This window comes from Vibrio porteresiae DSM 19223, assembly GCF_024347055.1.
Lineage (GTDB): Bacteria > Pseudomonadota > Gammaproteobacteria > Enterobacterales > Vibrionaceae > Vibrio > Vibrio porteresiae.
In genome coordinates this window covers 864,838-980,180 of record NZ_AP024896.1, presented here as the reverse complement: position 1 = coordinate 980,180, position 115,343 = coordinate 864,838, and the positions used below count along the sequence as shown (strand labels likewise).

Here is a 115,343-nt window from a genome sequence, read left to right as displayed (position 1 = left end):
ACGTTGTACTTCTCCTTGTTCAAAGGCAAAGTGAACGTCGATATGCTTAATGCGCTGCAGATTGATGCCATGGCGTTGGGTAATCACGAACTCGACATGGGCAATGAACCGGTGGCTCGTTTTGCCAAACGCATTCAGTTTCCTTTGCTGGCGGGCAACTGGGATCTTTCCAATGAGAGCCCCGATAAAGCTCATACCTTAGCGGATAACCCGTTGATTAAAGCCTATAACTCGACAGCTCAGTGTGCTCGCTGGATTGTAAAAGGGGAAGGACAAGATCGCGTGGCGCTGTTTGGTGTCTCGATTGATAAAATGGCGGATATTGCTAACCCCGACTGGGATACGCCATTTATTAACGCGGTTGATGTGGTTAAGCAAACCGTACAAGCCATTCAAGCTAGCGGCATCAATAAGATCATTTTGATAAGTCACCTGGGGTACGATCAAGATCTAGAACTGGCTGAGAAGGTCGATGGGATCGGCGTGATTGTCGGCGGACATAGTCATGTACTGCAAGGGGACTTTAGTGACTTAGGGCTGGGTAAACAAGATACCTATGGTCAAAAGGTTAACGATACTTATGTGGTTCAGGCTGGCTACTACGCTTTGGCATTAGGTCATTGTGATATCGAGTTTGATCAATCTGGACGGGTAGTGCGTTTTCAAGGTCAAAATGAACTGCTGCTTGGTCGAAGGTTATTTCTTGATGCCAGCATGAACCAAGCGGGTTTAGATCAACGTTATCTCACTGCGTGTGACTATTTAAACCAGCATCCCTTGGTTGTGGTATGTAAAAAAGATCCTGACGTTCATGCAGTGCTCTGCGAAAAGTACATGCCGCAGGTGCGAGAAATGCAGCAACAGGTGGTGGTACAGATTCCTCATTCACTGCGTCATGTGCGCATTCCAGATGAACATGGGCCAAGTCAAGTGGCGCCATTGGTCGCTCGTGGTTTTTACGAAGCGATGCGCAAGCGCGGTTATCCCGTTCAGTTTGCGATTCATAATGCTGGTGGTGTAAGAACGTCGATTCAAGAAGGCCCTTTGACTACGGCAGATATTGTCGGTCAATTGCTGCCGTTTGCCATTCCGGTCGGAGTCTATCAAGTGAAAGGGCAAGTGATTGCCATGTTGCTTGAAGGGGCGATCAATAATGCCACCAATAACGGTGTTGATGGAACGGGCTCGGGGAGTTTTCCTTATACGCATCACTTACAGTTTGAATATCATGCCCATTTACCCAAAGGACACCGTATTCGCCAACTGCGTATTTATGAAAATAATCAATGGCAACCTGTTGATGCTTATAGAAATTATTACGGTGCATCCTCTGCCTATACTATCAAGGGTAAAGAGGGTTATGATGCCTTTTCGGAGCTAACAGAAACGCCGAAGATGAGCAATTTAACCATGGCGGATACCTTTGTTGAGCTTCTCACTACTAATCCTAAAATTATCGATAAACCAGTAAGTTACGATTTTTTTAGTTATCAAGAGTAAAAATTACTTCAGAGTGGCACGTCCTTTGCCGATAACAGTGTATGTTAAGGTCAATGAGGAGATCACGATGTGGAGTAAAGATTGGCTTGATACCATTATGGTGGTGGCTTGGGTAAGTGTTTGGGTCGCTATCGCCTATGTCGTTCCTTTCACCAGTAGCTAATGGTGAATTGTCCTTCCCAAGAAAAAGCACTGCCTGCTGTGATAGTTATATTGTGGGTAGTGCCATCAGATAAAAGGAGCTTCGGCTCCTTTTTCATTATTGTAGCGACAGTAAAATTGTGAAATGAGCGAGTGCTCCCTACGCAAATTTTCAGCTATAAACGCGTGGTAGGTTGGTTGTAACCTTAATTTGTTTGGGTATACAATGATCCGCGTTTGGGGAGTAGTCGCCAATGTTTATTTGTCGTCATCACGTTAAGCCAATGCTTATCCGGCAAATATAAGTTTCTTACTGAGACTTCGACAAGACCAACACAGAGCAAATAGAGGTAGAGCATTTCGGCCTATCTCCGTTACGGTGTTTCTGTGGAAGGTCAAACTCTATCTCACCTTCCACCTTGTATATGTGGGGGTGATCATGACAGTCACTGGATATCTTCTGCTTGGGCTGGTGGCGCTAGCGCTATTCTGCATTGATTTATTTCTTTCAAAAACGACGCTTTCTTTACGTAATGCTATTTTATGGAGCCTCTTTTGGGTCTTGCTAGCACTCGCGTTTGCTGTCGGTTTGGTTCATATTTGGCCGTGGATCTCTGGTGATGCAGAACTTTCAGGCAAACAAGCTTCTCTCGCTTTTATTACCGCGTATCTTCTCGAAAAATCCTTAAGTGTCGATAACCTCTTCGTATTTGCCATTATTTTTCAGCAATATTCCGTGCCGTCAAAGATAAGGCCGAGAGTGCTTTTGTACGGAATTATCGGGGCACTGGTTTTACGTACAGTGCTTATATTTATCGGTACCGACATGATTCATCGTATGCATTGGATTATGTATCTCTTTGCTGCTTTGCTCATCTACTCTGGCCTCTCTTTAGTATTTGCCAAAGAGGAAGAGGACGACATCAGTCCCGCACCAGAACGCTGGTTACGACGCTATTTTAGTGTCACGAAACGCTACCATGGTGACCATCTCTTCTTACGTCGTGGTGGTAGTTGGTTAGCGACACCGGTAGCTGTGGTGGTTGCGGTGATTGCGTTTATGGATGTGATGTTTGCTCTTGACTCGATTCCAGCCATATTTGCGGTGACACAACATCCTGATCTTATCCTCTCAGCGAATTTGTTCGCATTACTAGGATTAAGGTCACTGTTTTTTGTTCTACAAGGATTGTTAACAAAATTTACCTATTTGAAACCTGCGCTCTCTATTATTTTGGTGTTTATTGGTATCAAAATGGTGCTGGGTGGGACCGCGTGGGAGATCTCGACTGCTGCATCGCTAGGCGTGATTCTATTGACCATGACCCTTGCTATTGTAGCTTCTGTGTTTAAGGCAAGCCGAAACCGTGTGACCAACCTGTAGCCCTGTGTGTATTTAATCGGTTGAGAGGAAATCACTAAGGCGTTGAGTCACTTGATCTAATAAGGAAGAGGTATTTTTCTTGGCTTGTGAGTCGTTATCGATTTGGAATAGAGGATTGATTTGGTGCTTATGCAACAAAACAGCATGCTTTAACTGGGGAGTTAGAGTCTGAGTGCATAATTATTCTTTGACTTGTTAATACGGTTTGGCATTAGAAAAAGTAATGTGAAATGGCAAAATATGTCATTTCCTTCCAGAGCTAAGATCGCCTACATTTAGCGCGTAAATTGATTAACCGTTAAAAAAACAGAGAGGCGCTTATGTCACAAGTAATGCAAATCAGCACTGTTTTAGCGCATACAGCATCGGATAAAAAAACCTATGCGGTTAATTTCAAAGGATTGATTTCGCACCTGGTGGATATTTTGTTTGTCGATCATGGTCATGTACAGCGCTACGATAGTGCCCAATTGTCTGCACACCTGCAACGTGATATCGGAATATCACGTTAAGCAAAATAAAGACTCATAAAAAACCGCTGACGAAAGTCAGCGGTTTTTTTATTGTCGTTTTTCTCTGATTAGTCGAAAAACAGGCCCCTCAGCACTGGCAATGATAAGGGGCTAAGTGTTTATTGGCCGAGTTTTAAGGTGTAATCACCTGAACCTGAGTAAGCGAGAATGGCCACATAATAGTAACCTGCGCCGCCGTTATACTCGATAAGCTCATTTGAGGTGCCTTCATTTTGCGAAACCGCGACTGCTTGCCATTGGTTATCGACTAGCTGATAGAGCGCGATACCAAAATCGGTATTGGCTGATGCCTCTAGTGACACACGCAAAATGCCGCCGCCAGCAAATTCAAAATAGCTACCATTGGGTTCAATCACAGAGGTATACGCTTCAAGATGACCGGTAAATGTATTACTGGTGCTTGACCCTGTATCACCGGAATTATCGCCGCTGTTATCGTTGCCACTGTCGGCATTGTCATTCCCTGTATCTTGGTTATGAGTCGGTTCTACGTTAGGCGTTGATAAGAAAGTAATTGTCTCGCCTGGTTGGGAAACATCACTGATGTTTAGGCCAGATTCACTGCCATCCCACCATAGTGAGTTTGTGCCTTTTTCAGTCAACGCATTAGGTAAAGTGGCTGTAAATTCACCGTATTGGTGATAAACGTCATTCTCGTCACCTTGGTTCACCGAGTTTTCAGGATCACGTTTGCCATCTGCGTGTTCCATTTGAATGTAAGGGTGCCACTCATTATCGCGATCACCATTTTTATCAACGTGGAAAATCGCTAAGCCAGATCCTAACTGTTCTGTGTTTTGTCCAGTTTGGTTAATTGCCTCAATATAAAACGCTTCATTGGCGTTATTTGGATTACTCCATTTGTAAGACGTGTTTGAGACATTCTGGGCGGCGAGTTGCCCAGTCGGTGCATTGGCATCAACCGCTGGGTTAATTTCAGTGACGGTATCCCAACCGACCAAATCACGAAGTGGAGCAACAGGTGGAGTAGGTTGGTACATCGAGCGGTAGCCAACAGCACCAAAACCCATGATACCGTAACTTGCTACCGAGCCTTGCGAGCTGCCATCGTAGTCATAAAGATCAGGCCAATCAAAGAGTAGGTGACCAGACTCATGAGCAAAGGTACCGATAGCTAAGCTGTCACTCATATCTGAAATTTGGTAGTTATTGGTGCAAACGCCATCAGCACAAAAACGTGGGTACAAGCCCCCCATGTGAGGCCACAAGCCTTGTGACCATGCACCACCTGAGGTGCCCGCGTACATAAAGTTTAAGCCACGGATCTGTTTATTCGCATTGGTACTAAGCGTTGAGAAGTCGAAACCTTGTTCGTCCTCAAGCCAATTCAATGCTTCTAGAATCAATTCACGGGCACGTTGGGAGAACTCAATACTCGGATCGGTATAGTAGGATTTATTGTGTTTCGCTGTGTAGTATCCAACGACGGTGTTCGAATAATCAAGTTTGCCACCTGAAACCGAGTAATAATAACCGCGAATAGATTGTTTATTACCAAATTCGGTGTATTCAGAGGCGTTTAAAAAATTGTTGATTTGTTCTGTCGTCATGGTTCCTTTTTCGTCTGGGAACTGAATCATGACAGTTAATCCGCGTACGTTACCCAGAACGTGATTCGCTGAATTACTGGCTAGCGCTTTTGACGAAAAGAGAAAGTCATTTTTATCTTGAATGTCTAGCAACTTGGCTTTGGCCTCTTCAGCCAACTTCAATTTAGCATCACGATTTAAACCTGGTTCACGGTGATATTTTTTAACCAGTTTTGATGAAAATAGGGGATTAGTATCAGCTACTTTCTCTGTAACCAATTCGCCAGTAGAGATCAACTCATCACCAGAATCAGAAACTTTTGCATAGGCCATACCTTTTAAATTGGCATCATAAATGACCAAACGCCCCATTTTTGTACGTTGCTCGGCATAATAATCGTTACCTTCCAATGTCAACGTAATGACTTCACCGTTAGGTTGTTTATATTCATATGTCTGACCGTTGTACGGTATTGCTGCGTGCACTGCACCGGAAAGCAAAGATAAACAAAGAACACCACTGCTTAGATGTTTATTCATAAAAGATTACCTTAGATGATGAAATTTGGCACACCTTGGTCCATAACCCCATTGTCTATAACTCATTTCCTCATAACCAAGTTAAAAATAACAATGCGTGTAGATTAACAAGTCACTAAATTACAAGGTGAGAGATACCTAACCCTTGATAAATCAGGTTTTGATAACTAGATGTTGATGACTCAATTAATGTTTCATCAACATCTATTTGGAACACGGTTTGGTATAGAAATTGTGTTTATAAAACAGATTGAGATCCAACATAATTCAACACTCTGTACTGAATAATATTGAATTCCCAATCCAGAGTTATGATTTTTGTGTGCTCTATTTAATTACTAATAAGTTACTACTAATGCGAAAAGCTGATATTAATGCATCAAAATCAGAAGCGAAGTTTAATTAAATTTACAAATAGATCTATTGTTTAAACTATAAATTATTCATTTATGAGACATTTTGTGTATCATTATTGATTCTTAATGGATAACAATATCAATATAGAATAAAGTTGAAATTAAATGTAATTAAATGTGTAGAATTGGTTTTGTGTGAATAGAGTGTTTAATCTAATGTAGGTGTTGACTAGGCTTGACTGGTATTTCGTGTGAATAGTTGATTGAAGTAAATATATAAACCTATCGGTCAAAAAAGAAATTGCGCCAAATTTGGCGCAACAAAAAGAAAAATAATATTTAAGAAAAGACACATGCGAAAGAGAGTGGTTCTCTTTGTAGACACCGATATTAATTTCGATTAGTGACAAATAAATGGCTTTAGTGTGGACATATGGTGTCAGGTATGAATTCTTTGTGACAAAAAAGGCCATTAGTTGAACACTAATGGCCTATATTAAGTCGCTGAACGTTAACGCAGCTTAAATTTGTTCACAATGGATGCTAAACGCTCATTGATGCTGGAGATATCATTCACTTGTGCTGAGGAGTTTACGTCGTTTTGATTGAGTTGTTTTACTATATCGGTTATTTCCGACATATTTTTACTGATCTCGGCGGTCACGCGATCTTGCTCTTCAGCAGAGGTGGCGATCTTCACACTTAGATCAGTAATGCTCTCAACTTGAGAGGTTAAGCTATTTAGTGATTGCTCGACTTCTGTTGTGCCATTAAACGTTTCGTGACAGGTGGCTTTGGTTCCCTCCATAAGCGTTAGAACTTCTTGGCTACCATCGAGCAACTTGGTTAACGCTCGTTCAATTTCTTCAGTGCTCTCTTGGGTGCGACTGGCCAGAGCGCGAACCTCATCCGCAACCACTGCGAAACCACGACCTTGTTCGCCTGCACGCGCCGCTTCAATAGCGGCATTAAGAGCAAGTAAGTTGGTCTGAGAAGCGATGTCACCAATGACACTTAAGATCTGATTAATCCCCTTAGTTTCGTCACTCATATTGCTCATGCTGCTCGCAGTGTTTTCCACATCGGAAACCAAGCGATCAACGTAAGATTTGGCGTTATTTAAGATGCGCAATGACGAGCTACCCATCTGCGACACCTCTTTGGTGTATTCTACCGACTCTTGCGCATTCTGCGCGGTCATATTCGCAGTGGCGCTCATCTCTTCAATCGCCGTTGATATCTGCTCCGTTTCTCTCACATGGCGGTTAAGAATGCCGGAGTTTTGCTTCGATGTTTGCTTGAGTGAGGAGATGTTGTTTACTAACTGACTTGAAAAATCCTCAATTTGCAGCATCAGTGATTGAAGGTGCGCGATGAATTTATTGACGTCGCTAGCAATGATGCCGAGATCGTCAGTTGACGTCACTTCTAGACGTCGTGTTAAATCACCTTCACCGCTGGCAAGTACGCTAATCGTCTCTTTGAGCGCCAGAATAGGGCGATACAGGATGTTGAGCAGCAGCATGGTCAACAAGACGGCAATCACCACACAGACTAGCGTCAAAATGATGGTTTGCGTTGCCATATCATCTAACGCCGCAAAAACAACGTGTTTATCCAAACCAATCAATAAATACCAGTTTTTGTTACCGTAGGGGATTTTCTCTGCAAACATCACTTTGTCGACATCATTAAGTCGATATTCAATGCTGCGATCGCCGCGCTTAATTTTATCGACCAAATGTGATATCGAACTGAAGCTAGAGAGTTTGTCGCCGATTTTAACCGCTGGAGATGTACTGGCAAGAATCGATGAATCATCTTGCATGATCAGCGTTACCGCACCTTTCATATCCACTGACTGAACAACGTCTTTTAATACCGTCAGTGGAATATCAGCGAGCACGACAGAACCCGAACCCGCTCGTTTACCAATACTGACCATGAGCTCCTTGGTTGTTGCGTCGGCATAAGGTTCGGTATAGATGAGACCAGATGTCGCCATTGCCTCTTTAAACCAAGGACGCTGCGCGGCATTGTAGGTTGATGGGTTTTTGTAGTCAGTCCAACCGGGCAGAGGATAGGAGCAGTAGGCATCCCCATTATCAAAGCCGATGGTAATGTTAAATATGTCTGAAGTGGCAGCAGCCATGCGCATATTCTGTGCATGGTTTTCCGTGTAATTATTTTTTTGGTAATCATCCGCCAGATTATCAATCGCGTTGGATTTTTCGCTAATGAACGAGTTGAGTTTCCCCGCGATTTGATGCACATAATTCGTGGTGTTTTGGTAGATAGTTTTAGTCAGAATGTCACTAGCACTGCGATAGTTAAAGTAATTGGATGTCCCAACCGAAAGTCCGGTAATGAGAGCGGAGGATAGAATTAGCGTCCGTTTAAAGCCTAGCTTGCTCATAGTGTCCCCATGATTGTAATCACCAAGCGTTAATTCACGCTCGATGTGCCACCAGATATCACTGTACTGGTTCCAACGAGTTAGATTGAAAAGAGTCGAATTGAACCCGAGTTGTCAGGTAGTAGAACTACATACCATTGCATAAACGGGTTACCAAAAGAGTTTAGGACAAGAATTTCAATAAGATCCAAATAAATAGAGTTGGAGATGTGACAATACGCCAAATTTGTCATACCTCATTGTGTTAATGCTCTGGGCGAATGGGGATGTTTGACGAATTAGAATGAGTATAGGCAGGGAAAATGTTTTGAAACGGAGCCGAGGATAAAAAAACAGGCACCGCAGTGCCTGTCTTAAATAGCTTAACCGAACAGAAATTACTTCTTACGGCAGTATTCTGCGATAACGTACATTGATTGTCCGTTCGCTTTACCTGAAATCAGTTTTGGATCATCAGATAGGCTGATACCACGAATCACAGTACCTTGTTTAATGACTTGGCTTGAGCCTTTCACTGGTAGGTCTTTGATTACCGTTACGTCGTCACCTTTTTTCAGTTCAACGCCGTTTACGTCACGAGGTTTTTCAGCATTATCATCCATACCGATAGCTGCCCAGTTTGCCACTTCTTCTTCCAAATACATCATGTCGAGAAGATCTTGTGCCCAACCTTGTTCAGCCGCAAGGCCTTTTAGTTGACGCCATGCTAGCACTTGAACTGGAGCTTCTTGGCTCCACATGCTGTCGTTTAGACAACGCCAGTGGTTTACATCTACTGTTTCTGGATTTTCGATTTGACCTTTACAGGTATCACAAAGCATCACAGCGTGATCGACAGTAATTTGCGTGTGAGGAGCAACAACAAAAGGCGCTAGAGGAGCGTCAGCGGAGCATAGCTCACATTTTGAGTTGCAGCGTGCAAGTAAAGTTGCTTCAGTAGACATCTGTTTCCACCATTGTAAATTTCGTGAGCGGCGTATTATCCATTTTATACACAAGAAGAAAAGGGATATTCACCGAAATCGGCAAAAATCATGATCTTGTGTGACTTATATCATCTCAATAATGCCTGAAAAGTGAATCATTACGGGCTTTGATGTGTTATTAGTTTGGTTCAAGGTCGGAATGAAAACAAAACTTTTTTTTCGTGTTTTTGCCCGCTAAAATACCATTTAACTATTCATTATTAGGAGCTTGTCCATGAATATCTGGAAAAAGCCAATAAGTCTTGAGATTCTTAACGCCACATCCAAAAACACGCTAATCGACCATTTAAACATTGTTTACACTGAGATTACCGATGAGAGCATTAGCGCCACTATGCCGGTGTGTTCTTTTACTCATCAACCGCTAGGAATGTTGCATGGCGGAGCATCCGTGGTGTTGGCTGAGACGCTAGGTTCTGTTGCGGCGAATTTCTGTGTTGCTGACGACGAGTTTTGTGTGGGTCTTGATATCAACGCCAATCATGTGCGCTCAATGCGTGAAGGGATGGTGATTGGTACCGCAACACCCATTCACCGCGGCGTATCAACCCAAGTGTGGCAAATTAATATTACTGATGAGCGCGATCGTTTGGTTTGTACCAGTCGCTTAACGATTGCGGTGCGCAAAGCACGTAAGCCAGAGTAAAGCCATGTTGATTGAGTTTAGCCAAGGCAAAATCATTGTGACTCCCCACGAAATCGTGGTGAGATTCTCATCATTACCTCAGTGTGTGTTACAAGCCGAGCAGAGTGCGGTTTCCTTATTTGGCTCGGGTGCTAATATACTGATGGCCAATATAGGTGGTGTGAAGTGGTCTGTGAAATTGGATACTCCAGAGCAGATTGAGCTGATCTCACAAGAACTTGGCTGTGAAATTGCGTAAATAACACCTAACGTTGTGATCCACCACAAAGGCGTGCTTGCTTTATCGTCATAAAATGAGGAAACTTATTTTTATTACACTGACGTAAGAGATTTTCCCCTATATGAGTAGCCCACGCCTACGTGTCCAGTTTGAAACCCTATTTGAATATTTCGCTGGTTTGGATGCGGAAACCCAGCTCGAAGATGTCACGGAAATTCTCTGCTGTACTCGCCGTAATGCTCGTATTGTTCTAAATAAAATGGAAGAAGAGGGCTGGATTGAGTGGCATCCTGCGGCTGGTCGCGGCAAATTATCGCGGTTGAACTTTAAGCGTAGTCGATCGGACGTCAGCGAAAATTTGGCCAGACGTTATTTAGACGAGGGTAAAATCGGTCAAGCGTTAGGAGTGTTAGAAAACGATGCGGCGAAATTAACGCAAGTTATTCAAAGCTATTTAGGCGTCCAGCATTCTGAGGGGATGCCGGTGGTGCGTTTGCCGTACTATCGTCCTCTTTCTATGCTCAATCCCGCCAAATCCATGCGTCGCTCAGAGCAGCATATTGCTCGGCAAGTCTTTAGCGGCTTAACTCGCTTAGATGATAAAGAAGAAATCCGTCCTGATTTAGCCCATAGCTGGGAAGCCATTAGTGCGCGCCATTGGCGATTTTATCTGCGTCCGGGCGTTAGGTTCCATAATGGGGAGCTGCTGACCACAGACATCGTTGTAGATAGCATTTGGCGCTTACGTACGCTCAAACTCTTTTCTCATCTGGAATCGGTCGATTCACCAGGAGATTGGGTGGTTGATATCTATCTGTACAAGCCAGATCATCATTTACCACTTTGGTTGGCCGAAACCAGTGCCAAAGTAACACTGCCCGAAAGCTCACGTAGTGACGATTACGATTTAATGCCAGTGGGTACTGGCCCTTATCGAGTTGTTCTCAATGATGACAAGCGCTTGGTGCTGCAGGCCTATGACGGTTATTTTGGTTTTCGACCGCTATTGGACCGTGTCGAAGTGTGGGTGATTGATGAAGTGCACTCCTCGCTGGTTTTCCCCTCACTGACAAACCCAATGAAATCGGGGCGTAAGACGTCATTTACCGAAGATGTTGAACTCGATCCTGGTTGTACTTATCTGTTGCTTAATCGTAAGCAAGGATTAGCTGCTCAAGATGAATGGGCTGATTATTTGTGCAACAAACTTACCTCGCTAAATCTGCTACGAATGTTGCCAGAAGAGTCGATTGTCGAAATGGGACTATTGCCCGCACATGGTTTGAAACCCGGTTGGTATCACCGTTCTCTTACCGATGTGATTCATGTACCGCGTCGGGGGCAAACGGTCAGAATTGCTTATCATGCTCGTCATCCAATGTTTCCATTGCTCGCGGATGCTATTGAAAAACTGCTGAGTGATGATGGCTTGAAAGTCGATTTTGTGCGCTATGAGCAAAACGTTGAGGATCCAACATCGATTGATGTGTGGATTAAAGCCATGGGCATTGCCAATCATCGCGATGATGCCTTAGCGGGATGGTTGCTCAATGACTCGGACATTGAATTAGTGAGCCGCCAAGAGGATTTTAACGCTTGGCATGAGCTCGTTGATGAGTGGCGTGAAGAAGACGAGGTCCCATTCCCTGGTCGAGAAATTGGTAAGTCACTGATCGAAAAAGGGCAACTGGTACCATTATTCCATTGCTGGTTAGGGGTATCGAAAGATCAATGCGGCGCCTTACAAAACGCAAAATGCAACGCGTTGGGGTGGTTTGATTTTAGCCAAGTGTGGATTAAACCTGATCATATTTAATTTGCTTTGAGATTTCACCCAGCGATGTGGAAAACGGTCTAAGCTAAAAGTGTCGATACACTCTATTGAGGAAACTATGGGGCTTGGTTTAATCGTCGCCTTCATCATTGTTGGTCTACTCATGTTGCGTAAAGAGATGAAGTCGTAATCTATAACAAAGCCCGCGCATGCGGGCTTTGTCTTTTTTCCTTATTGCACCTTTTTTTCTTATTCCACAAGAGCAATTAGAATTGGTATTTCGCTGAAATAGCAAAGTTACGTTTCGCTTCAGTATCTGATGAATACAACTGGCTACGTCCGCGAACGTTATTCCAAGAGTAGTACTCTTTATTGGTCAAGTTGAATACGCCAGCAGATAGAGTTAAGTCTTTGATAGGCTTGTAGTAGGCAGTAATATCAAGCACAGTAGCACTTGGCATTTCTGTTTGGCTATCAGAGCTGATGTCACTCGATTTTTTGCTTGCGGTGTAGTTCACTTTGACGCTGCTACCCCAAGATTTGTTCGGCGCATCGTAGTTTAGCGAGACGATGGCATTCCATGGGTTAACACTGTCTAGCGGTTCACCATCACCATCTTCACCTTCAGTATAGGCAGCGACGGTTTTACTGCTTAGCCCTTGTGGAGCACCAACCAATTCATCCCAACGCAAGGTGTTAGCCAGTTCAATCCCTTTGATTTTCGCTTTGTCGATGTTGGTGTAGTAGTACTGGGTTAAACCATCACTACCAGCACGACTAGTTTGGTCAATAAAGTCATCGTAATCGCTATAGAAAACAGAAATTTCAGCATCGCTAACGCGGTTACTATTACGATAGCCTAGCTCATAAGAGATACTTTTTTCTGCTTTCAAGTCCGTGTTTGGTACGCTTTCATAACCGTACTCTGGGTGACTGTAGATGTAGTAAAGCTCATCAAATGAAGGAGCTCGGAATCCTTGACTGACTTGAGCAAACACAGAGTTTTGTTCATTCAAGTGATAGACAGAACCTAAACGAGCAGTGAATGCTGAATCACTATAACTATCATAACTTTCGCCATCTACATCACTCGGATCGGTGTTAAACCAATCATAACGAAGCCCTGGTGTGACCAATAGGTCTCCATTAAGGAAGTTGATCTGATCTTGTAAGAAGACGCCAAACTTCTGCTCTTTTACATTAGGGGTGTACACTGTTTCAGCAGAAGTTGTTGCGCCGCTGCTGGTTGTGGTGTCGGTCCAGAAAGAGTTGGTGATGTCTGCATAACTGTAGTTGGCACCATAGGTAAATTGATGCTCATTACCGAGTAGCGTTACTTTCTTGTTTAACTGAGTTTCACCTTCCCATTTTTTCGATTCGTAGGTGTAGTCTTTCTTCTCGTAGCTAGAAGAGCGAGTCGACGTTCGGTGAGTGATGTTACTTTCTTTTTTATCTTGCCAGTTTACTTGTGACGTAATTGAGTCAGCGAAACCTAGATGGCTATACCAAATATGTTTCAGACCTAAGCGAAGTTTATCCGTGGTATCGTCACCGGTATAACCGCTGTAACTGGCGTTGTAGATATCAGAATCGGTTTGGTTATGTATATCTTCACCGATAAACTCAAGACGATGGTCATCATTTAACTGATATTGCAGCTTCAACATGATGTCATTTTTTGCAGTATCTTGAGAGTCCGCTGAATAGCTTGCCTCATCATCGGAGTGACGGAAGTTTTGTACTTCTTTACCGTCGCGACGAGTCACCGAAACTAATGAGTCAAGATCACCAGAACGATGAGCAACAATGACATTCTCCGCGAAGGATTTGTCTTTAGAAGAGTAGGAGAGCTTAACTTGGCCGCCTGTGTTGTTGCCTTGTTTAATAAAATCGGCTGGGTCTTTCGTTTCAAACGCAACCACACCACCCACCGCATCACTACCATAGAGACTCGACGCCGCACCTTTGACAATTTGAACATCTTTAATCATGTCAGGGTCGATATAGATAGCGCTGGAGTTAATAAACCCAGTCGTACCGCCATCGTATGATTGACCTTGAGTCATGCCATCAACCAAAATCTTAACGCGGTTACCCTCGATACCACGGATGTTGATGTTTTGAATCCCTTGACGATCTGCGCTGTTTACAGAAACTCCAGGGACGTCGTCAAAAATGTCTTTTAAATCTTGATCCAGATTTCGTTCGATCTCTTCAGCGCTAACCACGGTCACAGACGCAGCGGTATTACCAAGAGTTTGGTTACTGCGGGTGGCGGTGACCACTACCTTTTCAAATTGGTTTTGCTCTTCAGCCGTTTCCGCATAGGCGGAATGAGAAAGAGCAAGAAAAATTGCAGTAGAAATGATAGATTTATTAAACATCTACTTTACCTTCTTATCGTTATTTTGAGCCTTCACTAGGACGGCGCAGAGTTTATTAAATCTAAATAATAATTACTATCATTTGCATTTGGTTATTTTGGAAGGGATTTCACACCTACATTTTCAAAATCCAATGTTTAGTCTATATTTATCATTCAGTTAGTGTTTGCTTTACGGCGAGCAAGTGGTTAATCTGTAAATGTTTGTAAAGTAAAAATTGTGATTCAAATCACGAGTTGTGAAGCAGAATTAAATGATTAGAAAGGGTGTAAGTTCATCATTTGTAACGGAACTCATCGTTATTTTCACTCTCTAAGCTTGACTGCAGTACTCTGTCCAAAAATAAAAAAGGAAAGCATAAAGTGCAAAGTCCAATAACGTTAGAAGCATTACATATCCTCGATGCCATCGATAGACGCGGCAGCTTTGCCGCTGCAGCCAATGAGCTTAATCGAGCGCCCAGTTCTTTGAGTTATCAAATTCAGAAACTTGAGCAAGATTTGGACATTATGATTTTCGACCGCTCAGGTCATAAGGCCAATTTCACCGATGCAGGAAAACTGATTTTGGATCGAGGCAGAGCGATTTTGTCGGCGACAGAAAAGTTAGTACACGATGCCACTGTATTGGCCAACGGTTGGGAATTGGACATTACCTTAGCCTTTGATGGATTGATTCCGATCAGTAACTTTTTCCCTCTGGTCGATGCGTTAGGTAACGTCAGTAAAACACGTATTCGTCTTCAAGAGGAAATTTTGGCGGGATGTTGGGAGTCGCTTGCGAGCGATAGAGCAGATCTTCTGGTCTGCCCACGCATAGAAACGCTTCCACAGGATGTAAAAGCAGAAACGTTAGGTCATATGACCGCAGTTTGGGTCGCAGCTACCGATCATTACGTTCATAAACGTTCTGGCGCATTTGATGAAGAAGCACGGCAAAAATATCGTGTGATTGCGATTGCCGATACGGCGCGAGATCAGCCAGCGATGAGTGTGAATATTTTGCAAAAGCAACCCCGTTTAACCGTGACAAACTTAAATGCGAAATGCCAAGCTTTGGTGGACGGTTTAGGTATTGGCACTTTGCCAAGCCAAGTGGCTCAACCCCTAATTGAGGCTGGCAAATTAAAAATCATTGACGGTTCCGAACCTCGTGAATTGGAACTGATTATGGCTTGGCGCCGTAATAAAATCGGTGAAGCGAAGTCGTGGTGCATCCAATATCTCAAAAAGCACTGGCAGCTTCGTTAACGTTTAAACTCATGGCGTTCTTTGAGTGGCAGATGCATTTCTGCCACTCCATCCTCAAAATAGACTTCCACTTCAAAACCAAATTTTCGGGCTAATGCCAACATCCCTTGATTCGTGGGCATCGTAATTCCCGACATTCGCAACGTGTGCTTGTCTCGGCAGTAATCAATGATTTTGCCCATCAGCTTTTTACCCAAGCCAATGCCTTTCAAATCAGAGCGCACCAAAATAGCGAATTCAGCATCGGTGTTTTCGGGATTGATCAGGGCTCGAGAGACGCCAATGATGTGTGGTCCTTGCAGGGCGACAAACGCCATCTCTCGGTCATAGTCAATCTGAGTCATATTGGCGAGCGCTTCATGGTTAAATTCGCCGACTTCAGAGAAAAAGCGTTTATAGAGATCTTCTTTAGTCACCCGTTGAATAAACGCCGCATGTTGTGGTTCATCCTCGGGAAGAATAGGGCGAACGAGGATATCAACCCCGCGCTTATCCTGCCAAAGCTCAATCAATTCACTAGGATAGGGACGAATAGCCAAACGGCCTTGGGCATCGCCATGGAATGAACGTAAGGTTAAATCGACATCCAACAGCGTAATTTCTTGTTCATGAACGAGTAGTGGATGGATATCCAGTTCTTCAATTTGCGGACACTCGATGATCATTTGAGATAGCCGCACGAGAAATTCAGATAACGCTTGAATATCAATACTATTGGCTTGCTTTTGCGGCCTCAACTTACCTGATTGTAAGGCGCGGTTTATCACATAGCGAGCCAAGGTCATATTTAATGGAGGGAGTGCAGCGACCGCATCAAGTCCTTCATTCCATTCTGATCCACCTTGTCCAAGCAAAATGACAGGGCCAAAGGTATCATCGTGTTTTACCTTCACCCTAAGCTCTTCAGCACCGGTTATTTTTGCCATCGCTTGTACTTGCAATCCTTGGATATTGGCTGCGGGATAATGCAGTTCTGTGCGATCCAAAATGGCCTGAGCAGCGTTAGCCACCTCAGAATGATTACGCAAATTAAGCATGACGCCCTGAACATCAGATTTGTGCATAATGTCCGGAGAGTTAAGCTTCACCGCAACGGGATAGCCTATCTTCTCAGCAATGGCGACAGCTTCTGCGGCATCATTAGCAATCAATGTGGGCAGCAAATGAAACTCAAAATAACCAAAGAAGGTTGTGAGTTGATGAGTATCAAGGTGGACAACATCATCGCTACTTGCCAGTGACTCTTCTAGCCATTGTTTCGCGGAGGTCATGCTAATCATATCGACCGCTTCAGCGGTACTGGGCGTTTCCATCAACTGTTTCTGGTTACGCCGATACTCGACCAAATGCATGAATGCTCCGACGGCGCTTTCTGGTGTTCTGTAGGTTGGGATACCGGCTTGGCTTAGTTTGAGCCGTGCTTGGTTGACGGTCATCTCGCCAGACCAATTGGTAAGAATGTTAAAGCGTTTGGCTCTAGGGTCTTGTGCAATAAGATCAATCAATGCTTGGGCTGTTTCATCCGCACTGGCGACGGCAGAAGGGCTCATCATAACTAAGATGGCATCGATATTTTTGCTATCAAAAAGGGTTTTTAACGTGACAATGTAACGCTGAGAGTCCGCGTCACCAACAATATCAATGGGATTAGAGCGCGACCAACTTGCAGGTAGCGCCTTATCTAGGGTTTCCATTAAGTCTGGTTCGATGGCGGCGAGTTTTCCTCCGCGCTCAAATAGGGTATCGACTGCCATCACTGCGGGGCCTCCGCCATTGGTCACGATAGCTAAACGCTCTCCACGCAGCGGAATTGAATGCGTTAATGTCTCTACGGCAGCAAACAATTCATGCATATTGTTTACGCGTAGCATCCCAGTACGGCGAATCGCCGAATCATAAATAATATCAAGAGATTGAGCCCCTCCAGTATGCTGCATTGCCGCGCGTAGGCCGGGTTGAGTACGACCACTTTTTACCACTAGAATCCGCCGGTTGCGAGAGGCGGCTCGAGCTGCAGACATGAAACGCCTAGCATCATGAATACTATCGACATAAAGCAAAATGGCATCGGTATGACGGTCGGTACTGAGATAATCGAGAAGGTCGGCAAACCCAATATCACACGCATTTCCTAGAGATATAAAGGCGGAAAAGCCAATTTTTTTCTCGTTCGCCCAGTCCAGTATGGTGGTACAGACTGCGGCTGATTGAGATAGGAACGCTATGTTACCTCGTAACGCAGTGGCTGGAGAGAATGAGGCATTAAAGTTGAGCCAAGGGAGAATGATCCCCAAGCTATTGGGTCCCAATATCCTCATTTGTGATTTTTTAGCAATATCAACGCAGATATCCAGTATGGTATGAACCGGATCAGCTAACGCGTACATATCGGCTGACACAATGATGACGTATTGAACGCCCTGATTGGCGAGCTGTCTGACTAATTCGATATTGCGAGAAGCGTGAGTACATAAAATGGCAATGTCAGGTTTTAACGGCAGCGCTTCGATGGTGGGATAAGCAAGAACACCACAAACTGAAGGATATTTGGGTGTGACCGGCATAATGGTGCCATTGAAACCACCCAGCAATAGATTTTTCATCACGACATTCCCAGCTCTAAATGGCTGGCTCGATGCACCAATAACAGCGACGGATTTGGGATTGAGCAGCTGGGAAAGTGAATTCATGCGCTAGGGCCTCGCTCAGACAAACTTTTAAAGTAAGAATCATGAGTATAATGAATTCTTTCGCCCTCTGAAGGTCTTATTAATGCCAGAGTGATCACAACTGCGACCTATTTGGCTTAGTTTGTGTCAAAATTCCAAGGATATAGTTATATATTAGTAACATGAACTTGATTCTCAGCGCCGCTATCGGCATGATTTAATGACTATCTACAAAGAGCGTTAAAGATTCCATGAAAAAGATTGCTATTGTAGGCTTGTCAGCTTTGTTAGCTGCATGTGCCTCAGAAAATTACGTTACGGATGTCACTTCTGAAAGTCACCAAGAGGATTTTAAGGTTGCTCAAGTTTCCCAACCTATCGTGACTCAAGATGGAGCTATGCAGGGCATTTCTGAGCAGAACGTCTCTCCACGCACCCAACCAACACCTGCCGTGCCTAAACAGCAACCAGCAGCAACTAAAAGCGTGAAAATCATTCCACCAACAGCGAAGCAAAACGCAGCACATACACGTTTTGGTTATACCATCCAGGTAGTCGCTGTGGGCTCTCAAACCAAAGTGGATCACTTCTCAAATATTCTGCCTAAAAATGGGCAACCTATTTGGGAAAACTACAAAGTGGTGAACGGTACAAAATGGTACACAGTGTTGTTTGGCGACTTTGCAACACGTCAGGAAGCAGCAAAAGCGATTGCCGCATTACCCGATGAGTTGAAGAAATTAAATCCTTTCGTTAAAAGCATTGACGCGATTAAAAACTCAGAATTCCCAACAATGAACAAACTTAACTAATGGTTTGAAGCAACAAGAGGCGATTTTCGCCTCTTGTCGTTTGTTTAGTAGCCGGTTAAGCCATTATTTGGTTAGAAAAGCCGGATAACACTGTAAGTTGTCGGTGAATTGACTATCATAGTCAACAAACCTGATGGGGTCAGTCACGGAATACATTAATGACAAAGACAACTATTTTACTTTTGTGCGGCGGTGGCTCATCTGAGCACGAAGTTTCTCTCATTTCAGCGAATTATATTCAACAACAACTCGCTTTAACTCCTGAGTTTGACGTCATTCGCGTCGAAATGAAAACTGAGGGGTGGTTCTTAGAATCTGGTTCACTGGTTTATCTCGATACCAATACGGCAACGCTAAATAGCGACGGCGCAACCTATCACATTGATTTTGTTGTTCCATGCATTCATGGTTATCCGGGAGAAACGGGTGACATTCAATCTATGCTAAATCTGGCCGGTATCCCTTACTTAGGCTGTGGTCCAGAAGCCAGTTCCAACAGTTTTAACAAGATTACATCTAAGCTTTGGTATGACGCGTTAGGTATTCCTAATACGCCTTATGTTTTTCTTTCAGAAAACAATCAAGATGCGGTCGAAAAGACCACGCAAGCACTACAAACCTGGGGCGCTATTTTCGTTAAAGCCGCTCGCCAAGGTTCGTCCGTAGGTTGTTATAAGGTCACTAGTGAAACTCAGGTGGCAGAAACTGTCGCTAATGCGTTTACTTTCTCCGAGCAAGTCCTAGTAGAAAAAGCGGTAAAACCACGTGAGTTAGAAGTGGCAGCCTATGAGTTCAACGGCAAACTACACATCACTAAACCAGGTGAAGTCATCGCACCAGCGGATGCATTTTACACCTATGAAGAGAAATACAGTGCGGGAAGTCATTCGCATACTGTTGTAGAAGCGGAAAACCTCACAGAGCAACAACTGCAAGCGATTCACCAAGCAGCAGAAAAAGCGTTTGTGCACATGAAATTGCGCCATTTATCGCGTATCGATTTCTTCCTGACACCTGAAGGTGACGTTTATCTAAACGAAATCAATACCTTCCCAGGAATGACACCCATTTCGATGTTCCCGAAAATGCTCGAGCATAATGGGCACCGTTTCTCTGAGTTTCTTGCTAACTGCGTTAAAAGCTCGCTTACTCCCAAGGCTTAATACTTAGGAAGCGAATTTTTTCGCGCTCTGCTGTGTTCTTATCACCAAGATATTGATAAGGCATAGCAGGGCTAAGCCAACGGCCAAAACTCTGGATTTCCTTAGCTTTAAGTCCTTGTTTGGCAAGTTCTTTTACCGCTCCAATTCGTGTTGACTGACCAGAAAACTGCAACTGTGGTTGACCAATACGTTCACCTGCAGCGCGCAAAATACGATAGATAGACGAATCATCCAATGGTTTATCGCTGATGGTTCCGTGTCGATTGATAGCGCGAAATGCTGTCCCCTCGATACCATTTAATAGTCCCAACCATCGCGCTAAGGCTTTGCTTCCAGACTCTGAAAGCGCATAGCTTGAATCGTTGATAGAGACAATGGCATCTTTGTTTTGCCAACGGATTTGGTCAAGAGGTAACATTTTCAATTCGCCACGTTTTAACGCGCATTCGAACATCACATGATAAATCGCCAAATCACGAATCTCTTTGGCTTCTTTACTTTTACCCAGTGCTTTATCCATTTGTTCGAGGTGTTTGGCGGTGAAGGTGTCCGCCTGTTTATTATCACCATGCTTATCCAATCGCAGTTGCATCAGCACCTTGCGAACTTGATTGTGATTAGTAGGATCGGACAAACCACATAACTGATGAATCACGCTGACTGTGATGGAATAGCGCCGGACAGTGGCGTATTTACGCGAACGCGCTTCGTGTTCAAGAAATAACCTGACTGCAGTCGTGGATGCGGGTAACGAAGCGACATGACGAGAATGGCAAAAGGTCAGAAAAAGATTCCAATCCTTCACCATCGCGAGACATGAGCTATGTGCATATTGATTCTGAGTGACATCTTTAAACTGATGAACTGTAATCTCTTTTTGGAAAAGAGAGACGAATTGTTGTTGATTTGATGAATTTATCATCACTGGAGTCACTTTTTTCATATCAATGCACTATAACTATCGCAATTTAGATATAAATATACTTGCTAAGATAAGATATACAATTATTATTTAAGGTAATCGTATTTAAAGAGTATAGAATGCCTATGGCCGTCTCAATTTACCGAGGATTTCATTTACAATCTGCGCCTAATTCGACTGAGATATGGCAAGTAAAAATAAAAAACCATGTGCTGACGGGTAACCTTGCTGCGGTCAAAAAAAGTATTGATTGGTGGTGTGACACAGCCTCAATAATTGACCCTAGAGAGTTTGAATCTCTTAATGCAAAGCGCGAGGAAACCACTGGATCTTTGCATGAAGAGTTTAACGGCTTCACATTAAAAAATGATACCGGCGCTCCTAATGCTTGGTACTGTTTTTTCAACGGGCGTCTTATCAAAGGCTCCAAACTCGCAATTCAAAAACACATTGAAGCTTATTTAGTTGCTAAACAACGTGCGGAAGCTAAACAAGCTCAGCAGAAGAAGTAGTTATTTAGTATGACTTTAGTATATTCAACAGAAACCGGCCGTATTAAACCAGAACCAGAAAAAGTCGAAAGACCTAAAGGCGATGGCATTGTTCGTATTCACCGGGAAACAAAAGGCCGTAAAGGTAAAGGCGTCAGTATCGTTAAAGGCCTAGATTTAGACGATGCGCCACTAAAGTTACTCGCTGCAGAGCTCAAAAAAGTGTGTGGATGCGGTGGCGCTGTAAAAGATGGCTGCATTGAAATTCAAGGTGATGTTCGCGATAAAATTAAAGCGCATCTCGAGAAAAAAGGCCACACAGTTAAACTTGCTGGCGCTTAACCCCATCTTTTTAGAGGAAGCTACCTTAAGCTTCCTTTTTGTTTTTTATCACTTCATATGAGGCGTTATGGCCAGACCAAAATTGCCACGCAACATTTGTGGTTCTCCACCCAATTCCTGTTTTAAACCCAACGGTATTCCCATGTCAGAGTTAGAGCAGTTGGAGTTGGCACTGGATGAGTTTGAAGCACTAAGACTTGTTGACCTTGAAGGTCTTCAGCAACAAGAAGCCGCCGCCGTCATGGGCGTTTCAAGGCAAACACTCGCCAATCTTGTGAAATCTGCACGTAGAAAAATGGTGGATTGCCTTGTTAATGGTAAAGCTTTAAAAATGTGACAATGTCACTTTTTTAACTTAGAAGTATTTTAAAAGAGTAGGTGAGAGCCTGCTCTTTTTTTGTCACTGTCATACCTATTTATTGCATATGCTATTAATATCCATTATAAATAGCATATGCTAATAATTAGGAGCTAATCATGTTAGTTGCATTACCAATGAAAGACGACGTTACTATTTCTAGTCATTTTTCCAAAGCGACACACTACGTGATTGTCGATAAAGATAGTCACGTTGTTTGTGCCCAAAAAGCATTTATAGAGTCGGGTTGCTTTGCCAAGAAACACGTCATTTCATGGTTGAAAGAAAATGATGTTACCGCCGTTTATATAAAAGACATTGGTCCACATTACTGGGAAAAATTGAGAGAAAGTCATATTGATGTATTGAGATTACCAAGACATATTCGATCAATGGCGGAGTTCTGGGACGAGTATGAACTAAGTACACAGGTCTCAGAGACTATGCGGGTTAAGCCAGGTAAAAAGAGAGCGTCTGCTATAGGCACGTATCAGCAGGACGATGAGCATTTGATAAGTCAGACTCAGAGTTTGGTTCCTAGTAAGATCAATCGCATTTATACAGCAGATGAACGCCATAAAAAGCCATGCTGCCACGGCTGTAAACATGAATAACGTATTTCGAATGTCACACGCAGGCTGTATTGCCTGCGGAAATGAGCAGCAAAACCCATTTGCACTGGGTTTGGTTTTCAAAATAATGGCAGACGATACCGTGTCTTGTCGGTATCAAGTACAGGAGCATTATCAAGGATATCAAGGCGTTCTACACGGTGGTGTTGCAGCGATCTTAGTTGATTCAGCCATGGTAAACTGGCTCCAGCTACATGGCATCAATAACGCCATGACAGCTGAATTAAATTTAAGATATCACCAAGCTTTGGCCGTTGGAGATTGGGTCGATATCGAAGCTAAGTTAGTGCAACATCGCCACAAGATCTATCAACTTGAAGCGACGTTAAGCGTTACACAGCAACCAAAAGTAAATGCTACGGCTAAGTTTATCCAGTCGACTGCGCTTAGCTAACGACTACAACTGGCCAACAACAAACGATATAAGTTAAGTAAACCTAATAATCGTATTTTTAATCGCAGATTATAAATGTGATTATTAGGTATTTTATGGTAAATACAGTTATGTTTAATAGCTTCACACCGAGAGAGAGCATGAGTAAACCAGAATGATGGATGCAGAACTATATATTTAACATAACACATATAATACGAACTAATGTCTCTTTTTTTAACATCCACAAATTCGGCATCTCTGACCCCAATTTCGCCTTTGAATTGTCTGATTAAGTGACCTTGTAACTCGTACCGATTCCACGTTCAGACTAAACATTTACCTTCATGCGGTCGCGTTTGTAGTTCTTGATAATGACATCTAGCTTCTGTAAGTCTTTCTTTTCGCGTAGATTGTTTTTGGCAAAATGAATTGAGTCATTGTATGCAGCTATCGAACGTCGATTAAACTGTTTGTTGATGCAGCTTATTGCTCTGAGTTTTACGTAGAACAAGATCAAGTTTGGTAGATACTTGCCATAATCCAACATGTCTTTGAGTTTGACTGCAGCCATATCATAATCGTTGTTCTTGATGTTGGTGTTGATGTCTTCTTTTAGCGTTGAGTAGTCTTTGCCGTTGAATCCCGTGTTACGTCGACGCACACTGTAACGTTGCAGTACCAGCCGGCGTACTTTTTGTGAATTGCTCGCATCCCCTGGATAAATCTCGATTTCAGAGAGATCCAATTCAGTAAAGAAATGTTCTAGCGATTCCTTTTCACACATTAAGTCCAACATATAAGCAACGTTGATACACGTGCTTACTGAACTTAAAACAGCATCTTTTGAGTGCTCTATCAAGTCATTGAGGATCTGAGCTGCATTGTTGGTTCTACATTCAATAATATCTTTTGCCACATCGAGCAATTTTATACAGATATCGATGTTTTCATTATCGTTGTAATACCCTTTACCTCGCTTTAAGATCTCACCAGCCTGCATGAGTTGCGTGAGCTGTTCGCCAACAGGCGAAACATCGGACGTTTCTTTCAATGCGTTTGCATAATCAACGTAGTAGTCTGCACTATCGTAAATAGTACCTTCAACTTGGCTTACTAAGTTTTCATAACGCTTAACTAGCGTTTCGACATCGTCATGCTTAGAACAAGTATCAACCAACCCCAAAGTCGCATCAATACAATCTGGGTTAATTTCAATCGCTTTACGAAACTGCTTTTCAGCTTCTTTTATCGCGCCTTTCATGAGTAAGGCTTGTCCCATAACGACACAAAAGTTGGTCGACATCGGGTATTTACGACGACCAATCTTTGCTTGTTCTATCGCTTTGTCGTAAAACTTAACGTGAAATAGAGAACGACATAAATAGTTTCTCGCCCACTCTGATTCGCTATAGCTTAGGTAATGCTCGGCAGAGTTAATCACTTTCTCGTAAGCTTTATCTTCAAATGATGCTTTGATCTTGAGTTTATTGAGCCATGTAGTTGATATACCGTACTCATTGTGACGTTCAATTTCGTGAATCGCCGACAAAATATGCTTGCTGTCGCGTTGTTCTAGAGCTTTACGTAAGTCACTAGTGACGATCACGTTGCGAGCATTGTGGCGCAGGCGGTTTTTCAAGGTATCAATACGATATGGCTTAAGCAAAATATCATCGGGCTCGTTTTCCAACATCTTAACAATGTTCTCTTTGCTATGGTCAGAACTGGTTAAGATAAGGCAACTGCGTGGACTGATATTTTGGAGAAAGGATTCTATTCGTTTATAAGTCACGAATTTGGATATATCGAAGTCAACGATAATTAAATCGTAGATATTATGATCTTCAATACTTTTTTCTATCTGGGTAATGGCGGTATCGAGTTTCTTCTCGATTCTTACGTCGGTAATACTGATCTTGTGCAGAATACTCCGAATATTCGTAAGCGTGAAATCAGAGCGATCGATAATCAATGTTTTCAAATGGCTTATCTTAAGCTCTTTGTATACCATACGCCATATCTTTTATAAAAGAATACACCACATTTAATTGTGCATCGGATAGTATATTAAATAGTGACTTTGTCAAACTTTTATCATAAATAAGACATGGTTACATTGTTACCACTAAATAAGCGCTTGTTAATATATTACTCAATCTATTTATTGCATATTCAATACACAACAAATGAATTAAACTACATATTATTTAACTTTTTTGAAACTAAATGTTAACTCTGTAATGATTTGTAAATATGAATAGAACGTCATTTTACATTCATGGTATTTATCATTTGATGCTGGTTTTGCGATATGTATCCAAGGAGCTTTCAATATTAAACGCAAGTTTATAATCAGTAATCAGATAAGAATGAGCGATAGTGAAGTTGATATAAGCACGATAGCAAAGGAAAGAATTGCTGGTGCAATCTCGTATATATTCTGCATAGTAAATAGCACAAATAAAAAAGTAGCAGCGAATAAACCACTACTACTTTATATTTAACGTAATTATATATTAGTGTGAAACAGCTAGATATAACACTATAAATGGGGCAATTAGACCTAATGCTGAAGCGAAAGATAAATAGTAAAAATAAGCTGACTTGTCATTCATTGGGATTATCCTCATTGTTCGTATGGGAACAATGATATGCTTTTATATTAGCTTTGTATAGTTTTAACTGCATAAAAGTTTACCCAGCCCTCTTTCTTATTCCTAAGTTACGCTTAAATTTTGTGACGTAAGGCACTATGGCGTAACAAATAGCCACTAATTAATTGAAATAGCGGAAATCTTCAAAAAGTGCACGAGCGATGCTAGACATAAGCGACGATTTACATATGATGTCATTTGAAATAGTTGAACCACTTTTTACTCGATTTCTAGGCCAACATGAAAACACGACTGTATCTTTGCCCACTGCTGTTACTGTTTGCATTTCCCTCTATTGCAACGGACGCCCAAACTGCTAATACAAAATCCTACGAGCAACAGGCAATCAAAGACATTTTTGGTTACCAAGATGAGTTTAACCAAACCCCTGAGCAACAATGGGCAAAAGAAGTTGTTGGAATTATTAACCAGGAACTTGGTGTAACGACTCCGTTTAAAGGTCTACGCTGCAAGGTACAAATACAGTTTACAGAAACGGCTTCCATTCGTCAGATTCACACCAACAGTCAAAACGCGTTGTGTGACAAAATCTATCTGGTCATTCGTCAACACTACCAATTTCCTTTACCACGCAATGCAAAATTACTGCATCCCATCTATCAATCACTGACTCTAACGTTTGTCCCCTAAGATACGTGAACATTTTCAGATAATTCCTGTTCCATTTCGATTAAACGTGTCCGCTTAGCTTTTAAGTGAGATTATCAACAAACTGTTGATAATCATCGAGCAATATTTGGTCATGCAAGTTTTGTTAACCAAATGGAAACGATGCAAAATAGCAAAGATCTTTGCACTCTCAAAACTAAGACAGCAATCATGGGCTCAAGCAGTTAGTCTGTATTAGGCAATACCTTTATACCTCGCTCAATGTGGATAACTTGATGAGGTGTCACTTTTTCTAATTGAGCATTTGTTGTACAAGTTAATTCTGTGATCCTGACCGTAAGTAATCGAGTAAGATGTTGCCTGCACGTGACATTAGGTGCTGAGTGAGTAATATCGAACTAACCCTTTAGGGATAGAAAATAATAAAAACATCATAATTTATGGCTAGGATAAACGTGTATGAAGGAATCGAATCAGTTTGTGGTGACAGTGTCACTAGAGCGGTATCAAACAGGTACAAAGCGAAAGACAACTATCAAGTATGGAGACAAACTATGACTCAATGGCTTAAGGAAAGACTCTACGTTTTAGCAACGTCACTCACCATTGTGGCCAGCGCAGTATTGTACTTCTATCTCCTTCAAGACTGGGCATTAAACCTGCTCGTGTTGGCAGGTTCTGCAGTGATTATTCACCGTTTTTGTAATACCCATCTTCAGAAGATCATCTAGAACTTGTTGTACTCACCTTCTTAAAAGAGAGCGCTGCTCTCTTTTTTATTTTGTGCAAAAAAAAAGCGCCCTGATTAGGGCGCTAACAACGTCAGTTGGCTAAATAACGAATGGTTCTTTATCAGCACATTAACCTTAGGTAACGATTAACCTTCTTTCCAGTGCAATAATGAGACTTATGCTGTTCATCATACTTAAACAGCAATATGGCTCGAATGTTTCTCAGTCTTTTTGATTTTGTCCTCGTATTTCATTGTTTCTAGTGTACACGATAGCTTTAGTTATAGTGCCCATTGAGCACTGAAAGTAACGGTTCACATTGACTTACGATAAGAGTTATCCACAACTGCTTTCGCTTGACCTAAAAAGATCTAAAGTACTCACATTTTGATCCTTTACTTCAGTTTTGATCGGCTTTACAACGAAAGTAAGTGTTTACATAGCCTTCTATGAGATTTCCCAAGTATTGCCTTGAGTTTTTCTGTAGTTTAATTACACATTAGCTATGATAAAAACTCATATGTCTATGTTTTAAATAGGTAAGATGCTGTTAAATAAGAGAAAATAAAAAAGGCACCAAAGGTGCCTTCTATTCATGCGTTTTTGTGCTGTTCTCGTATCTCTTGAGCGACCACTTTGATTGCTTCTGCGGTGCTCATTCCTTCAGCCATGAGCTTTTGAATTTTCTCCACCGCTTCTTGTTGCTGCTGGTGTGTTAGGGATAAATCGTCAAACATAAAAAAAGCTCCTTATTTAAGGAGCCTGAATATAATGGGAAAGTTAGTACGTGGCAAGGAAGTTAACGTACGCACCCATTGAATTTTCATTGGTATAGCTACCAGCTATATCCATTTCAAACAATCCCAACGGAGATAAACCAATACCGGCAGTGTATGTGGGGTCACTTTCGCTATAGGCGAGGTTCTTTTTGTAACCAACACGTAGCTTCAATTGTCTTAATATGTCTAACTCAGCCCCTACCCTAAGCATCTGAGCATTATCAGCAAATTCTTTATAGCGTTTTTGTTCATTGAGATCGTAGTCCGCGCTGATCGTAAAGTAGTCGGCAACAATTCCTGCGCCAACGGTATACAGTGGGCGCATTTGATAGTTGTACTGGACATTGGCATTGCCAGAGACGGCAGGCGAAATGGATTTGGTTTGAATATCGTGACTGATAAGGTTCATAGCAGAAAAGCCTACACGAAACGGACCATAGAACCAAAGAGCGCCAGCATCTAGGTTGAGTACATTTTCTGCATTGCTGTTCTTAGTGACATCCGTCAGATCAAAATTATCGACAGTGCTTTGATAGACAAAGGTGTAAATACGTTGCAGCTTTGGCGATATACCAAAAGAAGTGTGTTGGCCAAATACGGTACTGTATCGTGCCATCGCTAAGCCCACTTCCGTGATGCCAACCGAAACTGCGGTGACTGTGGAGTTTTGAGCCTTTTCCACGGTACAAGCATTCGCATCACTAGAATCGCTACAAGTGCCAACATCGGTTGTCACAAACGTTTCTGCATATGCTTTGCCAAATAAGTTCATTGAGAGATATTGGTTTGGAATACCTAAAGCAAACCCAGCGCCTAGTTCAACATTCACTTTCGCGCCATCTAACTTATTCAATTCACTATCAAGTTCATCGGCCGTTGCTTGGGATACGGTGCCATTGATACCATCAAGAATATCAGCGATGTTGTCGACAGTATCGAGCATGCTGTTTTGGTCATCGTAACTAATACCAACGCTTGGCAAAATCATGCCAGCGTCGTCATTACGACGATAAATTGCGGTTAAAGCTGGATTATAAAAAGGAGCTGTCAAGTAAGTGCCTGACACGACACCTACTCCCCCCATCGCGTCACCGCGGGCTTCAACAGAATACGGACCCGCAACAGCATTAGCTGCAGCGAGAGAGATAGACAACGTTATCAGCTTGATTTTTGTTTTCATTGTAACTAGGCCGTTTAGTAATTTAACTTGCTTATCGGCCTAGTTTTTTCAAACTTTAGTTATTCTTCAGTAGCAACATCATATGTTTTACTAATGACTTGCGACTGTTCGATGATGATGGGACCTTGCCAACGTTGTTGTGTCATTGACACCGCCAAAACATAGCGGTCAGGTGGAAGGCTATCGACCGGTAAGGACGTGGGATAATCGGAATCATAACTGTGGTTCCAGATTTCTTGGTATTTCCCTTTAACGTAATCGTAAACTGAGACACCCAGCTTAGGCAGTGGGCAGAACTTATTCAGCAACGCATTCTTTTCGATTTGCCAATGATCTTTAGACGCCCAGCGAACAGTTTGCTTCGCTTTTTGTTCACTAAAGATAACCCAAGCACTCCAAGACTCTTGGTCATCTGCTGTAACATCAATGCGATAGAGGCCTTGTGAAACATCATTGTTAAGGTTGTAACGCTTAACATAGCTATAGATTCCACTGGTGACGTTGTCACTTGTAGTTTGACTAAAGTTGGTGTCGGATGAGATATCTTTATCTACCCACTTGGAGAGACGGATATCAGCAATTTCTTTTTTTGCCGCGACATTGACTAGCAACTGATACGCATCACGCCCTGGGCTTTGAATATTCAAACGACGAATCGTAATACTGTTTATCCAGTCAGGGAATTGTTTGCTGTCTAATCCTTTGCCGCAATCTACGGTTAACGATTGAACAAGAAGTGAATTGAGATGCTCTTTGATGCTTTTGTCTTGGTCGAGCTGCCACACTTCTACTAAAGAAGTAAACATGCTTTGCAAGTCACCATCAAGCAGATGTTGATGGGCTTGCGTCAATGGAGTGCTTTGTTCAAACCAATCCACAGCATGAGAGGTTAAAGGCACGCACAATGACGTGCCTAGTAACAACATGGATTTCTTCATGAATTACGCTTTCATTTTGTATCCAACGCCACGTAAGGTTTCAATTTCCAAACCTGGCAATTTTTGACGTAGCTGCAATACGTGAGTATCAACAGTACGAGTCGTTGGGAAGTGATTGTAACCCCATACATGATCAAGTAATTCATCACGCGTAAATACTCGGCCAAGATTACTTGCTAAGAACAGCAATAAATCGAATTCTGTACGTGTTAGCGTGATCATTTCATCATTAAAGAACACTTCACGCGTTGCTTTATCGATGATCAGATTGTTGGTCACAACTTTGCTATCATCTTGGCCTTCACCTTCAGGGCTGCGCATTTGTGCGCGAATGCGAGCAAATAACTCCGCTTCTGCAAAAGGTTTTGTCAGATAGTCGGTTGCACCAGCGTCAAGACCCGTTACTTTGTCTTTTACGGTAACAAGTGCAGTAAGAAGAATGACTGGAATATCTTTGATCTTTTTCCAATCTGCCAAATGTTCAACGGAGTCACCATCAGGTAATTGGCGGTCAAGAATAACCAAATCTGCTTTGTCCCAGTATTGTTTTACGTCAGCAATGGTTTCTGAATGTAAACAATCATATCCTGCTTGTTCCAAACTCACTAGAAGGCCATCTGCTAGGTTTTTATCATCTTCAACGAGAAGCAATGTCTGTTTCACAGGGTATCTCCAATATAAATGTTGTCGGTGGTCCAATGAGGGTCATAGTACCGCCCATTCTTCCGACCATCGATTCTACAATAGTTAAGCCAAGTCCTAAGCCACTCTTACTAACGAACGGCTTACGTAAGTGACGCCAATCTTTATGAGTTAATGTTCCTTGGTCAGTCACTTTGATTGTTACTGAATGATCAGTGGTAATGACATCAAGAGTTACAGGCGCGACACCGTATTTTACTGCGTTGCGGATCAAGTTATCGATACATGTGCCGAGCCAATAGACGTTTAATTTCGCGGCAACATCCTGATTTATATTCAGTTTTATGGGGTCTTTAAACTCCTCTTCAACTTTATACTGCAACCATTCTTCAACCGAAGGCACCCAATCGGTGGCTAACGGTTTATTGTCCGACTGTAGGTAATCTTTACTCGCCTCTGCAAGCTGGCGTAAACGCCGAGAGTCTTCACACAAGCGTCTAAATTCATCATATACCGTCTCTGGTAACCGTTCGAATTCGCGGCGGAATCCTTCCACGGTTAACGAGAGGCTAGCGATTGGCGTACGCAGTTCGTGAGTCAAAATCTGCAAAATCAGCATACGGCTCTTCATCTCTTGGCGTTTAGAATTCCAACGGTAGATAGCCCAACCGAGTACCAAGAGAATGTTGGCAATCACCAACACTACCATGCTCACACGAAGTAAATTGGAATGGTCTTCAATATCCCAGCAAATATTACCTCGTTGCACAAAACACGCACTATTTGAGCCAACTACGCTATAAGCAAGGCCAGCTCGGCTTGCGTTATGGTTCCAAATATCCTCATTAAAGACATAATATTTGTCTCCCTTTCGCAGCCAAAGTTCATTTTGTTCGCTAAACATCAAAGCGCCAGACAGCAAAGCTTCAATGGATTCTGTATTCATCGCCTGTAAGCGACCAAGCAATGTTCCTTTTGGCGCTTGTGGACGCTCTTCGATATGCATGTATTGTTTAATTTCTTCATACATATCAGGATAAATCTTCACATACCGAGCAGCGTAAGTCCCGCCACCTGGGTGAATCAGCCCACTTCGTGCAAACCACCCTGGTTTTAACTTTGTTCCATTACATATGGCACGTGTAAAGGACAAAGGTTCGGTGACGAGTGGGTTGTACGGAAGAGAGCTTGAGCAATTCATGGCCAATTTGTAAAGCTGCTGAATTGCACGTAAAGGGTATGACGATGTCTGCGGTAACATACTGTCTGGCGTGATCAAACGAGAAGGAAAATCCGTTTGGATATTGCGAATATCGTAAGACACGACCGCTGAATCGTAATCGAAAAGCGATACAAAAAGATCGATGCGCTCTGGGAGAGAATCCGCCCGAGTGGCGGCTGTGAAAAATGTCCCTATCGCGGCTATTGTTATGATTATCGCTTTTCTCAATTGAGTTCTTATATAAATCATTAAGTTGAAAAATACTATAACTGATTATTCTCGAAATATATACGCGGCTTGTTATATTGCTGTCAATAATGGTTAACAAAAAGAAAAAAGAAGCCAGCTATGCTGGCTTCTTGGACAATAAAACGTCAAATCACTGCAACGCTTTGGATATCGCTTCCACACTCGCTTTGGCATCACCAAACAGCATCTGTGTATTATCTTTAAAGAACAGCGGATTTTGTACGCCAGCGTACCCGGTATTCATTGAACGTTTAAACACAATCACGTGTTTCGCGTTCCACACTTCTAACACAGGCATTCCTGCAATTGGACTACCAGGATCTTCCTGAGCGGCAGGGTTAACTGTGTCATTAGCGCCAATCACTAATACTGTGTCTGTTTGTGGAAAATCATCATTGATTTCATCCATTTCCAGCACAATGTCGTACGGAACTTTGGCTTCAGCTAGCAGTACGTTCATGTGACCCGGTAACCTTCCCGCGACTGGGTGGATACCAAAACGCACATTGATACCGCGACTACGCAGTTTCTCTGTGATATCAAACACAGGGTATTGAGCTTGAGCCACTGCCATACCGTACCCAGGAGTAATGATGACAGATTGGGAGTTTTTCAAGAGCTCAGCCACTTCTTCTGCTGTCGTTTCGTGATATTCACCCATTTCTTGGTCGCTAGAGACCGTCACTTCTTGGCCAAAACCACCGGCAATAACGCTAATAAATGAGCGGTTCATTGCCTTACACATGATGTAAGAAAGGATCGCACCTGATGAACCGACCAATGCGCCAGTAACAATCAATAGGTCGTTAGCTAGCATAAAACCAGCTGCCGCGGCCGCCCAACCAGAGTATGAGTTCAGCATAGACACCACCACTGGCATATCTGCCCCACCGATGGATGCTACTAAATGGTAACCAAAGGCGAACGCGATAAGTGTCATTAGAATCAATGCCCAAACACTACCATCCACTTTGACAAAGTGAATCAACAACCATAGAGAAACCAATACGGCGATCAAATTGAGCTTATGTTTATGTGGTAGGTTAAGTGGCGACGATTTGATCATACCGCTTAATTTGCCATACGCGACGATTGACCCAGTAAAAGTGACCGCACCGATGAAGACACCCACAAACACTTCTACCAAATGAATAGTGTGTTCAGCAGATGATGCCAACAGAGGTGCATCGACAAAGCTGTTGTAACCCACCAATACCGCAGCCAAACCAACAAAACTATGCAGAACCGCGACAAGCTCAGGCATCTGAGTCATTTCAACTTTTTTGGCTAATTGAATACCAATACCAGCGCCAATCACCATCGCCAAAATGACCCACGATACGCCATGGCTATCCGGGCCAAGTATGGTCGAGATAAGCGCAATCGCCATCCCGATGATACCGTAATAGTTACCAGCTCTAGCGGAGGTCTGTTTTGAAAGACCAGCCAAACTCATAATGAAAAACAAGGCAGCAACGATGTACGCTGCTTGAACCAATTGTGCAGACATCTTTAACTCCCTTAGTCTTTACGGAACATTTGCAACATACGTTTGGTGACGGTGAAGCCGCCAAAAATATTAATGCTGGCGATAAGAATGGCAAAAAACGCCAGAAACGACACTAAACCGTGGCCCTGACCAATCTGCAGTAGTGCCCCAACCACAATAATCCCTGAAATCGCATTAGTAACTGACATCAACGGAGTATGAAGTGAGTGTGATACATTCCAAACGACGTAATAACCCACTACACAAGCCAAGACGAAGACAGTGAAGTGACTTAAGAAAGCACTAGGTGCAACAGAAGCGACCCAGGCAAAGGCCCCGACAGCGACAACCAAACCAGCCGCCTTTTTCCAAGGTGACATCGGTTTTGGTGGCTCTTTTGCCACAGGTTTGGTGACTTTGGGCGCGGCTTTCGCTTGTGCAGAAACTTGAATCGGCGGTGCAGGCCAGGTAATTTCTCCAGCTTTGATTACAGTAACACCACGTACGACTACATCTTCAAAATCAATGGTAATGGTGCCATCACTCTCTTTGCACAGCAGTTTGAGTAGGTTAACAAGGTTAGTCGCATAGAGCTGTGAAGATTGTGTAGGTAAGCGACCGACCATGTCAGTGTAACCAATGATCTTCACCCCATTGTCGGTGGTAAATACCTGATCTTTCACCGTGTATTCGCAGTTACCGCCGTTAGCTGCAGCAAGGTCAACAATGACACTGCCTGCTTTCATGCTGTTGACCATCTCTTTGGTAATCAACTTAGGCGCAGGTTTGCCCGGAATCAGCGCGGTGGTGATGATGATATCCACCTCTTTTGCTTGCGCTGCATACAGCTCCGCGGCTTTGCGATTGAAATCATCCGACATCTCTTTGGCATAACCATCGCCAGAACCGGAGTTTTCTTTAAAATCGACGGTTAAAAACTCTGCGCCCATCGATTGAACTTGTTCTTTCACTTCAGGACGAACATCGAACGCACGAACCATGGCGCCAAGACTACCCGCTGCACCAATGGCCGCTAAGCCTGCAACACCTGCACCAGCAACAAAGACTTTCGCAGGTGGAATCTTACCCGCTGCCGTAATTTGCCCCGTAAAGAAACGGCCAAATTGATGCGCTGCTTCAACCACAGCACGGTAACCTGCAATGTTAGCCATTGACGATAACGCATCGAGTGATTGAGCACGCGAAATACGTGGAACGGCATCCATGGCTAAGACATTGACATTTTTATCCGACAGTTTCTGCATTAATTCAGGGTGTTGAGCTGGGTAAATAAAACAGACTAACGTGGTGTTTTCTTTAAGTAATGCCAATTCATCCACAGAGGCTGATTCGCCATAAAGTGGTGCGTTTACTTTCAAGATCAGGCTACATTCCCACACCTTCTCTTGATCTACAATGGAAGCTCCTGACTCTTCATATGCCGCGTCATCGAAACTTGCTAGCGCACCTGCGCCACTTTCGATACATACTTCAAAACCGAGCTTGATTAACTGTTTCACAGAACTTGGAGAGGCTGCTACACGGGTTTCTCCGTCAGCCCTCTCTCTTGGTACACCAATTTGCATATCATTTCCTTGAAATACTGACCCGATGACATTCGTTTCTATCGAAGGCTGAGATGCACTGCAAGTGGTTTGTATGTAAATTTCTAACTTGAGCCTATTTTCTCTATAAAAATTCACAGACTTACAGTAAATACCGCATTTTATTTTGACTAAATAACACCAAAAGTGTCTCTTACGACGTCTTCGGTAGTCGCGACATTCTACTGTTCATCGTATAGCGTTACTCATACGGCAACTTAAATTAACGATTGCTGATAAAGACAATTCGCCAAAATAACGCTTTTCGATGACTAACCTAGTGTAAAAGAAAGGGAAAGAGTGGTTCTGTGAATCAGTAACAAAAAGCGCCACAAAAAAGTGGCGCTTAGACAAGAGAATCGCTTGATAAACACATTAAGAGAAAATGCTGTCGCCCATCTGGTCGATAAACATTTGCGATTTTCGCAGCATCAATTCGTCCGCATCGGCTTTACTTGGTAACACATCAGAACGGATAAAACGGTGGGTTTTAAGCTCATCGCCAACTTGTTTTGTAATGCGGCCGGCAATACGATATTGACCACCTTCTGATAACGCCTCTTGATATATCAAATAGCCTTTGTACTCAACAGGTGTTACTTCTTTCACTTCTGGTGTTGATTTGCCACCAAATAAACGAGAAAACAGCCCCACAATAACTCCTTAATCAGTGGTTTTTAGGTTTCATAACCGGCGTTTCGTACCATTCAAGTTCTGGGTCTTCATCAAATCTTGTGGCGTGCCAAGTCATTGGAATGTCAGTATCGCGATTTTTACGTCTATCTTCAACGATCATCGACAAGGCAACTGCAATCGCCGTCTCTGCATGCTGCTTAAGCACCATTAATCGGTCTTCAGGTAGTGCCGATAAAAAGTCGATATCGTGGCGAATATACACAGGTCTGAGCTGATTAAGCGCAAGACAGGCAAGATCCGCCAGTTGTTCGTTGTCAAAACGGTCAGCAAAATGTTCTTGCGCTAATAACTGCCCTACTAACGTTTCCATATAATTATGTACATCGACATTAATTTGCATCAGGTAGTCCTCTTATCGGTCTTCACATTAACACTAATCAACACTTTGACTTTTATCAACAAATCACCAGCACACCATGTAACAGTGACTAGAATTGCCTCAATAATTAGATTTTGCCTAAAAAACTTAATTTCGGTTCAATATTTGCATTTCGTTCAATCATCTCGGAGTTTAGAATGTCGCTCTTTTGATCTTTCCAGATCCACTGGCGCATCCTTAAACACACATGTATACACGCTTATTCACTTCACACTGGTTTCGGATTGTCTGCCCTGTGCTCCTAATCAGTTTACTCTGGTTTGGGATGAACAGTGTGGTTCAAGTCATGCAAGCTAATCTCGGATTTGCGATCTACATGCCTTATGTTTTGCTCTGCAGCGCTTTTCTAATTGCTTACTTCTTTCGCCAAGGGCGAGTGGCGATGATCTCTATCGCTCTGTTTGTTTGTTATTGGTTGATTCAACACACATTAATCGGGCCAAACGTACAAGATCTGTCATTAATTAAGCTGTCTCTTTTAGCATTCTTATTGCCCGTTGCCTGCTGGCAAATCTATCTCTTCAAGAATGAAACCATTTGGCATCCAGGCTTTGCCCTCTTTCTCGTTATCTTGGTGCTATTGATTGGTTGGGCTGAGTTAATTGTCTCTAACCCCGACCATTTAGCTATTCAGTATTTAATGGCGTTTCTCTCTAGCACCCAGTTAAGCAGTTCACCGTTACCAGGCGTACTCACACTCTATATTGCGATTTTAACTCTGTTTGCTGGAATTCTTGTTTATTCGCACAACCGTCTTTCTGATGTGGTGATCTACTCAACACTTTTGGTAGCTGGCAATGCGTTTACTCGTTTTGATGTCCCTTTTATTTCCAGCATCATGTTTTCGGTGATTGCGGTCTTGATGATGGTCTATTTACTCTCCACCAGCTATAAGATGGCGTTTACCGATCCGTTAACACAGCTTCCCGCCAGGCAAGCGCTTGAGATCGACCTGCGTCAACTTGGCCGAAAATATACCCTAGCAATGTTAGATATTGATCACTTCAAAAGTTTCAATGATACCTACGGACATGATGCGGGAGACGACGTATTACGTTTGATTGCTAGCCGACTCGCCTTAGTTAAAGGGAACGGTCGGATTTATCGCTATGGGGGGGAAGAGTTTTTAATTGTTTTTAAAGGTAAAAATGCTCAGCAGTGTGCTCCTTTGCTGCAGCTGATTCGCGAAGACATTGCCACTTATCCGCTGGTATTGCGTAACTACGCTAAACGCCCAAGTGATAATACTCAGGGACGTCAATATCGACATGTACCCTACAAACAAGATTGTCTGTCATTAACCGTAAGTATTGGTATTAGCGATAGTTTTCAAGGTGACACTGTCACTGAAATACAAGAAAACGCCGATAAGGCCTTATATCGGGCTAAAAAAGCGGGCCGTAATTGCATTAAGATCTATGACCCAACCGATTATTAAACCGCTATAAAGAAAGACCTCTCAGTACCATATCTATGACAAATTCGGTCGCTTGATCAAATTCATTATCATTTAATGGATTACCATTAATCAGCAAGATTTCCGTATCAAAATCGGCGTAAAACTGGGTCGCTCCCCAAATCAAGAACAGTAAATGCAATGGATTGATTGGTCGAATTTGCCCTTGCTCAATCCAGTGTTGGATCACGTTCGCTTTCCCTGTTGTCCATTCCACCACAGGCAATTCAATCGAATCATGAATGATCGGGGCTCCTTGAATGATCTCTTGGGCGAAGATTTTTGACTCTTGCGGATGCGTACGGCTGTATCGCATCTTTCCTTTGATATAACGACGCAGCACTTCTGCTGGTGGTTGCGTTGCTGCATCCTCATCAAAACCTTCATTCCACAGGTTAAGAATGTCTTGAAGCAGTGCTTTATACAGACCGGCCTTTGACTTGAAGTAATACAAAATATTGGCTTTAGGCAAATTAACACGATCGGCAATCGATTGGATCGATGTTCCTTTATAGCCGTGTTTCACGAATTCATCTGCAGCCGCCGCCAAAATGATCTGTTCATTACGACGACGAATATCCCCCGCAGAGGCAGAACGATTAGGTGAGACTTCTTTTTGCACTACATATTCCCTGTTCAAACGATGATAACGGTGATGTGATTGCACCATTTGGATACAACTGCACAATTATGTGCCACATAGAATAACGAATTATCTGATAACTATACAGATTTTCTCGTTAACCTCGTTAAATTTATCTTCTGTCTTCGCCAATTCGTTAACTAACTATTTCGTTTAATTCCCAACACGACGCCCCCATCGTCTTTCGCTCACTTCACCCTATTTTTCTATTTCACAACGGGTTAGACCTTTTTATTACCATCATGATGGGCATTTTCTGCGTAAGAAATTGATCGTCTCCATTTTTTTACTGAGACAATTCTTTGCCTGCTACGTATAAAGTTGAACACCTGGTCAGGTTTTTGCATATTTGTAACAAATAACGAGCATGGAATACGCTTATTAGACAATAACAACGAAACCAACGTGCCACGACATCTCGGTGTTGAGTTTCGGTCAGTAGGACAGAGGAAGTATGCTAGAGATAATGATAAACAGTGAGGTCGTCCAAATTGAAAGGGCGAGTGCCGATACCATGTTACTCACCTATTTACGTGAGCAGCAGCAAATGACCGGCAGCAAAGAAGGTTGTGGCAGTGGCGATTGTGGCGCCTGCACCGTGGTGCTGGTCTCTCTTGATAACCAAGAGGAATTGACCTTTCATCAGATCAATTCTTGTATTACTCCGCTTCACGCACTGCACGGCAAGCAGATTATTACCGTTGAATTTCTCAACCAACAAGGTAGTTTACACCCAATTCAAGAACGCTTGGTTGCTGCACATGGTTCGCAATGCGGTTTTTGTACCCCTGGGTTTATGATGTCGCTCTATGCGTTATCCAAACAGACTCAATTGACCAGCGAACCAGTCGATTATCTGGCTGGAAATTTGTGCCGCTGTACTGGCTATGGTCCAATTATCGATGTGGCGAATTCATTGGCACAAAAGCCAGTAATAGACCCATTAGCGACCCACTTCGCCAATACTATCCATTGGATGAAACAGGTGAAGCCGCTCACCAGTGACAGTTACTATCTCCCTAAGACCCGCAGCGAGTTAAGCCGCATTCGCAAAGCGCACCCCAAAGCTCAATTAATTGCAGGCGGGACAGACCTCTCTTTGGTAGTGACTCAGCAATGGCAACCGTTAGAAAGCCTAATCGATGTTTCCCAAGTAGATGATCTCACCACCATTAGTGAGTCTTCGCAAGGTTGGCGCATCGGCGCTTCAGTGTCATTACACGATGTGCATCAATGGCTAAAAACTCACTTACCCAGTGCTCAAGAGCTATTTCATCGTATTGGCAGTATGAGTATTCGCCACCGCGCGACGATGGGCGGCAGTTTAGGGCACGCTTCGCCGATTGGGGATATTGCTCCTTTGTTGCTCAGTTTGGATGCCAGCATCGAGCTCGATGACGGTGACACCAAACAAACCATCGCTGCACAAGACTTTTTTGTCGGCTATCGCCAAACCGTACTTAAACCTAGCCAGTGGATCAGCGCGGTTGTGTTACCAAAGTTACAACGTAATGACAAACATGCCGTGTATAAGGTCAGTAAACGTTTTGAAGATGATATTTCAACGGTTTGTATTGCGATTAACGTTCGCTTTGACGAGCACGGACAGATCAGTCAATGCGCTATTGGTGCGGGAGGTATCGCCGATAGACCGATTCGTTTATCTGCTGTAGAACAGGTGTTACTCGGTCAACCTTTTACCTCAAACGCACTATCCCAAGCGCAACAAGCCATCACGCAAACCATACATCCACTGACTGACGTTCGCGGATCGGCGCAATATCGTATTTTGCTGGTGCAAAATCTACTGCAACGCTTCTATTTAGACCTTCAACAGATTCCAACCAGGTTGGTGCATCATGCGTAAACTCACATCACTAAAACCATCAACCTCCTATCAAGACCAAGCCACTATTGGTCAATCGCGAGCCCATGAAAGCGCCCATAAACAAGTGTGTGGTAGTGCCCCATTTGTGGATGATGTTTTAACCCCCCATGGTTGTCTTCATGCCGCCGTTATCGTGAGCAGCATTAGCAAAGGGAAAATCACCGCCCTGGATTTATCGGCAGTCAAAGCCGCCGCAGGAGTCGTTACCGTATTAACCGCAGATGCCATTCCCGGCGAAAAAGACATTGGTACCGTGCATAAAGGCGATCCACTGCTGACCATCGATGACGAGATTCGTTACTTTGGCCAACCGATCGCTTTAGTGATTGCCAAAACACATCAACAGGCTTGGCAGGCTACATTGCACGCCAAAGTTGAGTATCAAACTGAAGCACAACCGATCACTACCTTTACCCAAACGCAAGGTCAAGCGCCACTGTTACCCAATCACACCATTGGTAATTTGGTTTCTCATGAAGCATTGGCTAGCCAAGCTATTTACCTTACCGGGGATATTCATGTCGGCGGACAAGAACACTTCTATCTAGAAGGCCAGTGCGCCCTCGCACAGTTAACCGAAGATCGCGGCATCTTTGTCCAAAGTTCAACGCAAAACCCAACCGAAGTACAAAAGCTCATTGGTGAAGTGCTCAACATCGATTTTAATCAAGTGGTCGTGGATATGCGCCGCATGGGCGGTGGTTTTGGTGGTAAAGAGAGCCAAGCCGCGCAGTGGGCGTGTCTGGCTGCGCTCGGGGCGACCATCACTAACAAGCCGGTGAAATTACGCTTACCAAGACGCATCGATATGCAAGCCACCGGTAAACGTCACCCGTTTTACAATCAATACCAAATTAGCGCCAACGCCAAGGGACAAATATCAGCCGCCAATATCGATATTAATGGGCTATGTGGACATTCGGCCGATCTGTCCGATGCGATTGTCGATCGCGCGATGTTCCATGCCGATAACGCCTATTCCCTCGGTAATGCCTGTATTTCCGGCAATCGCCTGAAAACAGATACCTGTTCTCATACCGCTTTTCGTGGTTTTGGCGGTCCACAAGGGATGATCGTAATTGAAAAAGTGATGCAGCAACTTGCTCTTCTCACAGGTCGCGATGCATTGGATGTCCGTTACGACAATCTCTATCGTCCAAACCGCGATGTTACCCCTTATGGGATGAAAGTTGACGAAACCCAAACCATGCTCACGATGATGAAGCAACTGGAACAATCGTGTGACTATCGCCAGCGGCGCAAAACCATTGATAAGTGGAACCAAACCAGCCCAGTGCTTAAAAAAGGTCTTGCACTGACTCCGGTGAAATTTGGCATTTCCTTTACCGCTCAACATCTCAACCAAGCTGGCGCATTAATCCATATTTATACCGATGGCTCAGTACAAGTCTCCCATGGCGGCACCGAAATGGGGCAAGGCTTGCACACCAAGGTTCAACAAATTGTCGCGCAAGCGTTTGGTATTCACCCAGATAAAATTCTGGTGACCTCAACTCGTACCGATAAAGTACCCAATACCTCGCCGACCGCGGCCTCTTCCGGCGCTGATTTAAATGGCATGGCAGCGTACAACGCAGCGGTCATGATTAAAGAGCGTTTGCTAGATGTGGCTCAGCGTCACTTTGCCACAACTGAAACACTGACCATTGAACAAGAAGAAGTCGCGTATGGCGATAAAGCCCTTTCTTGGCGAGAACTGGTGCAAATGGCTTATCTCAATCGTGTCTCTCTTTCTGCTACTGGCTATTATCAAACCCCTAAGATTGGTTACGATCGCAGTATGGGCTGTGGCCGACCTTTCTACTATTTTTCCCATGGCGTTTCATGCAGTGAAGTGACCATTGATACCTTAACGGGGGAAAGCACCATCGATCGGGTCGATATCTTGCATGATGTCGGTCAGAGTATTAATCCGGCGATCGATATAGGCCAAATTGAAGGTGGTTTTATTCAAGGGATGGGATGGTTAACTTCGGAAGAGCTGGTGTGGGACACACAGGGTAAGTTACTCAGTAACAGCCCGATGAACTACAAGATCCCAAGTATTGGCGACTACCCTAAGTCTCTGCAAATTGATCTTTACACTACCCCCAATCCCGAGCAGACCATTTATCGTTCTAAAGCGGTCGGCGAGCCACCATTTATGCATGGCATCAGTGTCTGGTGCGCCATTTATGATGCGATTGCCGCGATTGGTAACTACCGTTTTGATCCTAATCTGCATGCTCCCGCTACGGGCGAAAAGATATTAATGGCCTGTTTAGCGGTGCGCGATGCAGCGAAGCAATCGGTGATGGAGGAAGCTCATGTCGAATATGAATGATTCACATACCAAAATAAGCGGGACACACACCTTTACTAACGGGAAAATAACGGGGACACACACCTTAGATTGGTTAAGTGCGTGTCAGCAGCTCAACCAGTTAGGCTACCCCTACTGCGTTGCAACTGTGCTCGCCCATGCGGGCTCCGTACCGCGTGCCAGCGGCGCCAAAATGGTCATTAGTTCCACTGAGCAGTTTGATACTCTAGGTGGCGGTCATTTGGAATACCAAGTGATTGAGCATGCCCGTAACGCACTGAATCAAGGTAATGCTGAAATGGGAATTGTACGCTTTGCATTAGCCGCCGACCTTGGTCAATGCTGCGGCGGCGCAGTGCAAGTGTTGTTTGAATATTTTCAGACCGACACGCCCCATGTGGTCATCTTTGGTGCGGGTCATGTCAGTGCCAATCTGTGCTCTATCCTTAGTCATTTACCCTGTCGTGTCATGGTGGTGGATAGTCGCCAAGAATGGTTAGATAAGCTCGCTTCGACAGGCGTCACACTGCAACATCATCCTGATCCACAAGCAGAAATATCCCTATTGCCAAGTGGAAGTTACCTTGTCATTATGACTCATGACCATCAGCTCGATTACTCGTTGTGTAAAGCGGCTCTTTCTGAGCAACGTTTTGCTTTTGTCGGGTTAATTGGGTCGCAAGGTAAAAAACAGCGCTTTTTCTATCGATTAAAAGAGGATCTAGCGGATCCACAATGGACCGAGCAATTAACCTGTCCGATTGGCCTTGATACTGTGCCGGGGAAACTGCCGATGCAAGTGGCGGTCTCGATAGCCGGACAACTGATACAACGCTTTGCCATGGATAAGGCAAGTGAACATACTGAGCCAAAAGAGTCACAATTGGCACTCCATTGGCAACACGCCAACGAGGTGCGTAAACAGCTAAGAGAAGCCCATCATGGATGAAAAGACCACACTAAGTGGTGATCAACTCAAACAAATCTGCGCTAGCCGACACTGGCAAACCCTAATGGCCGACGCTGTAGCACAGCATGACTCAACGCACTGGTTGCAATTAGCTGATCGCGCTTTTGAACAATTGACCGAAGCCGATTGGCTTGAAGCGTTTCATGGTCACCCGATGATCGGCAATATAGATACGTTGAAAAAGAAGTATGCCCATGGTCGAAATTTAAGTGCGCAAGAACAAGGACTAGTGAAACTTGCTGCACATGATATAGTAGAAGAGCTTCATGAGCTGAATCAGGTGTATCTCGATAAATTTGGATTCATTTTTATCGTGTGTGCCAGTGGCAAAACCGCAGCGGAAATGCTCGCTTTGCTAAAAGCTCGCCTGCCTAACACGCGTGAGCAAGAGTTACCGATTGCAGCTCAAGAGCAAAGGAAAATCAGTCATATCAGGATGGAAGCCTATTTATGAGTCAATTAAGCTGTCATGTACTAGACAATACCAACGGTATTCCGGCCTCCGGCATCACCGTCAAAGTATCTCGTTTAGGAAGTTTTGAATGCCTTGCGGAAGGCATTACCAGTGACGATGGTCGCGTTGATTTTGGTGAAACCCGTTTTGCACCAGGTAATTACACCCTCCGTTTTCTTGTCGCCCCCTATTGTGAAGAGACCTTCGGTCAAACCTTTTTCCCGATGATCGATATTCATTTCACTATTGTCGACAAGCGCCACTATCACATTCCCCTGTTACTTTCTCCGTTTGCGTTTAGTAGTTATCGAGGAAGTTAGTTATGCCTTTAGAAGTACATCGAGGCCGTCTATTTCATTTCCCTCACATTACCGCTTCGCCTTGCGAACAGTACCAATATCTTGAAGATGGCGTATTGGTTGTTGATGAGGGGAAAATTGTCGGGTTGGGTGATGCCAATGACTATTTACAAGCGCATCCGCAACTCGCCAGTCAAATCATTCAGCACCAAGGACTATTGGTGCCTGGGTTTATTGACGCTCATGCGCATTACCCACAAATCGAAATGATCGCCAGTTTTGGTCAGCAGCTGCTCGATTGGCTACACGATTACACCTTTCCAACCGAACTCAAGTTCATCCAACGGGAGTATGCTAGAGAACAAGCCGACCTTTTCTTAGAACAACTGTTTGCGCACGGGACAACCACAGCTGCCGTGTTTGCAACGGTTTTTCCCCAATCGGTCGATATGTTCTTCGAAGCAGCCCAAACCTTTGATGCAAGGATGATATGCGGCAAAGTATTGATGGATCGTTTTTGTCCGGATGGGTTGCGAGATACCCCTGCTCAGGGTTATCTCGATAGTATCGATTTGATTGAGCATTGGCATAATAACGGTCGTGCTCTTTATGCTATTACGCCCCGCTTTGCACCGACTAGCACGCCACAACAACTGAAAAAAGCGGCGCAACTGGCGCACAAATACCCTGACGTATTTATTCAAACTCATCTGAGTGAAAACGTGAAAGAGATTGCCTTAGTTAAGCAGTTGTTTCCGCATAACAAAGATTACCTCGACGTTTATGAATCAACGGGGTTATTGCGCGAGCGCGCGATATTTGGTCATGGTGTTCATTTGACCCATTCTGAAATGAAAAGACTCGCGGCCTCTGGGGCTACCGTCGCCTGCTGCCCATCATCCAACCTATTTTTAGGCAGCGGATTGTTCCCGTTTGACAAAGTCAAACAAAGTGGCACTCACATCGCTTTTGCCAGCGATGTTGGTGCGGGAACCTCAATGAGTTTGTTTGCTAACATGGCCGATGCCTACAAAGTGTGTCAATTGCAGCACTACAGCCTCGACCCATTTGAGGCCATGTATCACTGCACGCAAGGTTCCGCAGTTGCCTTTAAATTGGAAGACAAAATCGGCAACCTCAATGTGGGAACAGAAGCGGATTTTGTCGAGCTCAACCCAAGCGCATTTCCCATGCTTGAACAGCGCATCAAAGGGGCTAAATCGCTGCAAGATGAGTTGTTTGCCTTAATCATTTTAGGTGATGAGCGGGTCATCGATAAAACCTACGTGTCTGGGGTGAAAGTATTTGATCGCCACAAACATCAATGGACTCATCCCTCCTTTTCGGTCGTCAGCGCTTTCTAAACTGCTTATCTGACTTCACTCAATGGAGTGCGATGAGCGCCGCGATAATCAAGACTGGTCATTGACCAGTCTTTTTATTGCCCAGGCTTTTTATTGCGAAATTACATTCAACCAATCTCTCTCACTCCTTAACACTCGAGCTCATAAATTACTGTAAACAATAGTAAAGAAAGAAACTATTGAGTACTTGGATGTCTTATTCTGGTACCCACAATTATGGGTCAAACTTTCAACCTGTTATACCTCAATTAAAACCAAGGAAATTGTGTGAACCGTTTATTCATTTGTCTATTTGCCTGCGCTTTAGGTGTGTCTGCATCAACCTTTGCAAGTGATTCATTCTCTGATGATCAGCCACCACAAATGCCAAACAATGGGTCCAACAGTGGGCATCCACCGAGTTTTAGCGACTTTGACACCAATGGCGATGGCGTATTAACCGAAGACGAAGTGCAAGGACCAATGCGTCGTGATTTTAGCCAAATCGATGCTAATGGAGATGGGCAAATTACCGAACAAGAGATGGATACCTTTATGCGCAACCACAAACCGCCACAAGGTCGTGGTGGCAATAACCAAGATTCAGATGAGGATTAATCGTCATATCAATCCAGTCATTAAGGGTGTGTGTCCTGCTAAATATCAATCCAGTCATTAACGGTGTGTGTCCCGCTAATTAAATGACTCTTCCTGATAACGACTAGATAGCTAAAGATAGGTAAACGAACCAACGTTAGAAAGCCGCTCACCGCGCTTTAGTTGCGCAGTGAGCGGCTTTTACTTAATGCTTGAAATGGTGTGCCAGAATTGAATCGGCAGGAGTATCAAACGTTTTGATCATCTCGATTAAGCAATCGAGCGCCACTTTCACGTCATCCACTATCACGTTCTCTAAAGGATGATGGCTAATCCCTTTATCGCAACGCACAAACAGCATAGCGATAGGAGCAAGATGCGCCATAGCCATCGCATCGTGACCTGCACCACTTGGTAGCAAACACGGTGTGTGTCCTGTTAATTTCTCCACCACATTCGACCAACGCTGCGTGAGTGTTTCATTGCACTCAACCGCGGTGGCTTGGTAAATGGTTTGACTGGTCAGAGCAAGATGACGCTGCTTCGCAATATCCGCCAATTTTTGCATTAATTCATGAGCAGAATCCTCTAAAAGCGCCTGCTTGGCACTGCGAATATCAATGGTGAAATGCACTTCACCAGGAATCACATTGATTGCCCCTTTAACGGTGTCGCAAATGCCAACCGTGGCGACTATGCCGCGCTGCTCTGCATACGACTCAATACAGAGCACCATTTCAGCAACACCACACATGGCGTCTTTACGCAGATGAATCGGCACCGTACCAGCATGACCTGCCATACCTTTCACTTGGCATTGAAAACGTTTCGCCCCCGCAATACCGGTCACGACGCCTACTGGCAAATTCCGCGCTTCCAGTACCGGGCCCTGTTCAATATGCACTTCAAGATAGGCTTGTACATCCGAAGGTTGGCGAGCATCCATCCCTGCTTGCTCTGGTGATAAACCAAACTGTTCCATCGCTTGACCAATAGTGACACCGTCACTATCAGCTACCGATAACCAGTTGCGATCATAGCGTCCCGCCACCGCTGAAGAGCCAATCAATGTGGTATTAAAGCGGGTGCCTTCTTCATCAGCAAAGGCGACCACATCCACATGAAAAGGCAGAGTGACATCGCGCAGTAAACTCAGCGCTTCTATCGCCAACAGCACACCTAAGTTACCATCATATTTGCCAGCATTGGTGACAGTGTCACTATGAGAGCCAAGCACCAACGTTGGTTGCGTAGGATTGGGGGACACTTTACGCCCCCACTGATTCCCCACGCTATCGCCCCAAGTTTCAAGCCCTGCGTCCGTCATCCAGATGGCCAGTTGCTGATGAGCAGCGCGATGCTCTGGTGTGAGATATGCGCGAGTAAGCTGCCCTTCATCAGCACTAAACTCAGCTAACCTATCGGCACGCGTCATGATCGACTCGGCTGAGAGTTTCAAATCTGTCATTCGCATTCCTTGCTCTTGCTCATAAATAAAACGTAAGCAGTTATCGCACTTAACAATACAGCGCCATCGCTGCTGCGACTGCTTGTCCTGCATCAACTCGCGCGCCGTGTTTAAGCAAAATCGCTTCCAACGCCGCCAGCGTGGTCAACACGCACTCTTGACGCGCGTTGTAACCCATAGTGCCAATGCGCCAAATCTTGCCGTGCAGTGGACCAAATGAGGTGCCAATTTCAATCCCAAATCGGTTTAATAATTCACCTCGAACGGCATCGCCATTGACTTCATTAGGAATATAAACACCCACCACGTTGTTCATACGCACCGATTGGTCACCAAAAACCGTCAATCCCATTGCCTGCAATCCTGCCACCATGGCATCACCAGCCACTTTGTGACGTGCAATAACATTGGTTGCCCCTTCTTCAAGGAAAATACGTGCGCATTCGCGAGCGGCATAGAGCATTGATGTGGCTTCGGTGTGGTGATTAAGACGTTCTGGTCCCCAATAATCCATGATCATCGCCAGATCAAAGTAGTTAGATTGAATCATCACATCATCGCCTTGCTCGTGATGAGCGGCGCGAATACCCGCCTCAACGTGTTTACGACGATTGATCACCTCTGCGCAGCGATCGCTTAACGTTACTGGTGACGAGCCTGAAGGACCGCCCAAACATTTTTGTAACCCTGCAGATACAGCATCGAGATGCCATTCATCAACCAGAAGATCATTACCCGCAATAGACGCAGTAGCGTCACAGTAAAACAGCACGCCATGACGATGACACACTTCGCCAATCTCTTTGAGCGGTTGGTTCATTGTGGTAGAGGTATCCCCTTGCACCGTGGCGACCAATTTGGGTTGAAACCGTTTGATCTCTTCCTCTACTCGCTCTGCTGGGCACACTTGACCCCACTCAATATCAATAGTTTTGATCTCTGCGCCGACACGTTGGGCGATTTCACACAGCAAATGACCGAAGCGACCAATCACAGGAATCAACACTTTATCGCCCGGTTTTAAAATCGAAACCAAACACGCTTCAATCCCAGAGCGCGCAGTCCCATCAACCAAAAATGTTTGCTTATTTTGTGTGGCAAACACGCCACGATAGAGACTTTGAACTTGGTTCATGTAGCCCGTCATTACAGGATCATACTGTCCAATTAACGATTGGGAGATGGCTTGATGCACTCGTGGATACGCATTAATTGGGCCTGGGCCCATTAGTAGGCGTTGTGGGGGATTGAGTGTTTCAAAAAGAGAGTCCTGATTTTCCATTGTTATTCTCCAAGAGTAAAAGTGCCATCACTGCGCGGGTCGCTCGACGCATCAATCGCGCCATTCAAATCGAGTACCACAGCCCCAGCATGTCCCATAAGTTCGTTGTTGTCCGGTACAAAAGTCACTTGATGCCCTAAATGGCTAAGCAGCTCTGCATGTTGTTGATAAAGACTTTGTTCTAAACGTAAGCTGTGAGTGCTATCGCCCCAAGTACGCCCAAGTAACCAGCGCGGTGCGGCGATGGCTTTTTGTAAATCAAAGTCTTGATAGAGATAGCGGCTAAATAAGCACGCTTGAGTTTGAGGTTGCCCTTCACCGCCCATCGTGCCGTAAACCATGCGGCGACCATCGGCTAATTCCGCATACGCAGGGTTTAAGGTGTGAAACGGCTTTTTCCCACCGACTAACGCATTGTGATGATGAGGGTTTAAAGAGAAGCTTTTACCGCGGCAGTTCCATACAATGCCACTGGTAGGCAGCACTACACCGCTGCCAAATTCCCAATACACACTTTGGATAAAGCTGACCATAGTGCCCTCTTTATCACAAGCGCCCATCCAGATGGTGTCGCCCACTTTCGCTAGATGTGGCCACGGCAACGCCTTTTGTCGTTGGATTTGGCTGCAAGCGTGGTCGATGATCTCATCTGTGAGGTATTCATTGAGCGGCTTGGTGAGAAACTGGCGATCGCACACCACTTGGTCGCGGATAATAAAGGCCTGCTTAGTCGCTTCCACCAACAGATGCAAGTGTTCCTGTTCTGTATCATTGGGCTTCACCAAGCGATCGTAAATCGCCAATATCAGCAGTGATGCCACACCTTGGGTTGGTGCGTCAAAGTTATACAGCTGACCACGGCTGGTCTTCACCGTGAGCGGATCAACCCACTCGGCTTGATAACCATGAAAATCTTCAAGAGTGAGTGGGCTACCCGCCTCTTGCAGTTCTCTCGCCATTTCTTGGGCTAACTCACCGCGATAAAAGTCATCGAGTCCCGATTGCGCGAGGCGGTTTAACGTCATCGCTAAGGCGGGGTTGACGATGGTTTCTCCCGCTGACAGCGGCAGCCCGTTAATCAAATAGAGATCATTAAATGGACCATAAGCTTGCAGCCGAGCATAGGTTTTGTGACTGGCAAACGCCATACTTTCTGTCACGGTAATGCCGTTAGTTGCACTGTGTATTGCGGGTTGAAACAGTGTGCTCAGCGGCAAATCTGAATGATTGTACTCGAGCGCTTTTTGCCAGCCGTCGACGGTACCGGCCATCGTCACCGCAGCTTTTCCGCCAGAGTCTGGCATTTCATCGCCTAAACGGCGGTAATCGTCGATGTTGGCGCTTAACGCGGCTGCGCCACAAGCATCAATCGCGACCGGTTTTTCGCCCTTTTTACTGATGATCCAAAAGCCATCGCCACCTAAACCATTCATGTGCGGATACTGCACTGCAATCATGGCAGCTGCAGCCACCATCGCTTCACAGGCGGTGCCGCCTGCGTCCAAAATGGCTTGGCCAGCTAATGTGGCTTCACGGTGAGGTGCAGTAAACGCACTTTTGTTATGCGACATCGTCAACCTCCCCAACCAGTTTCATTCCAGTGGCGATGACAGCGCCTTCTTGGTGAGCTTGTCCAATTAGCGAAATACCTGCGGGTCCAAAGCTCAGCCCGCCCATAGGAAGATGCAGTTGTGGCAATCCTGCCAAGCCTGCCAATGCGGTCAATCCCATTAATTCACTGCGATATTCTGCCAGTGCCTGAGCAGGCATATCCAATTTAGGCGGAGCTCCCGGTGTGGTCGGTAACACCCACAGCGCCGCTGATGTTTCTAACGTTTCCGCCATTAATTGGCTCAAGGTTTCACGCAAACGCAACTGTTCTCGCTGCGCGTTTTGGTAGTCGTCTTTAGTAATGGTGCGCGCCCATGTCACTCTCTCGCCAATGGCAGGATCGAGAGAATCACCATGCAGCTGCAACCATTGACCATGTTCGTTGATGATTTCAAAACCTTGTAAGGTGCGAAACAGCAAACTCATTTGGCTAAAGTCATAGCCTAACTCAGCCAAACGCGATCCTCGATGCAGCATGGTCGAAGAGAGATCGCACCACTGCTCTAAACGTGCTAAACGCTCTTCACCCAAAAAAGGAACAAAGGCCTCATCCAGATAGAGCGCAGAGCAAGGAGTGCTGGCTAACGTTTGCTGACTCAGCACTTCATAAACACGTTTCAGGAGCGGCAAACTGATTGCCAATATCCCTGCGGTATCAAAACTTTTTGCCAGTTCAAACGCAGCGCTCAAATCGAGTGAACCAAGGGTTGGACGCAATCCATAGATATTGTTGTAACTGGCGGGAACGCGTATCGAGCCGCCAGTGTCTGTCCCAATAGAAAAATCACAGATGCCACCCGATACACACACAGCGCTGCCGCTGGATGACCCGCCTGGAATCGAATCAGGCGCAATGGGGTTAATCGGCGTTCCATAATGATGGTTTTGCCCGTTCAGGCTATAGGCGAGTTCATCGGTTTGTACTCGACCAACGCATTCAGCACCTTGGAAAAGTAAGCGTTCAATTAAAGGAGAAGTGCGGCTTGCGGGAAGATGGGTTGTTAGCCACGTCGGGTTACCAGCGCCAGTAACGTAACCTTCAACATCAAACAGATCTTTAAATACAAAGTTAAAGCCAGAAAGCACTCCTTCACCTGTGGGAGCGAGGCGCTCTGGGCCTTGGGGGCAGAAAATGCGAGTATCCATACTCATGTTAATGTCCTTATTAGAAATTTCGTTTTATCGTCATCACGCGGTGACTTTGCTTCTTCGCTCGTCAAGGCGCAATGCAGGGCGACCGTCAATCCATGTTGTCGCCCTTTTTCATCGGTGTTACTCAGTCACCGCTTGAGTCGGTTTTTGTTCCGCTTGTTTGGCATAGCGGTTAGCCAATATTGCGCAGTAAAAAATCTGCATTGGGTGATACAGCATGATAGGCAGCAGTAACATCCCCAAATTAGGATCGGCACCAAAGATAACTTTGGCCATTGGAATACCTGCAGCAAGGGTTTTCTTCGTACCGCAGAACACCGCTGCGACTTCATCGGGCAGAACAAAACCCACTTTGCGTGCGCCCCATTGAATGCCATGCACCATGATCATCAACACGATGAAACAGATAACAATTGAGCTAGCGAGTAGTTCTAGTGAGAACTGCGACCAAATGCCATTGTTCACAGAATCACAAAACGCGTTATAGACAATCAAGATGATGACGTATTTATCTACTTTACCGACGATGGCTTTGTGGCGCGTCGCCCAATCAGAGAGATAAGGACGCAGTAATTGACCCACGATCATCGGGATCAATAGCATTTTCGCAATCGAAATTACTGAACCCATCAAGTCTAATTGCACACCTTGCAAGCCCATAAAGGCTTGAATCAATGCAGGGGTAATAAACACACCTAAAATGGTCGATAACGAGGCATTAAAAATCGCCCCCGGAACGTTACCTTTACCCACGCTGGTCATCGTGACCGAAGAAGAGATCGTACTTGGCAAAGAGAAGAGATAACAAAAACCGAATGCCAGTGCAGCGGGCATGAATTTTAAGAAGCTGCTACCAAAGATAACCCATATCAGCGGATAAACAGCAAAGGTCGCCAGTTGCACATAAATGTGCAGTTTCCAGTTGGCCAACCCCGCTTTAATGGCTTTAGGCGACATACCTAAACCATGTAAGAAGAAGACAATGGCAATACCAAATTCAGTGACGATATTGAGGTGCAGCACCCCGTTACTTTTACCCAGATTTGGGGTGATAACAGCAAGTCCTATCGCCACTACCATACTGGCCAAAAACCACTCTTTTTTAATTTTTGCTAATACGCTCATACGTTATTTTTCTACTGTCTTTACTTTAAGATAAGTACTTTGAGATAAGCCACTATTCCACTTCGCGAAGCGCTGCGTAGCTGTGACTGATATTGCGGCTCTGTTTCACCGCATTACTGCCCAGTTGGCGATACACCTTATTGACCAAATAGGAGATCAAACTCATCGGAACCGCATAACTGTCGAGCGGCGCTTGATTGTTCATATGACAAATCAATGCGTGCTCAAATTTGTTGGCGTATTGCTGACCCGATTGATCAGTGATGAGCAAACTCGGCTTTCCTTGCAGAAATTCCACCAAACGACCGAAGTGCTCTACACGGCGACGAATGCCCATTAAAATCACAAAGTCATCATCATTGAGCATACTGATGTCTTCGCCTAGAGTCTGCCCAGGCAGTGGTAATAACGAAACATTATCGCGGCATTGCATCAATTGTTGACGAAAATGCATAGCCAAAGGGTAACTGTTTCGATAACCAATCACAACGACTCGTTTAGCATTAATAATGCTATCAATCAGAGGCTTAGTATCCATTACTGCTAACTGATTCCACAACTGCTCAAGGGCGCTCATCTCGTGACGGATAGAGGGATCTTCAATCGTCGTGGTGAGGATAGGCATTCCCTTTTCCCGTTCTTCCATCAGCTCTTGACGCAGCGCCACGTGATCGTCATACCCAAGTTGGCGGATAAACCGACTGACACTGGTTTTGGATACTTGGCAAGCATCGGCAATTTCTCCAGTAGAGAGCATCAAAATTTTCTCTGGATTGCCTTGTAGATACTCGGCAACACGGCGGCTACTTTGAGTTAAACGATCGTAGTGCTCGGTAATGCGTTCATTAAGTGAGTGTTGGTTGGTCATGAGTCATCCTTTTCTTGTTTATCGCACCGCCGCCAGAAAACTCTGCAATTCTGGCGTTTGTGGATTCGCAAACAGAGTGTCGCTCTTTCCTTGCTCCCAAACTTTGCCTTGATTCATAAACACCACCCGATCGCCTACTTCCCGAGCAAAATTCATCTCATGGGTCACTAAAATCAAGGTCATCCCCTCTTGTTTTAGCTGCTCAAGTACTTTAAGTACCTCGCCGACCAATTCCGGATCGAGCGCTGACGTAATTTCATCACATAATAAAACCTTCGGTGACATGGCAAGTGAGCGGGCTATCGCCACACGCTGCTGCTGCCCACCAGAAAGGTTGGCCGGGAAAGCATCGAATTTGTCCGCTAACCCGACTTTTGCCAGCAGTTCACGTGCCATCACTTCGCATTCGCTTGCGGATTTTTTTAATACCAGCTTAGGTGCGAGCATCACGTTTTCCCCCACCGTCATGTGCGGAAACAGGTTGAAACTCTGAAATACCATCCCGACGCTGCGGCTCAGTAGACGAAGTTTGTAGTCGTCATTTTCCACTGCTTGGCTATCGACAATGATTGCGCCTTGCTGATAGTCCTCAAGACCATTCATACAGCGCAATAACGTACTCTTGCCTGAGCCACTGCGGCCAATGATCGACACGACTTCACCTTGGCCGATCTTAAGATCAATGCCTTTTAACACATGGTTTTCGCCATAGTATTTATGGACTTTTTCTACACTAACGACGGACATGATGACGTTTCTCCAGATGACGAGCCAACGCAGACAGCGGAAAGCAGATAACGAAATAGAGTAAAGCGACCAGCGCAAACACTTTAAATGGCTGGAAGGTGGCGTTATTGAGCATGGTGCCCGCTTTGGTTAATTCCACAAAACCGATAATGGATGCCAGCGCAGTCCCTTTGACGATTTGTACTGAAAATCCAACCGTTGGGGCAATCGCCAGTTGAGCCGCTTGCGGACCAATCACATAGCGCATGGTGTCAAAATAGGTTAAACCCAACGTGCGGCACGCTTCCCACTGACCTTTTGGCAAAGCGCTAATACATCCGCGCCAAATATCGTGAAAATAGGCGCTGCTATAGAGAGTTAACGCCAATATTGCCGCAGTCCAAGCCCCGACATCGATACCAATCAGTGACAAGCCAAAAAAGCATAAGAACAGCTGCATCAATAGCGGCGTGCCTTGGAACAATTCCACATAAAGTTGAATCGCTTTATCCAACGAGAGATGGCGACTGCTGCGCAGCAGGGTCAAGATCAAACCAATGATCCCGCCACCAACAAAAGCAATCAGCGACAAAGCAATGGTCCAACGCGCCGCCATCAATAAGGCGCGCAAGATATCCCAATCCGTAAATTGCATCATGGTATTGCACTCCTATAAGGATGGGTTCTTAAACAGTCGACGCTTCAAGAGCGCAAACAACTGGCGCATTAAAATCGCCAAAACGAGATAGATAATCGCGGTGACAATGTACGATTCAAAACTCAAAAAGCTGCGTGACTGAATAAAGTTGGCGGCAAAGGTCAAATCCTCCACCGATATTTGTGATACCACTGCCGAGCCGAGCATCACGATAATGCATTGGCTGACCAAAGAGGGATAAACCCTTTGCAGCGCAGGCGGTAACACGATGCGAGTAAAAATCTGCAAGCGCGTTAAACCTAAGGTTTGTCCGGCCTCCCATTGACCTTTCGGCGTCGCATCAATGCCAGAGCGAATGATTTCCGCGCTGTACGCACCAAGGTTTACAACCATGGCAATCAACCCTGCGTCCCACGCACTTAACTTGACGCCCAAAGCTGGTAAGCCAAAGAAAATAAAAAACAGCTGAACAATAAATGGTGTGTTTCGAATCACTTCGATATAGACAGAACACAACCATTTGAGTGGTGTAAGTTGACTGGTTTTAACCCACGCACACAGCGTCCCGAGCAGCAGTCCCCCCACAGTTGAAATAGCCGTGAGTTCAACCGTCGTGGTTAAACCTGCCACAAACTGTGGCAGGTATGGAGTGAGACCCGAGAAATTTAGGTGGTAATTCATCTCGTCACCCTATCTATTTATGCGCCTAGGTCTGCTGGGAATGGCGCTTTCAGCCATTTTTCAGAGAAGCCTTCTAACACACCTTGCTGTTTAGCTTGTTTAATCAGGGTATTGACCTTATTGAGTAACTCCGGTTCGTTTTTCATCAAACCGACAAAACAAGGCGAGTTTTTCAACATGAATTTGGTTTTTGGTGCCTTGCCAGGGTAACGATTCGCAATTTCTGTTACCACTAAGTTACCTGTTGCCACCAAACTCACTTGCCCTGATAAATAAGAGGCTAAGGTTGAGTTGTTATCTTCAAAGCGTTTGATCGTGGTATCTTTGGGCGCGATTTTGCTCAATTCCAAATCTTCCACCGAACCGCGAGTAACGGCGATGGTTTTTCCACTCAGCTGTGCAGCATCTTTCACTTGCTCACTATCACTGCCAAAAACACCTAAATAAAATGGCGCGTACGCGTCACTAAAATCGATCACTTTTGAACGCTCTGGGTTTTTGCCCATACTGGAGATCACCAAATCCACTTTGCCCGTTTGCAGGTAAGGAATTCGGTTGGCACTGGTCACTGGCACCAATTGCAATTTGACGTGCATGGATTTTGCCAAATAAGCGGCCATATCAATATCGTAACCATGTGGCTGCATGTCTGTGCCGATCGAACCAAAGGGTGGAAAATCTTGCGGTACGGCAACTTTCAGTACCCCTGCTTTTTCCACTTGCTCAAGTTGGTTGGCTTGTGCTGTTGCTCCGCCGAGCATAAGCCCAAGTAACATCGCTGCTGCTGTAAAATGCTTCCCTAATCGCATGTATCCATTTCCTTATAGTATTGAAACGATTGAACCAGTTTTCTTTTATACAGCAACGACTGTGCCATTTTTTCAACTAACGCATAACCTATTGTTTACTATGGATTCAGTGAGTTCTCTGACTGGCTCGTTTGTAACAATTGAACCATGATAGGAAACTATTGGTGCATAAATTGATCGTTTTGGTGCAATCGTTTCATCATACTTCAACTCTCAACAATGCACTTTCAGGAAGGAATTAACCGCTAACCAACTGCGGCTACCCCAATAAAAATGGCTCGTGATACACGAGCCATTTTTCGGGGACACACGCCCTAAATGCTAAATGAAAAACAAACCAAATAACGGGGACACACACCGTAATCAGTCATAAAACCAATCTCGATTCTCTTGACTTAGACCCGTTCAAATTTCGCTTTTGCCACTTCAGAAGCTGGCGCACGACCAACATCAATCGACGCTTCCATCAGATATCGATACAGGACAGACGCCGTACCACCACCGATAAAGAGTGCGTAGTTTGCTAATACGGGCACAAAAAATGTCGCTACAATCGCCACCAGCCCAGCACCAATGAGCGCGTAAACACTTTTCATGTTGATGCCATTTTGATACCAGTACAAACCTTCTTTGGCTTCGGTATAGAGTGAGGCAACATCGATTTTGCCTTTTTTAATCAGGTAGTAATCGACAATGATAATGCCGTATAAAGGACCAATCAGCGCTCCCAACACATCGACGGTGTAGTGGATCACTTCAGGATTGTTGAATAGATTCCATGGCGTGAGTAGCACCGAGCCAACGGCGGCAATCATACCACCCAGTTTGAAACTGATTTTTTGTGGGGAGACATGGGAAAAGTCGAAGGCAGGAGCAACGAAGTTAGCCACGATATTGATACCGACGGTCGCAAAAATAAAAGTTAACGCGCCAAGAACCGTGATCAAACCGCTGTCTAAACGACGCACGGTTTCCACCGGGTCGGTAATCATCTCGCCAAACACAGGAATCGACGCTGACACAATGATCACGCTAAACGCCGAGAACACCACAAAGTTCAGTGGCAGCCCGAGCCAGTTACCAATTTTGAGTTTACGATAGCTGCCACAGTAACGGGAGAAATCACTGAAGTTCAACGTAGGTCCGGCAAAGTAACCCGCAACTAAGGCCGCAGCGACAAACATTTGCACTAAGGTATCGCCTAACGAAAGCGCCTTGCTGCTTAGGTTAAAGTGAATGGCATCCCAACCTGCGCGTTCAATCATATAGAGACACAGCAAGAACATCGCAATGTAAATCGCAGGGCCAGACCAATCGATCACTTTTTTGATCATATCCATGCCAAACATAAAGACCACCGCTTGCAGTAGCCACATCGATAAGAATCCAACCCACCCTAGATAAGAGAGTCCAATAAACGTTTGATGTGCCAGGCTCTCCATGCTTGGGAAAAAGTAGAGCAACAAAATGATAAACGAGCTGGATGCCAAATACGTTTGGATGCCATACCACACCACCGCTATCAACCCGCGGATAATTGCAGGAATGTTAGCGCCGAAGACTCCAAATGACATTCGTGCAATCACAGGAAAAGGCGCACCAGCCTGTTGACCAGGTTTACCCATTAAATTGGCAAACACCATCACCACTGAAATCCCGACCAACAAACTGATAAAGACTTCAATACCGTTAAGCCCCAAGGCAAAAAGGCTCGCCGCGAACACATAACCACCCACACTATGAATATCTGACATCCAAAATGCGAAGATGCTATACCAACCCCATTTCTGTTCCTTATCAGGCAACAAGTCATCATTACTTAATCGGGCACTGACTGGAAAATCCTTTTTCATCGTCTTCTTCCTTACATGATTGTATACAATACTAAATACAAACTATTCAAGGAGCATGCCAAGTGGTGAAATAGTAGCCACGTCTGGGGTTGGCGAATTATTAGCCCAAAAAATCCATACCAAACGCACCAAACACGAACGTCACTGAATCAAAATTGTGCAGCAATAACCTAGTTAAATTGAGGTTATTGTGTCGCACGGCACATTCATCAAGGCTTATCAGAGCGCATAATGATGGTATACATATTGCTTGTACAAAAATACCGAGTTAATTGTATACAACACTAAAAAACAGAATAACGAGTGCTGCCATGTCAAGTGACGAGAAAATCTATCAGAAAATACTAAAAGCGATTGTGGAACATCAGCTTCCACCTGGTGAACGCCTACCGGAAGATAAACTGTCAGAAGCGTTCGGCGTGAGTCGCACAGGGATTCGTAAAGTACTGCAACGCTTAGCGCTTGAGCGTTTTGTGATCATTGAGCCCAATAAAGGCGCTCATGTGAATCGCCCAACCTGCCAAGAAGCAGAAGAGGTGTTAAATAGCCGGATTTTGCTTGAGCCGCTATTGCTTCCTGCCGTGATGGATAACTGGAGTAAAAAACACTCTACCCTATTTCGTAAAATGGTTGAGCAGGAAAAAATTGCCGATCAAGAACACGATATGGCGAAATCGATTCGCCTAACGGCGCAGTTCCACTACGAGTTGGCCTATTTGGGTAATAACCAAATTCTCGCCGAATTTATTGAGCAGTTGTGTTATCGCTCATCCTTAGTGATTGCCGCCTATGGCAGTAAAGCCAGTGTCAGTTGTGACTGCGGCGATCACAAGCAGTTAATCGATTTGATTGATAACAAACAGTTACCGCAAGCTCAGCACTGGATGCAACATCATCTAGAACACATTAAAGCCTCTATCCAACTCAACGGACAGCAAGATGGACAGGTCGATTTTCATCAACTTTTCGCCGACATCGACTGACCGACTGCCACCCCATAAACCGCTTCGGATAGAAAAGGAGTCTCTATGCGTATACAAGTGATCAATCCCAATACCTGCCAAGGAATGACAGACAAAATCGCCAGCGCTGCGCAGCAAGTGGCGTTGGCGGACACACACATTATCGCCTCGTCGCCAAAACATGGCCCGGCAAGCATTGAATCCGCCTTTGACGATGTGATTGCCTCTGCTGCCCTAATGGATGAGATTGCAGCGGGTGTCGAGCAGCAGGTTGATGCGCACATTATTGCTTGCTTTGGCGATCCAGCGTTAGACGCAGCACGCGAATTGGCAACCGCTCCAGTGATCGGTATTGCAGAAGCCGCATTTCACATGGCAACACTGGTCAGCCACCGCTTTAGTGTGGTGACCACCATGTCGAGCACCATCAATACCGCGCATTCATTGCTGCATAAATACGGTTTCGAGGATCATTGCGTTAACGTGCGCGCAACCGATATTCCCGTGCTCACTTTAGAGCAGATCAGCGATGAGATTTTTCACACTCTCCTTGCAGAGTGTCGCCAAGCGCTTTTAGTCGATAAAGCCGAAGCGATTGTCTTGGGCTGCGCAGGTATGGCGGATATCGCAGCGCGTTTACAACACGATTTGCAGATACCCGTGATTGATGGTGTCACCGCTGCCGTAAAACTCGCGGAGTCTTTGGTCCAACTCGGTTTGAAAACCTCAAAAATTGGCTCTTATCGTCCTCGTCAAGTTAAACCGTTTATCGGACGTTATCAGCATTGGGGAGCCTAATAAGCTTTCGTTTACCGCTTATCGCGTAAGCATTTATCGCTTATTGCTAATAATCTGCTCCCATTGCCATGCATATAGAATAAGGAAGTCCTATGCAAACAACTAACCCACGCAACTACATCGGTTATGGCCGTAATAATGTGCCCGATGCACAATGGCCCAATAAAGCGCGCATCGCCGTACAATTTGTCTTGAACTATGAAGAAGGTGGTGAGAACTGCGTGCTGCACGGTGATGAACACGCCGAAACGTTCCTATCAGAAATGTATGGAGCGGAAGCGTTTAAAGATCGCCATATGAGCATGGAATCTCTGTACGAATACGGCTCCCGTGCCGGTGTATGGCGCATTCTTAATGAGTTTCGTCGACGTGATTTGCCATTGACTGTTTTTGGTATTGCCACAGCGTTACAGCGTAACCCAGAGGTAGTGCAAGCGATTAAAGAAGCCAACTACGACGTGGTTTGTCATGGTCTGAAATGGATTCATTACCAAAATATGCCACTCGAACAAGAGCGAGAACATATGGTGCAGGCGCTCACATTAATGGAACAGTTGCTCGGTAAAAAGCCGATTGGTTGGTATACCGGACGCGATTCCCCACGTACCCGTCAATTGGTCGCAGAGCAAGATTGTCTGCTGTATGACTCTGATTATTATGGTGATGACTTACCATTCTGGATGCCAGTTTCACCTGCTAATCATCCAGAGCAAACACGCCAACATTTGGTGATTCCATACACCTTAGATACTAACGATATGCGCTTTGCCTCCCCTTATGGCTTTAGCCACGGTGAGGAGTTCTATCAATATCTAAAAGACTGTTTCGACTGTCTCTACGAAGAAGGTGCGACCAAACCCAAAATGATGTCGATTGGAATGCACTGTCGTATGCTGGGTAAACCAAGCCGCTTTATGGCACTGAAGAAGTTCCTTGATTATGTCGAGTCTCACCAAGATGTGTGGATTACTACTCGAGAGCAGATAGCAAGGCATTGGATTGAGACCCACCCAGCACCTTAAATTCTCATATAATCAAATTATTACACAAAGATGCTCTTTTTAAGCGCTATGTAATCCTTCCGCATGGCGGCTTTTTTTATCTTAGATAAGTTATGGCTGATTTTGGTCTTAGACATATTTAACCTTAGTCACCAACCCTGCCCTCAAATGCACCTAATTGCACCAAAAGAGGCATAATCTTGTTGCCACAAGCTTCGCGCGATTCTCCAAGCCCCTGATTCTACTTGACCAAATGGTTAAGCCAAAGTGGCATAGCCCTTGCAGACTTCAATAACACAATGTCAACAATATTGTATACAAGGAAGTATCACTATGTCTGCTCAACAAAAAGCTACTCAACCTAAAGGGAGTTCTGGAACATCAGAACTTATCTATGCGTTAGACGATAAACCTGCTGTAGGTCCTGCACTCTACGCCGGTTTTCAACATGTGCTGGCAAGCTTTGTCGGCATTATCACCCCAACATTAATCATCGGCAGTGTATTAGGCCTTGGCGACAATGTCCCTTATCTCATCAGTATGTCGCTGATCGTCTCCGGTGTCGGTACGTATATTCAAGCCAAACGATTTGGGCCTATCGGTTCAGGGATGATTTGCGTGCAAGGAACCAGCTTTGCTTTTCTTGGCTCAGTTTTGGCCGCAGGGTTTATTGCCAAATCACGGGGCGCCGGACCAGATGGGATTTTAGCCATGATATTCGGTGTCTGCTTTGTCGGGGCTTTTATCGAAATGGTGCTCTCTCAGTTTATTGGCAAATTGCACCGTATTGTCACCCCTGTTGTGACAGGCATAGTGGTGACAACCATTGGTATTTCTCTCATAAAAGTGGGGATGACCGACCTTGCTGGCGGAATGGGATCGGCCGATTTTGGTCAATGGCATAACCTCATCCTGGGGGCCATTGTACTGGCGGTGATCATTGCTCTATATCGCGCAGAAAGCTTGATGGTACGTCTGTCAGCCATTTTAATTGGTATGGTGGTGGGCTACATCGTCGCAGCCATGATGGGAATGGTGAATTTTGCCAATGCGTTTAACCAACCACTTTTCTCTATCCCTATTCCGTTTAAATACGGGTTCGATTTTGATTGGGTCGCTTTCGTCCCTATTGCCGTGATCTACACCATCACCGCCATTGAATCGACCGGCGATTTGACGGCCAATTGTTTGATTACCAAGCAGCCAGTATCAGGCCCAGCCTACTTTAAACGTATTCAGGCAGGCATCTTGGGTGATGGTTTTAACTCCATGTTAGCGGCGGTATTTAACACCTTTCCTAACACCACGTTTAGCCAAAACAACAGTGTAATTCACTTAACCGGTATCGCGAGTCGTTATGTGGGTTACTTTGTCGGTCTGATTTTGGTGGTACTTGGCCTCTTCCCCATCATCGGCGGCATCTTAACCACCATCCCTAAACCTGTCATTGGTGGCGCTACCTTGGTTATGTTCGGGACAGTCGCCGCAGCAGGAATCAAGATCATCGCACAAGAGCACCTTGACCGCCGTAATCTGATGATTTTGGCCGTCTCATTTGGCTTAGGCTTGGGCGTTATGCTGGTGCCTGAGATCATGAAAAACATGCCATCCGTTATCCAAAGCGTGTTTGGATCTCCTGTCACCACCAGTGGCCTAGCCGCTATCGTCATGAGCATCATCATGAAACGCCCAGAAGAAACAGCAACAACCACAGAAGAATCTCAAGAAGCCAATGCTTCACTGGTGCAAAACAGCTAATTCTTAACGGGGACACACACCGTTATATCTCCAATCTCAGGGGCTTGCCAAAGCCCCGTTTCTTTTAATGGGGACACACGCCCTAAGCAGTACTCAATTTACCCACAGCATGACCTATTCTGAACAACCCATTTCTTTGAATTCAGTCGAAAAGTTTTCTTCAATTGCTTTCAACTGACATTAGTAACTAGCACTCTAAACCGCCCCAAACGATTCAAGCTAAATAAATAGATGACTACTGCTCGAGCACAACTGATTTGCCCTGAAATAACGCCTTACTATCACTGTGTTTCCCGCTGTGTACGTCGTTCATTTCTGTGCGGAGAAGATGCATTAACAGGCAAATCTTACGAACATCGTCGAGATTGGATCGAGCAAAGAATTCAAGCGCTTGCAGCCATTTACTCTATCCGGATCTGCTCTTATTCAGTAATGAGCAATCACTACCATCTTGTTGTTTACATTGATAAAGAATCCGCGACTAAATGCTCCGACAGAGAAATTATCGAGCGGTGGTGTATTGAGCACCAAGCACCTTTGGTTATTCAGCGCTGGCTCGCAGGGCAAACTTCGTCAACTACCGAACAACAGCTTTGCGCACAAATTATTCAGACTTGGCGTGAACGGCTTTGCTCTTTAAGCTGGTTTATGAAAGAACTGAACTACGGCATAGCCGTACAAGCCAATAAAGAAGATGAATGTACGGGTCGCTTTTGGGAAGGACGATTTAAGTCACAAGCTTTACTCGATGAAAAGGCATTATTGGCAGCGATGGCTTACGTTGATTTGAACCCTGTTCGTGCAAAGATTGCAGACACGCCAGAGCAGTCTCACTTTACCTCAGTAAAAACACGTATCGACTCTCTTTCTAAAGGTAAAACGAATACACCATTTCTGGCCGAATTCGTTGGGCATGAACATCAGAAGAAAACACACGGTATTCCGTTTTGTCTAATGGATTATCTCGAACTTATTGATTGGATTGGGAAACAAATCAGAACAGATAACAAAGGAAGTATTAAACATACACAACCAGCAATATTAGATAGACTCACATTCCCGCAGCAACAGTGTTTAGCTCTGTGTACCCAACTCGAAAAGAAAGCGACATCATGGATTGGTACAACCCAGCGCTTACATCATGCTAAAACGGCTCTTAACAAAAAACGTCTGGTAGCCCTCCACATTTCATAAAAACGAACTTACGTCTGTTCCACCCTTGATACTGCAGTGATGGCTTCATCCTCGAATTCATTTATTTCAATGCGCAAATCACCTACATGGTTATCAATTCCCTGATTACCACATCTACTCGAACAAACAATACAAACAGTTCATTAGTTACTTGACCGAGTGTCCGATTGAGCGCTTATTTTTAACGGTGTGTGTCCCCGAAAATGCTGCGAAACCTTACAGCGTGTGTCCGCGTACAAAATTCACTGCCCCAAATATCAAATGCTGATGACTTTGGGATACTTTACTAACGCGTTTAAAAAGCAGTAACGAAGTAATGATTATTCCTGAGGAAACCAATGGGTAATTTTTAATGTATTTTCTAGAGTTCGAACGTAATTCGAGAACAGATAATGTGATATTACTGGCTATCTCATTACCTATTACTCTTTGGTTTTTAATTATCTTTTTCCTGTTTTTGAGTAAAAGCATTTAGTCCCTCTTTAATTTGTTGACGAGTCTGTTCTAAAGAGATGAATTGATTAAGATGGCGTTGATAAATCATGATTACAATTAACGCAATGACTAATGACATAACACAACTTGCGCATCCAAGTATTACTGAACCAGTGAATTCAAACGTAACCACTGCCACTAATACACATATCGATAGAAAGAAAAACAGCATTAAAAAGGTAAACAGAACCATCGAGATCAGTTTTCTTTTTAACGCGATGATACAGGTGTCTAACTCAAGCCAAAAAAGTTTAGCCGTATTATCTCCCCACCGTTTCGTCTGCGTAGCAAGTGCCTCAAAACGCTGCCAAAGTGCCAGTAACTCCGTTATTGAATTTTCTGCTGGAGTTGCAGCAGGGCCACCTTGTTTGGTGGCCTCTTGGGTTGGTTGAAATTTCTGTTCAGACATAAAACACTACCGCTATTTTAATATCTTAGCGATAACCACGCCGGCTAAAAATGCACAACCAAGACTTACAAAAGGTCGCTGTTTCACTACACCTTCTGCACTTTCCGCAGCCGAATTTAACGCCTTCTTGCTTGTCTCGACGTTCTTCTTCGTCTCCTCTTTGATCATTTCAGCAGCCTCTTTTGTGAATGCTTCGGCTTTTTCGCGTACTTCGTCAATCTTCTCTCCAGCCGTCGTATTTTGCGTCGTTTCGTTAGCCATATATTCCTCCACAAATGTGTTTGTCGTTTGATATAGGAAAATATCCGATATATTTAAGTGCCAGGATATTTAACCATCATAAATACAAAAGCGAATTTCATGCCAATTAATCAAACATGGAATAACAAGGGGTTTTGCACTATATAGCACCCTATTGCGTGTAATTATTTCATAGCAATTCAGTTTGAGTGTAAATTCTTCATTTTAATTAACCACAATCACCTATTATCCATCAATAAACATCGCATTAGCGAGAAATCATTAATGGCACACGATATGCTTTATATAAATAGACACAGTAATACCCCATTAATCTATCTAATTAAAGACTGTTTTATGATAGTACTAATGAATAATAGAAAAGACATACGAGATTTAATCAACACCGTAAATGATCACTATTACGCTTGTTCAAAGTTAATCAAGAAAACGGCCTACGATACAATTTATCGTTCCGTCTCTCGATTTATCACTCTTGAGCGCTCTCTACTCGATGAGTTAATTCCATTTGATGACGAAAAAGTCACATTACCTTTTGCTGTGCAGAATCTAGGTAACACTCCGACATTTCGAAGTTACCGCGAAATGTTGCAAGCTAACCGTGAATTGATTAAATATCTTACGCACATGACGTCCGTTATCGAAAATGTCGACGTCAGCTCATTGATTTCGTATTGGACAGCTGCCATGCAGATAGAGTGCGATGATATCGCCGCTCGGATTGAGTCGGAGCAGACTATCCAAAACCACTGAGATCATCATATCTCTTTTTATCGCCACAAAATTACCTAACCAGTTAATTTTTCTATAAATAACTTCATAGTAAGAATCCACAAAAAAGCTTCATAACCGCATTAGATGCCCTGTTATGAAGCTTTTTTACTTTCGCTTTGACGATGTTTGGGACAGCTTAAAAACTAAAGAGTACACACACTTAATGCATTACGTTGAATGGTCACCACGATGCTGTCAGCAGTGAAAGGTTCCCCATCCACCACATAATCAATGGGCTCACTTGCTGATATTTCAACTCGTTCAGCCGTGGCGTAAGTAAAGCGCTGCGCTTTTTCACGTAGGTCTAGAGCAGAAAGCGTGATATCCGATAGCGCCAGAATTCGTTCGCCGATGTTTTCTGTACCGCAAAGATAAGTGATATGCAGCAGCCCATCCGTGGGTTTGGGTTCTTCCCCACCTTGCGCCAGAACCGTAGTAAAAGGTGCGGTGTTTGCGACCACGAGACTGGAAACCGACAAACTCTGCTTCGGATTATCATCTTGTTGGTAGGTGAGTTCGATCGGTTGATCTCGCGTAACCGAATTAAAAAATCCAGTAAGATATGCCCACTGCCCACTTTGATTTTTCTTTTCTCGCTCAGCATATTCGATCATCTGCTGCTCAAACCCTATGCCTAACACCAATAACATCAGCTTATCATTACAATACGCGATATCGATTTTCTTCGCTTGCCCAGACAAAATCGCCGCACACGGTTTCTCGGTAGGAAACAGTTTAGATTGTCCACCGTACAGTACATGACAGAGGGTGTTAGCCGTACCGAGCGGAATTGCACCAAACCTCACGTCAGAACAGGCAAGCACATTCGCGACCTCCGAAAGCGTGCCATCTCCCCCTGCAGCAACAACCAATTCGGCGCCTTGCTTCATCGCTTCTCTAGCCAATGTTTCGGCAGTAACGTCTTTTGAGGTAAACATAACCTTAAGCGGGTATTGAGTCGTGAGTTTATGTATTACGCTTTTGCCATAGCGCTGCCACGCTTCACCGCCAGACACAGGATTGGCAATGAGCCAAGCAGGTGCGGTCAATTCCAGCTCATCTTCCATTCGCAACTTGTACAGAGCTTGAAGCTGTTTTTTGTTCAATTTTGCGGAGCTTCTGATGTCATGGATACGAGCTAAAGCGTCATCCACGGTAAGGTTAGGATCTTTACTCAGTAGATAAGCAGCCACCACGAAGACCGAACGTCCACGCCCTAAAGCGCAATGCACCACTACCTTTTTATCTTGTGCTATTTGCGTATCAATCCAATTAAGTGCGTGTTTTAGCTGCGTTACACTGGGAACCGTATGGTCCAAAACCGGAATCGTGAGATAGTCAAATTGCTTATCCGTAGTGGCACTCTCCAAGCCAACGAACTCCGCAGTCACATCTACGATACAGCTGACATGACGGCGTTTCAGTTCGTTTTGTTCCGATGACAATAAACGACGGGAAACATAAAGGTTGGGAGCAACATGATGAATAGCGGGTATGCTATCTCGGCTACGACTCCAGGCGTTGTAAGCTTTTACTCCTAACAGAAAAGGAGTGAATGCCCAACGTATCCACCAGACTATTTTGCCATCTTGGTTCTTTCTAAATAGCGAAGGGATATTGTAGAGGTAAGCGATAATAACGAGAAAAACCGACACGCCAATCCAGCCCAAAATCACTTTTAGCAGTAGGTTGGGTATCGCGACTGTCCCAGCAAAACATAAGATAGTGATGAAGATATAATGTTTAACCATAAACATCTTGCGCGACCTCGCTTGTTATTTTGTCTTTCATCTATCGCTTTATTTAACTTAAACCAGTAGCAAATTTGCTGTTATTTGCACTTTCAGCGAAAACACAAATAACAGCACCACCAAGAAGATGCTCCTTGGTGGTGACGCTGCGTTTAGCAGTCGGTATCTTTCTGATTAAGATCAGACTTGATGTCTTCACATTTATCTTCAATCGCATTTTGCGTATCCGTTGCCGCTTGGTCGACTTTCTTACCCGCTTTTTCCATCGGACCTTCGTTATCGCAAGCCATTAACGCAAAACCTAAGCCAACGACGACGGCTGCTTTTGCTAATGTTGAAACGTTCATAATCCTTACTCCTAACTTATTGTTTTAAAGTGTCTGCTAATCATCTCTTTCCAAACATCACAATCACTATCGAGACGATGAACGATAAGGCAAAGAGGTAGAAAATCACTTTGGCTATGGCAGCGGCCGCGCCAGCAATACCACTGAATCCGAACACGGCAGAAATTAATGCGATGACCAGGAATATCAACACCCATCTAATCATGGTAAATATCCTCTTCCATATGCAGGCTCAGGTTATTGAGTCACGGTAATCTCATTCACCACTTTGGTCACATCAGTTGTGTTTTGTGCAATATTGACGGCGAGATCTTGCTGAGCATCGTTATCTAACTGACCTTTCAATGTCACCACGCCATTTTCCGTTGAGACCTCAATATTGGTGCCACTGACGTTTGAATCCATTAACAGACGAGTTTTAACGATAGTGGTAATTTTCGCGTCATTGAGTTGATCAACTGTACCATTCGATTTATCGCCTTGTTGATCGATCACCGTTAATTCGTTATTGACTTTCTTAACTCCATCAAGGCCTTTTACTAATTCACCAGCGAGATCTTTATCTACATCGTTATCGACTTTACCCGTTAAGGTAACAACGCCTTGATCGACATCGGTATTGATATCGAAAGAGTTTAAGTTGGTATTGAGCAGTAATACCGTTTCTGCTTTACCATCAATCCACGCATCCATCGATTTATTTTGCCAATTGTTAGAATTTGCAGCAAAAGCTGACATTGAAGAAGCACAAAGCACAGAAGTGATAAGAAGATTTTTCGTCATATTTTTCATGTTTCGTTTCCTCTTGTGGATGAATATTTCTTAGGTGTACTCAAACAATTGCAACAGCCATGCCAAATTTGTAACACAATGTTTTTAAAGTGATTATTAATATTTTCGAAAGCTAACCAGCCATCTAATAAGGCGAAACCTGAATTATTTACACACCAAGATTGAAAAAATTATTCATCACATAACATTGGATAAATTATATGTATTTTATAGGGGTATATCGGCTTGCCATTATTAATAGCAAAGCTTGCTTAAGGTATTCTCTGACAATCTCCTTTCATTCCAGCCATATTCATCAGACTTACCATTTTTACTTTATGATATTCTAATATTCCAACTTCCAGAGAGTGAAGAGTATAAAATGCAACTTCCTAGCCTCTTTATGTACATACAAAGTGAAACACTAAATGATCATATTTTGCGATTGGAACCGGTAAAAAAATTCTCGGTTATTTCTGATAGCGTATCTGGTGATTGGATAGATACGATTGAAGAACAGAAGCCTAATTTGGCTATTATTGAAGTAACCCGCTTTACTCATGAAGATTATCAACGTTTAAAAACATCCAGCACGATACAGAATATGGAGCTCATCCTAATCAGCTCCGGCACACCTAACTCCCACCTGGATAATTTGATGGGTATAAGCGCCATTTTTCATTACCGTCAACCTGTTGATATGGCAGTGCTTGAAGAAACACTCAATGAAATCAGTCTCTACTATCAAAATCTGAATACTCAAGGACAAGCTATTTCCACCAGCCATTTAGACCAATATGGCTTGCTAGTAGGCTCATCTGCGCCAATGCACAAGTTATATCGTTTGATTAGACGCGTAGCGAAAACCGATACCAACGTATTGATTGTTGGTGAAAGTGGCTCAGGTAAAGAACTGGTGGCACAAACCATTCATTTAGCCAGCGAACGTAATCAACGCCCTTTTATCGCGATCAACTGCGGCGCAATTGCTCCCGAGCTAATTGACAGTGAATTGTTTGGTCACGAGAAAGGCGCGTTTACGGGAGCCAACAAAGCCCATGACGGAGTGTTTGCCCAAGCCAATGGCGGCACCTTATTTTTGGATGAAATTACCGAGATGCCACTCGAACACCAGGTTAAACTCTTACGAGTACTAGAGTGTGGTGAGTACCGCCCAGTTGGGAGTCAGCAAACCCAGAACGCCAATGTACGAGTGATTGCGGCGACCAACCGAGATCCCCAAACGGCGATTGAAGAGCAATTTTTACGCGAAGACCTTTACTTCAGGCTGTCTCATTTCCCTATCCAAGTGCCACCTCTGCGAGAGCGTGGCGATGATATTGTTGGTCTCGCAAAACATTTTATTAGCCATCGTAACGCCCATGAAGAACAGACCAAAACCATCCTCCCCTCGGCCATTGATAAAATCGCCCATTACAATTGGTCAGGCAATGTTCGAGAACTCAAACACTGTATCGAACGTTCTTTTATTCTCGCTGACGATGTGATTAAAGATGAACACCTTATCTTTGATACCCCGCCACTCGAAACCGGTTCACCAATGTTATACGCAGTTCCAACAGGGGTTCCTTTGGAAGAGCTAGAAAAAGCAGCGATCATGCAAACCCTTGAGGACCGGGAAGGTAATAAAACCGAAACAGCTCAAGATCTTGGCATCAGTGTCAAAACGCTCTACAACAAGCTCGAGAAGTACCAGAGTAATTAAGTAGTTACTTTATTATTGATACCTTAATTTGCGAACCATCGCGGGGATCTGATTCACCCCGCGAACCTTTTGTTACTTTCTTGAACTCAGAGGAATTTCTTATCTTTTGCCAGCGTACAATAAGTTTTAGATATTATTTTCGGTAAGCTTGAGCAAACATATTATGTCCAAAAGCGCGTTTTTAACGCCATCCCAAGGTGCTGTTCCCTGTTTACTAACGACATGGGAAACAACCGAAACTGAGCTCTATTATTGGCTGGTAAAGCAGACAGCAGACGAGTCCGTCGCAGCAGATTTACTGCAAGAGACCTTTTTGAAAGCCCTGCAACAGCAGCGCTCGTTTTGCGATATCGACAACCAAAAAGCGTGGCTTTATCGGGTCGCACGCAACTTGTTAGTCGATAGTCAGCGCCGCGAGGGCAAGCGAAGCCATATCGATATTTCAGACATCGAACTGGTCTGCGAGGAAGTTGAGACGCCCACCGTTGATAAACTTTGCCAGTGTCTGCCCAAAGCCTTGAACAAACTGAGCACCCGCGATCGCGCCATCATTACCGAATGCGATTTGCTCGGTTGCAGCCAACAACAATTTGCAAAGCAGCATCAACTGACGCTGACTGCCACAAAATCTCGCATTCAAAGAGCCCGAACCAAGCTAAGAGACGTCTTGTTGAAACAGTGTCATATCGTGTTGGATGAACAGCAAAAGGTAAGCTCATTTCATCCTGATGAGCATTAAATGACTCCCTTCACCAGTAAAAATGCCCTCGCTGACTAAGCAAGGGCATCAATTAGGCGGCATAAAACATAAGATAGACTTTTTGTTCGACAGTGGGGTTTTATCTGAGAATTCGTGGCATAAAGCGCGCAAGTCCGAACAAACTTAACCACATCAGAGAGATAAGCCCGACACTACCGCCTCCTGATGAAGACGTGGTAGAAACCGTACTGTCGTCATCAGACGATGAGGAACTTGAGCTACTGCTGTAGGCAGAACGTTTCGCCTCCGTCGCAGTGTATTTAGCCGTGACGGAGCCATTAACAACGTTAGCGATCCAATCAGCATAGTCTGCGACTTCGGTAAACACGCCCGTCACACCACTATTGGTTAAACCAACGCCACAAGTTGATGGACCAAAACTGGTCACTCCGATTTGTAAGCGACTTTCAGTGGTATCGTATATCGGTCCACCAGAATCCCCAGAACAAACACCAGTGGTTAAACTGCTGGAACTACCAGAAGAGATACCCGCGAAACAGAGCTGGGTATCGTGGATATTCGCCAAATCCGTTGCACAAACCGAGTTAGAAACATAATCCATTTCGGCAGAAAGCAGGTAATTACTGGTCGTGCTATTGGTCGACGTCTTGCCATGACCCACTGCGATAAAGGTGTCTGCCGTACCACGATAATCTTCATAGCCTTGGCTTGGCAAATTGGCGTAATGACCAATATTCAAACTTGATGCCAGCTTGACCACCGCAATATCGTTAGGCCATAGATTAGTTGAAGAGTATTGATAGTCATCTGGATAATAGACAGATTCCGCCTGCACATATGTCGCGTTATTTGGAAAATCCGATAGCGTGTCCACTTGAGCAACGACGGTATACAAAATGTATTCCTCATTAGGCTCACTATCATCATCCGTAACACAGTGCGCAGCAGTCAGAACATGCGTTGCATCGATCATCGTACCGCCACAGTACATTCCATAAACGTAACCCGTTGAATACTCGCGGTAATAAAACAGCGTGACATAATCGGGGTAAGCCGATGCAGTGGTTCGAGAACCATCAGTAATATAAGTTGATAAATCAGATGCCAGCGCCGCTGCGCTCGACATACAAAGAGTCACAAAGAGAAAAATGGTTTTCATCAACATATTCCGGAAATTTGCCCATCGCGAGGACAAAGACTCAACTCAGTCATCACTCTTTGGCATGGTGGTTTAGTGGTTTTTAAGCTCACGGTGTACTACTCACGAATGATAACTATCCCATCCATGTCGGTTCTAAAAAACATGCTTACTTAAAACATAAGCATCAATTTTCTTAAACGCTAGTTTACATCTCTTTTCCGACGTTCATCTATGAGAGCTAAGTCGCTTAACGCACTGATTGTATACCGCCCTCATTAGCGACAACGCATTAAAATCCTATTTTCAGTGATTTATGTGATCTTTTGCTGCGTCCTTTTGCCCCTTGATACGTCTTAGAGACAAGTAATCAATATCGCCAAGAGATGCACCATGCTTGAGCTGTTCACTCTGCTTGCTAATTGGGTCACCTATGATGGGTTGGGATTTGCGCCCAACACTAAATGGGCTGATGCGGTGCACTTTTTTATCGAAGACACCAGTAAGATCATTACGCTATTGATCATCATGATCTACGTGATAGCCCTACTGCGCGCCTCTTTGAATGTGGAAAAAGTCCGCGGCTACTTGGCCGGCAAACGTCGTGTCATCGGATACTTGTTAGGCAGTTTCTTTGGTGCAATCACCCCGTTTTGCTCCTGTTCAAGCATTCCGGTGTTTCTCGGCTTCACCTCGGCGGGCATTCCATTGGGGATCACCATGGCGTTTCTTATCACCTCGCCTCTGATCAATGAAATCGCAGTGTTACTTTTGCTTGGCTTACTCGGCTGGAAATTCACCCTGATTTATATCCTAGTTGGAATGACGATTGGCATATTGAGCGGTGGACTACTTGACCTATTGAACGCGCAGCGCTGGCTACAACCTATTGCTACCAAAGCAAAAAACAGGGTAAACCGCACCATATCCACCGATGATATCGGCGCGTCACTGACTTTTTCTTATCGGCATCAATTTGCCATAACAGAGATGAAATCCATCGTCGCAAGAGTGTGGAAATGGGTATTTATCGGCGTAGGTATCGGCGCTGCCCTACATGGATTTGTCCCTCAGGGGTGGTTAGAAAACCACTTAGGAGAAGGTCAATGGTGGTCAGTTCCGGCTGCCGTCGTCATTGGCATTCCACTTTACTCGAACGCGACTGGGGTTATTCCGATCATGGGAAGCTTACTGGAACATGGATTACCTATCGGAACCACACTCGCTTTTTGTATGAGCACGGTTGCGGCCAGTGTTCCTGAATTTGTGATGTTGAAACAAGTGATGCAGTGGCGCTTGCTCGCGATGGTGTTTGGGCTACTGCTGATCGCATTTACCCTCATGGGTTGGCTATTTAATCCGCCTTTTTGGCAAATCTAGGAGATAAACATGAAACTATTTAAAGTGTTAGGCTCTGGCTGCGCCAATTGTACTAATACAGCCAAACTAATTGAAAAAGTCGCTCAACAACAAGGCGTGGCAGTCGATATAGAGAAAGTGACTGATTTAGAAACCATCATGCACTTTAACGTGATGTCTACTCCCGCAGTCGTGCTTGACGATAAGCTGGTGCATTCGGGCAGCATTCCCCAAGTGGCCATGATTGAGTCTTGGCTTCAGGAATAGAAAACCGCCAACATAAAAACAACAACAAGGCAAATTGCTAGCGATTTCCTGTTCAAGTTTCTGGGGAGGCACTTGAACAGGCTTTTTTTATTTGGGCTCGCTGAATAAAAAGTGATAAATGAAAACCACCCGTAACGGTGTGTGTCCTCATTAGGTTGTGATAGAGACGAAAAGCTAACCACACTCGTCAATTAACCACACTCACCAATAAAATTTACTAAAGGGTCACTCGTGACCATTTATCCACTACTTAGAAAATATGTGAGAAATTAAATGAGCTAGTGCGATATCTGCTGCGTATCTTTATCTGGTGACTTATCGTCAGGTGCCGTCGTTGCGGAAGAATTGTTTTCAGATGATTTGCTTTTCTCTATCACATTCTCTAACTGTTGCAAAACCAACGTATAAACCTGCTCTGATAATAAGCCAGCCGCAAAACCTAAGATGTATAACGGTTCAACTCTCATCATTTCAATCCCTGAATTAGAGATGACGGAATGAGTAAGCATGTCGATTAAAAATACCGCCATTGCCAAAAACATACCTAACAGCGGTCTCACAAAATAAGCGATTAACGACTGATCCGTCTCTGCTTTTAAAAAGCCTTTCAAAAGAAAGACGAGGCTACCGAATGCCCCAAGAACAAGCATAATAAAAAAGTCGTTGACCAATTTTACTTTGAGATCCAAGGAATCATTTTTCAACCTTTGCTGTTTCACATAATTAACCGCAAGCTCAGGCAGTGTCACTTGATCTTGAGACATCAAATCATGAAATGGCTTGGGGAGAATATCTCGGCTTATCGTGTCTTTCGTGGGATCGATACTTTTATCTTGAACCACCGCAATAAAGTGTTCATCAATCGCATCAAATAAAGCATAGTAATACGCTTTTCTCATCTCTTCGGTCATATGGGTATCATGAGCGATCACGTTAGCATCAATCCAAGTAGGAATAACTTTGTTCAGGGTGCTTAACAACGTATGAAACGAGGTCACAGGATCAAAATCATACAGATATCCAACGGCAGTACCATCAAGCTCAACTCGTTCTGAAGTTAGTGGTGGATCAACCCACTTGCCAAATTCGCGAGCGGCAGAGTCCAAAATACTCGAAGCTTGCCCGCTAAAAGCGATGGATGCTAGAAAGATAAGTGCGCCACTCCAACACATGATCACTAACGATTTAATCATTATTTTGATATATGCCATTTTCCATTTTGACCTTATATCCATCACACCAAATTTATAGTGACTTTGAAATTTAAACATAACGTTTATCTCTATAAAAATGCGTCATTCCGATTTTCAATAGATATATCTCTATATATCTTCACTCCGATTCCGTAAATGTAATCACTGACCAAAGCAAAAAATTAAACATAGAAATCGAGTATCGCCATATCAATTTGTAGTCAAGCTAGATCGTTCCTACAAGACCGACCCACAAGTAACCCTAAATTTATTATGACTTTTTGACTTAGGTAAAATAAATAAGTAACGAGATGTAAATACAATGGAATGCATATATGAGTAAAACATATAGAGATACAACGTATAGACAGGTAATTGGCACCCAAACTTTGTGCTCTCTAGTGGTGTGTGTCCTTGTAAGAAAGCAAGAAGATATGGCTATTAATCACATCGATTGGTCTTATGGAGCTTTTTGATGAAATGCACAGCCCCATCTTCAGTCAGCAATCACCATAAGCTGCTGCTGACTAAAGAAATTTGTGGGGCAAAAAGCCAGACAATCGGAGATAAGGAGAAAAACAGCTACGCTCGAGTACACTACACTTAATGAAGAAATTACACTTAACGAAGAACTAATGGTGTGTGTCCTGCTAATTCAATGCCTTTTCAGTAGGTAGCGTGTGTTTTATCACTCAATAAGTTCATTACCTGAACGTTGCCCAGCGGCAAATGCGAGCACGCTGTCGAGAGTCGACTGAGCAATATTGTTAAGAGCTTCTTCAGTCAGAAACGCCTGATGTCCGGTGAACAATACGTTATGGCAGGCTGATAAACGACGAAAAACGTCATCAACGATCACATCGTTTGATTTGTCTTGGAAGAACAGGTCTTTTTCATCTTCATACACATCCAATCCCAAAGCACCAATTCTGCCCTTTTTCAGTGCTTCAATTGCTGCTACGGAATCGACCAACTCACCACGGCTGGTGTTGATGATCATGACACCGTCTTTCATTTGATCGAACGCTTTGCTATCGAGCAAATGGTAGTTCTGCTCAGACATAGGACAGTGAAGCGAAATCACTTCACTGTTTTTAAATAGCTCTGGCAAAGTCACATATTCGCAGCCCAATGCAACGGCAGCAGGATTTTCAAACGGATCAAAGCACAGCACTCTCATTCCCAGTCCTTTCAAAATACGAATGGTCGCCAAGCCGATACGTCCTGTACCGATGATCCCAGCAGTACGGCCGTAAAAATTAAACCCAACCAACCCCTCAAGGTTAAAGTTGGCATCACGTGTTCTCTGATAGGCTTTATGAAAGCGACGGTTTAACGCCATCATCATACCCACAGCATGTTCAGCAATCGCTTCTGGTGAATAAGCAGGAACACGTGTCACTTGCATTCCAAGCTTTTTCGCCGCTGCAAGATCGACACGGTCATAACCGGCACAACGCATAGTAATAAGACGTGTGCCCCCATGATAAAGCTGGGTCAACACACTTTCGCTCAGATCATCGTTAACAAAGGCACAAACGACTAGGCTACCTTTAGCCATTTGGGCGGTGGTTTCAGTAAGGCGAAAGTCATGGAACTGAATGCTAAACTGATGGTTATCAACAACATGGTTAAATGATGCGATGTCATATGATTTTGCACTAAAAAAAGCAATGTTGATCATGGAACTCTCCTGAAGGCGTTACCAATGTCGGTATGAATAACAGCATTGGCTTAAAATTTAGGAATAAATAGTCTTAAAACTTGCTTTGCCACATTGTCAGTTCAAACACTTAGGGATGATAGCCCCTTATCGGCGACTCACTATATCGGTTATGGTCAAACGCCTATATTTTGTGCGTTGTAATGGGTTAAACATCGGTACAGTGACTCAACTCATTACAGGCTATTTGACCATGCTGACCGGCAAAAATCACGATTAAATTTTTACTCGAAACGCTTCCAAGTCGGTAATCACGTCGCTATAAGCAATTCATTAATAGGACAAATAGACACTCACACTAACTGATATGCACAAAGTCATTTTAATAAAGGGCGAGAGCCATAGAAACTCAGTGAAAGGAGATATGGTAAAACACTCACCGCATCTTATTTGAGGTAAAGATGCGGTGGTAATGTGAAAAGCAGGCAGAAAGGATGAGTTAAAACATAGTGTTATTGTTGGCAGATTTTTCAGGAACGGGTTGGCTTACATCCCAGTGCTCAACAATTTTGCCATTTTCCAATTTGAATATATCGACAATCGCAACGCCTCTTTCGCCAGGTTCACGCACCGCATGAACATGCAAAATCACATAGTCACCATCCACAAAGCTGGCTTTGATTTCGCTATGAGACTTAGGAAACTTATCACGTAAAAAGGTCACAAAACCACGGAATCCTTCAGGACCATCCGCCGCATTAGGATTGTGCTGCACATAACGATCACCGAGATATTTTAACGCCTCGTCGGCGTCTTTCTTGTTCAGTCCAGCTTCGTAAAAATTAAGCACCGTTTGAAGATTTTGTTGTTTTTGAGAGAGTTTTTCGCTCGCTAAAGCAGCTGAACTGAAATTGAAAAGTAATACAGAGATAAATAACGTTTGAAGCATCTTACGCATAGGCACATCCTCAAGAGATTTTTCTTCCACAACATAGCAATATCAAGACTCACCTCGATGAGCTTGATTTGATTATGCAAACACATGCTCTTTTAAAGAGCGCTTACAGTGTGCCATCACAACTAACTTAATGTAAGTACTAACGTTTTTGTAAGTGTAAAATCGTAACCAGCAGAAGGAGATCAGAACTTAAAAGCGTGTGTCCCCGCAAAAAAATCACGTTCTAACCTCAATCATCGTAACTAACAATATTGGTACTTATTTGATTAAAAACTGCCTGGCTTGACCACTGAATCACCGCATTGTGTGACGTTAAGCAATCTATGAAACCGGTTTCTTGAATATATTGCTCTGCCATCCGCCATCGCGTTTGTCATTTATAACGAGGAATAGTATGACCCACAATCTTAAAGGTCAGTGCATTGCAGAGTTCTTTGGTACCGCATTGTTCATCTTCTTTGGCACCAGTTGCTGCAGCGCAGTGCGGCTAGCCGATACCGGATTAAACTCATGGGAAATCTGTATGGTATGGGGATTTGCCATCTCTCTTTCCATTTATCTCACTGCAGGAATATCGGGTGCGCATCTAAATCCCGCAGTCACCATCGCCTTCTGGCTATTTGCCAACTTCGAACGTAGAAAAGTGATTCCCTATGCCCTTTCACAACTGCTAGGAACATTTTTTGGCGCGGTGATGTGTTATTACTTCTATCAGGATCTTTTCACCGCTTATGAAAGCCTGCACCACATGGTGCGTGGCTCTTTAGACAGCCTCTATCTCGCCAGCATTTTTACCACCTTTCCGCATCCCGCGATCAGTGTGAGCCATGCTTTTATGATTGAAGTGATTCTCACCGCCATCATGATGTGTGTGATGATGGCGATCACCGATGACGGCTATGGCGTACCTCGTGGGCCATTAGCTCCGCTGTTGATGGGCATTTTGATTGGTGTGATTGGCGGTGCGGCTGCACCTTTAACAGGTTATGCGATGAATCCTGCGCGCGATTTCGGTACGCGCTTCTTTACCTACATCGCCGGATGGGGAGAGGTAGCAATGACTGGTGGGCGCGATATTCCTTATCTCTTCGTGCCGATTATTGCCCCTGTCATCGGCACCTGTTTAGGTGCCATTGCGTATAAAAGTTTGATCGTAAAATACTTCCCAAGCCCCTATGTGCAAAAACAGCAACAGCAAGAAACACTGGATACTCCATTGAAAAAACTGGTGTAGTTTCCAACGAAAAATGGCAATCGCAGAAACAAAAAAACCTAACGAGTACGGCGTGTGTCCTCGTTAGGTTTCCATATTTTAAACGCTCAATATTCATTGGGCGTTTATAGCAACAATCCAGCAACCAACCCAGATTTTCAGGGGGATGCCATTAACAGCTTAGGATTTGACCTTTTTCTTTTTGCCGTATTTGGCGTTGTACGCTTTTTTACTCAGCTTTCTATCTTGCTCTTCTTGGTCATCTTTGGATGCCCGTTTTTTCAAACGAGACCATAGGAAGAAACCGTAGAGCACACCACATAAAATCCAAATGATAGAGGCTTTAAGCAAGTAGCTACCAGTGAAAATGTTTTCAACACCCATGTTGTAAGTCAAAACAGTTTCTAGGATAAAAACTGGTACGGTAAACAACAAGATACCGCGGATACCAATGAATTTATAAATACCTTGCTGCTTTGCTTTTGCCCAGCGTAATTGATCAGGCGTTTTCATCTTATCTATGTTCCTAACATCATAATTTATCGGTAATTTACCTCATCACCATAAAAAATTTAAGAGATAAGATCAAACATCTGCACATTGCTGCCCGTTTGGGCGCGATTCTTATGCCATGAGGTTTAGGGCATTGCTGACAAGTAGCCAATACTTAACGGTGATTCGTCTTAATCCACATTGACACCATATTCGTTTGTTAAGTTGAGTGATTAACTCAATTTAATACTCTTAATTTCATAAACAAATTCTGGCTCGACTGCATATTCAATTGCTTTATCCCATAAGGGATCCGTTCGATCAGAAAGATTTTTAGCGAGTGCTTTAATTTCTGACGGCGCATCTGATCTGAAATAATTTTTGTTATCACGGTTTTTATCGTAACTAACCCCTGTGATATTGAAATTTATTGCCTTTACACTTTTCTTTTTTTGTTGCTCTATATCTTTATGAGCGGTTTCCCAAGTAATTGCACGTATAGCTAAGTAGTAATCATGCTCTCTAAATCTACCATTTTCCATAAACTCTGACTTTGGTGGGTATTGAGGCTTTAATTTTCTTTTATAGAGACGACCAGTTACGAATTTAAAGTGTAAATCGCCATCGGATATTTTACATTGATAGCTATATTTAATTTTCCTGCTGTTACTAATATCGATCCAGTGATCTTTTGCTTTTTTTAGATGCTTTTTAACAAATAAAACTGCTATAGCTTCCTCGCTTGCTGCATATTCTAGGTACTTCTTTAGTAAGTTCTTATCCATATAAATAATTCTACTAACATTAATAATAAATTTATGTAGTATATTTTAGTTCAATTGGAACATGTTGTTATACATAAGGCGTACCGGCTGCGACACCATTCACATTTTTGCTTGGTTCTGTTTCCATTAGATACATATCCCAACATTCTTTCACGAAGGCTTCCCGAGCTTTACCCAACGATTCATGTCTACTCAGTACCTCAAAATGTCCACGCTCTCCATAACCAAATAACCATTGCCCATGATCTTCAACGATATAAAATTTATCATTACCGCCGCTAGCACCTTCCTCTAAAATACTTTTAGGAATGCCAAATTCCTTTGTATACTCACATAGCTCTTCATAAGTCACATCTAAAATAGACTTAGGATCTCCTCTTTTATACCAGTCTTTGGCAAAGAACTCTAATAGCAAATAGGCTACTCTCATCCTCAAAACAGCTTTAATTAATTCCGATTTACTAGGAAGTTTCATTTAATATGCCTAACGCTCAATTGACTGTGTGAGCTACGCATAATTCCTTGCTCCTTAAATATCGAACGAACTACGAACCCCAAATGCCACCGTTATGAGTCACGGTTACACTTGGCTCATTGCTAGTTGCGTTCTATCCAAGTTTGCGGAACTGAAACTACATTCAGCTCGTAGGATTTAGGTGTATATACCTTATTTTCTTCAGAAAGATAAACAACTGCAACATCACACGCCAAAATAGACTTAATTTGTTCCATACAAATTAGCTGTGATTTTGAAACACGATCAGTCTCTTTCTTAACTTCAACAAACATAACCGATCCGTCCTCCTTATAAAGGAAAAGATCTGGCTCCCCTGAAGTTAACCCTTGCCTTAAAGATTTAAACATCGCTAACCTAATTGGGTGCATATACTTGGCAACCATTGCTCGCCCATGTTCATACTTATCATTATTGGGCTCCCAGTCTCCAAGTGCATAAAATGCTGTACCCTCCCAACCTAGTTCAAGATATTTAGTGAGAGCATAATACTCGCCAAAATGATAATGAGGTTGATTATATACATCTTGAGGTACTAACAATGAATCTGGAATCCAGTCTTTTTTACCTTCTTTCCAAGCATCCAGAAGTACCTTGGGGTAGGTAAAGACTGTTTCGCTGAGTACAAATTTCATTGGATTTCCTTTATTTAACTGATGTTCGCACAGTTGATAACTAAGAGCCCTAGTGAGTAGCTGATCTGATGCTTGATCTCTTATGAATAATGGTTACTTCAATTGACCAAAGTGCTTTTCATAAGCACTCGCATTTCTTTCTATTATTTAACGGCCATAAGTTCAATCAAAAAGAAGTTTTGGGATTGATTATTTCTATCATAGGCATAGGCGATGTATGGCAAAAGTAGTAAAAAGCTAATAAATGCACTTATAAGAACATATTCCCTACTTAATTTATTTTATTGTTTAAACTAATTATTGGTGTTAAATACGAAGTCTTGCTAACGTCTAATTCAATGGTGCATAAACACCAATATTTCAAAGAATAAATAACTTAAAACAAAGAATGCCGGATGCTATATGCATCCATTGAAATTTCTTGTTAGCAATCGGTCATGTGACAAAAAACAAACTCGGCTTCACCATCGAAGTTGAAGCCCTTGATTTCGGCAACTTGTTCAAATCCAAGATGCTGTAATAAGGACTGCATCTTGGTATTACTCACTTCTGTCGTCGTATACACCTTGTGCCAAGTTGCTTGGTCGATAGCAGCTTTTATCAGTGCCGTTGCGACCCCTTTACCCCGGTAATCTGGATGAGTGTTGACGATTGAAATCAGTGGCTTATTGAAGAATTCGTTGCACGTAAGCTTGGCATAGCCAACACACGAATTGGAGCCAAGATCTGCAATCAGTAACTCACCGCGTTCCATATCCATTCTGCGATCACCTGCAAATTCATCGAATTCTCGAAGAACTGGGTAATCACTGATTTTACTTTTTCTTATGCGCAATTCCATGCTATTTCCTTGAGATTGCTAACGCCCAATCAATTGCGCATTTCGCTGTAACCAAAGCGTTAAAAAAACTTTATACCGCAACTGCGAAGATTAACTTCGTCAATTGAATTGGCTTTTTATGTGTGATCACTGTAACTAATTGAGTTTTCATCACACCATTCTTTTAGTGCTCGTTTTGTTGCTAGAGCTTCATAGCTATACCATTGTTCAAGAGCACCGATTTGTTCAAGTCGCTCTTTAAACTTTGAAAATGCACCGCGTTTGTTAAAGTAACTTCTGATTAATTCGTACTCTTCCGGAAAATAATTCTGAATAAATTCAAGCACCATAGAACGACCAAGATTTAACTCATGAGAATTCGGAATTTCTAAATAACGCGCACTATTAATGTTTTCTGGTGCTTCTTCATCAACACCATCACCAAGATAAAATATATTACCGGTTTCTTTATCCAGATATGCTTCTGCGCTAATTATTGAACCACCAGATACAAAATCTACTGCTAGTTCCAGATTATCTAGATCAATTTTCACTTTGTACTTCTCCAGACACATAACGCCGTGCTAAGCCGGCCGAACCGGGAGTGTAGCACAGCGCATACAATGGCGAAGCCATGCGCTGTGTGGAGCGTAGGTGAAGGTTCGGCTTGAGCACCTTGTTAGGCCGATACTCGATATACAATTTCATCTAAATAACCACCAGACGCACAAGGTACTTTTAGCTCTTTGAAAACTACGCCACCGAGTGATTCTGGAATACGCCTGCTACGCTCGTTTGCTACATCTACCGGATAAATCGCATAATCAAATTCGATATTTTTCAGTGCCCAGCCCCATAGAGCATGAATAGCAGTTTTGCCGTAACCGTTTCCATGAGCGGACTTTTTAAGCCATACACCGAACTCAGGAGTATTACATTTACCCCTACCGTGAAATCCAGCACAACCCAAGAATTCACCCGATTTCGAGATGATTGCAACTACTAAGTCATGCTCGTCTTTCATACCTTCCATAGACGAAGAGATAAAAGCTCTACTTTCATCAACACTCTTAGGTGGCGAAGGTATCATATACCGCGTAATCTCTTCCGTGAATTCTTCGTAAATGCTTTCTGCATATTTGAGTGATATAGAAACCAAATCAATATTCTCACATTCTATTTTGATTTGAGTTAAGTCAATACGCTCACAGTTCTTGAATTTAAATGTTTTCATACCACTGACCCTTACTCTGGCCTAACGCTGCGTTAAGGGACGAATGCCGCCTAAACCAATTTCCCGCAAACCATTTTCACCACTTAAATCACCGCATGCCAAAAATGCTACGCGGCATGAGTTCCTCTTTAACATTTGTTTCCCATAGTTTCTTAGACTTAAACGCATACAAATAGGGAGGAATAAGAATAAACAAACCAATAGGCAATACTAATAGCGTTCCAAAGAGGCCATCAGTAATATTTCCTCCACCAGTGGAATAGAAAAACTGTGTAACTGCGGCGAATACACCAATTAGCAGTAACAAAATCAATTGAAGAGAAAACGTAACTTTCCATATAGCGGGATTAATTATTTTTTTCTCATAGGCATAGCCGATGTATGGCAAGAGCAGAAAAAAGCTAATAAATGCACCAATGAGAACAGAGGGAGAAAATCCGAGTAACACTAACTGAGAACTAACACTTCCAACCGTCAACACAGTGACAACCCAACAAAATAATTTCCACTTAAACATTGCATATTCCTTTTATGTAATCGCGGTAGAGCGCCCCATTACTGAGACGACCCCGCACAGATCCGGACGTGCGGAATTACCGCATCCGGCTCTTCAGTTATACATTCACTCGTGTAAACACACGTTCCTGATACCAGTCTACATGAATAAATCGCTTACTCACTCGTGGTCGCTCTAAACCATAATACGTTAACATCTTCTTGAAATTACTCCAGTTGTAGCTCTTTCTTCCACTTCGACGATTCAGCCATTTAAACAAGCTGTGTACGAGCAGATGATAAAAGTAATCACACGCTCGACTGTTATCGGGCAGGCAGAAGTAATTGTGATGCCAATCAGTTTCCGACGGGATGGGATCGACTAAAAAGCAGAGACTAAGAAGGTGAGTGTCCTCATTAGATATTCTGAAACAGTTTGTTTGTTAGGTAGATTTGCCTGGCCCACTGACAAAAATCACCCAATAGCCCCAGATAACCATCAAGCCAAGGCTGAAGATTAAAATAATAATTACAAGCTCTGAGAAACTATTAGGTAAGGACATAGTAAATAGCGAAATTACCATTTTGACAACGGTTAAAAATAGGACGGGCGCAAAGATTATCTGAGATGCCCTTCGAACCCAACTTGGCGTCATCGGATGATGAATACGACTTAAACAATCACCTTCCGCAATAGCTGATTCCGCAGGATCAACCGTGTTGTATATTCTCCCCTCTATTTGACAATACTCGGGACCTTCTTGAAAGGTGCTTTTTTCTTGAGCAAAAGAGAGTTCCGACTCGATGGCATTTAAATCAAGTCTAATACCTTTTGGTGGAACCAAAACGTACTCTTTCTTCATCAAAAACTCCTTGCTACTATCTAACACAAAGTTCAGTTGCAAAATATATAGCACTATATTTTGGTAACAAAAATTCGTGACATATATTTTGTCAATTGAAACACCTTCCCATTATTGCGTGCATAAGAAAGATGGTGATTATATTAAATTCGATGCTAAGAGATGGTGTCAAATAAGATACCAACTTGGGCTAAATTTAATTATTGACACCATAGTCTCTTGTATGGATAACAACTACTCAAATTAGGGTAAAGTGAGACCCATACTTTAGCTGCAAAATATGGCAAAAAATTAGCCATTGACGCCATACTCGTTTGTTATAAGACATTATTTCACAGTTTCTATCTATCCCAAACACGCCAATTGTCACTTCCGATGTTTTCCCTACAAACAAGTTTTAGTCCAGTTAAGGAACTAACAATTCGGTCGCCCCAATCCATACTTTCTGGCTCTAATATAAAACCCAATACACATCCAGAAACAAATTGGTGACAGTTAAACTTAATTATACTGTAGTCATACTTATTACCGACCTCAGATAAAGCCACGTCTGCAGCATATGAGCATCCAACAGAACTTGTGTTAGAACAAGAAACATAAATACTAGAGCCACACTGAAGCCCAAAAAGACCAGAAACAAAACCATCTGCATTTACTTTTTCTACGACACCATCCCTATTCAGATGAACAATTTCTCCATTTCCTACATAAATACCGGAGTGCTGAATTACCGATGCTGCGATGATCAAGTCGCAATATACAACACTCCCTATTTGGGGTTGGACCTTATCAAAAATATAGTTATCAACAACATACTCTAGTATATTCAATGGTACTAAGTAGTTTTTTAAAAAACCTATCACATTCTTTCCTTATTATTTAAATATCTACATCTATTTCATGATGGCTTATAACGCTTGCAACAGCAGCAAACTAGAGCCTAAGCGATTAGTTAGTCTGTTGCTTACTCTTGTTATGTTTTACTTAGCCAAACCACTGCTTCAAAGTTTCTTTGGCCTTATCTTTATGTTTTTTTGTAACATGTACAGCCACCGCAGCAGCAGCAGCAGCAAGAACACCTAAATCATCAGAATATCCAACGATGGGAGTTATGTCGGGGATGGCATCTATGGGGGAAATAAAATAGCCCAGCGCCCCATAAATTGTTGTTTTTGCCCATACTGGGGTTTCGGGATCTTGTGCTGAGTAATAAAGTTTTAAAGCAGGTTCTAGAACACTCTCGCCTGCAGACCTTGCATATTTTTTTACCTTATCCCAGAACCCGTTATCGCTGAATTCATTTTCAAATTGATTCTCTGACATGTGAAACTCCTTTTTTGATGAAAATAATCGCGGTAGAGCGCCCCATTACTGAGACGACCCCGCATAGATCCGGACGTGCGGAATTACCGCATCCGGCTCTTCAGTTATACATTCACTCGTGTAAACACACGTTCCTGATACCAGTCTACATGAATAAATCGCTTACTCACTCGTGGTCGCTCTAAACCATAATACGTTAACATCTTCTTGAAATTACTTCAGTTATAGCTCTTTCTTCCACTTCGACGATTCAGCCATTTAAACAAGCTGTGTACGAGCAGATGATAAAAGTAATCACACGCTCGACTGTTATCGGGCAGGCAGAAGTAATTGTGATGCCAATCAGTTTCCGACGGGATGGGATCGACTAAAAAGCAGAGACTAAGAAGGTGAGTGTCCTCATTAGATATTCTGAAACAGTTTGTTTGTTAGGTAGATTTGCCTGGCCCACTGACAAAAATAACCCAATAGACCCAGATAACCATCAAGCCAAGGCTGAAGATTAAAATAATAATTACAAGCTCTGAGAAACTATTAGGTAAGGACATAGTAAATAGCGAAATTACCATTTTGACAACGGTTAAAAATAGGACGGGCGCAAAGATTATCTGAGATGCCCTTCGAACCCAACTTGGCGTCATCGGATGATGAATACGACTTAAACAATCACCTTCCGCAATAGCTGATTCCGCAGGATCAACCGTGTTGTATATTCTCCCCTCTATTTGACAATACTCGGGACCTTCTTGAAAGGTGCTTTTTTCTTGAGCAAAAGAGAGTTCCGACTCGATGGTATTTAAATCAAGTCTAATACCTTTTGGTGGAACCAAAACATACTTTTTCTTCATCAAAAACGCCTTGCCATTATTTCGTGCATAAGAAAGATGGTTGCTATCTTGAATTAGATGCTAATAGATGGTGTCAAATGGGATCCCAAATTGGCCTAAATTTAATTATTGACACCATAGTTTCGTGTTAGGTGTGTTTTATATATACACAAACAATCTTCTAATTCATTTGGTTTCAATACTTGAAAATCTTCCGGAAATTCAGAAATATGGATTTTATCTCTCGAAGTATTGAAGCCTAAATTTTTAGCACCTTCTTTTGTACCAGCATGCAAATAGACATACTCAGGTTCAAATCCAAAATAAAATCCGATTCTTACCGCAGTATCATAAACCATTAAAGGTCCAATACCACAGATAGGAAGAAGCTCATCACAAAGTAATTGGTGCAGTTCTTGGAAGTCCTTGCAATCACAAATTGGTAGAGTATTCAGTTTTAATGTGGCCGCATTTAATGCAACTTGTTTTAATCGATATTGATGTGAATGTCGTTTGTTTTTATATGTTTTAGCCGAACCAGCATATCTTATAAGGCTAATAACATCTGGAAGAGAACTATAAAACTCGCGTTCGTCGTCAGTATTTTTTTTATGATATTGTAAATAATTTTGAACAATATCTTCATATGTGTTTAATTTTAAGTTCTTACCTACCGAACAACCTTTACGTTTTTTAATATCTATATTGCATCCCATATAAACTCCAAGGTCACTCAGCTAAGGCGTGAGCAACGCAATACAAAAGCTGCTACATACCACCTTAAACACCAAACGCAACGCATAGTAAAAACGCCATGCGTTGCGAATCCCTTTTAAACATTTTGTCAATTGATTCGACATGTTAGGCGTTTTACCAGAACCTATTTTGGAGAGAAGGTATTTCTAATTGCAAATCATCTGAATATTCAAAACTTTCTTCATCGTTATCAGATATATGTAACTCCGTAGCGTATGAACGCAACCAGAGCTTCCTGTCTTCGGCCGAAAGCACATATCCTTTAAGCTCTTCTTTTCCTTTAAGGCGATCCGGATAAGCCCAACCTTTTTTTTCAAGTTTAGTAATCGTAACTGTCAAGTGTGCCAACAAAGGTTGTTCAGGCGACACCAATTTATGGAACCAAGGCCAAAACTCTTCATCTTCTTGAGATGCTCGCCAGCCTTTCACTTTGTTTATCTCAGTCAAGTTAGCGTATGGGTGAGAGTGGAAAGTCCCAACTAACTCGATATTTGGCCAATACTTTTCGAAAAAGCTTTTTTTCGCGATTATTGAATTCAAATCAGGCTGAACCCAATCCTGATGTCTTAAAGCAGATGTCTCCACTGTAGCCATTGTAGCGACTACCCGAGCGGGTAGATTTCCTTTTTGAGGAATTGAATAACCCCATAACAATCCAAAGGTCTCCAAGTTTTTATGCGATTTACCATTTTTATGCGCTTTATGTTCAAACTCATAAGCTTCTATGGCTGTAGTGAATAGTTGAGGTACAACATGATCTTCAATCACTATATTTTTATCCATTCGGGGATCCTTAAAATAATTTAAAACTCTTTTTCAGCGCCTAACGATTAGCACAGCAGCACTACGATGCTGTACCAACAAACTGATTACTTCAAACCGCAAACGCCAAGATAAAATGTGTCTTCTGCTGCGCTTTGTATGGATAATAAATATTCAAATTAGGGTACAGTGAGACCCAGGCTTTAGCTGCAACTAAAGCTTTCTATTTAGTAGTTCGATGCTGCGTTGGATCCTCAATTGAGAGACCGATAACAAGAAAGAACGCTACATAGCTCTCCAAGCACCACACTCGAATTGTCTTCTGGGTCTCGAACCCGTATTATGCAAGCAAGAGTTAGCTTATTATGAACACTTAGGCACATCAAAGTATTAATGTCGGTGTTGATACTGGCAAAGCAAATTTAGATATTTATATCCGTCCTCTCGACATCTTCTTCACCGTTTCGAATGATCACACAGGCATTCAAGAAGCAGTCAACACCATAAAAAATACCATCAATAACGCATCGTTGTTGAAGTGACTGGCCGTCTCGAAATGCCTTTCATTTTAGCCTGCTATAAAGCTAATTTGCCTTTCGTTATCGCCAATCCTATCCACATAAAAAGGTTCGCTGGTGCGATTGGAAGACGAGCTAAAACAGATAAACTCGATGTCAATTTAATCGCTCATTTCAGTGAAGCAGTAAAGCCCAAATTAACCAAGGAAAGTGGCGATAATTGCCTGCGTCAGAAAGATGGTAGTGATACTTAATTCAATGCTCAGAGATGGTGCTATGTGGGACGAAAATATGGCGAAAAATTAGCTATTGACGCCATACTCGTTTGTTATATTTAAAATCCAAGAAAACTAAAAAAGCCTTTTCTTTCTCGCTTAATCTTGGTACCAGTACCATCATATAGCGTCGCATTTATAGTATCTGCCATCTCAAGAAGCTGCTTCTTGTATTTTGATATATCACATCGACTAAATATCTGACTATTGACTAACTTAAAACTCACATTTTGTCCGTCCACATTCATTATGAACTCTTGATAGTTAGCTTCATTTTCTTGAATGGCAGATTCAAATGTACCCGTTGAATTTAGCTCATTTGCAAAAGCTTGTACCTCTGCCAATTTCTCGAGAAACTCTTCATTTGAATCACCAAAATCATCGTTAGGAGCAATCGGCAAAGGGAAAGACAGGTAATTTAGTCTATCTACAAGCTCATGTATATCATATAGCCCCAACTCTCCATCTTGTTTGAACTGCTGTGGTTCTCTTTTGATTATCATCCCGAACCTCCATAAATATAACGCCTTACTAATAGGCGCATAAATGCTTGGCTATAATTAGCGACGAAGGAGCGCAAGCCAAGTGTTTTGCGTCCTTTTAAGTAACTTGTTAACTACACCTTACTTCTCGAATGTAATAACCTAAAAAGCCTTCAGAATATTTCAAAGTGCAGCTTCGCTCAGAGGTTGGGCACACCTTTCCATAACCTGCGACTTTCCATACCTCTCCATTAGCAAGCTTAAACTGAGACCAACTACCTCTTACTTTGTCTCGACCTGTTTTAATGCACTGAGCATTCTCGATTTCGGTATTAACAGTTAGTATTTTTGTAGGAAAAGCTGGGAGTGTCGCTACCACCGCATAAACAAAATATCCCATAATTGCACAGAATATTGGTAGGAAAAATATTAACTTTAATACTTCCTTTATTTTCCTCTCTTTTATCAACAGCGCTACTTTTTTAAAACCTGCAGGCTCTTTTTTAGTTCCTTCATATTTTGCTAGAAAAAATGTAAACAAAATAAAAAGCGAAATTGTAGAAACAGGAAAAATGGTATGCTCTAGGCTTTCGAATGGCACATACGACATACCACCACTCAAATAAACGAGAATGACAACACCAATAAATACATAAAATCCGTTTAGTATTCTTTGCTGAGTTTTTTGAATATTCATACTTCCTTGGTGTAGCTAACGCATTACTAATGGGCTGCCGTAGCGTAGGCACTCCCGTGGAGGCCGCGCCGTTTGTGGCCGGAACGAAATTAAGTAACTTGTTAGCTACCATATGCTCTGTATATGTCTATTGCTGCAAATAGAATCAGCAAATTGGCCAATACTAAGGCTGTATTAATTTTTAACTTTATATGTAGCCTTTTCTGTTCCTGATTTTTGACCTGAGCCATCACTTTTTAATCGAATAGGTTAACGTAAAACATAACATTTAGCCGGCGATTAAACTCCCGATATGAACTGTATTGTCTTTTAAAAATTCTAAGCTTATCGCCGGGCCTATTATCCCAAAGATTTCTTTTAATTCTTTGGTCAATAAAAACCAAAATCAAGCAAGGGATAAACAATACTGCGAATAACAAACGCCTTACTCCCTGCAATAGCTAACGCCTGCACCACATACCTCTTGATAAAGTACAGGTGGCACATTGGCTTTGTTGTATTTATAAATTGTAACCTTATTTATGTTTGGTTTGAAACTTACGGGCCCCAATTTATAAAATCCATTAACCAACCTATCTATGAGTAGATCACATAAATTTGCCCAATCATGATTGTACTCATTTCTATCTAATTCACCCAAAAAGTAAGACATACCTTCAGCCAGCCAAAACAACGTCAACGCTGTACCAAGATCACAATATTTATTATTTGCTATAGCAGTTGGCAAACTAAGTCCACTATCCCAATTGTAGCTAATCGAATATTGCTGAAGGAAGCAAGGGTTCTCAGATAATTTAGCAATACCTATTGCCTTATCAAGATCATCCTCATATTGGATTTGATCGATCCGCATTTTCTCTATATCGCTAATCATATTTATTTATATCACTACTCACGTTGACATATAACGCCCGCCTAAGGGGCTGGCAACGCATACCACTAAACTCGAACACAACAACCGAAACCACCGCGGCTCATTGAGACTGGAAACTCCGCGCGTTGACAGTCCCTCTTGAGGCGTTTGTTATGTGAAAACCCAACTATCGAGCACCAATTTTTAAGACCTGTTTAAAAAAGTACAACATGAAGCCTGAAGCTATTGGAAAAACAATTGAAAACGCAGTCAGGCCGATCTTATGCGACGTTTTTTTAACGGTAAAAGACACATAGAATGAATACAAAAGCATGTGAACCAAAGCCAGAATAACTAACGTTTTTAATAAGTTAATTATCATAACGTCTAATGATAATACCTTGATGAAAGCAGCAATAATAAAAACACCCCAGAAGCTTATCCCTGCATACTTATCAATTCGATCCACTACCGTATCTCCCTATTTCATATAACGCCCTGAGGAATCCCCTAATGATTTTGATAAAAATCATTAAGTTAAGGTAGATGCACATCTTGTCATGTGATCAAATGGTTCTGCGAAAAATCAATAACCAGACAACAAGATGTGCGAACTCGATATTTTACACGACTCTCTTTACCAATTCTGCCCTGAATTGCACTTAAAACGACTTAACAGTTTAACGCTAGCTTGCCACGCATTACTTGAATGTAAAACGCTCACTCTTACCGAGCTTGGTCGTAACCTGCCAACGAAAGCTAGAACAAAACATAACATCAAACGAATCGACCGATTGTTAGCTAATCGTCACTTGCACAAAGAGCGACTCGCGGTATACCGTTGGCATGCTAGCTTTATCTGTTCGGGTAATTCGATGCCCATTGTTCTTGTTGACTGGTCTGATATTCGTGAGCAAAAACGGCTTATGGTATTGCGAGCTTCAGTGGCGCTACAGGGCCGTTCTATTACTCTTTATGAGAAAGCGTTTCCGCTTTCAGAGCAATGTTCAAAGAAGGCTCATGACCAATTTCTAGCCGACCTTGCAAGCATTCTACCGAGTAACACTACACCGCTCATTGTCAGTGATGCAGGCTTTAAAGTGCCATGGTATAAATCCGTTGAGAAATTGGGTTGGTACTGGTTAAGTCGAGTAAGAGGGAAAGTGCAATATGCCGATATTGGCGCAGAAAACTGGCAACCTATCAGTAACTTACATGACACATCCTCAAGTCGTTCAAAGACGTTAGGCTATAAGAGGTTGACCAAGAGCAATCCAATCTCATGTCAAATTACACTGTATAAATCTCGTTCTAAAGGCCGAAAAAATCAGCGTTCGACACGGACGAATTGTCATCATCCGTCTCATAAAGTTTACTCTGCTTCGGCAAAAGAAGCATGGGTTCTTGCCACTAACTTACCCGCTGACACTCGAACGCCAAAGCAACTTGTTAGGCTCTACTCGAAGCGTATGCAGATTGAAGAAACATTCCGAGACTTGAAAAGCCCTGCGTATGGATTAGGCCTCCGTCATAGCCGAACTAGCAGCTCAGAGCGCTTTGATATCATGCTGCTAATCACCCTAATGCTTCAACTGACCTCTTGGCTTGCTGGAGTTCATGCTCAGAAACAAGGTTGGGATAAGCACTTCCAAGCGAACACTGTTAAAAATCGAAATGTACTCTCAACAGTACGCTTAGGCATGGAAGTATTGCGGCATTCTGGCTACACAATAACGAGGGAAGACTTGCTCGCAGCTGCAACCCTGCTTGCTCAAAATCTATTCAAATATGGTTGCGCCTTGGGGAAATTATGAGGGGATCCCTCAGTATAACGCCCGCTTAACTTACTGCCAACTGCACCACACTCAAACGGGCCACTGTAATCACAAAGGCCAAACCGAACCAAAAATGCCACACGTTGGCAGTCCGATTGAACGACTTGTTACAAGGATTTTACCACCAACATTTTATGGGCCCCTTTTTGAAACCTATACTCACTATCGACTAATTCGCACTTAATACCAAGCTTAGATAGATGATTAATAACTGTTTCTAGATGTGGCGAAGGATTATCTTTAAGAGTGACTAAGGGGTAAACTCGAACCTCTTTTGCAACACGGGTAAGCTCCTGTATTGCGTCTAAATGCTGCTGTAGATTTATTTGTTCACTGTATAAAAATAGGAAGTGAGAACAAACAGCAAGATCAAATTGACCAGACTCAAAGGGTAAAGACGGTAACGCCGCTTCTATGTACCTTTTTTCTTCTTTACCCCGCTCATAGTCAACTAAGAAAGCTTCCATGGCTGACATTCGAACTTCGCCAAGTTCTTTTACAGACGCTATGGAATCCCAGATATAGTTATCTTGGTTTTCTTCCATTTGAGGCATGATTTCCTCATATACCTCTGCAATTCTGGTTTTTAATTGTTCGCGTGAAAAGCTGTATGTGGGATCAATTGAAATAACAGAACCACCCCGTTTAGTGAGTACCGTATTAAATGATGCCGGACCATCACCACAGCCAAGTATTGACTTGGTAATATCTTGATCAGTAAGGCAGAACATTTTTTTATATTCTTGGAAAGATCTCCCCCACGGTACTACATTTTTCAATTCCATTCGGACTTCCTTAATCCTTGTAACGCTGAGAACAGTTGCGAAATATTTGGCGCGTCATTTTGCTCTGCAAAATGCGTGACAATTATTTTGTCAATTGATTCGACTTGTTATGCGTTTACACACTTTTCCAACAATTTGCTTGCTAGAACACGCAAATATTGCACCAAAAGGTCAATATCACTAATTGTAATAACTAGGCGTTGACCTGCTTTATAGCCAGAATCTCCTGACTTTATGATATATTTTTCATCCACAATGCCCTCATTATGAGCAAGCAAATGGCGTTTTTGATATAGAACTTTTAATTCACATAATTCTTTTGTTGTTAGCCAATCACTATAACTTTCGTCAAAAATTTTGTTCCAAAGTTCCTCTGATTGTTCTAGGCGCTGAAAAGCATTAAATGGTGGTTTACCATAAGGTTCATATAAGCCTTCACATAATTTTTGAAATGCAACAACACCATCTGAAACGCAAGTTTCAATTAGAGAACGACATGTCAATTCAGCTTCATCTTTACCTACAGCATTTTCCAGTGCTTCCCTAACTATTTTCAGATTATCTGTTTTTGCACTTATTTTGCGTAAAGAGTCAAAGAATGTCTGTTTTACAGAATTGTGACCACAAGCGGGACAAAAATATGCACTACCAATTACTGCAAACCGTGTTTTACAAGATTCACATTGAATTTCAAGTTGCATTTCTTCGGCTGCTTTTGCAGGTAATGCGACAGTCCTTTGCTTACCGCCAGTCACTTTCAATGACATTGATATAAAGCTATTTTTACTTTGGCGCCTATTAAATTCTTTAGCATCTTCACGCATGGCATTATGAATTATTCCGTTAAGGACTGTCTTAGCTTCATTAACAGAATGATCAACCTGTTCTTTGGTATACCATTGATTAGAAGGAGCCTCATGCCCACATAAAGGACACCAAATAGCCTCATCTTTACAAATATTTTTCCAGTCTTCCTGATTTACTTTGAACTTGAATTCACATGATTCTGATGGACATTGTTTATCTATATATCCTTTAGAATCCACATCAATCGGAATTGAAACAGTTTTCATGTGTTTTAATTCTTTTAGCAAATGTTCAAACATGTGCAATGCCTTCGATGAAAATCAAAATTAATATTATAGAGAAAGGTAATGGAACAAATGTGAGGATACTATCGCAGTTCAATAAACGCATAACGCCTACAATCACCGGCAAAATAAAGCGAAGTGAGGAACGAGCGAAGCTATATTTTGTCCGTGTGAATTGTTTTGTTAGGCATTTATTTGCCTCGTTTTCGGTGCCAATCTCTTATAGCGATACCGACTGGATCAGCTATATGATCTGCGCCAAGTGATTTAAGCACGGAATACGACTTTTCTGAGTTTGTGTAGCTAAAGTCAAGATCGTCTGGATTGGCAACATCTACATTGCAAATACCTGCGACTTCATTTATAACGTCGAGGTACCCTTTGCAAACTGCATCGAATTTTTTCTTGTTATCTTTATATTGCAGTGCAATTTCTGAATCCATATGGATAGAGTATATTGGCGATTGAATATCAATAACTGCTCGTATACCTTGAGCGTATACTGTTATCTCTCTTCTCTTAGCTTGATTTTGAGTTACATGCGGCTCGAACCCAACCTTCTTTATAGACTCAACCATGCCATCTACAAGTGGATCAACCTTTAACTCACCATCCCTAATTTCGATATGACCACTGGCATATAAACCGCCCCACATTTCGGTAGTAACAGCTTCACCATGAGGCTCCACCTCAGACTCATCTACAGACAAATCTAAAAACCAAATATCGCCAGATTGCCTAAGTTCTTCATATTGCTCAATAGGAACACCTATATCAGTTAGTAATTTAGGGTCTATTTGCCTTACTACACCTCTAACATTGCAACTCATTCCACAAAAGCTGAGATTCTTTCCATTAGATACTGCCGGCAAATACTCAACTAGATCATTTACACCTGGTATCAAACCTATCATTCCACAAACTGTCGCATCTGATGGGTATAGACAGATTTGATACAAATCATCATCTATTGGCGGGTACATACCTACTGGCTTTAGATGAGAAGTTGCCTGCCCCATAATTGCCATCACCGGGTTCTCAGCAACAAGTGGCGGCCCTAGCCGCATACTTGTGTGGTGGCCTATGAAAGGGGTAATAAAATGGTTACGTAAAAATGGACCAAACATAGAAGGTTTACATTCGAGAGTAACCCAGCTGTCAGGTTTAACCTGATTAGATTTAAGTGCGTTGAGCAGATCAGAAGGAGAGCTAAAGATTGGCGCCCTTAATTTGTCTAAGGGCGTTTTAAAACGCCGATACAATGCTGGTATCCAATTCTTCAAATCAGGATACAGCTGTTGCGTTAAGAATTTCCCTGTATTTTCATCCATGGTAATGTCTCTATATGCCTAACGTGTAGTTCAATTGCCGACTGCTGGCGCTAATTTTGGGAACCAAAATTCGTGACACTAGGAGGTCAATTGGAACGTTTTGTTATAACTTAGTATTCTGATTCCAATTTTTTATGCAGTTTAAATATATCTTGAGCTATTTTACTTGCAGTTCTATTTTTAATTTTTCTCATAGTATGAGCAACAGCTCCCTCAACATTTTCTCCTGCAAAATTGGTTCCGGGACCGTATTTCGTCATACGCCTCTGTATCGATTGCCAATCGCTGACTAACTCTGTTGGGAAATGTCTGTCTAATAAGCTGGATGTGGCTTCATTTGCACTAAGTAATCTAGATCTTGCATCACCTTCTCCAATGCATAATTCTTCTACTGCATCGCTAATCCTACCTTTTACATATTCGTATTTCATATATAGGTACCTCATAACTTGATGAGTTATAACGCCGCCATAAACGACGCGAGCTTGCGAGCGTCCGGCGACCGTAGGGAGCGAATTTAATGGCCTTGTTATGCCTTTGCATGTACGACCCTTGTAAATTGATAGTTTAATGTTGCGCCGCCACCGCGATTGGCAATGTGGAACTCATGCAGAACACCATTGACGAGACAGCAAAGCACACCTATAGAATCTGGTTTCTTTGGAGCAAAACACATTAAGCCAATTTGGTCTTTTAAAGCTGGCGTTTGTTTTGCACCGTTTACAACATTTGCAAATTCTTTGAGTTGAGCGTTATTAGAATTTACAACGGGCATACCCTCGAAAACTTCAAGAGTTTGCACATCATTTGAATTTGCTCGAAGTATATCAAGTACTTTTGAGCCGATACGAAGATCTGGAATTTGGCCTTGAGTTAGCTCCTCAGGCAATAAAATTTCAAAAGGGGCTACAGGGGCTTCTGTGCCTCGCTTTATTTCTGGCTTAGATTTCTTTTTAAACAGCCCGAACATTGGCTTCTCCTGAGGCATAACGCCTGCATCAGAGGCCCAAACGGAGTGGAGCAAAATGTGATAAACTGAGCGCAGCGAAGCACATTTTGCGGAACGGAGTTTGGGTCCTGCTGCATGCATTTGTTATATGTTTGCACCACATACCTCTTGATAAAGTACAGGTGGCACATTGGCTTTGTTGTATTTATAAATTGTAACCTTATTTATGTTTGGTTTGAAACTTACGGGCCCCAATTTATAAAATCCATTAACCAACCTATCTATGAGTAGATCACATAAATTTGCCCAATCATGATTGTACTCATTTCTATCTAATTCACCCAAAAAGTAAGACATACCTTCAGCCAGCCAAAACAACGTCAACGCTGTACCAAGATCACAATATTTATTATTTGCTATAGCAGTTGGCAAACTAAGTCCACTATCCCAATTGTAGCTAATCGAATATTGCTGAAGGAAGCAAGGGTTCTCAGATAATTTAGCAATACCTATAGCCTTATCAAGATCATCCTCATATTGGATTTGATCGACCCGCATTTTCTCTAAATCGCTAATCATATTTATTTATATCACTACTCACGTTGACATATAACGCTTTGTTAAGGGGCGCAGCAACGCAATAAATGACTATCTGCACAACACCTTAAACACCGAAGTCACTGCAAACTAAAAATGCCACGCGTTGCAAGTCCCTCTTTAACAACTTGTTAGGCAGATTATATGGCTTCGATTTCTATTGCGTATACTCCGTTCTTCTCAATGCTTTCTTTGTATCCAGGAAAACTATGAATAAGCTCAATTCCTTGATCAACACTCCAAGGTACGGAAAGTGCTTTTTCTGTACCCTCCGTTTCAAATAAGACTTTTACATTGGGGTAATGAGTGACACGCATAACTCTTGTGTCCATTGATTCGCCTGATTCTTCGTTGATGAACCGTAGTGTGTGACTGGCTTTGACAGTGGAATAATCAAAAGGCCGTTCATCGCTATTAGCACGGATTTCAACTCTCTTTTTCCCAGATTTTATGGCGCCAAAAGGTTTGTCCATCAGACCAACTATATGAGTGTTGCCATCGGAGTATTCTATTGGTACGGGGTTACCGTTTATGTTGATGATGATTTCTTTTTCCATTTTTCAATCTGCCTAACGCTTGCAACAGCAGCTAACTAGAGCCTAGGCGATGAGTTAGTCTGATGCTTGCTCTTGTTAGGTTTCATTGCTTGCAACAATTTGACGGCCTTTTTTATATAACAAAATTACAATTGGTGAGAGTAAAAACAGTGTTACAAAGCTACCAAAATTGTTTGAGTATTCAACGAAGAATACGTTAAAGCCAAATACTAGGTCGAAAACCAATAACAACCACAAAAACAACGCTAAACCAGAAAAACGCCCTTTAATATCCATAGCGGCAAGTGTGTAGCCGACTTTGTAACATATGCACGAGGCAATGACTGATGCAGAGAAACCAGATATTAAAAAAGCTTCGTTTAGTCCAAATGTGCCACTGACCAAACCTAAACGATTAGCTAGGCCAACACTAACAGCAATGAAGCTTGCCAATGAAAAGATGAAGTTTGATATTCTCACTTGAAACCTAACGCCCTCCTAAGGGGCTGGCAACGCATACCACTAAACTCGAACACAACAACCGAAACCACCGCGGCTCATTGAGACTGGAAACTCCGCGCGTTGACAGTCCCTCTTGAGGCGTTTGTTATGTGAAAACCCAACTATCGAGCACCAATTTTTAAGACCTGTTTAAAAAAGTACAAAATGAAGCCTGAAGCTATTGGAAAAACAATTGAAAACGCAGTCAGGCCGATCTTATGCGACGTTTTTTTAACGGTAAAAGACACATAGAATGAATACAAAAGCATGTGAACCAAAGCCAGAATAACTAACGTTTTTAATAAGTTAATTATCATAACGTCTAATGATAATACCTTGATGAAAGCAGCAATAATAAAAACACCCCAGAAGCTTATCCCTGCATCACGGAAACCGCATGAACATCCCCGTCATTCAAGGCTTCCGAGAACCTTACTTAAGTAATTTTCATCCATCGCGCAACGCATTCTCTTACGCTGGATGCCACCTTTCGCACTCGTTTCTTGCTTCAATAAGTTAAAACAAGCTTGACGGATCCTCGATAATTCCTCGGCTCGATCATCTACTCTGATGCGGCATTTATCTTCTCTAAAACCCACGTCTAATTGCCAGTGCATTGACTCCACTAACCAATGACTTTTGCTCGCATTATGCAGTTCTTCTGCACTCAATTTTTTTGAGCTGATATAGTAGCGGACTGACACCTCTTTCTCTGAAGCGTGCTCGCTTTCTTGTCTAACGTTCACCATGATGCCCATGCACTTCAATTCCGGCCATTCGTACTCAAGGTCACCTAGCACACTCAAGTCTTCATTCACCAGTGCACATCGAGTCTCTAATCGACCATGACTTTTGTCCTGACTTGAGTAGCTATCACCATCAAACTTCATCAACATCGAAGGCTTGTAGTAGTCGTTAAATGCCTGCTCTAAACTACCCTGATTTCCTTTCACTGCCAGCAAGTAATCCGCGCTTTTATCCACGATTTTCTGGGCTATTTTTCGTTGACACCCCATCGCATCGATTGTGATTAAACAACCAGCAATATCTAACATTTCCAGTAGCTTAGGTATCTCCGTGATCTCGTTGGTTTTCTCGTTCACTTTGGATTGCGCCAAGCAAACTCCATTCGCTGTCGCAAACACGTTAACCATATGGATCGCTTGATTACCCTTGGCTTTATTGTAAGACCCTCTCACCGTCTTTCCATCAACAGCGACAACCTCTCCTTTCGTGAGTTCATGGCAGTCTTTCATCCAATCAATAAAGGCCGATTGAAACTCTTTCGGATTGAGTAAACCCACCACTCTTGCCACTGTATCTGCTGACGGAATACCCGCTGAAAAATCGCCATAATGATTGAGAAAATCTCGTCTCATTTCACCAAAATCAACGATGCCTTCCCATGTATCTTGTCCCGATAAAACACCACAAACTGTCAGCAAAATAATGTCTGACACGGAAACCGCATGAACATCCCCGTCATTCAAGGCTTCCGAGAACCTTACTTAAGTAATTTTCATCCATCGCGCAACGCATTCTCTTACGCTGGATGCCACCTTTCGCACTCGTTTCTTGCTTCAATAAGTTAAAACAAGCTTGACGGATCCTCGATAATTCCTCGGCTCGATCATCTACTCTGATGCGGCATTTATCTTCTCTAAAACCCACGTCTAATTGCCAGTGCATTGACTCCACTAACCAATGACTTTTGCTCGCATTATGCAGTTCTTCTGCACTCAATTTTTTTGAGCTGATATAGTAGCGGACTGACACCTCTTTCTCTGAAGCGTGCTCGCTTTCTTGTCTAACGTTCACCATGATGCCCATGCACTTCAATTCCGGCCATTCGTACTCAAGGTCACCTAGCACACTCAAGTCTTCATTCACCAGTGCACATCGAGTCTCTAATCGACCATGACTTTTGTCCTGACTTGAGTAGCTATCACCATCAAACTTCATCAACATCGAAGGCTTGTAGTAGTCGTTAAATGCCTGCTCTAAACTACCCTGATTTCCTTTCACTGCCAGCAAGTAATCCGCGCTTTTATCCACGATTTTCTGGGCTATTTTTCGTTGACACCCCATCGCATCGATTGTGATTAAACAACCAGCAATATCTAACATTTCCAGTAGCTTAGGTATCTCCGTGATCTCGTTGGTTTTCTCGTTCACTTTGGATTGCGCCAAGCAAACTCCATTCGCTGTCGCAAACACGTTAACCATATGGATCGCTTGATTACCCTTGGCTTTATTGTAAGACCCTCTCACCGTCTTTCCATCAACAGCGACAACCTCTCCTTTCGTGAGTTCATGGCAGTCTTTCATCCAATCAATAAAGGCCGATTGAAACTCTTTCGGATTGAGTAAACCCACCACTCTTGCCACTGTATCTGCTGACGGAATACCCGCTGAAAAATCGCCATAATGATTGAGAAAATCTCGTCTCATTTCACCAAAATCAACGATGCCTTCCCATGTATCTTGTCCCGATAAAACACCACAAACTGTCAGCAAAATAATGTCTGATAATTTGTGGGTGACTTTCCCCGTTTGTCGGTAATCGGTTAAGGCTGAAAAATGCATAAATGGGTTCGCTAAACTGGTCATGAAAAGGCTCCGTTTTTTAATACGAAACCATTAGAAAACAATGAAAATGATCTACAAATCGATCCTTTGTAAATGTAAAAACATGCGAGAAAAGTCAATAAAAATCCAGGTGATATAAAGAATTCTATCCTTAGTTCAGCCCTTTAAAATCAAGGATGTTCATGCGGTTTCCCTGATCCCTGCATACTTATCAATTCGATCCACTTTCGTTTCTCCCTATTTCACATAACGAATGATATGGACTCCCTCTTCCCAAGCCACCACGTGCCATACTTAACCATGACGCGTTGATCATTTGGAGGTTGCTATGTCCACCATTCAAACTATTGGCATTGACCTTGCCAAGAATGTTTTTAGTATTCATGGCGTTGATGCATATGGCAAGTGTGTTCTTAAAAAAACTGTCAAAAGAAACAAACTGTTAGAGGTGTTTGCTAACTTACCACCATGCTTAATTGGTATGGAGGCTTGCTCCGGTGCCCACTACTGGGCTAGAGAACTGATTAAACTTGGTCATGACCCGAGAATAATGGCCCCTAAGTTCGTCATTCCATACCGCCAAAATGAAAAGAATGATGCGAATGACGCTGAAGCCATTTGCGAAGCTGTTGGCAGACCAAAAACTCGTTTTGTCAGTATAAAAAGCCCTGAACAACAAGCGGTTCTTTGCCTTCACCGTATTCGCCAAGGCGTCATTAAAAGCCGTACTGCAACGATTAACCAACTTCGTGGATTGCTCTCTGAATTTGGTATTGTGATCTCTCAAGGACGGTTCACATTACAAAATTCCATCGACTGTATTTTGGAAGATGCGGAAAATGGTATCCCTGATTTAGCTCGTGAATTACTCTTTGATTTAGTTCAACGCATACGAAATGCGAACGACGAGGTTTTACGTTATGACCGTAAAATTTACGCCATCGTTAAACACATGGAAAGCGCACAAAAACTGATGACCATTCCTGGTGTTGGTGAACATAGTGCTACAGCAATTGTCGCAACTGTTGCCGATGGTAAACAGTTTAAATCCAGCCGCCAATTCGCAGCATGGATCGGTTTAGTTCCAAGACAATTCTCTACCGGTGGTCATGCTCAGCTCGGTCGAATCAGTAAACGAGGTGATAAGCATATTCGAACTTTGCTTGTCCATGGCGCACGAGCGGTTATTGCTCGATGCAAAGATAAAACCGACAGAAACAGTCTCTGGTTACAAAAATTGGTTGAACGACGTGGCTATACACGAGCTATTGTTGCTTTAGCCGCTAAGAACGCCCGAATTATTTGGGCATTACTGACTTCGGGAAAAGAATATCAAGCTGACTACGTAACCAGTTAGCTCACACCGAGTCAACACAATAGCTATTGATGACAATACGGTCAGACCGAGGTGCTAAAGCCTGTTGTGCTCAGAAGTAGAAAATACTGTCTAACGAATGAGGCAAGCATCAAGCGAAAATCATCAGGGTAATGGCAAGTAAGCCAGTCAAATACCGAATGTAGATCTGCTGTCCGATCCTCTGTTGTCTAAGAGAGCTATTGTTGACAAAAAGAGGGAGTCCATGTAGCTGAGCACAGTTGCAAAAATACATAGCGCTACATTTTGGGTACCAAAATTCGTGACATGTATTTTTGTCAATTGATGCGACTTGTTAGCTGTATTTTTTCACTGAACTATCTTAATTAATTATTTCCCTTAGAAAGATTATTTTTGGAATACGGTTACCTTTTTTATCAAAGCCCCAAACAACTGTTATATTTCCATTAGTTGATAGCTTATTTTTTAAGTCGCTAGGTTTAATTGTCGGATCAAGCTGCAATTTAACTCGCTTTTTATATAATGACGGTGCTACAACAGCCCAACCATGTTTAGTAGAATCAAGGTCAATAGCTCTTAATTCAAGCCTTACATCATGAAAATCTTCAACCAATTCCTCTTCTTGTTCAGAAACAGATTTATATTCCGGCATTGCTTTAATGGATGCACTTGTTATCTTTAGATTAGGATCATCATTAAATGAAATTGTTGCATTTGGATCTAATTTCGCTGGTTTTACGACATTTAGTGAATTTTTTGCTAATTTTTCTTTATCTTTAATTGCTGAAATAACAATAGATGTAAATTCATCTGCTGTCATATCAACCATACCTGCTCCAATTTGAATAATAGTATTGTTATTTGCTTCAATTGTTTCTTTAGCTTCTTTGTTGTCCGGTGCAGATGATTTACCTAAATAATAGGCTCCGCCAGCCAAAATCATAGCAATCAAAACTGCAGACAAAAAGTTGGGGTGATTTTCCATTATTTTTTCAATACCTAATTTTTGTCTAACATTATCAATACATTCATCAAACCTTTGCTGATTACCGAAAATAAGTTTGATGACTAAATCTTCCCAAATACTATCGGAACGTAACTCTTTAATAAATACTTCAACATTAATAATAGTCAAATCAGGGAAAAGAGCTTCGAGCACTTCTGGTGCTTGCTTAATTAAGCTTTCAAAGGCAATAAGTGAATGTGCTATTTCACCAATTGGAACATATTCTTTATTTGAGTAATAAACCTTTTGACTTACTTCTTGATACTGCATATTGCCTCTAAATTATAGACTCAACTAAGTCCTCAATACTTTGTTTTTAATATATTACTTGCCATAGTTCATTATACAGCTAACGCTTGCAACAGCAGCAAACTAAGAGCCTAAGCGATTAATTTGTCTGTTGGTTGCTCTTGTTAGCAAGTTAAATTCTTACTTAAATCTCCATAGCCCTGCATTCTTTAAAAATATTTTTTATTTTGTTAAAACGCTTATAACCTAACCAAAATGCAAAACAACTAATAGAAAAAGGTATTACAACAATTAAGCACATTAAATAATCAGGCCCACGAGAATCAAATAAGTTCACACTTAATAAAAAACCTGTTCCTAAAATAAAAAAACCTGTAATTAGATACCAGAAAAAAGCAATTACTTTAACTCCTGAAGAGTATTCAGGGAAAAATCTCACTCGTTTACTTAAATTATCATAGCCATAAGCAGAAAATACTCCGCTTTTTTTATCATATTCACCAATAACATCAATATGATCCCCGTTAGATACAACCCATGGTTCACCAACAGTTAAACGTACAATTTGTCGTTCAGTACCCATATTCAAATTAATCGTAACCATTGTTTTAGTAATTGCTTGAAATGATTCTACTGAACCACTAATTTTTATCATATTTCCTACTTAACTTATTGTATTATATAACTAATTATTGGTGCTCAATGTGAAGTCTTGCTAACGCAAAGAACAGTTGCAAAATATATGGCACTACATTTTGCGAAGCAAAATTCGTGACATATATTTTGTCAATTGAAACGACTTGTTATATTTTATTTAGCTAACGCCATTTGCGATTCAATAGAGGAAAGGCATTTTTTTGTGGCTTCTAACGTAGCAATATACTTATTATCACTAGAGTCTTTACTAAACTTATTGGATAACTTATTAAAAGCTCTATCTATATCTTTAAAATATATTTCAAATTCATCATTTCTAACTAATGGCATAGCATAGAAATATATTTTATAAATTCTTTTTGTTTTTTTACCTATTTCAAAATACATCCGATGGTTTTCAGGATGAGTAACATTTACTGTATCCTCCTTTACATCTAAATACTTGAACTCTATAATCGCTTTTGCATTTTTATCAGAACCAACTCGGTAAGCCTTGGGGACAAAGTATGGGGACAAATAAGTTTTGAACTTTTCAGATTTGTTATCGTTCTCTTTTTCATACAAGAACTTGCTTAATGGATACCAATAATTTTTCATATTATAACTCCTCAAGCAAAATTGGAACTAAACTACAAGTGTTCTCTATAACACGATCAATTTGAGTAACATCAATACCTTGTGCACTTTGACTGTCGACAACAACAACCCCCCAAGGTTCAGCATCTACCAATAACGAAAACGCAAGAAAAGATCTAGCAGGTATAGTACCAGTTTCAATATATCTATCCAATAACAATGGACTAATTTTCGTACAATCGCAATATTTGCATCTATTCTGAGACGACGATTGTTTCGTTATCTTTGGTAGCTTTTCAAAGTGAACCATATCCCCACCTTTAGCCCATGCGATCCCTACAACACCTTCAGCATTGCGTCCCGAATCTGGAGCCCAAAAGACTGAACGTCCTTTTTGATTGGTATAACCCGAACGAGCAACCGGAACAAGCCAACCACTCCAAGGTGTTTTCGTTAAAGACCAAGGAAAATACTTACAAGCCCAATATTTTTTACGAAAAGCGAGACCGAAATAAGTGGACTTATATTGAAATAGTGTAACCCTATGATTATCATCAAAATCTCCAGAGAGATCACAACATATCCATCCCCGAAGAACATCCAATTTTGCTTGTAAACATTTCAGTATTGCGACTGAAGATGAACATTTCAACAATACATATGTAACGACCAATAAAATTACAGCAACAATAAGAAGTGCTGGTGCATAAGCTTTAATTTGTAAAACTATATATTTTAAAAATGGATACTGATTAATTTGAGATGAACTTAGATCCAATTGGATTATTGAACCTACACCAAGAGATAATATAGACCCCAACCCATTTAAAATGCGTAAAAACTTTTCATTACGACGCCGAGATTTTATGTTTGCCACTTAATTACCTAAATCTTAATTTAAAAATGTTACCGCATTTAAAATATAACGCCCCAATCAATTGCGCATTGCGCTGTAACCAAAGCGTTTAAAAAACTTTAAACCGCAACTGCAAAGCTTGACTGCGTCAATTGCATTGGATTGTTATGTTTATTGGCCTTTTTAATTGAACCAATTCCCGTCTCGCAAACTTTGATAATCTCTTTTGGCAGTAATGTGAACCATATTTGAAATAGCTCCATTTGCTGGACCATGATCCAACTCCGTAAGGAAATTCTCGACCTCAGATTCTGGCGAATGAAGTATTATATCCAGGTACTTTCTTTGTTCATTTTCGGTAAGAGCAGTCTGTCTAAGCTGAAATGGATGATGCATCGCGGCCTGAAGCAATGTCGCTCGCAATTCATCAGTTGAAATGACCTCATAGTCACGCCTTTCCAAAGCAACTGTGACACCAAAATCCACAATTCCGCTAGCAATTGAAATATTCAATGAGTAGTTTCCACCTTTTTCCAGCGCAATCATGCGTAGGTTTTGAAATTTGATTTCGTTTTCCATTTTCCATTTTCCTGGCCTTACTCTTAATCACGTAGAAACATAACGCTCGGCACAGCGGACGTTTTGGAGCGACGCTGGAGCGTAAAAACAGGGCAAAAGCATGAAGGTGCCCATCCCTAAAGGGCTGCAAGTACCTTCTCTAAATACGCTTCGCTCATCCCAGCCATTCTCCTTTTGCGTTTCACTCCTCCTTTGAACGTCTTTTCATTCGAAAGTAGTGAAATACACATATGGCGGATCCTAGCAAAATTTTCTGATCCATCGTCTGCTCGTATCCGACTTTGGTCTTCGTTGAACCCCACATCCAACTTGTAATGCAGCTTATTTTCTACATGCCAATGACTACGGATAGACTCGGCAAATTGCTCTGCACTCAATGTCCTTGAGCTGATGTAATAACGAATAAATATCTCATCTGCATTCGGTTTTTCTCCAGGATTGCTGCGCATGTACATCGAGACTCCCAATGTCTTCATGCCTCGCCATTCAAAGCCTAAGTCTATAAAATCATCAAATAACTCACTGGTGATATATAGTCTCTGCTCTTGCCGTCCATGCTCGATTTTGTTCGTAGTAACGTAACTGTCTCCGGGCCATGTCAGGATTGCTGGCATCGGAAAGTGCTTTATAAATGCCTCTTCCAGTCGACCTTGATTCCCTTTGACCGCCAGAAGATAGTCCGCGCCGGACTCGATGATTTTATTGGCTATTTTTGTTTGGCAACCCATCGCATCTAACGTCACTAAACAACCGCTTATATCAAGTAGCTCCAATAACTCTGGGATGGCGGTGATCTCATTCGACTTCTCTTCTGTTTTTACTTGTCCTAACACAATCGAATTTTTCACCGAGAACGCACTGACCATATGAATGGCACTGTGGTCTTTTGAGAAAGAGCGCCTCAAGGTCTTACCATCAATGGCAATAATGTCACCGCCCGTTAGCTCATGACACGTTTTCATCCAAGAAATGAAGGCTTGTTGCAACTTCGATGGATTAATCTTACTCATCACCCGCCGAATGGTATCTCGACTCGGTATTCCTTGCTCAAACTCTCCTCTGGCTCTAAACCAAGACTCGTGAATTTGACCAAAATCTTCTATCTCATCCCAACCATCTGCTCCGCCAATCACGGCACAAACGGTTAGGAACAAAATATCTGTCAATTTATGGTCGACTTTCCAGTCTTGACGAAAATCTCTTACGATAGAAAGATGCTCAAACAACGATTTTTTATCCATGAGTTAAACTAAGTGATTGATAGTGAGGCTATCAGATCACAAAGTCATAATAAGGAACTTGTTGATCATCATGATCAATTAACTTATTGTGATTTAAGGTTTATTTGATGATGGTAAACCGAACGGCTCTTCCAAAAATAACCTTTTCTACAGGCCTTTAAAACCAAGGGGTTTCATGCGTTTGCCCTGAGCGTAAAAACGTTCCGGCTGCTGCCACTTGTTAGGCGCAGGTTGGACTTTGCTACTCATTAGTCTCGCTCCGGATCAAAGGTTTCAATAATCAATGAGGACACTCCACTGGGATCTTGTTCGTCGGGGCTCTCAAGCCCAATTGGTGGCATATTTTGATCACCCTCACCCGTTTTCATCGCAACATCAAAGGATTGCTCTAAAATCGGCATCCGGCTGCTGGACAGGAATCCGCTGACTATCGGAAAAGCGTGGCTGCCAGCATAGTTGAGAACCAACCCCTCGGAATCGTAGGATCCCCTCGGGGTATCTCCACGGCCAAGATTTGACCTTCGATAGGTTTTGCTACCAGTTACCTGTAGCAATTCCTTTATCGTCTTCGACCAATCGCTACGTGGTCTATGAAGTGAGAATGGCCTCCCATCTTGGAACAATAAAATGTTACCCAAGAGCTTCGCTAAGGATGTATCCGCTTCCAGATTTCGTGTGGTTTTACTCGTCGCCCAGGGACACTGATCCGGCCAGTCTATTTCTTCGGGATACTGCGGTAGGTTCAAGACGAGCACGTACCGTGAGCCAGAGGAATTCTTACCAAAGTTACGCAACCCTGGGCGTAGCCCTCCAGTGACGAATTCAAATGCTGGCCAAGTTGAATACAACTCCAACTGTGAGTCATTAGACTTGAGATGTGCGGTGCCGTCAGTCGACGTTTTTGCTTGCAAGAGAATTGCCCGAGAGAACGCTTTTTTGCGGCCAATGTGTTGATGAACGATGAGCAAGTCGGCAAGCTCGATACGGCGACGCGGCGAGCCGAATGCCACTTGAGGGTGTCCATGACAAAACACTCCAGATACTCGGATCGAAATTCCTTTCGGCTCAAGCAGACTCGCCCATCGTTCGGCCAGAAGAGGAACACCATCAGTGACTAATGTCGCAACAAAATCCTCTTCGCGGGTATGCTTCTTAGCGTGAGCACGCGCGTGTTGATGAGAATACCAAACGGCAGAGTTGGCACCTGAATATATGCCTTCAATCTCGCGAGTTGAGAACAACTTCTTCATCGATAAGTTAAATCCTTTTATCGCCTAACAGATATTATCAAGACAACGTCTGTATTTTCTTGTCTTTATAGAACTAAGATTTTGTCTCACACAAAACCACATTTTTCCGTAAAACAGCCGCTTAGCTTCTGGTCATACCTCAGAAAATGCCGCCCTTGTCTTTTTAATCTATCCACAGGCGGCTTTTTCAAAGCTGTATGGATATACAGTATATTGAAATTTGCCAAGCTACCGCCCTTTCTTGACAGAAACTCACACTGTTTTACATATACAGATTGCATATGAGTTATACCAAAGGAGTAAAGTCCTTACCACCCTAAAGTGTTATTTTGCTTCGATTTTTATGGGGTATTTGATGTGTGTATAGTTAATTCATCGATGGGATGTAGCAGATTTCGAGGGGGATTGATTTTTGGGGCTATTTACTTTGGAGTGATAAACAACGAGCCTGTGTAATAGGCTCGTTGTTTCGTATTGCGGGGCAAATCGGTTTATACCGGTTTAGGCAGTTCCAATCCGTTGTCTTCCATCTTACCCATGCGGTTATACATGGCGTGAGCTGCATCAATAAATGGCATGGCAAGTACCGCGCCACTGCCCTCGCCTAAGCGCAGTTCCATATCAATAAATGGGCTAAGTTGCAGCTGCTCTAAAACTAAACCAACGCCTTTTTCTGCGGAACGATGCGATGGAATCAAGTAGTCCCAAACACAGGGCGCAATTTGGCACGCCAATAGCGCTGCGGCGTAGGAGATAAACCCATCCAATACCACTGGAATCTGTTTGGCGGCAGCACCTAAAATAGCGCCTGTCATAGCGGCAACATCAAAGCCGCCTACTTTTGCCAAGATATCAACTGGGTCGGTAGGATTAGGAAAGTTAACTTCAATGGCCTGTTTGACAATCGCCAGTTTGTGTTCCAAGCGGTCGCTAGGCAAGTTTGCCCCTAGGCCAACCACATCTACAGGATCGCGGCGGGTAATCACACACACCAATGCGGCAGCTGGCGTGGTGTTGGCAACACCCAACTCACCAATACCAATCACTGTAAGCAGTTCGCGCTCAATGCACTCTTGGACATACAAAGCACTGTCGATAATGAGTTTTTCTGCAACCTCATAGGTCATGGCCGGGCCTTGGGCGATATTGCCACTGCCTCGTGCCACTTTCATATTGGTGACACCCGGCAACGCTTCGCTGTCGATGCCCACATCGATCATTTCCACGGCAACTCGGTTAGCATAGGCAAGCGCGGCAACGCCAGTTTCCCCTTTCACCGTGTTCATGGCTTGAATGGCAGTGACCTCACGCGGCGATACCGCGACATCTTCGTCATAAACGCCATGGTCGGCGCCCATCACAAAAATCTTTTTACGCCCAATTTGCCACTCTGTCGTGCGGTAAATCGCAGCCAATTGACAGGCCAGTTGCTCTAACTGCCCCAAACTTCCCACGGGTTTGAAGAGGCTTTCGACATGATGTTGAGCCTCAGTACGAACCTCATCATCAACGGGAAGGATACTTTCCGCTAACGCTACTAAAGACATCATTAGCGCTTACTCCTAACTAATTACTCTTACTTAACGCTGTTAGGCAATCATACTCGCTGCACACAGCAATACTATGATTTCAAACAACTCGTTACCGGCTCCTAGCGTATCTCCTGTCTGTCCACCTAAACTGTGATTGATGTAATAACGGTAAAGCAAACTAAAGAGATAAGACAAAATAAACACAGCAAACGCCATGCCACCGACAGCAAAAAACAGCAAAATAAAGCTGGTTAATAAGGTGATGAGATACGCTTGGCCGCTGATTTTGCCAATAAAAATATTCCCTAAGCCATTTTCGCGGGCGTACTCTTGCTCGTACATCAACACCGACATCAATGCGCGGCTGACCACCGGCGCAATGATCAAAGTCGCATAACCCGCATGTGGACTCATTTGCAGCAGCTTCGCTACCACCACCACTTTGAGTAGCAGACCAAAAATCAGCGCCAAAGTGCCGTGCGTACCAATGCGGCTATCTTTCATGATTTCGAGCATGCGTTCACGAGTGCGCGCCGAGAAAATACCGTCACAGGTATCCGCTAGCCCATCAAGGTGTAAGCCGCCGGTCAATATCGCCATCATCAGTACATAAATCACTGCGCTCACGCCGTTACCCAGTTGCAGATAATCGGCAGCAATGTGGGTTACAAACGCCGCTAAAGCACCGAGTATCAAGCCAACCCAAGGGAAATAGATGATCCCTTTATACGATTCTTTAAATTCAAATCCATCGGTCCAATGCTGCGGAACCGGAATTCGACTCATAAATTGTAGGGTTGCGAAAAACAGTTTCATGCTTAGTTATCCTTTGCCAACGTGAGTGGAAAATCATTCATAATGCGCTCAAGTTGTTCGACATCAAGCACTTTTTCAAGTTCATCGGCAAGCAGTTCAAACTGGCTATCTTTGTACGCCACATAATCAAACACGTCATCCGCTAGAGATTGTAGTCCTTTGCGTTGACGTAAACGGTTGAGTAAACGGCGTGTATACGCACCGCTATCAAATAGTCCGTGAATATAGGTGCCCGCCACCAAACCATCGGCACTGACCGCACCATCACTCACAGTGACAACGTCACCATTACGCGATTGAATCGTGGTTAAAGGCTGCATGCCTTCACCCAATTCGGTGTCGCCCATATGTATTTCATAGCCTTGCAGCGTGGTATCGTCGCAAAAAAGCCCCGACCCAGAGATCATTTGCGCCATCACTTGCGTGGTGTGCTTCTCTTTAGCAAAACGCGTCACGGTGTTGAGCAAACCTAAACCAGGCATTTCGTCAATGCCCGATTCCACCCCATCAATCAGCTGTTTACCCAGCATTTGATAGCCGCCGCAGATGCCAAGTACAGGCACTTGCTGAGCTGCTAACTCTTGAATCACCACACTAAAACCCGATTCATTAAGATAGGTTAAATCGCCAAGGGTATTTTTACTGCCGGGAATGATCAGCAAGTCAGGCTTGCCGATTTGCGCAGGTTTATTCACGTAACGCAGCTGCACGTCAGGTTGTGCCGCTAGTGCATTAAAATCGGTGAAGTTAGAAATGCGCGGCAGGCTCACCACCACGATATCGAGTTTTTCACGGTCGCTATGAATGCCGAGTTGCTGGCGCAGTTTTTCCGGTTGCAGCGCCACACCGTCTTCTTCTTCCAAATCGACATTAAGATACGGCACCACACCAATCACTGGCACACCGGTCAGTTCTCCAATTTGGCGTAAGCCCGATTCGAGTAATGCGACATCGCCACGAAATTTGTTGATGATCACGCCTTTAACACGCGCTTGCTCTTGGGGTGCCAACAGTTTGATGGTGCCGTAGATAGAGGCAAACACGCCGCCGCGATCAATATCCGCCACCAAAATCACCGGGGCGTTAATCAGTTCGGCCATGCCCATATTGACAATATCGCGATCACGCAGGTTAATTTCTGCCGGGCTTCCCGCGCCTTCGAGTACCACTGTGTCGTATTCATGAGCCAATTCGGTAAAGGCTTGCCACACTTTTTGTTGCAGTTGCGGTTTGTACTCGTGATAGGTTACGGCTTCCATATTGTCGAGCACTTTGCCCATCACAATCACTTGCGAGCGGCGCTCGCCGGTCGGCTTGAGTAATACCGGATTCATGCGCACATCGGCATCAATGCCTGCCGCTTCTGCTTGAAAAATCTGCGCGCGTCCCATCTCTTCACCGGTTTTGGTGATGCCCGAGTTGAGCGCCATATTTTGCGCTTTAAATGGAGTGACAGCGTCACCTCTACGTTTAAAAATGCGGCATAAACCGGCTACAAGAATGCTTTTCCCAACGTCAGAGGCTGTACCCTGAATCATGATGGCACGACTCATGCCTTCTCCTTTGTATTGTGCTATCGCTAACGAGTGGCCGATAGTAACAGAAAAGGCGCTATGTTCGATAACGCCTTGCTTTTCTGAAGCTAAATTAGCCGGAAATCTTGGCGCTCCACGCACGATTGACCACTATGGTCGAAAAATACGGCAGCTTTTCATCATCTGGCACCGCCATTAAATCCCGGTAAGTCACTTCGGTTTCCATAGAGGCATTGGCCATCATCACCGCATGCTCAACTAAATCGAGCTCTCGCAGCAGCTCGCGAATTTGTTGAAAGCGTCCATAGACTTTCATCAGCACCACGCACTCGTGATTTTGCAATGCGGCCGTTAATACTTCTGGCTCTGCGGTGCATGACATCACTGCCATGGATTGCTGCTCCATCGCCAGCGGGAACTGAGCTGCAGAAGCGATGCAAGAATAAGAGGAGATGCCCGGAATCACTTCCAGTGCTAAGCCTTTATTGTGTAAACGCTCAAGCAAGAACACCCAAGTGGCAAACAACATGCTGTCGCCTAGAGTAATAAAGCCCACTTGTTTGCCTGCGCGCACATCGTTTTCGATATCCAGCGCCACTTCATCCCACACGCCTTGCTTTTCATCCGCATTGGCGGTCATTGGGAAATGACGCTCTTGAATCTCCACTTGCTCGCCAAGATACTCACGAACAATCGATAGCGCCAAGCTGTCACCGCCTTTGCGCCCGGCTGGTGCATACAACACATCCAATTTCTCTAGTAAACGCGCCGCGCGAACCGTGATTAAATCGCTCGCGCCAGGTCCCGTGCCAATGGCGTAAAGTTTTCCTTCACTCATGCGACGTTCTCCAATTTAGTGATCGCTTGTGCCAAATGGTTGACGAACATCTCGCGAATTAATGGGTTTTCCCCCAACCCTTGCACGATCGGTTCCGCTTCAATGCCCGCTTGCGTCACGACCGTTTTCCATGAGTCCTCTTCGTCCGAAGCCATGTCGTTAATTGCATGATCGCCCGCCACCAGCATCAGTGGCATCAGGTACACTTTACGCACCTGTTCTTTGTGTAAACGTTCAATCACGGTGTCGATTTCTGGGTAGCTTTCCACCGCGCCAACCACCATCGGCAATTTCTTGTCCATCAGCATGTGATCTAAACAGGCATAAGCGGCAAACGCGTGGTGCGTCGCGCCGTGTCCCATCAATACTAAACGTTCATCGGCTTCCAATCTCGGACATTGATACTCAATCGCTTTAATTAAGTCTTGATAATCATCGTAACTGCTAAGTAGCGGTAACCCAATGTTTAAACGAGCAAATTTGCCTTGGAAACTTTGGATCTCACGGGCGATTTTTTCATACTCGTCACCATTGATGATGTGCAGAGATTGTACCAACACATCCTGATACCCAGCGTCGAGTAAGGCTTGTAGCGCCTGTTGTGGGTTATTGATCTGCACGTTATCGCGACGCGCTAACTTCTTGATGATCATTGACGACGTAAACGCGCGAAACGCATCGCGATCAGGGTGAGCATCGGCTAAAGTCTGCTCGCAAGCGACAA

113 protein-coding genes and 2 pseudogenes (2 of these 115 only partly in view) are annotated in these 115,343 nt (G+C 43.2%); 38 read left to right on the top strand and 77 right to left on the bottom strand.

Features of this window, described 5'->3' with window-relative positions; genetic code table 11:
• From OCV11_RS21100 to OCV11_RS21090, 3 genes are all read left to right on the top strand, one after another.
• Positions 1 to 1,500, top strand: partial view of a bifunctional metallophosphatase/5'-nucleotidase gene (locus OCV11_RS21100; RefSeq protein WP_261896385.1) — the 3' portion only. The gene continues 237 nt to the left of window position 1, outside the view; the window shows 1,500 of its 1,737 coding nt (coding positions 238–1,737); its start codon lies off the left edge, out of view; the stop codon is at positions 1,498 to 1,500.
• Positions 1,501 to 2,080: 580 nt separating this feature from the next.
• Positions 2,081 to 3,025, top strand: a complete 945-nt coding sequence (locus OCV11_RS21095) for a TerC/Alx family metal homeostasis membrane protein (protein WP_261896383.1) — start codon at positions 2,081 to 2,083, stop codon at positions 3,023 to 3,025.
• A gap of 320 nt (positions 3,026 to 3,345) precedes the next feature.
• Positions 3,346 to 3,537: a hypothetical protein gene (locus OCV11_RS21090; protein ID WP_261896382.1), complete on the top strand. Its 192-nt coding sequence runs from the start codon at positions 3,346 to 3,348 to the stop codon at positions 3,535 to 3,537.
• Between the two features lie 119 nt (positions 3,538 to 3,656).
• Here OCV11_RS21090 and OCV11_RS21085 read toward each other — a convergent pair whose 3' ends face one another.
• From OCV11_RS21085 to OCV11_RS21075, 3 genes are all read right to left on the bottom strand, one after another.
• Positions 3,657 to 5,648, bottom strand: a complete 1,992-nt coding sequence (locus tag OCV11_RS21085) for a M6 family metalloprotease domain-containing protein (protein WP_261896381.1) — start codon at positions 5,646 to 5,648, stop codon at positions 3,657 to 3,659.
• Positions 5,649 to 6,515: 867 nt separating this feature from the next.
• On the bottom strand, positions 6,516 to 8,420 hold the full coding sequence (locus OCV11_RS21080) for a methyl-accepting chemotaxis protein (RefSeq protein ID WP_261896380.1): 1,905 nt from the start codon (positions 8,418 to 8,420) through the stop codon (positions 6,516 to 6,518).
• A 377-nt stretch (positions 8,421 to 8,797) separates the two neighbouring features.
• Complete coding sequence (locus OCV11_RS21075; RefSeq protein ID WP_261896379.1) at positions 8,798 to 9,364, bottom strand: PhnA domain-containing protein; 567 nt, start codon at positions 9,362 to 9,364, stop codon at positions 8,798 to 8,800.
• Positions 9,365 to 9,620: 256 nt separating this feature from the next.
• Between OCV11_RS21075 and OCV11_RS21070 the strand changes: the two genes are divergently transcribed.
• From OCV11_RS21070 to OCV11_RS21060, 3 genes are all read left to right on the top strand, one after another.
• Entirely contained in the window at positions 9,621 to 10,052 is a 432-nt protein-coding gene (locus OCV11_RS21070) for a hotdog fold thioesterase (protein WP_261896377.1), read from the top strand.
• A gap of 4 nt (positions 10,053 to 10,056) precedes the next feature.
• Positions 10,057 to 10,290, top strand: coding sequence for a DUF3389 domain-containing protein (locus tag OCV11_RS21065; protein ID WP_261896376.1), 234 nt, complete (start codon positions 10,057 to 10,059; stop codon positions 10,288 to 10,290).
• Between the two features lie 103 nt (positions 10,291 to 10,393).
• Complete coding sequence (locus OCV11_RS21060) at positions 10,394 to 12,088, top strand: SgrR family transcriptional regulator (protein WP_261896375.1); 1,695 nt, start codon at positions 10,394 to 10,396, stop codon at positions 12,086 to 12,088.
• A gap of 224 nt (positions 12,089 to 12,312) precedes the next feature.
• Here the strand turns inward: OCV11_RS21060 and OCV11_RS21055 are convergent, their stop codons facing one another.
• A complete protein-coding gene (locus OCV11_RS21055; protein WP_261896373.1) occupies positions 12,313 to 14,430 on the bottom strand; it encodes a TonB-dependent hemoglobin/transferrin/lactoferrin family receptor in 2,118 nt (705 codons plus the stop codon).
• Positions 14,431 to 14,792: 362 nt separating this feature from the next.
• Here OCV11_RS21055 and OCV11_RS21050 point away from each other — a divergent pair, with 362 nt between their 5' ends.
• Entirely contained in the window at positions 14,793 to 15,680 is an 888-nt protein-coding gene (locus tag OCV11_RS21050; RefSeq protein ID WP_261896372.1) for a LysR family transcriptional regulator, read from the top strand.
• On the opposite strand, the gene OCV11_RS21045 is transcribed toward OCV11_RS21050, so the two are convergent.
• The gene (locus tag OCV11_RS21045) at positions 15,677 to 18,370 is read right to left on the bottom strand and encodes a bifunctional acetate--CoA ligase family protein/GNAT family N-acetyltransferase (protein WP_261896371.1); all 2,694 of its coding nucleotides are present in this window, start codon (positions 18,368 to 18,370) and stop codon (positions 15,677 to 15,679) included. The genes OCV11_RS21050 and OCV11_RS21045 overlap by 4 nt on opposite strands.
• Positions 18,371 to 18,600: 230 nt before the next feature.
• Here OCV11_RS21045 and OCV11_RS21040 point away from each other — a divergent pair, with 230 nt between their 5' ends.
• Both OCV11_RS21040 and OCV11_RS21035 read left to right on the top strand, forming a co-directional pair.
• Positions 18,601 to 19,161 (top strand): SPOR domain-containing protein, encoded by a 561-nt coding sequence (locus OCV11_RS21040; protein WP_261896370.1) that lies wholly within the window; start codon positions 18,601 to 18,603, stop codon positions 19,159 to 19,161.
• Positions 19,162 to 19,319: 158 nt separating this feature from the next.
• A complete protein-coding gene (locus OCV11_RS21035; protein ID WP_261896369.1) occupies positions 19,320 to 20,324 on the top strand; it encodes a D-alanine--D-alanine ligase in 1,005 nt (334 codons plus the stop codon).
• Here OCV11_RS21035 and OCV11_RS21030 read toward each other — a convergent pair.
• Positions 20,308 to 21,267, bottom strand: a complete 960-nt coding sequence (locus OCV11_RS21030; protein WP_261896367.1) for a tyrosine-type recombinase/integrase — start codon at positions 21,265 to 21,267, stop codon at positions 20,308 to 20,310. The two genes, OCV11_RS21035 and OCV11_RS21030, sit on opposite strands and share 17 nt — an antisense overlap.
• A gap of 104 nt (positions 21,268 to 21,371) precedes the next feature.
• On the opposite strand from OCV11_RS21030, the gene OCV11_RS21025 reads away from it, so the two are divergent.
• The 5 genes from OCV11_RS21025 (at position 21,372) to OCV11_RS21005 (ending at position 23,463) form a co-directional block, all read left to right on the top strand.
• Positions 21,372 to 21,758 (top strand): DUF3319 domain-containing protein, encoded by a 387-nt coding sequence (locus OCV11_RS21025; protein WP_261897974.1) that lies wholly within the window; start codon positions 21,372 to 21,374, stop codon positions 21,756 to 21,758.
• A 9-nt stretch (positions 21,759 to 21,767) separates the two neighbouring features.
• Entirely contained in the window at positions 21,768 to 22,079 is a 312-nt protein-coding gene (gene yciH, locus OCV11_RS21020; protein ID WP_261896366.1) for a stress response translation initiation inhibitor YciH, read from the top strand.
• A gap of 67 nt (positions 22,080 to 22,146) precedes the next feature.
• Complete coding sequence (locus tag OCV11_RS21015) at positions 22,147 to 22,416, top strand: DUF134 domain-containing protein (RefSeq protein WP_261896364.1); 270 nt, start codon at positions 22,147 to 22,149, stop codon at positions 22,414 to 22,416.
• A 140-nt stretch (positions 22,417 to 22,556) separates the two neighbouring features.
• Positions 22,557 to 23,051: a NifB/NifX family molybdenum-iron cluster-binding protein gene (locus OCV11_RS21010; protein WP_261896362.1), complete on the top strand. Its 495-nt coding sequence runs from the start codon at positions 22,557 to 22,559 to the stop codon at positions 23,049 to 23,051.
• Positions 23,044 to 23,463 carry a PaaI family thioesterase gene (locus OCV11_RS21005; RefSeq protein ID WP_261896360.1) on the top strand — a complete coding sequence of 140 codons (420 nt, stop codon included), beginning with the start codon at positions 23,044 to 23,046 and terminating at the stop codon, positions 23,461 to 23,463. Before OCV11_RS21010 ends, OCV11_RS21005 begins: the two co-directional genes overlap by 8 nt.
• Positions 23,464 to 23,773: 310 nt before the next feature.
• Here the strand turns inward: OCV11_RS21005 and OCV11_RS21000 are convergent, their stop codons facing one another.
• The gene (locus OCV11_RS21000; protein WP_261896358.1) at positions 23,774 to 25,426 is read right to left on the bottom strand and encodes a hypothetical protein; all 1,653 of its coding nucleotides are present in this window, start codon (positions 25,424 to 25,426) and stop codon (positions 23,774 to 23,776) included.
• Positions 25,427 to 26,339: 913 nt separating this feature from the next.
• Here OCV11_RS21000 and OCV11_RS20995 point away from each other — a divergent pair.
• On the top strand, positions 26,340 to 26,750 hold the full coding sequence (locus tag OCV11_RS20995) for a cell envelope integrity TolA C-terminal domain-containing protein (protein WP_261896357.1): 411 nt from the start codon (positions 26,340 to 26,342) through the stop codon (positions 26,748 to 26,750).
• A gap of 533 nt (positions 26,751 to 27,283) precedes the next feature.
• Entirely contained in the window at positions 27,284 to 27,460 is a 177-nt protein-coding gene (locus tag OCV11_RS20990) for a hypothetical protein (RefSeq protein WP_261896356.1), read from the top strand.
• Positions 27,461 to 28,053: 593 nt separating this feature from the next.
• Here the strand turns inward: OCV11_RS20990 and OCV11_RS20985 are convergent.
• From OCV11_RS20985 to OCV11_RS20945, 9 genes are all read right to left on the bottom strand, one after another.
• Positions 28,054 to 28,197, bottom strand: coding sequence for a YoaH family protein (locus OCV11_RS20985; protein WP_261896355.1), 144 nt, complete (start codon positions 28,195 to 28,197; stop codon positions 28,054 to 28,056).
• A gap of 43 nt (positions 28,198 to 28,240) precedes the next feature.
• Positions 28,241 to 29,419 (bottom strand): conjugal transfer protein TraF, encoded by a 1,179-nt coding sequence (locus OCV11_RS20980; RefSeq protein WP_261896354.1) that lies wholly within the window; start codon positions 29,417 to 29,419, stop codon positions 28,241 to 28,243.
• A 59-nt stretch (positions 29,420 to 29,478) separates the two neighbouring features.
• Positions 29,479 to 30,357 (bottom strand): DUF2861 family protein, encoded by an 879-nt coding sequence (locus OCV11_RS20975; RefSeq protein ID WP_373332831.1) that lies wholly within the window; start codon positions 30,355 to 30,357, stop codon positions 29,479 to 29,481.
• Positions 30,358 to 30,360: 3 nt separating this feature from the next.
• The gene (gene vxrB / locus OCV11_RS20970; protein ID WP_261896353.1) at positions 30,361 to 31,020 is read right to left on the bottom strand and encodes a response regulator transcription factor VxrB; all 660 of its coding nucleotides are present in this window, start codon (positions 31,018 to 31,020) and stop codon (positions 30,361 to 30,363) included.
• Positions 30,995 to 32,470, bottom strand: a complete 1,476-nt coding sequence (gene vxrA, locus OCV11_RS20965; RefSeq protein ID WP_261896352.1) for a sensor histidine kinase VxrA — start codon at positions 32,468 to 32,470, stop codon at positions 30,995 to 30,997. Before vxrA ends, vxrB begins: the two co-directional genes overlap by 26 nt.
• A gap of 130 nt (positions 32,471 to 32,600) precedes the next feature.
• Entirely contained in the window at positions 32,601 to 33,980 is a 1,380-nt protein-coding gene (pntB, locus tag OCV11_RS20960; RefSeq protein ID WP_261896351.1) for a Re/Si-specific NAD(P)(+) transhydrogenase subunit beta, read from the bottom strand.
• 11 nt (positions 33,981 to 33,991) lie between these two features.
• The gene (locus OCV11_RS20955; protein WP_261896350.1) at positions 33,992 to 35,545 is read right to left on the bottom strand and encodes a Re/Si-specific NAD(P)(+) transhydrogenase subunit alpha; all 1,554 of its coding nucleotides are present in this window, start codon (positions 35,543 to 35,545) and stop codon (positions 33,992 to 33,994) included.
• Between the two features lie 393 nt (positions 35,546 to 35,938).
• Positions 35,939 to 36,217, bottom strand: a complete 279-nt coding sequence (locus OCV11_RS20950; protein WP_261896349.1) for an HlyU family transcriptional regulator — start codon at positions 36,215 to 36,217, stop codon at positions 35,939 to 35,941.
• 13 nt (positions 36,218 to 36,230) lie between these two features.
• Positions 36,231 to 36,599, bottom strand: coding sequence for a late competence development ComFB family protein (locus tag OCV11_RS20945; RefSeq protein ID WP_261896347.1), 369 nt, complete (start codon positions 36,597 to 36,599; stop codon positions 36,231 to 36,233).
• A 325-nt stretch (positions 36,600 to 36,924) separates the two neighbouring features.
• On the opposite strand from OCV11_RS20945, the gene OCV11_RS20940 reads away from it, so the two are divergent.
• Complete coding sequence (locus OCV11_RS20940; RefSeq protein ID WP_261896346.1) at positions 36,925 to 38,076, top strand: GGDEF domain-containing protein; 1,152 nt, start codon at positions 36,925 to 36,927, stop codon at positions 38,074 to 38,076.
• A 4-nt stretch (positions 38,077 to 38,080) separates the two neighbouring features.
• On the opposite strand, the gene OCV11_RS20935 is transcribed toward OCV11_RS20940, so the two are convergent.
• Positions 38,081 to 38,716: a TetR/AcrR family transcriptional regulator gene (locus tag OCV11_RS20935; RefSeq protein WP_261896345.1), complete on the bottom strand. Its 636-nt coding sequence runs from the start codon at positions 38,714 to 38,716 to the stop codon at positions 38,081 to 38,083.
• 487 nt (positions 38,717 to 39,203) lie between these two features.
• Between OCV11_RS20935 and xdhA the strand changes: the two genes are divergently transcribed.
• The 7 genes from xdhA to OCV11_RS20900 all read left to right on the top strand — a co-directional run bounded on the left by xdhA (position 39,204) and on the right by OCV11_RS20900 (position 46,632).
• Positions 39,204 to 40,604: a xanthine dehydrogenase small subunit gene (xdhA, locus tag OCV11_RS20930; RefSeq protein ID WP_261896344.1), complete on the top strand. Its 1,401-nt coding sequence runs from the start codon at positions 39,204 to 39,206 to the stop codon at positions 40,602 to 40,604.
• A complete protein-coding gene (gene xdhB, locus OCV11_RS20925; RefSeq protein WP_261897940.1) occupies positions 40,597 to 42,969 on the top strand; it encodes a xanthine dehydrogenase molybdopterin binding subunit in 2,373 nt (790 codons plus the stop codon). The genes xdhA and xdhB overlap by 8 nt, the downstream gene beginning before the upstream one ends.
• A complete protein-coding gene (gene xdhC, locus OCV11_RS20920; RefSeq protein ID WP_261897939.1) occupies positions 42,953 to 43,897 on the top strand; it encodes a xanthine dehydrogenase accessory protein XdhC in 945 nt (314 codons plus the stop codon). The genes xdhB and xdhC overlap by 17 nt, the downstream gene beginning before the upstream one ends.
• The gene (locus tag OCV11_RS20915; RefSeq protein ID WP_261897938.1) at positions 43,890 to 44,372 is read left to right on the top strand and encodes a 2-oxo-4-hydroxy-4-carboxy-5-ureidoimidazoline decarboxylase; all 483 of its coding nucleotides are present in this window, start codon (positions 43,890 to 43,892) and stop codon (positions 44,370 to 44,372) included. Before xdhC ends, OCV11_RS20915 begins: the two co-directional genes overlap by 8 nt.
• The gene (gene uraH / locus OCV11_RS20910; protein WP_261897937.1) at positions 44,369 to 44,692 is read left to right on the top strand and encodes a hydroxyisourate hydrolase; all 324 of its coding nucleotides are present in this window, start codon (positions 44,369 to 44,371) and stop codon (positions 44,690 to 44,692) included. Before OCV11_RS20915 ends, uraH begins: the two co-directional genes overlap by 4 nt.
• Positions 44,693 to 44,694: 2 nt before the next feature.
• On the top strand, positions 44,695 to 46,035 hold the full coding sequence (gene guaD, locus OCV11_RS20905; protein ID WP_261897936.1) for a guanine deaminase: 1,341 nt from the start codon (positions 44,695 to 44,697) through the stop codon (positions 46,033 to 46,035).
• Between the two features lie 267 nt (positions 46,036 to 46,302).
• Positions 46,303 to 46,632 (top strand): EF-hand domain-containing protein, encoded by a 330-nt coding sequence (locus OCV11_RS20900; RefSeq protein ID WP_261897935.1) that lies wholly within the window; start codon positions 46,303 to 46,305, stop codon positions 46,630 to 46,632.
• 184 nt (positions 46,633 to 46,816) lie between these two features.
• Here OCV11_RS20900 and OCV11_RS20895 read toward each other — a convergent pair whose 3' ends face one another.
• The 11 genes from OCV11_RS20895 to OCV11_RS20845 all read right to left on the bottom strand — a co-directional run bounded on the left by OCV11_RS20895 (position 46,817) and on the right by OCV11_RS20845 (position 58,844).
• Entirely contained in the window at positions 46,817 to 48,079 is a 1,263-nt protein-coding gene (locus OCV11_RS20895; protein ID WP_261897934.1) for an allantoate amidohydrolase, read from the bottom strand.
• A 49-nt stretch (positions 48,080 to 48,128) separates the two neighbouring features.
• Positions 48,129 to 49,361 (bottom strand): pyridoxal-phosphate-dependent aminotransferase family protein, encoded by a 1,233-nt coding sequence (locus tag OCV11_RS20890; RefSeq protein ID WP_261897933.1) that lies wholly within the window; start codon positions 49,359 to 49,361, stop codon positions 48,129 to 48,131.
• Positions 49,362 to 49,363: 2 nt separating this feature from the next.
• Complete coding sequence (locus tag OCV11_RS20885; protein WP_261897932.1) at positions 49,364 to 50,932, bottom strand: gamma-glutamyltransferase family protein; 1,569 nt, start codon at positions 50,930 to 50,932, stop codon at positions 49,364 to 49,366.
• On the bottom strand, positions 50,922 to 52,124 hold the full coding sequence (locus OCV11_RS20880) for an amidase family protein (RefSeq protein ID WP_261897931.1): 1,203 nt from the start codon (positions 52,122 to 52,124) through the stop codon (positions 50,922 to 50,924). The genes OCV11_RS20885 and OCV11_RS20880 overlap by 11 nt, the downstream gene beginning before the upstream one ends.
• A 120-nt stretch (positions 52,125 to 52,244) precedes the next feature.
• Complete coding sequence (locus tag OCV11_RS20875; RefSeq protein WP_261897930.1) at positions 52,245 to 53,249, bottom strand: bile acid:sodium symporter family protein; 1,005 nt, start codon at positions 53,247 to 53,249, stop codon at positions 52,245 to 52,247.
• A gap of 52 nt (positions 53,250 to 53,301) precedes the next feature.
• Positions 53,302 to 54,117, bottom strand: coding sequence for a MurR/RpiR family transcriptional regulator (locus OCV11_RS20870; protein ID WP_261897929.1), 816 nt, complete (start codon positions 54,115 to 54,117; stop codon positions 53,302 to 53,304).
• Between the two features lie 18 nt (positions 54,118 to 54,135).
• On the bottom strand, positions 54,136 to 54,864 hold the full coding sequence (locus tag OCV11_RS20865; protein ID WP_068717666.1) for an amino acid ABC transporter ATP-binding protein: 729 nt from the start codon (positions 54,862 to 54,864) through the stop codon (positions 54,136 to 54,138).
• Positions 54,851 to 55,501: an amino acid ABC transporter permease gene (locus tag OCV11_RS20860; protein ID WP_225251165.1), complete on the bottom strand. Its 651-nt coding sequence runs from the start codon at positions 55,499 to 55,501 to the stop codon at positions 54,851 to 54,853. Before OCV11_RS20860 ends, OCV11_RS20865 begins: the two co-directional genes overlap by 14 nt.
• A 12-nt stretch (positions 55,502 to 55,513) precedes the next feature.
• Positions 55,514 to 56,182: an amino acid ABC transporter permease gene (locus tag OCV11_RS20855; protein WP_261897928.1), complete on the bottom strand. Its 669-nt coding sequence runs from the start codon at positions 56,180 to 56,182 to the stop codon at positions 55,514 to 55,516.
• 17 nt (positions 56,183 to 56,199) lie between these two features.
• A complete protein-coding gene (locus OCV11_RS20850) occupies positions 56,200 to 56,991 on the bottom strand; it encodes a transporter substrate-binding domain-containing protein (RefSeq protein WP_261897927.1) in 792 nt (263 codons plus the stop codon).
• Positions 56,992 to 57,386: 395 nt separating this feature from the next.
• Positions 57,387 to 58,844 carry an NCS1 family nucleobase:cation symporter-1 gene (locus OCV11_RS20845; protein ID WP_261897926.1) on the bottom strand — a complete coding sequence of 486 codons (1,458 nt, stop codon included), beginning with the start codon at positions 58,842 to 58,844 and terminating at the stop codon, positions 57,387 to 57,389.
• A 311-nt stretch (positions 58,845 to 59,155) separates the two neighbouring features.
• Here OCV11_RS20845 and OCV11_RS20840 point away from each other — a divergent pair, with 311 nt between their 5' ends.
• From OCV11_RS20840 to OCV11_RS20820, 5 genes are all read left to right on the top strand, one after another.
• Positions 59,156 to 59,827: a GntR family transcriptional regulator gene (locus OCV11_RS20840; RefSeq protein WP_261897925.1), complete on the top strand. Its 672-nt coding sequence runs from the start codon at positions 59,156 to 59,158 to the stop codon at positions 59,825 to 59,827.
• Between the two features lie 45 nt (positions 59,828 to 59,872).
• Complete coding sequence (locus tag OCV11_RS20835; protein WP_261897924.1) at positions 59,873 to 60,604, top strand: aspartate/glutamate racemase family protein; 732 nt, start codon at positions 59,873 to 59,875, stop codon at positions 60,602 to 60,604.
• A 92-nt stretch (positions 60,605 to 60,696) separates the two neighbouring features.
• Entirely contained in the window at positions 60,697 to 61,626 is a 930-nt protein-coding gene (puuE, locus tag OCV11_RS20830; RefSeq protein ID WP_261897923.1) for an allantoinase PuuE, read from the top strand.
• Positions 61,627 to 61,938: 312 nt separating this feature from the next.
• Entirely contained in the window at positions 61,939 to 63,363 is a 1,425-nt protein-coding gene (locus OCV11_RS20825; protein WP_261897922.1) for a nucleobase:cation symporter-2 family protein, read from the top strand.
• 231 nt (positions 63,364 to 63,594) lie between these two features.
• Positions 63,595 to 64,557: a transposase gene (locus OCV11_RS20820; RefSeq protein ID WP_261897921.1), complete on the top strand. Its 963-nt coding sequence runs from the start codon at positions 63,595 to 63,597 to the stop codon at positions 64,555 to 64,557.
• A 436-nt stretch (positions 64,558 to 64,993) separates the two neighbouring features.
• Here OCV11_RS20820 and OCV11_RS20815 read toward each other — a convergent pair whose 3' ends face one another.
• Both OCV11_RS20815 and OCV11_RS20810 read right to left on the bottom strand, forming a co-directional pair.
• Positions 64,994 to 65,461 (bottom strand): hypothetical protein, encoded by a 468-nt coding sequence (locus tag OCV11_RS20815; protein ID WP_261897920.1) that lies wholly within the window; start codon positions 65,459 to 65,461, stop codon positions 64,994 to 64,996.
• Between the two features lie 12 nt (positions 65,462 to 65,473).
• Positions 65,474 to 65,722, bottom strand: a complete 249-nt coding sequence (locus tag OCV11_RS20810) for a hypothetical protein (RefSeq protein ID WP_261897919.1) — start codon at positions 65,720 to 65,722, stop codon at positions 65,474 to 65,476.
• A 348-nt stretch (positions 65,723 to 66,070) separates the two neighbouring features.
• Between OCV11_RS20810 and OCV11_RS20805 the strand changes: the two genes are divergently transcribed.
• Positions 66,071 to 66,475, top strand: coding sequence for a hypothetical protein (locus OCV11_RS20805; protein ID WP_261897918.1), 405 nt, complete (start codon positions 66,071 to 66,073; stop codon positions 66,473 to 66,475).
• 164 nt (positions 66,476 to 66,639) lie between these two features.
• Here the strand turns inward: OCV11_RS20805 and OCV11_RS20800 are convergent, their stop codons facing one another.
• The 4 genes from OCV11_RS20800 to OCV11_RS20785 form a co-directional block, all read right to left on the bottom strand.
• Positions 66,640 to 68,253, bottom strand: coding sequence for a diacylglycerol kinase family protein (locus tag OCV11_RS20800; RefSeq protein WP_261897917.1), 1,614 nt, complete (start codon positions 68,251 to 68,253; stop codon positions 66,640 to 66,642).
• Between the two features lie 146 nt (positions 68,254 to 68,399).
• A complete protein-coding gene (locus OCV11_RS20795; RefSeq protein ID WP_261897916.1) occupies positions 68,400 to 68,594 on the bottom strand; it encodes a hypothetical protein in 195 nt (64 codons plus the stop codon).
• A gap of 40 nt (positions 68,595 to 68,634) precedes the next feature.
• Complete coding sequence (locus OCV11_RS20790; protein ID WP_261897915.1) at positions 68,635 to 68,799, bottom strand: DUF1328 domain-containing protein; 165 nt, start codon at positions 68,797 to 68,799, stop codon at positions 68,635 to 68,637.
• A gap of 32 nt (positions 68,800 to 68,831) precedes the next feature.
• Entirely contained in the window at positions 68,832 to 69,386 is a 555-nt protein-coding gene (locus tag OCV11_RS20785; RefSeq protein ID WP_261897914.1) for a BON domain-containing protein, read from the bottom strand.
• 361 nt (positions 69,387 to 69,747) lie between these two features.
• On the opposite strand from OCV11_RS20785, the gene OCV11_RS20780 reads away from it, so the two are divergent.
• Positions 69,748 to 71,091: a sigma-54 interaction domain-containing protein gene (locus OCV11_RS20780; RefSeq protein ID WP_261897913.1), complete on the top strand. Its 1,344-nt coding sequence runs from the start codon at positions 69,748 to 69,750 to the stop codon at positions 71,089 to 71,091.
• Between the two features lie 163 nt (positions 71,092 to 71,254).
• On the top strand, positions 71,255 to 71,830 hold the full coding sequence (locus OCV11_RS20775) for a sigma-70 family RNA polymerase sigma factor (RefSeq protein WP_261897912.1): 576 nt from the start codon (positions 71,255 to 71,257) through the stop codon (positions 71,828 to 71,830).
• A 100-nt stretch (positions 71,831 to 71,930) separates the two neighbouring features.
• On the opposite strand, the gene OCV11_RS20770 is transcribed toward OCV11_RS20775, so the two are convergent.
• Complete coding sequence (locus OCV11_RS20770) at positions 71,931 to 72,971, bottom strand: S1 family peptidase (protein ID WP_261897911.1); 1,041 nt, start codon at positions 72,969 to 72,971, stop codon at positions 71,931 to 71,933.
• Between the two features lie 372 nt (positions 72,972 to 73,343).
• Here OCV11_RS20770 and OCV11_RS20765 point away from each other — a divergent pair, with 372 nt between their 5' ends.
• Together OCV11_RS20765 and OCV11_RS20760 are read left to right on the top strand one after the other, a co-directional pair.
• Entirely contained in the window at positions 73,344 to 74,330 is a 987-nt protein-coding gene (locus tag OCV11_RS20765) for a permease (RefSeq protein ID WP_261897910.1), read from the top strand.
• Positions 74,331 to 74,339: 9 nt separating this feature from the next.
• Positions 74,340 to 74,576, top strand: a complete 237-nt coding sequence (locus tag OCV11_RS20760; RefSeq protein WP_261897909.1) for a thioredoxin family protein — start codon at positions 74,340 to 74,342, stop codon at positions 74,574 to 74,576.
• Between the two features lie 278 nt (positions 74,577 to 74,854).
• Here the strand turns inward: OCV11_RS20760 and OCV11_RS20755 are convergent, their stop codons facing one another.
• The 3 genes from OCV11_RS20755 to OCV11_RS20745 form a co-directional block, all read right to left on the bottom strand.
• The gene (locus OCV11_RS20755) at positions 74,855 to 75,847 is read right to left on the bottom strand and encodes a hypothetical protein (protein ID WP_261897908.1); all 993 of its coding nucleotides are present in this window, start codon (positions 75,845 to 75,847) and stop codon (positions 74,855 to 74,857) included.
• A 610-nt stretch (positions 75,848 to 76,457) separates the two neighbouring features.
• The gene (locus OCV11_RS20750; protein ID WP_261897907.1) at positions 76,458 to 77,453 is read right to left on the bottom strand and encodes a 2-hydroxyacid dehydrogenase; all 996 of its coding nucleotides are present in this window, start codon (positions 77,451 to 77,453) and stop codon (positions 76,458 to 76,460) included.
• 478 nt (positions 77,454 to 77,931) lie between these two features.
• The gene (locus OCV11_RS20745; protein WP_261897906.1) at positions 77,932 to 78,390 is read right to left on the bottom strand and encodes a nuclear transport factor 2 family protein; all 459 of its coding nucleotides are present in this window, start codon (positions 78,388 to 78,390) and stop codon (positions 77,932 to 77,934) included.
• A gap of 394 nt (positions 78,391 to 78,784) precedes the next feature.
• Here OCV11_RS20745 and OCV11_RS20740 point away from each other — a divergent pair, with 394 nt between their 5' ends.
• Positions 78,785 to 79,624 carry an MIP/aquaporin family protein gene (locus OCV11_RS20740; protein ID WP_261897905.1) on the top strand — a complete coding sequence of 280 codons (840 nt, stop codon included), beginning with the start codon at positions 78,785 to 78,787 and terminating at the stop codon, positions 79,622 to 79,624.
• Between the two features lie 159 nt (positions 79,625 to 79,783).
• Here OCV11_RS20740 and OCV11_RS20735 read toward each other — a convergent pair whose 3' ends face one another.
• The 14 genes from OCV11_RS20735 to OCV11_RS20660 form a co-directional block, all read right to left on the bottom strand.
• Positions 79,784 to 80,116 (bottom strand): hypothetical protein, encoded by a 333-nt coding sequence (locus OCV11_RS20735; RefSeq protein ID WP_261897904.1) that lies wholly within the window; start codon positions 80,114 to 80,116, stop codon positions 79,784 to 79,786.
• A 212-nt stretch (positions 80,117 to 80,328) separates the two neighbouring features.
• Positions 80,329 to 80,880, bottom strand: a complete 552-nt coding sequence (locus tag OCV11_RS20730; RefSeq protein WP_261897903.1) for a hypothetical protein — start codon at positions 80,878 to 80,880, stop codon at positions 80,329 to 80,331.
• A 67-nt stretch (positions 80,881 to 80,947) separates the two neighbouring features.
• Positions 80,948 to 81,355 (bottom strand): hypothetical protein, encoded by a 408-nt coding sequence (locus OCV11_RS20725; protein ID WP_261897902.1) that lies wholly within the window; start codon positions 81,353 to 81,355, stop codon positions 80,948 to 80,950.
• Between the two features lie 122 nt (positions 81,356 to 81,477).
• Positions 81,478 to 82,029, bottom strand: coding sequence for a VRR-NUC domain-containing protein (locus OCV11_RS20720; protein ID WP_261897901.1), 552 nt, complete (start codon positions 82,027 to 82,029; stop codon positions 81,478 to 81,480).
• A 424-nt stretch (positions 82,030 to 82,453) separates the two neighbouring features.
• Positions 82,454 to 82,870, bottom strand: coding sequence for a GNAT family N-acetyltransferase (locus tag OCV11_RS20715; RefSeq protein WP_261897900.1), 417 nt, complete (start codon positions 82,868 to 82,870; stop codon positions 82,454 to 82,456).
• Positions 82,871 to 82,986: 116 nt separating this feature from the next.
• Entirely contained in the window at positions 82,987 to 83,403 is a 417-nt protein-coding gene (locus tag OCV11_RS20710) for a UPF0158 family protein (protein WP_261897899.1), read from the bottom strand.
• Between the two features lie 125 nt (positions 83,404 to 83,528).
• Positions 83,529 to 84,083 (bottom strand): GNAT family N-acetyltransferase, encoded by a 555-nt coding sequence (locus tag OCV11_RS20705; RefSeq protein ID WP_261897898.1) that lies wholly within the window; start codon positions 84,081 to 84,083, stop codon positions 83,529 to 83,531.
• Between the two features lie 88 nt (positions 84,084 to 84,171).
• Positions 84,172 to 84,600 (bottom strand): hypothetical protein, encoded by a 429-nt coding sequence (locus OCV11_RS20695; RefSeq protein ID WP_261897896.1) that lies wholly within the window; start codon positions 84,598 to 84,600, stop codon positions 84,172 to 84,174.
• 421 nt (positions 84,601 to 85,021) lie between these two features.
• A complete protein-coding gene (locus OCV11_RS20690; RefSeq protein ID WP_261897895.1) occupies positions 85,022 to 85,441 on the bottom strand; it encodes a hypothetical protein in 420 nt (139 codons plus the stop codon).
• A gap of 341 nt (positions 85,442 to 85,782) precedes the next feature.
• On the bottom strand, positions 85,783 to 86,304 hold the full coding sequence (locus OCV11_RS20685) for a lecithin retinol acyltransferase family protein (protein WP_261897894.1): 522 nt from the start codon (positions 86,302 to 86,304) through the stop codon (positions 85,783 to 85,785).
• 121 nt (positions 86,305 to 86,425) lie between these two features.
• Positions 86,426 to 86,764, bottom strand: a complete 339-nt coding sequence (locus OCV11_RS20680; protein WP_261897893.1) for a YkvA family protein — start codon at positions 86,762 to 86,764, stop codon at positions 86,426 to 86,428.
• Positions 86,765 to 87,192: 428 nt separating this feature from the next.
• Positions 87,193 to 87,612, bottom strand: coding sequence for a hypothetical protein (locus OCV11_RS20675; RefSeq protein WP_261897892.1), 420 nt, complete (start codon positions 87,610 to 87,612; stop codon positions 87,193 to 87,195).
• A 101-nt stretch (positions 87,613 to 87,713) separates the two neighbouring features.
• Entirely contained in the window at positions 87,714 to 88,307 is a 594-nt protein-coding gene (locus OCV11_RS20670) for a hypothetical protein (protein WP_261897891.1), read from the bottom strand.
• A 154-nt stretch (positions 88,308 to 88,461) separates the two neighbouring features.
• Positions 88,462 to 89,130, bottom strand: coding sequence for a hypothetical protein (locus OCV11_RS20660; protein WP_261897890.1), 669 nt, complete (start codon positions 89,128 to 89,130; stop codon positions 88,462 to 88,464).
• A 368-nt stretch (positions 89,131 to 89,498) separates the two neighbouring features.
• On the opposite strand from OCV11_RS20660, the pseudogene OCV11_RS20655 reads away from it, so the two are divergent.
• Positions 89,499 to 89,830, top strand: a pseudogene (locus tag OCV11_RS20655) (IS110 family transposase); the annotation flags it as partial.
• 131 nt (positions 89,831 to 89,961) lie between these two features.
• Here OCV11_RS20655 and OCV11_RS20650 read toward each other — a convergent pair.
• The 3 genes from OCV11_RS20650 to OCV11_RS20640 all read right to left on the bottom strand — a co-directional run bounded on the left by OCV11_RS20650 (position 89,962) and on the right by OCV11_RS20640 (position 91,955).
• Positions 89,962 to 90,405: a hypothetical protein gene (locus tag OCV11_RS20650; protein ID WP_261897889.1), complete on the bottom strand. Its 444-nt coding sequence runs from the start codon at positions 90,403 to 90,405 to the stop codon at positions 89,962 to 89,964.
• A 109-nt stretch (positions 90,406 to 90,514) separates the two neighbouring features.
• Positions 90,515 to 91,081: a hypothetical protein gene (locus tag OCV11_RS20645; RefSeq protein WP_261897888.1), complete on the bottom strand. Its 567-nt coding sequence runs from the start codon at positions 91,079 to 91,081 to the stop codon at positions 90,515 to 90,517.
• Positions 91,082 to 91,505: 424 nt separating this feature from the next.
• Complete coding sequence (locus OCV11_RS20640) at positions 91,506 to 91,955, bottom strand: DUF4274 domain-containing protein (RefSeq protein ID WP_261897887.1); 450 nt, start codon at positions 91,953 to 91,955, stop codon at positions 91,506 to 91,508.
• Positions 91,956 to 92,539: 584 nt separating this feature from the next.
• Between OCV11_RS20640 and OCV11_RS20635 the strand changes: the two genes are divergently transcribed.
• Positions 92,540 to 93,748, top strand: coding sequence for an IS4 family transposase (locus tag OCV11_RS20635; RefSeq protein ID WP_261894455.1), 1,209 nt, complete (start codon positions 92,540 to 92,542; stop codon positions 93,746 to 93,748).
• Positions 93,749 to 93,876: 128 nt separating this feature from the next.
• Here OCV11_RS20635 and OCV11_RS20630 read toward each other — a convergent pair whose 3' ends face one another.
• The 10 genes and pseudogenes from OCV11_RS20630 to OCV11_RS20585 form a co-directional block, all read right to left on the bottom strand.
• The gene (locus OCV11_RS20630; RefSeq protein WP_261897886.1) at positions 93,877 to 94,554 is read right to left on the bottom strand and encodes a methyltransferase domain-containing protein; all 678 of its coding nucleotides are present in this window, start codon (positions 94,552 to 94,554) and stop codon (positions 93,877 to 93,879) included.
• A 107-nt stretch (positions 94,555 to 94,661) separates the two neighbouring features.
• On the bottom strand, positions 94,662 to 95,660 hold the full coding sequence (locus tag OCV11_RS20625) for a hypothetical protein (RefSeq protein ID WP_261897885.1): 999 nt from the start codon (positions 95,658 to 95,660) through the stop codon (positions 94,662 to 94,664).
• Positions 95,661 to 95,836: 176 nt separating this feature from the next.
• On the bottom strand, positions 95,837 to 96,976 hold the full coding sequence (locus OCV11_RS20620) for a hypothetical protein (RefSeq protein ID WP_261897884.1): 1,140 nt from the start codon (positions 96,974 to 96,976) through the stop codon (positions 95,837 to 95,839).
• 110 nt (positions 96,977 to 97,086) lie between these two features.
• The gene (locus tag OCV11_RS20615; RefSeq protein WP_261897883.1) at positions 97,087 to 97,407 is read right to left on the bottom strand and encodes a hypothetical protein; all 321 of its coding nucleotides are present in this window, start codon (positions 97,405 to 97,407) and stop codon (positions 97,087 to 97,089) included.
• 98 nt (positions 97,408 to 97,505) lie between these two features.
• On the bottom strand, positions 97,506 to 97,946 hold the full coding sequence (locus tag OCV11_RS20610; protein WP_261897882.1) for a hypothetical protein: 441 nt from the start codon (positions 97,944 to 97,946) through the stop codon (positions 97,506 to 97,508).
• Between the two features lie 123 nt (positions 97,947 to 98,069).
• Entirely contained in the window at positions 98,070 to 98,504 is a 435-nt protein-coding gene (locus OCV11_RS20605; RefSeq protein WP_261897881.1) for a DUF4274 domain-containing protein, read from the bottom strand.
• 158 nt (positions 98,505 to 98,662) lie between these two features.
• Positions 98,663 to 99,079: an ASCH domain-containing protein gene (locus tag OCV11_RS20600; protein WP_261897880.1), complete on the bottom strand. Its 417-nt coding sequence runs from the start codon at positions 99,077 to 99,079 to the stop codon at positions 98,663 to 98,665.
• 75 nt (positions 99,080 to 99,154) lie between these two features.
• A complete protein-coding gene (locus OCV11_RS20595) occupies positions 99,155 to 99,538 on the bottom strand; it encodes a hypothetical protein (RefSeq protein WP_261897879.1) in 384 nt (127 codons plus the stop codon).
• A 431-nt stretch (positions 99,539 to 99,969) separates the two neighbouring features.
• A pseudogene (locus tag OCV11_RS20590) lies at positions 99,970 to 101,019 on the bottom strand (ISAs1 family transposase); the annotation flags it as partial.
• Between the two features lie 22 nt (positions 101,020 to 101,041).
• Positions 101,042 to 102,169 carry an ISAs1 family transposase gene (locus OCV11_RS20585; protein ID WP_261894326.1) on the bottom strand — a complete coding sequence of 376 codons (1,128 nt, stop codon included), beginning with the start codon at positions 102,167 to 102,169 and terminating at the stop codon, positions 101,042 to 101,044.
• A 307-nt stretch (positions 102,170 to 102,476) separates the two neighbouring features.
• Between OCV11_RS20585 and OCV11_RS20580 the strand changes: the two genes are divergently transcribed.
• Positions 102,477 to 103,505: an IS110 family RNA-guided transposase gene (locus tag OCV11_RS20580; protein WP_261897878.1), complete on the top strand. Its 1,029-nt coding sequence runs from the start codon at positions 102,477 to 102,479 to the stop codon at positions 103,503 to 103,505.
• A gap of 340 nt (positions 103,506 to 103,845) precedes the next feature.
• Here OCV11_RS20580 and OCV11_RS20575 read toward each other — a convergent pair whose 3' ends face one another.
• The 12 genes from OCV11_RS20575 to cbiK form a co-directional block, all read right to left on the bottom strand.
• The gene (locus OCV11_RS20575) at positions 103,846 to 104,760 is read right to left on the bottom strand and encodes a hypothetical protein (protein WP_261897877.1); all 915 of its coding nucleotides are present in this window, start codon (positions 104,758 to 104,760) and stop codon (positions 103,846 to 103,848) included.
• 163 nt (positions 104,761 to 104,923) lie between these two features.
• A complete protein-coding gene (locus tag OCV11_RS20570) occupies positions 104,924 to 105,394 on the bottom strand; it encodes a hypothetical protein (protein ID WP_261897876.1) in 471 nt (156 codons plus the stop codon).
• Between the two features lie 155 nt (positions 105,395 to 105,549).
• Positions 105,550 to 105,993 (bottom strand): hypothetical protein, encoded by a 444-nt coding sequence (locus OCV11_RS20565; RefSeq protein WP_261897875.1) that lies wholly within the window; start codon positions 105,991 to 105,993, stop codon positions 105,550 to 105,552.
• A 1-nt stretch (position 105,994) separates the two neighbouring features.
• Complete coding sequence (locus tag OCV11_RS20560) at positions 105,995 to 106,849, bottom strand: hypothetical protein (protein WP_261897874.1); 855 nt, start codon at positions 106,847 to 106,849, stop codon at positions 105,995 to 105,997.
• A 162-nt stretch (positions 106,850 to 107,011) separates the two neighbouring features.
• A complete protein-coding gene (locus OCV11_RS20555; RefSeq protein ID WP_261897873.1) occupies positions 107,012 to 107,407 on the bottom strand; it encodes a hypothetical protein in 396 nt (131 codons plus the stop codon).
• Between the two features lie 116 nt (positions 107,408 to 107,523).
• Positions 107,524 to 108,648 (bottom strand): ISAs1 family transposase, encoded by a 1,125-nt coding sequence (locus tag OCV11_RS20550; RefSeq protein ID WP_261894327.1) that lies wholly within the window; start codon positions 108,646 to 108,648, stop codon positions 107,524 to 107,526.
• A gap of 248 nt (positions 108,649 to 108,896) precedes the next feature.
• The gene (locus tag OCV11_RS20545; protein WP_261897872.1) at positions 108,897 to 109,898 is read right to left on the bottom strand and encodes a hypothetical protein; all 1,002 of its coding nucleotides are present in this window, start codon (positions 109,896 to 109,898) and stop codon (positions 108,897 to 108,899) included.
• 491 nt (positions 109,899 to 110,389) lie between these two features.
• Positions 110,390 to 111,448 carry a nicotinate-nucleotide--dimethylbenzimidazole phosphoribosyltransferase gene (gene cobT, locus OCV11_RS20540; protein WP_261897871.1) on the bottom strand — a complete coding sequence of 353 codons (1,059 nt, stop codon included), beginning with the start codon at positions 111,446 to 111,448 and terminating at the stop codon, positions 110,390 to 110,392.
• A 39-nt stretch (positions 111,449 to 111,487) separates the two neighbouring features.
• Positions 111,488 to 112,246 (bottom strand): adenosylcobinamide-GDP ribazoletransferase, encoded by a 759-nt coding sequence (gene cobS / locus OCV11_RS20535; protein WP_261897870.1) that lies wholly within the window; start codon positions 112,244 to 112,246, stop codon positions 111,488 to 111,490.
• 2 nt (positions 112,247 to 112,248) lie between these two features.
• Positions 112,249 to 113,799 carry a cobyric acid synthase gene (locus OCV11_RS20530; RefSeq protein ID WP_261897869.1) on the bottom strand — a complete coding sequence of 517 codons (1,551 nt, stop codon included), beginning with the start codon at positions 113,797 to 113,799 and terminating at the stop codon, positions 112,249 to 112,251.
• A 94-nt stretch (positions 113,800 to 113,893) separates the two neighbouring features.
• The gene (locus OCV11_RS20525) at positions 113,894 to 114,619 is read right to left on the bottom strand and encodes a cobalt-factor II C(20)-methyltransferase (RefSeq protein ID WP_261897868.1); all 726 of its coding nucleotides are present in this window, start codon (positions 114,617 to 114,619) and stop codon (positions 113,894 to 113,896) included.
• Positions 114,616 to 115,343, bottom strand: partial view of a sirohydrochlorin cobaltochelatase gene (gene cbiK, locus OCV11_RS20520; protein WP_261897867.1) — the 3' portion only. 64 nt of this gene lie beyond the right edge of the window; only the last 728 of its 792 coding nucleotides appear in the window; its start codon lies off the right edge, out of view; it ends in the stop codon at positions 114,616 to 114,618. The genes OCV11_RS20525 and cbiK overlap by 4 nt, the downstream gene beginning before the upstream one ends.

Bases quoted from the DNA above. Each gene is read 5' to 3' on its own strand.
- OCV11_RS20765 (WP_261897910.1), top strand. From the start codon at position 73,344: ATGCTTGAGCTGTTCACTCTGCTTGCTAATTGGGTCACCTATGATGGG.
- OCV11_RS20985 (WP_261896355.1), bottom strand. From the start codon at position 28,197: ATGTTTGACGATTTATCCCTAACACACCAGCAGCAACAAGAAGCGGTG.
- OCV11_RS20575 (WP_261897877.1), bottom strand. From the start codon at position 104,760: ATGCAGTATCAAGAAGTAAGTCAAAAGGTTTATTACTCAAATAAAGAA.
- OCV11_RS21025 (WP_261897974.1), top strand. From the start codon at position 21,372: ATGGCCGTCTCAATTTACCGAGGATTTCATTTACAATCTGCGCCTAAT.
- OCV11_RS20790 (WP_261897915.1), bottom strand. From the start codon at position 68,799: ATGATTAGATGGGTGTTGATATTCCTGGTCATCGCATTAATTTCTGCC.
- OCV11_RS20610 (WP_261897882.1), bottom strand. From the start codon at position 97,946: ATGTTCGGGCTGTTTAAAAAGAAATCTAAGCCAGAAATAAAGCGAGGC.
- OCV11_RS20880 (WP_261897931.1), bottom strand. From the start codon at position 52,124: ATGAGTATGGATACTCGCATTTTCTGCCCCCAAGGCCCAGAGCGCCTC.
- xdhA (WP_261896344.1), top strand. From the start codon at position 39,204: ATGATAAACAGTGAGGTCGTCCAAATTGAAAGGGCGAGTGCCGATACC.
- OCV11_RS20550 (WP_261894327.1), bottom strand. From the start codon at position 108,648: ATGGATAAAAAATCGTTGTTTGAGCATCTTTCTATCGTAAGAGATTTT.
- OCV11_RS20865 (WP_068717666.1), bottom strand. From the start codon at position 54,864: ATGTCCGTCGTTAGTGTAGAAAAAGTCCATAAATACTATGGCGAAAAC.
- puuE (WP_261897923.1), top strand. From the start codon at position 60,697: ATGCAAACAACTAACCCACGCAACTACATCGGTTATGGCCGTAATAAT.
- OCV11_RS21085 (WP_261896381.1), bottom strand. From the start codon at position 5,648: ATGAATAAACATCTAAGCAGTGGTGTTCTTTGTTTATCTTTGCTTTCC.
- OCV11_RS20915 (WP_261897938.1), top strand. From the start codon at position 43,890: ATGGATGAAAAGACCACACTAAGTGGTGATCAACTCAAACAAATCTGC.
- OCV11_RS20825 (WP_261897922.1), top strand. From the start codon at position 61,939: ATGTCTGCTCAACAAAAAGCTACTCAACCTAAAGGGAGTTCTGGAACA.
- OCV11_RS21060 (WP_261896375.1), top strand. From the start codon at position 10,394: ATGAGTAGCCCACGCCTACGTGTCCAGTTTGAAACCCTATTTGAATAT.
- OCV11_RS20835 (WP_261897924.1), top strand. From the start codon at position 59,873: ATGCGTATACAAGTGATCAATCCCAATACCTGCCAAGGAATGACAGAC.
- cobT (WP_261897871.1), bottom strand. From the start codon at position 111,448: ATGATGTCTTTAGTAGCGTTAGCGGAAAGTATCCTTCCCGTTGATGAT.
- OCV11_RS20945 (WP_261896347.1), bottom strand. From the start codon at position 36,599: ATGCAAATTAATGTCGATGTACATAATTATATGGAAACGTTAGTAGGG.
- OCV11_RS20845 (WP_261897926.1), bottom strand. From the start codon at position 58,844: ATGAAAAAGGATTTTCCAGTCAGTGCCCGATTAAGTAATGATGACTTG.
- OCV11_RS20840 (WP_261897925.1), top strand. From the start codon at position 59,156: ATGTCAAGTGACGAGAAAATCTATCAGAAAATACTAAAAGCGATTGTG.
- uraH (WP_261897937.1), top strand. From the start codon at position 44,369: ATGAGTCAATTAAGCTGTCATGTACTAGACAATACCAACGGTATTCCG.
- OCV11_RS20990 (WP_261896356.1), top strand. From the start codon at position 27,284: ATGACTCAATGGCTTAAGGAAAGACTCTACGTTTTAGCAACGTCACTC.
- OCV11_RS20545 (WP_261897872.1), bottom strand. From the start codon at position 109,898: ATGAAGAAGTTGTTCTCAACTCGCGAGATTGAAGGCATATATTCAGGT.
- OCV11_RS20615 (WP_261897883.1), bottom strand. From the start codon at position 97,407: ATGAAATACGAATATGTAAAAGGTAGGATTAGCGATGCAGTAGAAGAA.
- OCV11_RS21070 (WP_261896377.1), top strand. From the start codon at position 9,621: ATGAATATCTGGAAAAAGCCAATAAGTCTTGAGATTCTTAACGCCACA.
- OCV11_RS20530 (WP_261897869.1), bottom strand. From the start codon at position 113,799: ATGAGTCGTGCCATCATGATTCAGGGTACAGCCTCTGACGTTGGGAAA.
- OCV11_RS20940 (WP_261896346.1), top strand. From the start codon at position 36,925: ATGCAAGCTAATCTCGGATTTGCGATCTACATGCCTTATGTTTTGCTC.
- OCV11_RS20820 (WP_261897921.1), top strand. From the start codon at position 63,595: ATGACTACTGCTCGAGCACAACTGATTTGCCCTGAAATAACGCCTTAC.
- OCV11_RS20715 (WP_261897900.1), bottom strand. From the start codon at position 82,870: ATGGAATTGCGCATAAGAAAAAGTAAAATCAGTGATTACCCAGTTCTT.
- OCV11_RS21015 (WP_261896364.1), top strand. From the start codon at position 22,147: ATGGCCAGACCAAAATTGCCACGCAACATTTGTGGTTCTCCACCCAAT.
- OCV11_RS20775 (WP_261897912.1), top strand. From the start codon at position 71,255: ATGTCCAAAAGCGCGTTTTTAACGCCATCCCAAGGTGCTGTTCCCTGT.
- OCV11_RS20780 (WP_261897913.1), top strand. From the start codon at position 69,748: ATGCAACTTCCTAGCCTCTTTATGTACATACAAAGTGAAACACTAAAT.
- OCV11_RS20815 (WP_261897920.1), bottom strand. From the start codon at position 65,461: ATGTCTGAACAGAAATTTCAACCAACCCAAGAGGCCACCAAACAAGGT.
- guaD (WP_261897936.1), top strand. From the start codon at position 44,695: ATGCCTTTAGAAGTACATCGAGGCCGTCTATTTCATTTCCCTCACATT.
- OCV11_RS20855 (WP_261897928.1), bottom strand. From the start codon at position 56,182: ATGAATTACCACCTAAATTTCTCGGGTCTCACTCCATACCTGCCACAG.
- xdhC (WP_261897939.1), top strand. From the start codon at position 42,953: ATGTCGAATATGAATGATTCACATACCAAAATAAGCGGGACACACACC.
- OCV11_RS20635 (WP_261894455.1), top strand. From the start codon at position 92,540: ATGTGCGAACTCGATATTTTACACGACTCTCTTTACCAATTCTGCCCT.
- OCV11_RS20580 (WP_261897878.1), top strand. From the start codon at position 102,477: ATGTCCACCATTCAAACTATTGGCATTGACCTTGCCAAGAATGTTTTT.
- OCV11_RS20645 (WP_261897888.1), bottom strand. From the start codon at position 91,081: ATGAATATTCAAAAAACTCAGCAAAGAATACTAAACGGATTTTATGTA.
- OCV11_RS21055 (WP_261896373.1), bottom strand. From the start codon at position 14,430: ATGTTTAATAAATCTATCATTTCTACTGCAATTTTTCTTGCTCTTTCT.
- OCV11_RS20875 (WP_261897930.1), bottom strand. From the start codon at position 53,249: ATGAGCGTATTAGCAAAAATTAAAAAAGAGTGGTTTTTGGCCAGTATG.
- OCV11_RS20730 (WP_261897903.1), bottom strand. From the start codon at position 80,880: ATGGATAAGAACTTACTAAAGAAGTACCTAGAATATGCAGCAAGCGAG.
- OCV11_RS20895 (WP_261897934.1), bottom strand. From the start codon at position 48,079: ATGACAGATTTGAAACTCTCAGCCGAGTCGATCATGACGCGTGCCGAT.
- OCV11_RS20760 (WP_261897909.1), top strand. From the start codon at position 74,340: ATGAAACTATTTAAAGTGTTAGGCTCTGGCTGCGCCAATTGTACTAAT.
- OCV11_RS20630 (WP_261897886.1), bottom strand. From the start codon at position 94,554: ATGGAATTGAAAAATGTAGTACCGTGGGGGAGATCTTTCCAAGAATAT.
- OCV11_RS20605 (WP_261897881.1), bottom strand. From the start codon at position 98,504: ATGATTAGCGATTTAGAGAAAATGCGGGTCGATCAAATCCAATATGAG.
- yciH (WP_261896366.1), top strand. From the start codon at position 21,768: ATGACTTTAGTATATTCAACAGAAACCGGCCGTATTAAACCAGAACCA.
- OCV11_RS20980 (WP_261896354.1), bottom strand. From the start codon at position 29,419: ATGAAAACAAAAATCAAGCTGATAACGTTGTCTATCTCTCTCGCTGCA.
- OCV11_RS20745 (WP_261897906.1), bottom strand. From the start codon at position 78,390: ATGCGTAAGATGCTTCAAACGTTATTTATCTCTGTATTACTTTTCAAT.
- OCV11_RS21065 (WP_261896376.1), top strand. From the start codon at position 10,057: ATGTTGATTGAGTTTAGCCAAGGCAAAATCATTGTGACTCCCCACGAA.
- OCV11_RS20650 (WP_261897889.1), bottom strand. From the start codon at position 90,405: ATGATAATCAAAAGAGAACCACAGCAGTTCAAACAAGATGGAGAGTTG.
- OCV11_RS21045 (WP_261896371.1), bottom strand. From the start codon at position 18,370: ATGAATTCACTTTCCCAGCTGCTCAATCCCAAATCCGTCGCTGTTATT.
- OCV11_RS20740 (WP_261897905.1), top strand. From the start codon at position 78,785: ATGACCCACAATCTTAAAGGTCAGTGCATTGCAGAGTTCTTTGGTACC.
- OCV11_RS20695 (WP_261897896.1), bottom strand. From the start codon at position 84,600: ATGTTTAAGTGGAAATTATTTTGTTGGGTTGTCACTGTGTTGACGGTT.
- OCV11_RS20565 (WP_261897875.1), bottom strand. From the start codon at position 105,993: ATGAAAAATTATTGGTATCCATTAAGCAAGTTCTTGTATGAAAAAGAG.
- OCV11_RS20620 (WP_261897884.1), bottom strand. From the start codon at position 96,976: ATGGATGAAAATACAGGGAAATTCTTAACGCAACAGCTGTATCCTGAT.
- OCV11_RS20660 (WP_261897890.1), bottom strand. From the start codon at position 89,130: ATGGATAAAAATATAGTGATTGAAGATCATGTTGTACCTCAACTATTC.
- OCV11_RS20890 (WP_261897933.1), bottom strand. From the start codon at position 49,361: ATGGAAAATCAGGACTCTCTTTTTGAAACACTCAATCCCCCACAACGC.
- OCV11_RS20805 (WP_261897918.1), top strand. From the start codon at position 66,071: ATGAATAATAGAAAAGACATACGAGATTTAATCAACACCGTAAATGAT.
- OCV11_RS21035 (WP_261896369.1), top strand. From the start codon at position 19,320: ATGACAAAGACAACTATTTTACTTTTGTGCGGCGGTGGCTCATCTGAG.
- OCV11_RS20625 (WP_261897885.1), bottom strand. From the start codon at position 95,660: ATGTTTGAACATTTGCTAAAAGAATTAAAACACATGAAAACTGTTTCA.
- OCV11_RS20755 (WP_261897908.1), bottom strand. From the start codon at position 75,847: ATGTTTAAATTTCAAAGTCACTATAAATTTGGTGTGATGGATATAAGG.
- OCV11_RS20995 (WP_261896357.1), top strand. From the start codon at position 26,340: ATGAAAACACGACTGTATCTTTGCCCACTGCTGTTACTGTTTGCATTT.
- OCV11_RS20800 (WP_261897917.1), bottom strand. From the start codon at position 68,253: ATGTTTATGGTTAAACATTATATCTTCATCACTATCTTATGTTTTGCT.
- OCV11_RS21040 (WP_261896370.1), top strand. From the start codon at position 18,601: ATGAAAAAGATTGCTATTGTAGGCTTGTCAGCTTTGTTAGCTGCATGT.
- cobS (WP_261897870.1), bottom strand. From the start codon at position 112,246: ATGAAACTGTTTTTCGCAACCCTACAATTTATGAGTCGAATTCCGGTT.
- OCV11_RS20810 (WP_261897919.1), bottom strand. From the start codon at position 65,722: ATGGCTAACGAAACGACGCAAAATACGACGGCTGGAGAGAAGATTGAC.
- OCV11_RS20975 (WP_373332831.1), bottom strand. From the start codon at position 30,357: ATGAAGAAATCCATGTTGTTACTAGGCACGTCATTGTGCGTGCCTTTA.
- OCV11_RS20640 (WP_261897887.1), bottom strand. From the start codon at position 91,955: ATGATTAGCGATATAGAGAAAATGCGGATCGATCAAATCCAATATGAG.
- OCV11_RS20675 (WP_261897892.1), bottom strand. From the start codon at position 87,612: ATGAAGAAAAAGTATGTTTTGGTTCCACCAAAAGGTATTAGACTTGAT.
- OCV11_RS20525 (WP_261897868.1), bottom strand. From the start codon at position 114,619: ATGAGTGAAGGAAAACTTTACGCCATTGGCACGGGACCTGGCGCGAGC.
- OCV11_RS20770 (WP_261897911.1), bottom strand. From the start codon at position 72,971: ATGAAAACCATTTTTCTCTTTGTGACTCTTTGTATGTCGAGCGCAGCG.
- OCV11_RS21090 (WP_261896382.1), top strand. From the start codon at position 3,346: ATGTCACAAGTAATGCAAATCAGCACTGTTTTAGCGCATACAGCATCG.
- OCV11_RS20720 (WP_261897901.1), bottom strand. From the start codon at position 82,029: ATGAAATTTGTACTCAGCGAAACAGTCTTTACCTACCCCAAGGTACTT.
- OCV11_RS20680 (WP_261897893.1), bottom strand. From the start codon at position 86,764: ATGTCAGAGAATCAATTTGAAAATGAATTCAGCGATAACGGGTTCTGG.
- OCV11_RS21010 (WP_261896362.1), top strand. From the start codon at position 22,557: ATGTTAGTTGCATTACCAATGAAAGACGACGTTACTATTTCTAGTCAT.
- vxrA (WP_261896352.1), bottom strand. From the start codon at position 32,470: ATGATTTATATAAGAACTCAATTGAGAAAAGCGATAATCATAACAATA.
- OCV11_RS20955 (WP_261896350.1), bottom strand. From the start codon at position 35,545: ATGCAAATTGGTGTACCAAGAGAGAGGGCTGACGGAGAAACCCGTGTA.
- OCV11_RS20585 (WP_261894326.1), bottom strand. From the start codon at position 102,169: ATGACCAGTTTAGCGAACCCATTTATGCATTTTTCAGCCTTAACCGAT.
- OCV11_RS20850 (WP_261897927.1), bottom strand. From the start codon at position 56,991: ATGCGATTAGGGAAGCATTTTACAGCAGCAGCGATGTTACTTGGGCTT.
- OCV11_RS20750 (WP_261897907.1), bottom strand. From the start codon at position 77,453: ATGATCAACATTGCTTTTTTTAGTGCAAAATCATATGACATCGCATCA.
- OCV11_RS21080 (WP_261896380.1), bottom strand. From the start codon at position 8,420: ATGAGCAAGCTAGGCTTTAAACGGACGCTAATTCTATCCTCCGCTCTC.
- OCV11_RS21030 (WP_261896367.1), bottom strand. From the start codon at position 21,267: ATGAAAAAAGTGACTCCAGTGATGATAAATTCATCAAATCAACAACAA.
- OCV11_RS21095 (WP_261896383.1), top strand. From the start codon at position 2,081: ATGACAGTCACTGGATATCTTCTGCTTGGGCTGGTGGCGCTAGCGCTA.
- OCV11_RS20555 (WP_261897873.1), bottom strand. From the start codon at position 107,407: ATGGAAAACGAAATCAAATTTCAAAACCTACGCATGATTGCGCTGGAA.
- xdhB (WP_261897940.1), top strand. From the start codon at position 40,597: ATGCGTAAACTCACATCACTAAAACCATCAACCTCCTATCAAGACCAA.
- OCV11_RS20670 (WP_261897891.1), bottom strand. From the start codon at position 88,307: ATGGGATGCAATATAGATATTAAAAAACGTAAAGGTTGTTCGGTAGGT.
- OCV11_RS20885 (WP_261897932.1), bottom strand. From the start codon at position 50,932: ATGTCGCATAACAAAAGTGCGTTTACTGCACCTCACCGTGAAGCCACA.
- OCV11_RS20735 (WP_261897904.1), bottom strand. From the start codon at position 80,116: ATGAAAACGCCTGATCAATTACGCTGGGCAAAAGCAAAGCAGCAAGGT.
- OCV11_RS20795 (WP_261897916.1), bottom strand. From the start codon at position 68,594: ATGAACGTTTCAACATTAGCAAAAGCAGCCGTCGTCGTTGGCTTAGGT.
- OCV11_RS20690 (WP_261897895.1), bottom strand. From the start codon at position 85,441: ATGAAGAAAGAGTACGTTTTGGTTCCACCAAAAGGTATTAGACTTGAT.
- OCV11_RS20600 (WP_261897880.1), bottom strand. From the start codon at position 99,079: ATGGAAAAAGAAATCATCATCAACATAAACGGTAACCCCGTACCAATA.
- OCV11_RS20725 (WP_261897902.1), bottom strand. From the start codon at position 81,355: ATGAAACTTCCTAGTAAATCGGAATTAATTAAAGCTGTTTTGAGGATG.
- pntB (WP_261896351.1), bottom strand. From the start codon at position 33,980: ATGTCTGCACAATTGGTTCAAGCAGCGTACATCGTTGCTGCCTTGTTT.
- OCV11_RS20705 (WP_261897898.1), bottom strand. From the start codon at position 84,083: ATGAAAACATTTAAATTCAAGAACTGTGAGCGTATTGACTTAACTCAA.
- OCV11_RS20785 (WP_261897914.1), bottom strand. From the start codon at position 69,386: ATGAAAAATATGACGAAAAATCTTCTTATCACTTCTGTGCTTTGTGCT.
- OCV11_RS20860 (WP_225251165.1), bottom strand. From the start codon at position 55,501: ATGATGCAATTTACGGATTGGGATATCTTGCGCGCCTTATTGATGGCG.
- OCV11_RS21075 (WP_261896379.1), bottom strand. From the start codon at position 9,364: ATGTCTACTGAAGCAACTTTACTTGCACGCTGCAACTCAAAATGTGAG.
- OCV11_RS20870 (WP_261897929.1), bottom strand. From the start codon at position 54,117: ATGACCAACCAACACTCACTTAATGAACGCATTACCGAGCACTACGAT.
- OCV11_RS21005 (WP_261896360.1), top strand. From the start codon at position 23,044: ATGAATAACGTATTTCGAATGTCACACGCAGGCTGTATTGCCTGCGGA.
- OCV11_RS20570 (WP_261897876.1), bottom strand. From the start codon at position 105,394: ATGATAAAAATTAGTGGTTCAGTAGAATCATTTCAAGCAATTACTAAA.